Here is a 115,343-nt window from a genome sequence, read left to right on the forward strand (position 1 = left end):
CCATCGAGTTCACCGACTCGGTGAGATCCCGCCAGACCCCGGAGACCCCCCGAACGTGCGCCTGACCACCCAGGTTGCCCTCGGTGCCGACCTCCCAGGCGACCCGGGTCACCTCGTCGGCGAACGACGAGAGCTGGTCCACCATCGTGTTCAGGGTGTGCGCGAGGCCCGCCACCTCGCCGCGGGCGTCGACGGTGATCTGGCGGGTCAGGTCACCGCGGGCCACCGCGGCGGCGACCTCGGCGATGCTGCGCACCTGGGTGGTGAGGTTGCCGGCCATGACGTTCACCGAGTCGGTGAGATCCCGCCAGACCCCGGAGACCCCCTTGACCTGGGCCTGGCCGCCGAGCTTGCCCTCGGTGCCGACCTCCTTGGCCATCCGGGTGACCTCGTCGGCGAACGCGGAGAGCTGGTCCACCATCGTGTTGACGGTCGACTTCAGCTCGTGGATCTCACCGCGCGCGTCGACCGTGATCTTCTGCGACAGGTCACCCTGCGCCACCGCCGTGGTCACCTGGGCGATGTTGCGAACCTGGCTGGTCAGGTTGCCGGCCATCGAGTTCACTGACTCCGTCAGGTCCCGCCAGACCCCGGAGACCCCCATCACCTTGGCCTGACCACCGAGGTTGCCCTCGGTGCCGACCTCCTTCGCCACCCGGGTGACCTCGTCGGCGAAGGACGAGAGCTGGTCGACCATCGTGTTCACGGTCGTGCCGATCCGGAGGAACTCACCACGCACCGGCTGCCCGGCGATCTCCAGCGCCATCTGCTGCGAGAGGTCGCCCTCGGCCACCGCGGCGATGACCCTGGCGACCTCGTGGGTGGGTCGGGCCAGGTCGTCGATGAGCGAGTTCACCGAGAGCGTGAGCTCGTCCCAGCCGCCGCTGCCACCGAGGTCGTCCATGCGCAGAGTGAGACGACCGTCACGTCGAATTACCTTACTCACCCTGGAAACCTCGCGGGCGTGCCGCTCCTGCATCCCGGCGAGCTCGTTGAACCGGCGGGCGACATCCCCGCCGACGCCGTCACCGATCGGCAGCCGGACCCCGAACTCGCCGTCGACGAGCCGGTCGAGCCCGGTGAGCAGGCTGGAGAGCAGGGCGTCCGTGCCACCGCCCGGCCCCGGGGCGGTGCCCGCGCCCACTCCGTTCACCGCCGCGCCCGCCGGCAGGGTGGCCGTGGCGCCCGCGGGTGGGCCACCGGAATCCCCGGCACTCGCGGGGAACCGCTGGCGGTCGGGGCTCGCGTCGGCGCTCATCAGTCTCCTACCTTGCCTGTGACGGTGGAATTATCGGCTCTCAGATCGGCCTCGAGGCGGTTCGCGCCCGCTCGCCGGCGGGGCGCGGACGGCGGTGTGGTCCAGATTCGGCGACGGACGGGCGTGGGGCGGTCGGTGGTGCGGAACGCATCCGTGGAGGGGAAGTGTGATGGTGTCGTGCGATCGATCCGGACTGTGGTTCCGCCGTGGACCTTCGTCTCCGACTGGGCGACTTCACGCTGAGCGACTTCAGACTGGGCGACTTCACATCGAGCGACTTCATGTTGAACAACTTCACGACGGGCACGCTCGGACCGAGCGCATCAGCCGCCAGTATCCGCCTTACCGAGGACAACGCAGGAGAGACTGAGCCACATGAACGCCGACCCCGCGGCACAGGCCGGAGACCGGCGCCTTCCCCCGCGTTCGGTCGCCCTCCCACCGACCGCCGACTCACCCCGGTCGGCACGGCGGTTCGTGCAGGAGACGCTGCGCGGCAGGCTGGACGAGGACACGCTGGATTCGGCGCTGCTGCTGGTCACGGAGCTGGTCACCAACGTGGTCGTGCACGCCGGCACGGTCGCGACGGTCGACGTCGCCGAGGAGCACGGCAGCGTGCGGGTGGCCGTGGGCGACCGCCATCCCGTGCGCATCGGCGTCGGCCGGCGCGAGACGGCCGTGCGCCGCCCGCAGCCCACCGACCTCGACGAGGACATCGAGAGCCTGGAGAGCCTGGAAGGCCTCGAGGGGCTCGAGGCGGTCGGCGGCGGCCCGGCCGGCATCGACGGCCTGCGTGAGGACGGGCGTGGGCTGGCCCTGGTCGACGCCCTGGCCAGCTCCTGGGGAACGGAACACGTCGCCGGCGGGAAGACGGTCTGGTTCCGGCTGGACTCCCGGCGGCGGGAGGACCCGCGGCGCTCGGCCGCGCTGGACGACCGCCGTCCGGCGCCGAGCGTCACGCACGATCCAGTACCCCCGCAGCCCACACCTTCGGGCCCTCCACCGGGCCCGCTCGGCGCGTCGCTTCTCGACGATCTCCCGCTGACCACCGCCGGAGCGGGCGCCGGTATCACCACGGTGACGACCCGGGCGCCGGCGGCGATGTCGATCCGGCTGCCCCGGCTGCTGGCCCGCGACACCGCGCGGGCGCTGACCGCCGAGGGCGAGGTCTCCGAGCTGCTCGCCCAGCTCCTGGACGCCGTCCCGGCGGCCGGTGGCCGGGTGCAGCGGCCCTCGCAGGACGGCGGGCGCACCGAGACCGTGGCCGCCCTCGGGCGCACCGGGCCGAGCGCCGACGCCCGGGTGTTCGCCCTGGACCCGACCCAGGACAGCCTCGGCGAGCTCCTACTGTGGCCGTACGGCGCCGCGGACACCCACGACGACACCCGGCACGCCGGATTCGACCGCGACCCGTTCGACATCGAGCGGATCCAGCTCGTCTCGCGGTGGATGGCGCTGGCGCTCGGCGGCGGCGACATGCGGCGCGCCGAGGAGCGCCGCATCGGGATGCTGTCCTTCCTCGCCGAGGCGTCCGACCTGCTCGCCGGCAGCCTGGACCTCACCCACTCGCTCACGCTGCTCGCCCGGCTGCCGGTCCCCCGCCTCGCCCAGTGGTGCGCGGTGTACCTCAACCGGGAGGACGCCGGCCCGAAGCTGCAGGCGGTCGGGCACGCCGAGGAGTCCGAGACCGCGGCGCTGAACGAGGCCGCCGTCGACCCGGACGGCGCGCTCATGGCCGCCGTGCGCGCCGCCCGCGGCGACCAGGTCCAGACCGTCACGGCGTTCGGCGGGCCGGCGCTCGTCGTCGTCCTGCAGGCGCGCCGGCGGGTGCTGGGCGTGCTCGCGCTCGGCCGTCCGGCCGGGCACACCTTCCTCGCGGACGAGATCGACCTGCTCGCGGACCTGGCCCGGCGCGCGTCGTTCGCCGTGGACAACGCCCGGCTCTACAGCCGCCAGGTGGAGCTCGCCGGCACGCTCCAGGCCGGCCTGCGCCCGCCGGCGCTGCCCCACATCCCCGGGATGGATCTCGGTTCCGCCTACGGCGCCGCGCAGTCCGCCGGCCTGGACGTCGGCGGGGACTTCTTCGACCTGATCTCCGGCCCGACCGGCTGGACGGTGGCCATCGGCGACGTCTGCGGCAAGGGCGCGGAGGCCGCCACGGTCACCGGTGTGGCCCGTGCCGTACTCCGGCTGCTCACCGGGCGGGGCGCGGACCTCGCCGAGCTGCTGGTCGAACTGAACCGGGCACTGCGGGACACCGCCACCTCCCACCCGAACGGGCAGGGCCGGTTCTGCACCCTGGCCGCCGCGTCGCTGCTGCCGTCCGAGACCGACGGCGCCCGGCTGCGGCTGCACCTCGCCGGTCACCCGCAGCCGGTCGTCCTGCACCGGGACGGCACGGCCTCGCTCGTCGGCCGGCCGGGCACCCTGCTGGGCGTGCTCGACGACGACGAGACGTCCTTCCCCGGCCTGGACCTGCATCTGCACGCCGGGGAGTCGCTGGTGCTGTACACCGACGGGGTGGTGGAGGCGCGCCGCGGGCGCGAGCTGTTCGGTGACCAGCGGCTGGTGGACGCGGTCGCCGGCTGCGCGGGCCTGTCCGCGCAGGGGGTGGCCGACCGGGTCCTCACGGCCGCCGAGCGCTTCGCCGGCGGCAACCTGCGCGACGACGTCGCGATCCTGGTCACCCGGGTCGCGGACTGATCCCCGGGCCGCGGGCCGATCCCCCGGCCGCGGGCCGACCGTCGACCCGCCGGTCGGCGGCCCACCGGCCGCCCGGCCGCCGGCGGTGCCCCGGAGTGAAGGTGGTTCGCCGGTGTGGTGAACTAGTTGGAGCACCGATGGCACGACACCCGCCGATGGCGCCGACACCATCGCCGGACGTTCGTCACACAACATCGCGTAGGAGATTGCTCAGGCGATCCGATGGGTAGGCGGTCCGGGATGTCCCCGTTCAGACATGGTGATCGATGAGTCCTACGTCGGTTCCGATGAACGTGGTGCGGCAGGCGAGCTCGTGTCGCCCCCCGGCCACGCACATCCTCGCCGAGCTGCCCTACCTGCCGTCCGCCGTCCCACAGGCGCGGCGGGTTCTGCGTGAGTGCCTGGGTCTGACCGATCTGCCCGACGACACCCGGTGCACCGCCGAGCTGCTGGTCAGCGAGCTCGTCACCAATGCGGTCAAGTACGGCCGGCCGCCGGTGTGGCTGCTGGTCGAGCTGCGGCCCGGCCTCGTCCACGCCTCGGTCTCGGACACGTCGACGACCCTGCCGCAGCGCCGCGACGCCGACCCGGACGCCGAGGGCGGCCGCGGCCTGCTCGTGCTGGACGCCCTGGCCGGCAGCTGGGGCGCGGTGTCGGTGGAGTCCGGCAAGTACCTCTGGTTCGACCTCCCGGTGCTCCGGACGCCGTGACACCGGGCCCCGCCGTGACTCCGCGTCACAGCGGGGCAGCGGGGCAGCGGGGCAGCGGGATCAGTCCACGACGACGCGGTGGGCGCGTGGGTGGCCGAGGAACTCGTGCATCGCGAACTCGTAACCGTAGGCGCCGGCCATCGGGAAGACGACGACGTCGCCGGCGCGCAGCCGGTCGACGGTCACGTCGCGGGCGAGGGTGTCCTCGGGGGTGCACAGCTCCCCCACCACGGTCACCGGGCCCGCGCTCACCTGCGGCCGGGGCCAGCCGGGCGGCCAGTCGTCGCGCGGGACGACGGCGAAGTTGTGGACGATCTCCCAGGACGTCGGCAGCTGGAAGTGATGGATACCGCCACGCAGGACCGCGAAGGCGCCGCCGTGGACCACCTTGACGTCGGTCACCTCCGCCGCGTACCAGCCGCAGTCGGCCACCAGCGCCCGGCCGGGCTCGAAGACCATCCGGACGCCGGCCGGGGGGCGCAGCCGTTCCAGGCCGGCGCCGAAGACCTCCAGGTCGAAGGGGCGCTCGCCGAGCCGGTCGGGTTCGAAGGGCACCCCGAGGCCACCGCCGACGTCCACCACCCGCAGGTCGACACCGCCCAGGTGGGCCTGGCGGGTGGCGAAGTCCAGGCACCACCGCACGTAGTCCAGGTGCGCGGCGGCGTCGAGGTTCCCCGACACCGCGTGGACGTGGAAGCCGACCAGGTCGATCCACGGCAGTGCGCGGGCGAGCTCGACGGCCGCGGGCACGTCCCGTTCCTGGATCCCGAAGGCGGTCGGGCGCCCACCCATCCGCAGTGCCCCGGAGAGGCCGACGCGGGCCGGGTTCACCCGCAGCGCGACGGCGGCCCGCCGCCCCGTCTCCGCCGCCACGGCGTCGATCCGCCGCAGCTCCAGCGGGCTCTCGGCGTTGACGACATCGACCGGCACCGTGGCTCCCCCCGCCGACGGCGCGGCTCCCTCCGCCGGCGCCGCGCCGAGGAGCGCGCGCAGCAGGCTCACCGACTTGCCCGGCCCGGACGCCACCAGCCGCGCCCGGCCGGACCGGTGCCGCCCGGCCACCTCCGCCCCAGCCCGCCGCCGGGCCCGCGCCACGGCCTCGGTGGCCAGGGCGAGCTCGCGCGCCGAGGAGACCTCGAACCCGTCGACACCGGCACCGGCACCGGCACCGGCACCGGTGCCGGTGCCGGCACCGCCGCTCCTGGCACCGTCGCTCCCGGCGAGCAGGGCGTCGAGGATCGGCGGATAGGCGTTCGCCTTGACCGCGAAGTACAGCTCGGCCCAGTCGGGCAGGTGCCGGCGCAGCTCGGCGGCCCGCGCCGCGGCGACCGCCGGCGAGTAGAGGTAGGCGCCGATCTCCCCCAGCGGCGCGGGCCACTCCCGCAGGCAGGCGAGCACCGCCGCCGGCAGCCGATCGGGGCCGAGCGCGCGCAGCGGCGCGGCGGAGACGGGGAGATCCAGCACGGCGCACCCTTCCGGCGCCCGTGCGCCCGTGACCAGGACCGCACCGCCCGACCCGGTTTCCCGCGCGACGTCCGACGTCCTGACATGTGACGATGACGGTGTTGACGCGCGACGCGCAAGCCCGGCGGCGTTACGCGCAGCGGCCACCGGCCGCCCTGGGTGACGCCCAACGCCTGGAAGACACCACAAACGACCCGTTTCGGCCCCTGGGCGATCGTAACCTTACGAAGGGCAACGTTCCCGTGCGGGCGACCGCGACCGTGCGGGTCGCCACGAGAGGAAGACCTCTGCTCGTTCACAGGCCGGAGATCGAGAATGAATTAAGTTAGCCTTCCTTGACCCGGACCGTTCGAAGGGGAATCGCCCGTGACGACGATCTCGCCCGCCGATGTCGGTGTCGGCCCCGACGGCGCGAATCCGGCTGCGGCGCCGGCGATCCTGGCCCGGCAGGAGGCCCGCGAATCCGCCGCCCGAACCTACGCCCGCTCCCTGCCGATCGTGCCGGTCGAAGCGGCGGGCTGCTGGATCGTCGGCGCCGACGGACGTCGCTACCTGGATTTCCTGGCCGGTGCCGGCACCCTGGCCGTCGGCCACAACCACCCGGCCGTCGTCGAGGAGATCGAGCGGGTCCTGCGCTCGGGCGCCCCGCTGCACGCCCTCGACATCGCCACCCCGGAGAAGGACGCGTTCACCGAGGAGCTGGTGCGCGACCTGCCGCCCGGGCTGCGGGAGGACCCGAAGCTGCTGTTCTGCGGTCCGACCGGCGCGGACGCCGTCGAGGCGGCGCTGAAGCTGGCGCAGACGGTCACCGGACGCCACAACGTGCTCGCCTTCACCGGCGCTTACCACGGGATGACCTCCGGAGCCCTCGCCGTGACGGGCAAGGTCGCCGTGAAGGAGCCGCTGCCGGTCACCGGGGCGGTCGTCCGGTTGCCGTTCCCCTACCCCTACCGGTGCCCGTTCGGGGTCGGCGGCGCGGCGAGCGCCGAGATCTCGGCCAGCTACGTCGAGCGGCTGCTCGACGACTCGTGCGGCGGGATCACCAGCCCGGCGGCGATGATCCTCGAACCGGTGCAGGGCGAGGGCGGGGTCATCCCGGCGCCGGACGCCTGGCTGCGCGCGATGCGCGAGCTCACCACCCGCCGCGGCATCCCGCTCATCCTGGACGAGGTGCAGACCGGGGTCGGGCGCACCGGCACGTTCTGGGCCTGTGAGCGCGCCGGGGTGGTGCCCGACATGCTCGTCATGTCCAAGGCGATCGGCGGCGGGCTGCCGCTGGCGATCGTCGCCTACCGCGCCGAGCTGGACACCTGGGCTCCGGGCGCGCATGCCGGCACGTTCCGCGGCAACCAGCTCGCCATGGCCGCCGGGCGCGCCACGCTCGAGCTCGTGCGGACGCAGGCCCTGGCCGAGCGGTCGGCCGTGACCGGCGAGCGGCTGCTGACCGGCCTGCGGGAGATCGCCCGCGGCCGGGTGTTCATCGGCGACGTCCGCGGGCGCGGCCTGATGCTCGGGCTGGAGGTCGTCTCGGCCGAGGCCGCGCCGGACCAGATCGGCGCCCGCCCGGCGGACCCCCGCCTCGCCTCGGCGATCCGATCCGAGTGCCTCGCCCGTGGTCTGATCATCGAGCTCGGCGGGCGGGAGGACTCGGTCCTGCGGCTGCTGCCACCGCTGACCGTCACCGACGACGAGGCCGACCTCGCCCTGGAGATCCTCGCGGAGTCCGTCACCGCGGCGACCGAGCAGGCGGAATGACCAGGCCGGGGCACCGCCCGGCCGACGAGTTGCGGGACCTGCTCGGCGTCGCGTTGGGCGCGCTCGACGCGGGCCGCCGTGACCGGGTCGGCCCGCTGCCGGCCGGTGGGCCGGGGGCCGTGCGGCGGGCGGCGCTGGCCGCGCTCGGCGGCGGGCGGCTGCTCACCGCGGCGGGCAGCGGCGAGGCCGCGGCGCTCGACGCCCTCACCCGCATGCTCTCGGCGGGGTCGGCCGACCCCGCCGACCCGTTCTGCGCGGCGCACCTGCACTGCCCGCCGCTGCCCGTCGCCGTCGCCGCCGATCTCGCGGTCAGCGTGCTCAACCCGTCGCTGGACTCCTGGGACCAGGCCCCGGCCGCGACGACGGTCGAGACGGAGGTCGTCGCCGCGCTGGCCGAGCTGGCCGGCCTGGACCCGGCGCGCGCGGTGGGCACGGTGACCACCGGCGGCACCGAGTCCAACCTGATGGGCCTGCTGATCGGCGCCCACGGCCACGACGCCGACGGCGGTGGTGGCGGTGGCCGCGGGGCGCGGGGCGCCGTCCTCTGTTCGGCGGCCGGCCATCATTCGGTGCGCCGCGGCGCCGGGCTGCTGGGGCTCGGCGAGGTGATCACCGTCCCGGTCGACGAGGCGCACCGGATGGACGTCGGCGCCCTGCGGGCGGCGCTGGCCCGCCACGGTGGGCCCGCCGTGGTCGTCGCGACGGCGGGCACGACCGACGCGGGTGCCGTCGACCCGCTGGGCGAGATCGCCGCGGCGGTGCGGGCGCACCCGGCGCCCGGGTGGCTGCACGTGGACGCGGCGCACGGCGGCGGCGCACTGTTCTCGCACCGGCTCGCCGGGCTGCTCACCGGGCTGGCCGAGGCCGACTCGATCGCCCTCGACCTGCACAAGCTGGGCTGGCAACCGGCCCCCGCGGGTGTCTTCCTCACCCCGTCCGGCCGGGGGTGGGAGCGGTTGGAGACCGAGGCCGCCTACCTCAACCCGGCCGACGAGACCGCCGCCGGCTACCCCAGCCTGCTGGGCCGGTCGCTGCGCACCACCCGCCGACCGGACGCGTTCAAGATCGCCGTAACCCTGCGCGCGCTGGGCCGGGACCGGCTCGGCGCCCTGGTGGACGCCTGCCACCGCCTCGCCCGGCACGCCGCGGCCGTCATCGAGGCGGACCAACGGTTCGCGCTCTCGGCACCGGTGACCCTCAGCACCGTGCTCTTCCGCTACGTCCACCACCGGGACCGCGCCCCCCTCGCGGGGCGGGCACTCGACCGGCTGAACGCGGCGATCCGGCTGCGGCTGCTCGCCGCGGGCGCGGCGGTCGTCGGGCGGACCACGGCCGGCCCGGACGGCGCCGTCCACCTCAAGCTGACGCTGCTGAACCCGGCCGCGACGCCGGCCGACGTCTCCGCGCTGCTCGCCCTCGTCGCCGCGACCGGCGACCAGCTGGCCGCCGAGCCGGCGGCGTGACCCACCCGAGCGGTCCCGCCGCCGCGGTGGCGGCGCGCGCCGTGGCGCAGACGCCCGGGGTGAACGTGGCGGACGCCGCCGACGACGTCGTGACCGAGGTGCTGCTGCGCTGCTGGACCCGGGAGTTCGGGCCGCCGCCGCACCCTGGTGACGCGCGGCTGCGGCTGGAGCTGCCGACCACCGGGCTCACCGTGGACGTCGCGGTGACCTACCGCTCCGCCACCGGCTGGCACCGCTTCGACCGACCGCGGCTGGGCGGTGTCCCCCTCGACGCCGGCCTGCTCGCCGCGCTCCTGATCCGCGAGGCCGCGGCCGGGGCGCCGGCCGCGGCCGGGCGGACGGCACTCGCCCGCGTCCTCGACTCGGCCGGGTGGATCGCGCGGATCATCGCGTTCCCCCGTCTCGCGCCCGCCGAGCCCTTCCTCGCCGCGGAACGCGCCCTGGTCACCGGGCACCCGTTCCACCCCGCCGCCAAGAACCGGGGGGAGGCGCCCGAGGCCGAGTGCGCCCGGTACTCACCCGAGCTGGACGGCTCCTTCCCACTGCACTGGTTCGCCGCGCACCCCGACATCGCCCGCCACGGCGGCCCGGACCCGTCCGCGCTGCTCGCGTCGCTGCGCGGCGCCGGGCCCGGACTGCCGGCGCTGCCGGCGGGGTACCTGGCCCTGCCGGCCCATCCGTGGCAGGCGCGGGCCGTGCCCGCCCGCCCGGACGTCGCCAGCCTGCTCGCCGACGGCCGGCTGGTCGACCTCGGCCCGGCCGGCCCGCCGTGGTTCCCGACGGCGTCGCTGCGCACCGTCTGGCGGCCGGACGCGCCGGTCATGCTGAAGCTCTCGCTGGGCATGCGGATCACCAACTCGCGGCGCACGCTGCACCGCGACGAGCTGGAGCTGGGCGCCGAGATGGCCAGGTACGCCCGGCTGGCCCTGGACGGGTGGCTGCGGGACCGCCACCCGGCCTTCCGGCTCGTCGGCGAGCCGTCCTGGGTCGGGGCGCGGGCCGACGGGCTGGAGTGCGCCGTACGGACGAACCCGTTCGGCGCCGGTGACCGGGTCGCGTGCGCCGCGGCGCTGGTGGCCGACCGGCCGGATCTGGAGCCGGGGGCTCCCGGGCGCTCGCGGCGCTCGATGCTCGCCGGGCTGATCAGCCAGCTGGCCGGGCCGGCCTCCACCGGGCGGGCGTCGACCGGGCGGGCGTCGACCGGGGCGGTGGCCCGCGAGTGGTTCGCCCGCTACCTGCGGGTGCTCGTCATCCCGGTGCTCGACCTCTACCTGCGCCGCGGCGTCGGGCTGGAGGCCCACCTGCAGAACACCCTCGTCTCGCTGGACGAGCGGGGCTGGCCGGTCGCGGGGTGGTACCGCGACAGCCAGGGCTACTACCTGGCCGCCTCGCGCGCCGAGGCCGCGCGGCGCGAGGTCCCCGGCCTCGGCGAAGGCCTGCCCGCGGTGTTCGACGACGACCTGGTCGAGCAGCGGGTCGTCTACTACGCCGTCGTGAACAACGCCCTCGCCGTCGTCGGGGCGCTGGGCGCGGCGGGCATCGCCGACGAGCCGGACCTGCTGCGCTGCCTGCGGGAGGCGCTGCTCGCGCTGCGCTCGGAGCTGCCCGGTCACGGCTTGCTGGACCGGCTGCTGGACGCGCCCACCCTGCCCTGCAAGGCCAACCTGCGGATGTGCGTGGACGGCCGGGACGAGCTGGTGGGGCCGGTGGCGAGCCAGTCCGTCTACGTGGAGATACCCAATCCGCTCGTGGAGGTCCGCACGTGATGTCATCCTCCCCCGGCGCCGGGCCTGAGGAGTCCGCCGGCGCGCCCTACGACCTGCTCGGGGTGGGGCTGGGCCCGTTCAACCTGTCGCTGGCGGCGCTCGCCGACGGCGTGCCGGGCCTGCGGACGGCCTTCTTCGAGCGCCAGGACGCGTTCCGCTGGCATCCCGGGCTGCTGCTCGAGGGCACGTCGCTGCAGGTGCCGTTCCTGGCCGACCTGGTCACGCTGATCGACCCGACCAGCCGCTGGTCGTTCCTGTCCTACCTTCGCGAGCACGACAGGCTGTTCCGGTTCTACCTCTACGAGCGCTTCCACCTGCCGCGCCGCGAGTACGACGACTACTGCCGCTGGGTGGCGCACGCCCTGGGGTCGGCCCACTTCGGCGCCCGGGTCGACGCGGTGCGCTGGCATCCCGACGCCGCCCTGTTCCGGGTGACGGTCCACCACGCCGGCGCCCCGGCCCCGGTGACCGTGACGGCACGCAACCTGGTGCTCGGCGTGGGCACCGAGCCGACCGTCCCGGCGGCCTTCGCCGCCGTGACCGGCCCACGGGTGTTCCACTCGGCCGACTACCTGGGACGGCGCGACCAGCTCGACGGCGCCCGGCACGTCACCGTGGTCGGCTCCGGGCAGTCCGGCGCCGAGGTGTTCCTCGACCTTCTCCGCTCCCGGCCCGGGACGGGGCGCTCGCTGGCCTGGATCACCCGGACCAGGGCCTTCGCCCCCATGGAGTACTCGAAACTGGGCCTGGAGCAGTTCACTCCCGACCACGTCCGCTACTTTCACGGGCTCGACCAGGAGACGAAGGACGCCGTCGTCCCCGGCCAGTGGCAGCTGTACAAGGGCGTCGACGCGCAGACCCTCGCCGAGATCTACGACCTGCTCTACGAGCGCAGCATCGGCGGCGCCGACCCGGACGCCCTGCTGCTGCCGAACGTGTCGGTCGAGGGGGTGGCCCAGGACGGGGCGGAGCCCGGCTACCACCTGCGCTGCCGGCACCGGGACCAGCGGCGGGAGTTCACCGTCGACACCGACGCGGTCGTGCTCGCCACCGGTTACGCGGCGCGGCGGCCGGCGTTGCTCGACCCGGTGGCCGGGCTGCTCGACCTCGACGCCGGCGGCCGGTTCAAGGTCGACGAGCGGTACCGGGTCGCCACCGAGCCGGGGGTCAGCGGGCGGATCTACGTGCAGAACGCCGAGCTGCACACCCACGGCGTGGGCGCGCCCGACCTCGGGCTGGGGGCCTGGCGGGCGGCGGTCATCCTCGACGATCTCACCGCGGGGCGGGCGCACCGCCTGCCCCGCCCGGCCGCGTTCACCACGTTCGGCGCCCCGGCCGGGCCCCGGACGCCCGGCGGGCCCGCCCCGGTCCGCCCCGTCGAGGTCGGCGGGGCCGGCCGGTGACCGGCGAACCCTCGACGGACGCCGCGCGGCGGCCCGCCACGGGCGCCGCGGACGCCGCGCGGCGGTGGCGGGCGGCCGGGCTGGCGCTGCTCACTCGGCTGATCGCGGAGCTCGCCTACGAGGAGCTGCTCGTCCCGCGGGCCGAGCCGGCGGCCCCGCCGCGCACCCCGCCGCCGGTCGGGCGGGGCGCGCCGGCGCCGTACCGGATCGAGTGCGGCCCGGTCACGTACACGTTCACCGCCCGGCGCGGCACGTTCGGCACCTGGTGGCCCGACCCGGCGACACTGCGCCGCGACGGCGAGCCGGCCTGGGACCCGACCCGGTTCCTGCTCGACACCCGGCAGGGCCTGGGCTGGTCCGGGGACGTCCTGACCGACGTCGTGCGGGAGGTGACGGCCACCCAGCGCGCCGACGCCGAGCTCCTGCGGACGGCCCTGCCCGCCCGCGCGCTCGCCGACCTCTCCCACCTGGAGCTGGAGGGACACCAGACCGGCCATCCCTGCATGATCGCGAACAAGGGACGGCTCGGGTTCGACGCGGCCGACGCGGCGCGGTACGCCCCGGAGGCCCGCCGCCCGTTCCGGCTGCGCTGGGTGGCGGCCCACGCCGAGCTGGCCCGTCTCGTCACCGGCCCCGGCCTGGACGCCGTCGGGCTGCGCGCGGCCGAGCTCTCCGCCGCGACCCGGGCCGAGTTCGGTGCGGTCCTGCGCGCCGCGGTCGAGCGCGCCGTCGGGACCGGCCCCGTCGGGGCGGACACCGCTCGGCCGGACACCGCTCGGCCGGACACCTCCGGGGCCGACACCGCCAGGGCGGACACCGTCGCGCTGGCCGAGCGGTACGTGTGGCTGCCGATGCACCCGTGGCAGTGGGAGAACGTGGTCGCGCCGCTGTTCGCCGGCGCGCTGGCCACCGGGCGGCTGGTCGACCTCGGCGAGGCGCCCGACCGGTACCTGCCGTTGCAGTCCGTGCGCACGGTGGCGAACGTCGACACCCCGGGGCGGGGCGACGTCAAGCTCGCGCTGATGATCCGCAACACGCTGGTGTGGCGCGGGATGTCCGCCGCGGACGCCACCGCCGGCCCGGCCGTCTCGGCGTGGCTGGTGTCGCTCGCCCACAACGATCCGGTGCTGCGGGCCACCGGCGTCATCGCGCTGCCCGAGACCGCCGGGGCCACCGTCGCGCATCCCGCCTTCGACGCCGTGCCGGACGCCCCCTACCGGCTGCACGAGCTGCTCGGGGTGCTCTGGCGGGAGCCGGTCGCCTCCTTCCTCGCCCCCGGCGAGCGGGCCCGGACCATGGCCTGCCTGCTCACCGTCGACACGGACGGCGAGTCGCTGACCGCCGAGCTCGTCCGCCGCTCCGGGCTGGCGCCGGACCGGTGGCTGGCCGCCCTGCTGCGGGCGCTGCTCCCGCCGCTGCTGCACTACCTGTACGTGTACGGGGTGGCGTTCACCCCGCACGGTGAGAACGTGATCTGCGTCTTCGACGCCGGTGAGGTCCCGCGGCGGATCGCGGTGAAGGACTTCGGCGCGGACATCGACCTCGTCGAGGGCGAGTTCCCCGAACGGGCGGCGACGGACGGCGGCGCCGGCGCGCTGTGCCGCCACTGGCCGGGCCCGCTGCTCGCCCACTCGGTGCTCTCCGCGGTGTTCGCCGGCCACTTCCGCTTCTTCTCTGTGATCGCCGCCGACCATCTCGGCGTGCCCGAGGAGGAGTTCTGGTCGTTGGTGCGCGACGCGGTGGAGGACTACCAGCGGGCCCATCCGGAGTACGCCGAGCGGTTCGCCGCGGTCGACCTGCTGACCCCGTCGTTCGAGCGGGTCTGCCTCAACCGGGAGCAGTTCGCCGGGGCGGGTTTCCACGACCGCTCCGGGCGGGACGCCCAGTTCGACGTCCTGCACGGCACGGTGGCGAACCCGCTGGTGCTCGCCCCGCCGCGGCCGGACCTCGGGTGATCCCCGGGCCGGCGGACCCCCCGGAGCCGGCGGCACTGCCCGGCGACGTGGACGAGGTGATCGTCGCCGTGCCGGACCTGCAGGGCCGGCTGGTGGGGACCGGGCTGTCCCCGGAGTACTTCCGCGCGGAGGTGCTCGGCGGTGACGGCCTGGGGGCGTGCGCGTACCTGCACGCCGTCGACGTGGAGATGGAGACCGGCCCCGGCTACGCCTACGACCCGTGGGACGGCGGCTTCGGGGATCTGCGGCTCGTCCCGGACCTGTCGACGCTGGGGCGCGCGCCGTGGCACCCGGAGTCCGCGATCGTGATCGCGGACACGGTCTGGCCCGACGGGACGCCGGTGGACGTGGCGCCGCGGACCGTCCTGCGCCGGCAGCTGGACCGACTGGCGGCGCTGGGGCTGCGCGCGCTCGCCGGCACCGAGCTGGAGTTCCTGGTGTTCGACGAGTCGTACCGCAAGGCCGCCCGGCGCGATTACACCCGGCTCACCCCGGCCAGCTCCTACAACGTCGACTACGCGCTCGCCGGCACCGAGCGGATGGACGATCTCGTCCGGTCGATCCGCCGGGCGATGGCCGCGGCCGGGGTGCCGGTCGAGTCGGCGCGGGCCGAGGTCCACCCGGGCCAGTACGAGATCGTCTTCCGGTACGACGAGGCGCTGCGCACCTGCGACCGGCACGCGCTCTACAAGACCACCGCGAAGAAGATCGCGGGCGCGGCCGGGCGGGCCCTGACCTTCATGGCCAAGTACGACCAGGGCGAGGGCAACTCCTGCCACGTCCACCTCTCCCTGCGCGCCGCCGACGGCGGTTTCGTCCTCGCCGGCCCGGAGGACGGGATGTCGGAGCTGATGCGGTGGTTCGTGGCCGGCCAGCTCGCCTGCATGGCCGATCTCACCCTGCTCTACGCACCCACCGTGAACTCGTACAAGCGCCTGGCACCCGGCGGCTTCGCGCCGACCGGGATCGCCTGGGGCCTGGACAACCGCACCTGCGCGCTGCGGGTCGTCGGGCGCGGCCGGTCGCTGCGCGTCGAGCACCGGGTGCCCGGCGGCGACGCCAACCCCTACCTGGCGATCGCGGGCATGATCGCCGCCGGGCTGCACGGCATCGAGAACCGGCTGGCACTGGAGCCGCCGCGCGCCGGGAACGCCTTCGCCGCGCCGGACGTGCCGCGGCTGCCCACCTCGCTGCGCGAAGCGGCCCGGGCGTGGCGGGAGAGCGCCACGGCCCGGGCCGCGTTCGGCGAGCGGGTGGTCGACCACCTGGCGCACGCCGCCGACGTCGAGCTGGCCGGCTACGAGCGGACGGTCACCGACTGGGAGCGCCGGCGGGGCTTCGAGCGCTTCTGACGCCCTCGCCGGTGGGCCCGTCACCGGGGTCACCGGCGGGGTCACCGGTGGGCGGCGCGGCGCCCTCGCTGAGGCCGATCCGGGCGTGCAGCACCCGTAGCGGCTTCGGCGCCCACCAGTTGGCCTGCCCGGCCACCCGCATGAACGCCGGCACCAGCACCCCGCGGATCAGGGAGGCGTCCAGCAGGATCGCCAGCGCCGTACCCAGGCCGAACATCTGCATGAACCGCACCGAGGACGTCCCGAAGGCCAGGAAGGTGACCGCGAGCAGCGCCGCGGCGGTCGTCACCAGGCGACCGGTGCGGGCGAGGCCGGCGGCGACCGCCTCGGTGTTCGAGGCGCCCGCGTCGTGCTCCTCCTTGATCCGGGAGAGCAGGAAGACCTCGTAGTCCATGCTCAGGCCGAACGCGATGCAGAACAGCAGCACCGGCATGGACGTGTCGAGCGGGCCCGGGGTGAAGCCGAGCGCCCCGGCGAGATGGCCGTCCTGGAAGATCCATACGGCCACGCCGAACACGGCGGTCAGCGTCAGCCCGTTCATCACGATCGCCTTCAGCGGCAGCAGCACGCTGCCGGTGAACAGGAACAGCAGGACGAACGTGGCCAGCGCGATCAGGCCGATGGCCAGCGGGAGCCGGTCGCCGATGGTCGCCTTGCCGTCGACGAGCACCGCCGGCGGACCGCCGACCAGCGCCTCGGTGCCCGCCGGGGTGGCCGTGCGCCGGATCACGCCGACCAGCGCCTGGGCCTCGTCGGAGTGCGGCTCCACCGAGGGCACGACGCGCAGGTAGGCGGCGTTGTCGGCGGCGTAGCGCTCGGTGGTCGGCCCCGGCGGCACGACGACCCGGCCGTCGAGCACGATGCCCGCGGAGCTGTCGACCCGGGCGACGCCGGCCAGCCCGGACAGCTCCTCGGCGTAGTCGGCGATGCCCGCCGTGCCGAGCCGCCCGGCCGGGCCGGTGAGGACGACGACGATCGCCCCGGCGTCGTTGGAGGAGAAATCGTCGCGCAGGACGTCCCCGACGGCCCGGCTGGAGGCACTGTCGCGCAGGACCCGGTCGTCCGGGGTGCCGAACTCGACGTGCAGGAACGGCGCGCCGAGCGCGAGGAGCAGGGCGATGACGGGCAGCCCGGCCAGCAGCGGGCGGTGCATCACCGCGGTCGCCACCCGGCGCCAGAACGGCGACTCGACGACCTCCCGCGGCATGTCCCGCGGCGCATCCTGCCCGGTGACCGCCGCCGGCCGTGCCGGGGTCTCGGCGACTGGCCCGGTCTCGACGGCTGGTGGGGTCCCGGCCCGGCGGCGGCGCAGCCGGCCGATCAGGCCGCCGACGCGCAGCGCGTTCACCCGCGGGCCGAGCAGCATGAGCACGGCGGGCAGCGCCGTGACGGCGGTGACCACGGCGACCGCGGTCACCGCGATGCCCGCGTACGCCATGGACTTCAGGAAGTACGGCGGGAAGACCAGCATCACCGCGAGCGCCACGATCACCGTCGCGCCGCTGAACAGAATTGTGCGCCCCGCCGTGCGCACCGTGTTCGCCGTCGCCGTGGCCCGGTCGTGTCCGGCGGCGAGCTCCTCCCGGAAACGGCTGACCATGAGCAGGGCGTAGTCGATACCGAGGCCGAGGCCGAGTGCCGTGGTCAGGTTCACGGCGAAGATCGACACGTCGGTCAGGCCACCGACGACCGACAGGAACGCGAAGCCGCCCAGGATGCCGACCAGCCCGATCCCCAGCGGCAGCAGCGCGGCGAGCAGACCGCCGAAGGCGATCACCAGCAGCACCATCGTGATCGGGATCGCGATGGACTCGGCCACGGCCAGGTCCGCGCCCACCTGGCCGTTGATGTCCTCCCCGACGGTCGCCGCGCCACCGGGGCGGACGGTGACCGGGGAGTCGGCCTCGGGCCCACCGGGCTGGCCGGCCTGGTAGAGGTCCTCGTACTTCGCGACGAGGTCGGACTCGTGGTCGTCGTCCACGCTGGCCAGGACCAGCGCGGCCCGGCCATCGTCGGAGACCAGCGGCGAGGCGCCCGTCCAGTAGGACGACACGTTGGTCACCCCGGGCTCGGCGGCCAGCTCGGTGGCGAGGCGCCGGCCGGCGCCGGCCACCGCGGGGGTGTCGACGGCCGGCGGGTCGGTGCCCGGGGCCCCGGAGCGGGCCGTGACGAGCAGGACGAGGTTCGGCTCCCCGCCGAACGTGTCGTCGACGAGGTCGGCGGCCCGGCTGGAGTCGGAGGCGGGGTCGTCGAACCCCGCGGACTCCAGCTTGCCGAACGCGCCCATCCCCAGTACCCCGGCGCCGAGGAGCGCGGCAAGGGTTACCAGGAGCACGAGTCGTGGCCGATTGGTGACGAGCTTGGCTACTGCCGTGAACACGGGACCCTCCCGAGAGAACCGATCGCTTGAGAGAACAGTGTTCGCTCACACCCGTCGCCGTCAAGACCCCTGTTCTCGAAAGTTGACACCAGTCACCACTGACCGCAGCATTGCGATGTGACGAGCACAGCCCCCCGCCGCGAACGAGTCCGCCAGGCGACGATCGAGGAGATCAAAGCCGCCGCCCACGCACAGCTCGCCGAGCACGGCGCCGCGGCGCTCTCGCTGCGGGCCGTCGCCCGCGCGATGGGGATGACACCCTCGGCGCTCTACCGGTACTTCGACAGCCGCGCCGCGCTGATCTCGGTGCTCGCCCAGGACGCCTATGCCTCGCTCGCCGACGCGCTCGAAGCGGCCTTCGCCACGGCCCCCGCTGACGACCACGCGGTCCGCTGGCTCCTCGTCGCCCGGGCCCACCGTCAGTGGGCGAAGGACAGCCCCACCGAGTACACGCTGATCTTCGGCCCGCAGCCGACCGACCTCACCGACCACAGCGAAGCACTCATCAACGAGCTCGAGCGGTCCGTCGCGGTGATGTTCCGGTGCATGGCGGAGGCGATCGCGGCCGGTGACATCGACCCGTCACCTCTGGAGGCGGAGCTGTCGCCCGGCCTGCGCGAGCGACTGCTGGCCTGGGACTGTGCCGACCTCCCCCCGGCCGGGGGGGCGGCGTGCATGTCGGTGTGGACCCAGCTGCACGGGCTGATCGCGCTGGAGCTGTTCGGGCACATGCCGGAGCCGCTGGCCGGCAGCCAGGGGCTCTTCGACCAGCAGATGCTCGGCGCGCTGGACCGGGCCGGCCACCGGGCCCCCATCGATCACCACGCCGTGATCGCCCGCGCGGACGGCGCCGCCGGGCCGGCCACCCCGGTGCCGGCCTGACCGCCGGGAGGCGGTCAGGCCGGCACTCGGGCCGGTGTTCTCAGGCGGAGGTACGCATCCGCCTGCTCAGCGTGTCCAGGGCGGCACGCCGAGCGCTCTTGATCTCGGGCAGCCGAGCCTGGTAGGCCGACGACGTCGCGAGCGGCTGGTAGAAACCCAGCCGCGGGACGAAGTCGATGTCGTCGTAACCCGGCGGCCGGTGCAGCGCGTACGTCCGGCCCGGGAATAGAAGTTCGTAGTTGTCGGCAATCTGCCAGATGGCGACGTGCGGATCGACCCGGCGGCGTTGGAAGTACGCCTCCAGAACGTCGATTGTGAAACTGATCTCATGGAACTGCTTCACCAGGTTGTGATAGTGCTGACCAACCTGATACTTGATCGGCAGTTCGACCTGGAGACAGTCGGAGTAGTCGAGAAGGTCGAGCGCCAGAACCTTCAGCGAGGTCTCCACCCCGTAGCCGCGGGAGAACGCCAGCGCCGCAAAGACGTCGGCGTCGATGACGAACTCCCCGATCAACGGCTGGATTGCCCGCGTGATGGACGGCACATAGCGCGCGAGTTGTTTCGAGAGCAGCGAGCGCAGCATCTCGGTCGTACGTCCACCGGGCTGACCGTCCCCGGTGACCCTCCGCGAGCTTCCGTTTACGAAAAGCGGGGCGTTACCGGCCGTCGCGGCGGCGGCCAGAACACCTACGGTGGCGGGGTCGTAGCTTTCGAGATCCGCGTCATGGAATATGAGGCGATTTCCGAACGCAAGGTAGGCGAGGCTGCGCATCGCACCCGCCTTGCCGCCGGTCGTGGCCGCCTCCCGCCCCGCGTGGAGCTCCAGGACGGACTGGCCGCGCACGACCCAGCTCGCGCCCGCCTCGGTCGCGATCCGGACGAGATCGTGCTCGTCCCCGTCCGAGGAGGGATCGACTATGACCCCGATCTCGTCGAGGACGCTGCGTTCCTGCATCCAGCGTTGCCGGTTGAGCGCGACGATGGTTCCCAGCGTCCGCGCCGCCTCAGGCCCGCGAGCGGGTATCAGCAGACTGAGCGTGACGCCTTTGTTGAGCTTGTCCACCTCGATCGAGTCGAGGTCGAGGGTGGTGGGTTCGAGCGTTCGCACGGACGCCCCTCTCTCGAGGCCTTTCTTGGTTACGACCAACCCCCCAGGCCGGTCACGCCCGCGCAGACGTGAGCGGCGGAACACAAGGTGGTTCGCATACAGGCCGAACCACCTGGGCGAAGCTTTCCGGGCAGACGTCCCCGGGTCAACAGGGCGTCCTTCCGGGCCCTGGGTCGTTACGACTTTCCTCGGCCGCCGACCGCGGGATCGACCGGCCCCCAGGCCAACCGAACGGCGAGTCCCAAAGTATGGATGTTGCGCGACGAATCGTCACTCCCCCGGACGAGTCCTCTTGGTCATCTTCGTCACGCACCCACGGGTTGGCCCGTGTTCCCGCCATCCGTCTCCCCGCCGCCGCGGGGCGCGCGGAACATCGGCCGGGTCCGCCCGGGGCGGATACCGACAGGTCTACCCGGGAGCGGTCCGGACGACGCCTGTGTCCGCCCGGCACCGCGGTGGCATGCTGAGGCGGTGGATGTCGCACTGAACCCGATGCGCCCCGTGCTGCGGCTGGGCGGAACGCCGCTGCCGGTGGTGGGCCGAGCCCGGGTCTACGCGTGCGGCATCACCCCGTACGCCGTGACCCACCTCGGCCACGCGGCCACCTACCTGTGGACGGACCTGGCGATCCGGGTGTGGCGCAGCGCCGGGATCCCGGTCGAGCTGGCCCGCAACATCACCGACGTCGACGACGCGATGTTCGACGAGGCGCGCCGGACCGGCCTGCCCTTCGACCAGATCGCCTCGCTGCAGCGGTTCGCCTTCGACCGCACGATGGCCTCGCTCGACATCCGCCCGCCCGACCACGAGCCGACCGCCCGCGCGGCCGTGACCCGGGTGATCGAGTTGGCGACGGCACTGCTGCGCGCCGGCCACGCCTACGAGCGCGCCGGCGGCGTCTACGCCCGGACGGCCGAGGCCGCCGAACGCGCCGGCCTCGACCGGCCGGCAGCGATCGCGCTCGCCGCCGAGTACAACGACGACCCGCACGACCCCGAGCGGGACGACCCGCTCGACGTCGCGGTCTGGCGCGCCGCCCGGCCGGACGGCGGCTACCCGAGCTGGCCCAGCCCGTGGGGGCCCGGCCGGCCCGGCTGGCACGCCGAGTGCGCGGCGATGGTCCTGGCGACCTTCGGCTCCAGCGTGGACCTGCACGCCGGCGGCGCCGACCTGCGCTTCCCGCACCACGCCGTGGAGGCGCTGCTCGCCGAGCGCGCCACCGGCGTGCGACCGTTCGCGCGGGCCTGGCTGCGGCCGGGAACGGTCCGTTCGGGCGGGACCAAGATGTCCAAGTCGCTGGGCAACCTGGCCTTCGTCGACGACCTGCTGACCAGGCACGGCGCGGCCGCGGTGCGGCTACTCTGCCTGGCGCGCCCGCGGGACGACGACTGGGACTTCGACGAGGCGGCGTTCGACGAGGCCGAGGCGGGCCTGGACCTCCTCTACTCCGCGGCCGGTCGTCCCGGCCGCGGCCGGGACGCCTCCGCCGCGGCCGAGGTCGACGCCGCGCTGCTCGACGACCTCGACACCGTGCGGGCCCGGTCCGTCGCCCTGGACTCCGGCGGTGCCGCGGCCCGTCGGTTCATCGCCGTCCTCGGGCTCGCCTGAGGCGAGCCACGGGCGGCCCGCCGCCGCCCCCGACCAGTCGGGTGTGGGCGCGGCCAGCCGCTTGCGCTGCCGGTCGACCATCCGGCGGGCCTGCGTCGACGTCACCCTCCCGGCGCCGAGCCGCGAGGGCGCGGTGCCTGGCGGGCCCGTCGGCCGCGGCTCGATTCCGGCCGGGGTCCAGCCCTTGGCCACGAGGTAGAGCTCGACCAGGGCTCCGCGGGGTATCCGCGCGCCCAGCTCCCGCAGAATTCGCTCGATCTTCTCCACCTGACGGCGCCCCCCACCGGGAAGACTCGGCCGCCCGACGTTCACCCAGCCGTTGACGGTCGAGGGCTCCACCGGTTCGCCGGATTTCCGCAGCGCGCTGACGAGTTCGTTCTGCCGGACGTCCGCCTCCTGCATGACCCGGCGCAGCTCCTGAGCAAAATACTGGCGTTCGTAACCCACTTCTCCCCCGCGTGGTCGTTGAACGTCACCCATCCTCGCACGTCGACTCGCCCAACGCGCACACACGGAAGCGCAGTGTCATTAGCGCGACGCCGCATTGATTTTGAATAGTTAAACAATCGACACCAGCTACCTCAGGTTTTCCTTCGACCTACGGCATCTTTTCGTTCGACTCGAACCTCCTCGACGAAGGACGTAACCAGCACGCTGGATCCCGCCGAGCCTCCCGAGAACCCTGGAACGGTGTCCGGACCGGCCACGCGGGCGGATGACCGCCACCGCCTCCGGCCGGCACCACGGCAATTCTGCCAACCAGAACCAGGGAGACGAAAATGCCGTCCTTCTACCTCCGGAGGGATGTGCCACGGGAGATCCGCTGGCCATCCAGCCGCAACCCGGCACAACTCATTCTGGTCATCGCCACGCTGCTCGGCGCCGGGCTCCTTTCCGTCACGCCGGCCCAGGCGACGGCGTCCTTCAACAGCCCGGTCGCCGGAACAGCCAGATCCGCCTCGGGGAACGGCTACTGGATCGCCAGCCGGACCGGAGCCGTGGCGAACTACGGCGACGCCGGTTTCCACGGCGACCTCAGCGGCGTGGCACTCAACCGGCCGGTCGTCGGCATCGCGGCGACGCCCGACGGGAAGGGCTACTGGCTCGTCGNNNCCGACGGCGGAGTCTTCGCCTTCGGCAACGCCGGCTTCCACGGCAGCATGGGCGGCCAGCCGCTGAACCAGGCCGTCGTCGGCATCGCCGCCACCCCGAACGGCGCCGGCTACTGGCTCGTCGCCGCCGACGGCGGAGTCTTCGCCTTCGGCAACGCCGGCTTCCACGGCAGCANCCGACGGCGGAGTCTTCGCCTTCGGCAACGCCGGCTTCCACGGCAGCATGAGCGGCCAGCCGCTGAACCAACCCGTCGTCGGCATCGCCGCCACCCCGAACGGCGCCGGCTACTGGCTCGTCGCCGCCGACGGCGGAATCTTCGCCTTCGGCAACGCCGGCTTCCACGGCCGGCCCTCGGTGACCATTCCGCCGGCAAACCGGGTACAGGCGGCAAACCAGGTTCTGGGCCGGAGCACCATAACGCTGGCGACCGTCCACGTGTCGGGCGTCCGGGACACCGCAACGGCCCGGCAGAACGTGCTCGACACATCCCGGGGACGCCCCGCCACTCGATCCGCCTATGGCGGAGCTCCGGGCGGCACGGTCGACCTGAGCGGCACCGTCCTGCGCGCGCTCGTCGACATCGGCGGCCGGTGGAGCGTCCGGGTGAGCGAATTCGCCGGCGGCGCCCACACCGGCGGCAGTTCCTACCATTACCGAGGCCTGGCCTTCGACATCGACTCCGCGTCCGGCGGATTCTCCTCCGTACGCGACAGGTGTCTCCAGCTCGGGGCGTCCTACGCGGCCGTCGAGAACGGGAACCACACCCACTGCCAGTGGGCTCTGGGAACATCGTAAAAACTGGTACCAAAGACAGCGACACCGTAGGCGGTCCGCCGGGAACAGCGGCGTAATCGGCCGGAGAAGAAACGGCAGTGCGCCCGGGGAGACGTTCCTTACTCCACCCGCCCTGCCGTGTCCGACCGCCGGTGCCCACCGTCGCCCGCTCGCCGGGCCGCCCCGCCCACCCCGGACCCGCCGGGCCGCCGGGCGGCCCGGCCGGAAACAAAAATCAGACAAACGCTCACACCACCTGTCAAACAAGCGTGTACGAAGAGCTACCATCCGATACGGTTACGAGACGGGCCACGGGTCCGGAGCCGACGATCCGAACCCTCCTGCCGGGTAACACGACACGCGGAGCGACAGCCCGGACCGACGCCGCGGGCCGACAACGCGGGCCGCGGCGGCACCGCGGTCGACGGGGCGCCCCACCCCCGCGGGCGGGCCGGGGGTCGCGCCCGGACCTCACCCCGCGGGCTCGGCGCCCCTGGAACCGGCGCCCCCGCACAGATCCGGCCCTCGTATCGGAGACGCTCAACATGGCCCGGTCCCTTCCGTCCGGCGTGCGGTGGCCGGCGACACCAAATTCTCGGTGACGGCGGCCCGATTCACGGCGCGGCTGTCCAACCGCGGGTGGGCCTGGTACCTGGCCGGCGGTCTGACCGTGGCGGTCGCCGTCGGCCCGCTACCGACCACCGGCCGGACGTCCGCGCTGCGCCTGACGTTGTACCTGCTGGTCAGCGGCTCGGCGGTGGTGGCGGTCGCCGTCAGCCGGCGGGCCCACGCACCCGCGGGCGGTCTGCCGTGGCGGCTGTTCGCCGCCGCGCAGGCGACGTCGGTGCTCGGGGACGCGATGCTCACCGGCTCCCGCGGGCCCGGCGCGGACGGCTTCCCCGGCCTCTGGGACGCCTGCCACCTGGCGCGTTACCCGCTGCTGATGGCCGGCCTGATGATCCTGGCCCGGCGGCGCGGGCGGCCCGGGGGGATCGCCGGCCTCCTCGACAGCCTGATGATGGTCGTCGCCGGGGCGCTGGTCTCCTGGGTCTACCTGGTCGCCCCGCGGCTGGCGCTTGATCAGCCCCCGCTGGTGAGCCTGGCCTCGGTGGCCTACCCGGTGGGCGATCTCGCCCTGTTCGCGGCCAGCCTGCGCCTGTTCTTCGACGGCGGCCGGCGCCCGCCGGCCTTCTATCTGCTCGCCGCCCACCTCGCCATCCTCCTGGCCGCCGACGCCCGCTACGTGCCACGCCAGCTCGAAGGCGACTACCGGGTGGGCGGTGAGCTGGACGTCCTCTGGCTGGCCGCCGCGCTGTTCCTCGGCGCGGCCGCGCTGCACCCGAGCCGGAGCCGCCTAGACGCGGGGGGCGCCCGGCCCGGCCCGGTGCTCTCCGTCCCCCGCCTGCTCGCGCTGACCGCCGCGGCGCTGGTGGCCCCGGTCGTGCTCGCGGTGCAGTGCGTACGCGGGGAGACCAGCGGGCTGGTCGTCGTGGCGGTGGCCAGCGCGGCGATGTTCATCCTGATCATTCTTCGGATGGCGGGTCTGGTCGCCGACCAGCACCGGGCCGCGATCACCGACGTCCTGACCGGACTGCACACCCGCCGGCATCTGGAGGGCGAGTTGTCCGTGGCGGTGGACCGCGCGCTGCGCGACGGCACCCGACTCGGCCTGTTCCTGGTCGACGTCGACCACTTCAAGGCGATCAACGACGGGTACGGCCACCTCGTCGGGGACGCCGTGCTCGTCGAGGTGGCCCACCGCCTGCAGGCCGCGACCCGGCCCGGTGACGTCCTGGGCCGCTACGGCGGCGAGGAGTTCGCCGTGCTGGTCACGAACCTGCGCGAGACCGACCTCGCCGTGGTCGGGGAGCGGCTGCGCCGTCAGGTCGGCGGCACGCCGATCCGGATCGGCGCCCGCCCCGCCGCAGGCCATCCCGCGCCGGCGGACGGCGACCGGCCGGCCGGCGCGTTGTCGGCCGGCGGGGGGAAGGCCGGTGACGGGACCGTCCCTGGCGGAGCCGCCGACGAGCCTGGGACGCGGGCGAGCCAGGTGATCGCGGTGACCGTCTCGGTCGGGGCGGCCGCCGTGCCCACCCATGCCGCCGACCCGTTCAACCTGTTCGGCGCCGCCGACGCCGCGCTGTACGCGGCGAAAAGCGCCGGGCGCGACCGGGTGGCCGTCAGCGGCCGCGCTCTCCCCCCGGCAGGCGGCGACGACCAACTGGCGGTGAGTGGAACCGCCGAGGCACTGTGATCCGACTCCGGGCCCCGGTTCCCTGATTCGAACCCCGGCCGGCCGGGGCGGCGGAGCCACTGGGCCGGAGGCGGACGGGCGGCACTGGCGGGCGTCGTCTTCATGACACCGCGGGCGCACGACGTGCCCGCATGCTTCCCGCGTCCCAGCGGGCGAGCCGATGTGGGCGATTCGCCCGATTACGCCGCATTCGGCGACATAGTGTTCGCCCAGGGTTTCTGCCCGCCGTGCCGCATGCAGTCCCCGTCAATCTTCTCACTGGTGCACGCGACTATCGCGCACCACCCCCTCATCCACCAGCGAGACGACGGCCCAGCGGAGTCGAGGAGGACGGATGTCCCGGTTGCTGTACCGGATCGGCGCGGCCGCGGCCACCCGGCCGTGGCGGGTTGTCGGGATCTGGCTCGCCGTGCTGGTCGCGGCCCTGGGCCTGGCCGCGGGCTCGGGGGGCGAGCCGCGCGACGACTACGACGCCCCGGGCACCGCCTCGCAGGTCGGCACCGATCTGCTGCGCCAGAGCTTCCCGACCCTGGCCGGCGCCGATGCCCGCGTCGTGCTGCACGGCGCGAACCGGGCCCAGCTCGACCCGGCCCTGCTGGCCAGTGTCGGCGAGCGGCTCGGCAAGGTGCCGTCCGCCATCGTGGCCAGCCCGCCGGAGCTGTCCCGTGACGGTGACACCGCGCTGTTCACCGTGCACTACTCGAAGCCGGTCACCCAGCTCGGCGGGCACGACGCCCTGGACGCCGTCTACGCCGCGGCCGCCCCGGCGAGCGACGCCGGGCTGCAGGTCGAGATCGGCGGTCAGATCTCGGAGAACCTCCAGTCGGTCGACGGCCGGGCCGAGGCGATCGGCGTGGGCGTCGCACTGTTCATCCTGCTGATCGCGTTCGGCTCGGTGATCGCCGCCGGGGTGCCGATCGCGGTGGCGATGATCGGACTGGGAGTCGGGGCCTCCGGCATCACCCTGATCGCGGCGACGACGACCGTCAGCACGATCGCCCCGACCCTCGCGTCGATGGTGGGGATCGGCGTCGGCATCGACTACGCGCTGCTCCTTGTCACCCGGCATGTCGAGGGGCTGCGGTCCGGCCTGTCGGTGGCCGAGGCGGCGGGGCGGGCGAACGCGACGGCCGGCATGTCGGTCGTCTTCGCCGGCCTCACGGTGATCGTCTCACTGACCGGCCTGCGACTGGTCGGTCTCAACACCTACGTGACGACGGCGTTCACCACGGCTTCCGTTGTCATAGCGGTCGTCGCCGTCGCGGTCACCCTTGTTCCGGCGTTGTGCGGACTCGCGGACCTGCGGGTGCTGCGCCGCCGGGCGCACGCCGAGCTGGTCGTCGCCCGCTCCACCGGGCCGGCGGGCACCGGCTCGACCGTCGGCTCCGGCTCGGCCTCCGGCTCCGGCTCGGCCTCCGGCACCGGCTCGGACGGGGCGCCGGCGAAGCCGAAGCCGACCCTGACCGCTCGGTGGGCCGCGCGCATCGGCGCCCGCCCCCGGCCGTGGGCACTCGCCGCGCTGATCTTCCTGTTGGCCCTCGGCGCGCCCGTCCTGACCATGCGCACCTGGCCGCAGGACGCCGGCAGCGCGCCGACCGACGTGACCCAGCGGCGGGCCTACGACCTGATCTCCACCGAGTACGGACCGGGGGAGAACGGCCCGCTGCTGCTGGCCGTCGACCTGCGGCAGCTACCGGTGCCGGAGCTCGCGGACCTGGTCGCGAAGGTCGCCATGGTGCCCGGGGTGACGGCCGTCGAGCCGCCGGTGATCGCCCCGTCCGGCGCGGCCGCGGTGATCAGCGTCATCCCGGCGACCGGCCCGAGCGACAAGGCCGCGTCCGACCTGGTCGCCCGGCTTCGCGCGGACGTGCTGCCGCCCGGCGTGTCGATCACCGGGACGACGGCGATCTTCGCCGACCTCTCCGGGCTGCTCTCGGAGCGGCTGTGGTGGGTGGTCGGCTTCGTCGTCGGGGTGTCGGTGCTGCTGCTGACCGTAGTCTTCCGCTCACCGGTGGTGGCGATCAAGGCCGCGGTGATGAACCTGCTGTCGATCGCGGCCGCCTACGGCGTTGTGACGGCGGTGTTCCAGTGGGGTTGGGGAACGGACCTGCTCGGCCTGCCGCACAGCGTCCCGATGTCGAGCTGGCTACCGGTGTTGATGTTCACTGTCCTGTTCGGCCTGAGCATGGACTACGAGGTCTTCCTGCTCTCCCGGATCCGGGAGGACTGGGTGGCCACCGGCGACCCGCACGGCAGCATCGTGCGTGGGCTCGCCTCGACCGGCCGGGTGATCACCAGCGCCGCCCTCATCATGATCGCCGTCTTCTCGGGCTTCGCCCTGGACCCGGACGTGACCGTGAAGATGGTCGGCGTCGGAATGGCGGTCGCCGTCCTGGTCGACGCGACGGTGATCCGGATGGTGCTGGTCCCGGCCACGATGGCGCTGCTGGGCCGGGCGAACTGGTGGCTGCCCAGGTGGGTCGACGTGCTCCTGCCGCGGGTGGACATCCACGGCGAGCGGTTCGCGACCGCGACCACCGGCCTCGGCGGCGCGTCCGGGTCTGGTTCCGGTTCCGGTTCCGGGTCGCCGGGTGGGCCGACCAGGTCGGGTGGGCCGAACGGGTCAGGCGGGTCGAACGGGTCAGGCGGGCCGGGGGGCTCGGGTGGGCCGGGGGGTCGGTCCGGGAGGTCCGCGAAGTCGGACAAGCTCGACGCCGGCGCCCGGTCCACGGCCCTCGGCACGGCGGTTACGCCGAGTAAGTCCGAATCGTCCAGAAAAGCGGGGCCGACCCGGGAGCGCACGGCCGCCGGGGAGACCTCCGTCGACGGCGGGGACGACGGCGACGGACCCACCGATCCCGGGACGACCGACCACCTCCAGGGCGCTTCAGACAGCGCGATGGCCGGTTCAGGCATCCCCGCACAGGTCTCGTCCGAACCGGTGGACCCGGGGGTGAAGGGCCGCGAACTTCAGCGGTGAAATTACATTTCCGCAGGTCAGACCAGTTGACAACGCCCCGCCGCGAGCCCTCCGACCACACGGCCGTCGGCCATCTGGGTGACGGAATGTGTAGTTCTGTCCTGGTTAGCTGAGACGCCAAGGACAGAACGCCGCCCCAGGCGGCATGGCGGAAGAGGGCACGCGGCGTGGACGGGCTCACCATGGACGGGCTCACCGTGGACGGGGTCGCGATGTCGGCGATCACGATGGGTGGCTTCACCATCGAGGAAATCACTGTGGAGCGGATCCTGCCGCGCGGGCACCGGGGCCGGGACAACTCTCCGATCGAGATCCTGATCAGGGACGGCGAGGTCGAGATCTACCCGCCCTCCCCCGAGAACGCCTACTTCGCCCCGCGGGCGGCGGGCGGCTGGCCGGCGGTACCCGCGGCACGCGAGTCGGCGGAGTACGAGACGGCGTACCCCGAGACGGCCGACCACGAGCTGACCCAGCTCGAACTGACCCAGCTCGAGCTGGCGGAGTTCGAGCTGGCGGCGCCCGAACCGGCGGAGCCCGAGGTGGCCGAGCCCGAACCGGTGGCCGGGGCAGCCGCCCCGGCCGACCAGACCGACCAGACCGGACCGGCCGATCCGGCCCACCCGGCCACGGTGTTCGACCGTGCGGCGTACGACTACGACGCCGACGTCCACGGTGTGCCGTTCTTCCGCCCGCTGGGCAAGACCCTGGTGGCCGCGGCCGGCATCTCCCCCGGTGACAACGTGATCGACCTCGCCTGCGGGCGCGGTGCCGTGCTGTTCCCGGCCGCCGAGGCGACCGGTCCGACCGGCTCCGTGCGGGCGTTCGATTTGGCGCCGACCATGGTCGACCTGACCGCGGCCGACGTCGCGGACTGCCGGCTGCCGTGGGTCGACGTGACGATCGCCGACGCGATGGACCCGCCCGTCGAACCGGGCTCGGTCGATGTCGCGCTCTGCGGGATGGGCCTGTTCCTGCTGTCCGACCCGGGGGCGGCGCTCGCCCGGTGGCGCGGCGTCCTGCGGCCCGGCGGGCGGCTGGCCGTGACCGTGTTCGGGCCGGCGGACCCGCTGTGGGACCGCCCCGACTACCCGCTGCGGCTGGCGACCTCGGTCGGCCCGGCCGAGCGCCGTCCAGGGCACGCGATCCTGGCGGAGGGCGCGCTCGCCGACGCGCTCACCGCGACCGGCTTCGAACTCACCCGGGACGAACTGGTCGCCACCGACCTCGTGTTCCGCGACGTGCCCCACTGGTGGCGCTGGGCCTGGGGGACGGCGCTGCGGCCCATGCTGGAGAAGATCTCCGACGCCGAGGGCCCGGCGATGATCGAGGAGCTGACCCGGTGGCACGCTCCGTCCACCGACGCGGGCGGCCTGCACTGGCGCCCGACGGTTCGGGTCGTCACCGCGGTCGTGGCCGACCCGTTCGGCTGAGCCCGGGCCGGCCGAAGATCAGAACAGCCGGAGATCAGACCAGGTAGCGGGCGACGAACTCGGCGACGCACGCCGGCTTGGCGGCGCCCTCCAGCTCGATGGTGAGCTGGTTGACCGCCTGGGCGCCGCCGGAGATCTCCTCGACCGAGAGGTTGCGGAGCTTCCCGCGCAGCCGGGAGCCGACCGGAACCGGCTGCGGGAAGCGGACCTTGTTCAGGCCGTAGTTCAGCGCCATGGTGATGCCGGTGACCTGCGCGATCTCCGCGACCAGCACCGGCAGCAGCGACAGGGTCAGGTAGCCGTGCGCGATCGTCGTCTTGAACGGCCCGTCCTTGGCCTTCTCGACGTCGGTGTGGATCCACTGCCAGTCGCCTGTCGCGGCGGCGAAGGTGTTGATCCGTTCCTGGGTGATCGTGTGCCAGGAGCTGGTTCCCAGCTCCTGGCCCTCGACCCGCTTCAGCTCGTCGATGCCGTCGATCGTCGCCACCCGGCGAGTATCCCGGAGCGGGCGCCGACGCGCTCGGCTTCGCGCGGTGCGGGCCCGATCAGGCGTGCGCGACGAAGTTGAAGCGGTTGCCGTTGTCGAAGGTCTTGCGGAACGTGCCCAGCGTGTAGGGGCCGGTGCCGTCCATGTCGAAGATGCGCAGCCCCAGGTCACCGTCCACCAGGCGGTACATGTCCTCCGCGGTGGTCCCGTACTTCCGCGCGGCGGCACCGAACTCGAAGATCACATAGGGGCGGTTCGCGGAGAGCAGCTTCTCGCCGCCCTTGAGCACGCCGTACTCCGCGCCCTCGACGTCGATCTTGATCAGGTCGAGCCGGTGGTCGGGAGGCAGCGTCTCGTCGAGCACCTCGACGACGACCTCGATCTCCTCGACGTCCTCGGCGCCGTCCGGCGTCCGCTGGAGCAGGCCGCTGTACGCGGGCCGGCTGCGGATGTAGGCGAACGGGCTGACCCCGGCCTTCTCGGCGAGCGCGGCCTGCTTGAGCGTGACGGTCGGGAACTCCAGGCACAGGTACTCGAACAGGTGCGGCAGCGGCTCGTAGCCGATGTGCTCGCCGCGCGGGGCGTGCAGCACGATCGACTTGAGCACGTCACCGCGGTGGGCGCCCACGTCGATGCAGTTCGAGTCCTCCTGCAGGACGAAGGACAGCAGCAGCGCGAGGTGTCGGTCGTCGACCGCGTTGCGCCGGGCGCTGGGCAGAACGGTACGGCGGACCAGCTTCAGCGCCGGCCCCAGGCCCAGCTCGACCGCGGTCTGGCGCAGCTGGCCGAGTTGCTTGTTCATCTGCTCCTGCATCGCGGAAAGTCCCCTTCGCGAGCCTTCGGGCCGGGTGCCGGCCCACCGCCAGTCTCGCTGGCTGTGGGCCCCGCCCGTCCGGCTGGTTGTCCAGGAGTGCGCCTTCCGTGGTGCAAACCCACGCCAGCCGCACTTTGGTGCCGTCGCGCCGATTGTGCCAAGGACTCGCGGCGGACCCGTCGCCGGCCCCTCTGGAGACACAACCAAGATACGGCGGAAGGTCCCCCCGCTACCCGGCGAACCTGGTAGTGGAGCGGCTCTCCGCTCGGCGACGCACGGCGTCAGGCCGGCGTCAGTGCAGGCCGGGGCACCCGCGGCGGCTCGGTCGTCACGTCGAACTCCTCCACCGGCGGGCAGGTGCAGACCAGGTTGCGGTCGCCGTAGGCGCCGTCGATGCGCCGCACCGGCGGCCAGTACTTCGCCGCGCGCAGCGACGCCACCGGGTACGCCGCCACCGACCGCGGGTACGGGTGCGCCCACTCGTCGCCGGTGACCATCTCCGCGGTGTGCGGGGCGTTGCGCAGCGGGTTGTCCTCCCGGGGCCACTCCCCCGCGCCGACCTTCGCCGCCTCCGCCCGAATCGCGATCATCGCGTCGCAGAACCGGTCGATCTCACCGAGGTCCTCGCTCTCGGTCGGCTCCACCATGAGCGTGCCCGCCACCGGGAACGACATCGTCGGCGCGTGGAAGCCGTAGTCGATCAGCCGCTTGGCGACGTCGTCGACGGTCACGCCCGTCTCCTTCGTCAGCGGCCGCAGGTCGAGGATGCACTCGTGCGCGACCAGGCCGTTGCGCCCCGTGTAGAGAACGGGGTAGTGCGGTGCGAGCCGGCGGGCGATGTAGTTCGCGTTGAGCACCGCCACCGAGGTCGCCTCGCGCAGCCCCGCCGCCCCCATCAGCCGGATGTAGGCCCACGGGATCATCAGGATGCCGGCCGACCCCCACGGCGACCCCGAGATCGGCCCGACCCCGGTCTCCGGGCCCGCCTCCGGGCGCAGCGGATGGTTGGGCAGGTAGGGCAGCAGCTTCTCCCCGACCGCCACCGGTCCGACCCCCGGGCCGCCGCCGCCGTGCGGGATGCAGAAGGTCTTGTGCAGGTTCAGGTGGCTCACGTCCGCCCCGAACCGGCCCGGCTTCGACAGCCCGACCAGCGCGTTCAGGTTCGCGCCGTCGACGTAGACCAGCCCGCCGGCGTCGTGCACCACCGCGCACGCCCGAGCGATGCCCTCCTCGTACACCCCGTGGGTGGACGGGTAGGTCACCATCAGCGCGGCGAGCGCCGGGGCGTGCTTCGCGGCCTTGGCGGTGAGGTCGTCCAGGTCGACGTTGCCCTCCGCGTCGCACGCGACGACGACCACCCGCATGCCGGCCATCGTCGCGCTCGCCGCGTTCGTCCCGTGCGCCGACGACGGGATCAGGCAGACGTCGCGCGCCTGGTCTCCCGCCGCGGCGTGGTCACGGTGGTAGGCCCGGATCGCCAGCAGGCCGGCGAGCTCACCCTGGCTGCCCGCGTTCGGCTGCACCGAGACGCCGGCGTACCCGGTGATCCGGGCCAGCCACTCCTCCAGGTCCCGGATCATCGACACGTAGCCGGCGGCCTGGTCCAGCGGGGCGAACGGGTGGATGTCGGCGAAGTCCGGCCAGGTGACCGCGGCCATCTCGGTCGTCGCGTTGAGCTTCATCGTGCAGGAGCCGAGCGGGATCATGCCGCGGTCCAGCGCGAAGTCGACGTCGGCGAGCCGACGCAGATAGCGCAGCATCGCCGTCTCGGACCGGTGCGCGTGGAACACCGGATGCGTCAGGTACGGCTCGTCCCCGGCACGGATCAGCGCCGCCGGGAGGAGCGGGCCCGCCACCGGGGCGGCGCCCGCGGCCGGCCCGTCCGCGCCGCCCACGCCGAAGGCGGACCAGACCGCCCGCAGGTCCGCCGCCACGGTCGTCTCGTTGCAGGAGACACCGACGTGGTCGCCGTCGACGAGGCGCAGGTTCACCCCGTGCGCGAGCGCGTCGGCGACCACCTCGGCCGCGCGCCCCGGCACCCGGGCGAGCACCGTGTCGAAGAACCCGTCGTGGACGATCTCCACCCCGCCGGCCCGCAGCCCCGCGGCCAGGCTCACCGCGTGCCCGTGCACCCGGGCCGCGATCCCGGCCAGCCCCTCGGGGCCGTGGTAGACGGCGTACATCGACGCCAGCACCGCCGGGAGCACCTGGGCCGTACAGATGTTGCTGGTCGCCTTCTCCCGCCGGATGTGCTGCTCCCGGGTCTGCAGGGTGAGCCGGTAGGCCGGGTTGCCGGCCGCGTCCACCGAGACCCCGACGAGCCGGCCCGGCAGCGTCCGCTCCAGGCCCGACCGGACGGCCAGGTAGCCGGCGTGCGGGCCACCGAAGGACAGCGGCAGCCCGAAGCGCTGGGTGCTGCCGACCGCGATGTCCGCGCCGAGCGCGCCCGGCGAGCGGACCAGGGTCAGCGCGAGCAGGTCCGCGGCGACCGTCACCATGATGTCGCGCTCCCGGGCCTGCGCGATCACGCCGCGCAGGTCCCGCACCTCCCCGGCGGCGCCCGGGTACGACAGCAGCACGCCGAAGACGTCCCCGAGCACCTCGGCCGGGGCGGCCGACGCGGCGATCCCGGCGGTTCCGGCCGATCCGGCTGGTCCGACGGTTCCGGCTGGTCCGGCGGTGGGCTGCTCGCCCGGGGCCGGGGACGGCCGTCCGGTGAGCCCGTCGCGGAGGTCGACGACGAGCACGGTGATGCCGAGCGCCTCCGCCCGGGTCCGGACCACCGCGGTGGTCTGCGGCAGGGTGTCGGCGTCGATCAGGAACGTCGAGCGGCGGCCGCGGGCGGCCCGATGGGCGATCTGCATCGCCTCCGCCGCCGCGGTCGGCTCGTCCAGCAGCGAGGCGCCGGCCACGGCGAGCCCGGTCAGATCGGTGATCACCGTCTGGAAGTTCAGCAGGGCCTCAAGCCGCCCCTGGGAGATCTCCGGCTGGTAGGGCGTGTACGCCGTGTACCAGGCCGGGTTCTCCAGGACGTTGCGCTGGATCACCCCGGGCAGCACCGCCGGGTGGAAGCCGAGACCGATCATGGAGGTGACCCGCCGGTTGTACCCGGCCAGCCCGTGCAGCTCGGCGAGCACCTCGGTCTCGTCGACGGCCGGCGGCAGGTCCAGCTCGGTGTCCCGGATGGCCGCCGGCACCGCCGCATCGGTCAGCGCCGTCAGCGAGCCCAGCCCCAGCAGGTCGAGCATCGTCCGGCGGTCGGCCTGGTCCGGGCCGATGTGCCGGTCGGTGAACCGCGGGACGAACCCGGCCGGCAGCGCGGGCACGGCGGACGGCGTGGGCCCGGCGGGCTCCGGGCGTGGCGCGGCCTGCCGGGCCCGCGTGTCGGTGCCGTTTCCGGACGCCGAGCCGGGGACAATCTCCCTGACCTCTTCCGCCGTCGCGGCGGCGGAGGCGGTACCGGAAATCGGTGACTCTGCGGTGGTCTCGATGGTCATCGCGCGCTCCGGAGGTCGAGCGACGCGAGAGAGACCCCCGCGACCGGTGGTCACGGCGGCACTCCCGCGTCGCGGCGGGCCTCCCCCTCTGTCATCGGCCTGAGAGCTTCGCCGGCTGGCCGAGCCACCCGGGGGCTTCCGGGAGACACGGCGGCCGGCTTGCACCGTCGGCGGGACGCTCGCGCGTCCGCTTTTCAGAGTCGCCTGACCCGGCGGTCTTGGGCCTGAGAGTTTGCGGGGAGTTCTTGCTCCTTCGGCGCCCCGGGACAACGGCCCGGAGCTCTCCCGCACGGGTGTGAGCGGCGCGATGTGAAGTTGTCAGCCCGCAACGAACGGGCTGTCTGCTGGCAAGGCTAATCGGCCTCGGTCCCGACGGCCAGCGATCCCGGTGATTCCGAAACCGACACGAAACACCAGGTGAGCCAAGGTGAGAACTGCCTCACACCCAGAGCTCCGGCGCCCCGCGGCCACGCCTCCCGTGCTTGGCGAAGACCGGTTCACACACCGTGGGGCTCACGGCCGTGCGATTCACAGGCCGTGACCGGGGAACTGTCATCGAGGCGACGACCGGGCCGCCGGCGGCCGGAAGATCCGGGCCGCGGGCGGCGGCCGGAAGCCGCGGCCATGACGGTGGCCGAGGACCGTCGGACGATGAGGCCGGCGGGACGGCCGGCCGGCGAAGGAGGGAAAACAGGATGGCCCGAGGGACGAAGTCCAGGAAATCCGCGAGGAACGGCACGAACGCGAAGCGGGCGAGAACGGCGCGCATGCGCGCGGACGTCCCCTCCACCGTCGCCCGTTCCGACGACAAGGCCGTACGCACCTGGAAGGAGACTCACGACTCGGCGGTCGAGAGCTACGGCGAGGGTGCGCGCGCACACCGCACGGCGTTCGCCGCGCTCAAGCACACCCACGAGAAGGTCGGGGACAGCTGGACCCCCAAGGAGGGCGGCCGCCGCGGGCCCTCCGACGAGCAGGCCGCGCGCCCCACCGGGAAGGCGCCGTCCGACCCGCTCCCCACCGCCGAGGGCGTGGACGAGAAGGCATCCGTGAAGCACCTGCGGGAGATCGCCCGCCAGCTCGAGATACCGGGCCGCTCGACGATGAACAAAGCCGAGCTGATCGAGGCGGTCCGGAAGGCGAACCGGCGGGCCACCGCGGCGGCCCGCTGACCGGCCCACCGGTCGGTCCGGGCTGAACCGGCCGGTTCTGAACCCGCCGGTTCGGGCCACCGGCGCCGGTCGCCGATCCGGGATCATCTGTCGGGCGATCATCTGTCGGGCCGGTCAGGCCGGGAGTCTGTCCGGGATTTCGGGAGTCTGTCCGGGATCCCCGGGCCGGGATCGTCAGTCCGGCTTTTTCGTGTCGCGGAACTTCGCCGCCTCCACGTCGCTGCGCGCGCCGCCCCGCTCCCCCGCGAAGAAGGACTCGGCGAGGCGGTCGTGCGAGGTCTGGTCCGTCACCTGGCGGGCCATCTCCTCGTCCGAGAGCCCCTGCCCGGCCGGCGCCGTGCGGGTGGCGGCACGGGCACCCGGCCGGGCCTCGCGGGCGGAGGTCCGCGCTGGCTGTCCCGTCCTGGTCCTCGTGTCGTTCCTGGCCTGTTGCCCCATACTCGCCCTCCCGAGGTCCGTCCGGCCGCACCCACCTGCCGGCATCCACCAGTTCCGGTGGCCGATCACCGCGGCCGGGACGAGCCGGCCGCGATCCGGCCACTGTCGACATGCCCGGACCGTGCCCTCATCACCCCTGCTCGCCCTCGCCCATCCGTGGCGGCACACGGGTTTTCCCAGGGCACGGACGGACATGTAGGCCACACCGGCCGCGGACGCGACGAGCCCCCGAGCGGCTGGACCCCGAGCGCGCTCCGGCGAAGGGCCGCGCGACGAGAGGCGGACCATGTCCTTCTACGACAAGGTCGAGTCGACGTTCTACGGCTGGTGCGTGGAACGCCTGCTGACCACCACGGAGCACGGCGGACGGCTGGCCGGCGGGGTCCTGGAGATCGGCTCGGGGACGGCGGTGCCGGTGGTGCGGGCGCTGCTGCGCTCCGGCTCCGGCACCCGGGTCCACGGATTCGAACGCGACCCGCGGGCGGCGGCGACGGCGCGGCGCGCGATCGGGCGCACACCGCTGCGCAACTACGTCGTGGACGAGGGCGACTTCTTCACCGCGGTGCCGACCGCCGCCCAGCGCTGCGTGATCGGGAATCCGCCGTATCTGCCGGCCAAGCCGGGCACGGCCTGCGCGCCGGACCTGTGGGGCGGGCCCCGCGGCGCCGAGGTGACCCAGGCGGTCCTGGCCTGCGAGCTCGACCTGGCGATGCTGATCGTCTCCTCGATCGCCGACCCGCTCGGCGTGCTCCGGTTCGCCCGCGACCGGGGCTACTCCGTCCTCGACTGGATGGTCACGCCGGTTCGCTTCGGGCGGTTCTGTCAGGACTCCGGAGTCCGCGCCCGCATCGGCGACCTCGCCGCCCGCGGTCAGGCGTTCCTCGCCCCGCACTCCTACCTGATCGCCGGGGTGACCTGGCTGCGTGACGGCGGCGCCCGGGACCAGAGCGCCGTGCTGGCGGACGTCCTGCGCACCGCCGGCCGGGCGGCCGGAGTCGCCGACCCACCACCCCGGGCCGAGTGGGCTGAGCAGGTTGAGCAGGCGGCGGGAGTGCCGGCCGGGACGGCTGGCCGTCGATGAGGACCGGGTGGCCTCCGGATCACACCGCGGGCTACGGGACCGTGTTCGCCCCCGCGGTGCTCGAGGCGCCGCCGCTCCCGGTTCCGCGCGGCCCCCTCTCCGCGTACCTCGTCGAGCTGCTCGGCGGCGGCGTCCGACCCGCGACCGGCTGGCCGGAGCCGGCGGACGACGCCCTGTTCGGCGAGGACGGGGCCCTGGCGCTGTACTGCCTGTACGAGCTTCACTACCGGGGCTTCCACGGGGTCGACGACCGGTTCGAGTGGGAGCCCTCGCTGCTCGCGCTGCGGGCGGAGCTCGAAGGCGACCTGGAGCGCCGCCTGGTCGACCTGGCCGGCCCGGACCTCCGTCGCGCGGGAGACAGCGCCGCGGGAGACGCGACCGCCGAGGACATCGCCGCGGGACTGCGTCAGGTGATCTCCCAGCCGGGCGGCCGTTCCCTGTCCGGGCGCCTCGTCGAGCGGGGCAGCCTCGAACAGTTCCGCGAGTACGCGACGCACCGCTCGCTCCTCCAGCTCAAGGAGGCCGACCCGCACACCTGGGCCGTCCCCCGCCTCACCGGTGCCGCCAAGGCGGCGCTGGTGGAGATCCAGGCGGACGAGTACGGCGGGGGCACCGAGCGGGACATGCACCAGAACCTCTTCGGCCTGACCATGCTCGACCTGGGCCTGGACCCCTCCTACGGCGCCCACGTCGACCGGCTGCCCGGACACACCCTGGCCACCGCCAACGTCCCGAGCTTCTTCGGCCTGCACCGGCGGTGGCGGGGCGCGCTCGTCGGGCACCTGGCGGTCTTCGAGATGACGTCGGTCGAGCCGATGGGCGCCTACGCCGCGGCCCTGCGGCGGCTGGGCCTGCCCTGGAGCGCCCGGCACTTCTTCGAGGTCCACGTCGTCGCCGACGCGCATCACCAGAGTCTCGCGGCGGAGTCCCTGGCGGGTGGCCTCGTCCGGGCCGAGCCGGCGCTCGCCGGCGACGTCCTGTTCGGGGCCCGGGCGACCATGGCCGTCGAGGGCCACTGCGCGGAGAACATCCTCACCGCCTGGGACCGCGGGGGTACGGCCCTGCTCCCCATCCCGGGAGAAGCGGTCGCCCGGTAGCGGGACAACCGGCCGCGACACGGCACGATGTGTGCCGCATCACCCCGTGTAGCGTGATCGAGGTTGGCTCCCGTCCCGGGTGGAGGACATCCGCCATGATCAGTGGATATCGATTCCTCCACGACATCGGCCACGGTGGGTTCAGCACCGTCCACCTCGCCGAGCAGGAGATCTTCGACCGGCGGGTGGCGGTCAAGATCATGCACGCCGATCTGCGTGATCCGGACGCGGAGCGCCGTTTCGTGCGGGAATGCCGAGCGACCGGGCGCCTCACCGGGAATCGCCACGTCATCACGGTGTTCGACGCCGGGACGACGTCCGATCACCGGCCCTACATCGCCATGGAGTACTTTCCCGGCGGCACGCTCAGCCAGCTGCTGCGCGAATCAGGGCCGCTGCCCGTCCGGGAGGCGGTCGCGCTGATGATCCCGATCACCCGGGCGCTCGGCGCGGCGCACCGGCACGGCATTCTGCACCGCGACCTGAAACCCGCGAACATCCTGCTGCGCGGGCCCGGCGACCCGGTGCTCAGCGACTTCGGCATCGCCAGCGTCGGCGAGGGCGCCGACGCGGCCACGGTCTCGGCCGCGTTCACCGCCGGATACGCGGCGCCGGAGGTGATGCTGGGCGAACAGCCGGAGATCGCCTCGGACGTCTTCGCGCTCGGCGCCACGCTGTTCGCCCTGCTGAACGGCTCCACCCCGTTCCCAGGGCGGACGGTCGTGCAGATCGTGGCACGCATCCAGGCCGACGACATGGAGCCGACCGCCCGGGAGGACATCCCCGCGCGGCTGACGGACCTGCTGCACCGGATGCTCGCCGCGGAGCCCGCGCGGCGGCCGGGCACCGAACAGATCGCCGCCGAGCTCGACGCCGTCCTGGCCGCCGTGGGCACACCCGCCGGGCCGCCCCCGGATGCCGCCGATCGGGTTCCCGGCCGGCCTCCCGGACAGCCATGGCCGCCACGGCCGGCGCATCCACCGCGGCCGCCGCGCCGGACGACATCGCGGCGACGGGTCCCGCCGCGGTGGGTGCTCCTCGCCGGGCCGGTGGCGCTGCTGGCGCTGGCGGCGCTGGCGGCGGTGCTGCTCGTCGTGCTCACCGGCGGCGGTGCGGACCGGGCCGACGGCACGTCACCGTCGGTCGATCCCGGGACCGCGCAGCCGGGCACGCCCCCGGGAGCCGGCCTGACGACCGGGCCGACGCCGCCCCCCGGTCCGTCGTCGGCGCCCGGCGGGAGCACGGCGGGGGCCTCGCCGGTCCCGGCGGGATCCTGCGGGTATCAGGCGGCCACGGCGGCCGACTACCGCGACCGGCGGTTCGAGGAACGGTTCATGTGCGCGACCAGCGTCGACTCCCCCGTCTACGCGAACGTCGCCACCGATGACGGCCAGCCGCTCGACGACTCCGGGCTCATGCGCGCGTCCACCACGGTCTGGGTGATCTGCCAGCTGGACGGGCGGCCGAACCCCGTCCTGGGCGGGAAGACGAACACCTGGTGGCTCTACACCCAGGGTGACCTCGCCCGCCCGAACGCCTTCGGGTACACCGGGAGCTGGGGCTACCTGCCCGCGACCGCGGTGCGTGACAGCGTCCAGGGCGAGCCGGTCAGCGGCGTCCCGGCCTGCCCGGGACCACTCTGAGACACGCCTGGTGCGTCGGACCCGGCCGACCGACGATATTGACGTCCTCCCCGGCCCGAAGCCAGGTCAACCAGCACCTCATCCACGGCCACTTCTGGTCACCGTCCTACCCCGCAGCCTCGGCCGGAGGCACCCCACCGGCACTCGTACGCGACTACATCGAGGAGCAGCGGCAACCAGCCCCGACCCGCTGACCCCACCCCGGAGGACGGGGCTTGCGCGCTAGGTTTTCCTGGTCAGCACGAGCACGCCCGGCGCCCGGCCGGGGCGACTACCCGAGGAGCGCGCACGTGGCAGGACTCGACCGCGATGGTGACGTGTTCGTCCTGAGCCTGGGCGACGGGGAGAACCGGCTCAACCCGGCCGCGGTCGCCGCCATCAACGCCCGCCTCGACGAGGTGACCGCCGCGACCGGACCGAAAGCGCTGGTCACGACCGCCGAGGGCAAGTTCTGGAGCAACGGGTTCGACCTCGCGTGGATGACCGCGAACCCCGGTGAGATCGGGCCGTTCATCCAGTCGGTACGGGTGCTGTTCGCGCGGATGGTGACGCTGGCGCTGCCGACCGTCGCCGCGGTCGGCGGGCACGCCTTCGGCGCCGGCGCCGTCCTGGCGCTGACCCACGACCAACAGGTCATGCGGGTCGACCGGGGCTACTTCTGCCTGCCCGAGGTCGACGTCGACATCCCCTTCAGCCTCGGGATCACCGAGCTGATCCGGGCCCGCATGCCGGTGCGCACGGCCCACGAGGCGATGACGACCGGCCGCAGGTACGGCGGGGACGACGCGCTCACGGCCGGCATCATCGACGGCGTCGCCGACCAGGAGAAGGTCCTGGCCACGGCGATCGCGATGGCCCGCCCGCTCACCGGCAAGGCGTCGCGGACGCTGGGGACCATCAAGTCGCGGCTCTACGCGACCGCGGTCGCGGGCCTCGTGTCGGGCGAGGCCGTCGAGGTCCCGGTCTGACCGACGGGCCGAGCCGGCGGTCCACCCGGTGGCCCGCCGGTTTGCACAGTGGCCCGCCGGTTTACGCTGCGATCCGCCGGTTTACGCGGTGATCGCCGGCCAGTCGGCGCCCCGCGGGAGCGGGTGCCGGAACAGCCTCGCGGCGTTGCCGCCGGCGATCATCACGGCCTCGTGCCGCGGGAGGTCGGCGAACCGCTTGCGCAGCAGCTCCTGCGAGCCCGGCCAGGTCGAGTCGGCGTGCGGGAAGTCCGTCTCGAACAGGATGTGATCGATCCCGATCAGGTGTCGCTGGTCGAGCGTGCCGGGATCGTCCAGCATGCAGAAGTAGAAGTTCCGGCGCAGCGCCTCGCTCGGCGTCACGTCGTACGTCCACGGTGTGCCGCCGCTGCCGGAGTGTTCCAGCACGTAGTCGAGCCGGTTGATCGCCATCGGCACCCAGCCGATGCCACCCTCGCTCAACGCGATCCTGAGGTTCGGGTAGAGCGCCGGAATGCCCGCCCACACCCAGTCGACGGCCGCGCAGAACGCGCCCGCCGGGAACAGCGACGTCTGCACGTTGAGGCCGCCGCCGGGCGAGCCCTGCAGGACGAAACCACTCGCGCCGCAGTGCAGCGAGATGACGGTGTCCGTCTCCTCGCACGCCTTGAAGAACGGCTCCCAGTGTTTGTGATCGGTGATCGGCGGCAGTTTGAGCAGGTGCGGCGACTCGAGGAACGACACCGACGTGAAACCGAGCTCGGCGTTGCGACGGATCTCCGCGGCGGCGACCTTCGGGTCCTTGAACCAGGGCAGCTGCATCGGGATGAAACGCTCCGGGTACGCCCCGTGCCACTCCTCGATCATCCAGCTGTTCCAGGCCCGGACCGCGGCGAGCCCGACCTCCTCGTCGTTGTTCATCGACAGCACGCGGCCGGTGAAACCCCAGGCCCCGGAGGGGAAACACAGCGACGCCCAGATGCCGTCGAGATCCATGTCCTTCACCCGCGCGTGGACGTCCCACGCCGACCGGCGCATCTCACCGAAGTTCAGCGGGTCGAGGGTCCACTGGGACTGCGGGCGCCCGGCGACGACACTCATCCCGTTGTCACGGTAGAGCCGGTCCCGGTAGACCCAGGCCTCCGAGCCGTCCGGGGTCGTGATCACCTGGGGCGCCTTCTCGCGCAGGTGCGCCGGGAACCGCCTGACGAAGATGTCGGCGGGCTCGGTCAGATGATCGTCCACCGAGACGATCGAGTAGCTGCGCTCCTGCGGCTCCGGGTCCGCAAGCAGCTGCCAGTCCGGCCTCGGCATGGTGCGCTCCTAGTTTCGCCGATCAGACGCGCCAGCGATTGTTCGCGAGCGTTTACTCTCTACGAGAGTAGCCGCACCCGCGACCGCGCGACGTCGAACCCGGGCCGGGATCCGGTTCCCCGGCCGGGTGCTGAGGCCCGGGGCCGGGGCCGGGCCGCCCCGAAACGAGTTGCCTCACCCGCTCCAGACGCCACTCAGCCAACACACATCAGCCCACGCCGCCTCGGAACAGGACCGGGGTTGAGCTGAGGGCGGGGCGGCCAAGGGGTTGGGGGCGCAGTGGAGGGAGCTCTGGGTAGGGGGCGCGGTTCGGGGATCGATCGTGGGGCGGATCTCAGCCGAGTGTCAGTTCCTGGGCGGTCGAGGCGACCAGCAGGCCGTCCTGGTTGAAGAAGGTCGCCCGGGTGAACGTCCGCGGGCCCGCGCCGGACGGGGTGTCCTGGACGAGGAGCAGCCACCAGTCGGCCCGGAACGGGCGATGGAACCAGGCGGCCTGGTCGAGCGCGGCCGCCCGGAGCGATTTCCCGCCGAACGGCGTGCGGACCCCGCGGGCGGCCCCGCCACCGCGGGTCTCAGCCGCCCCGACCGCGCGGATCTCGTGGGTGGCGGAGGCCTCGTAGGTGGTGCGGTCGCTCCGGCGGGTGGGCGGCTGCCGTTCGACGGCGGGCCGCGGCGACCCGTTGGCGAGGGCGGCCGCGGCGTGGTCGGCGATGTAGGTGAGCGCGCCGGCGTGCAGGTGCTGGTCGTCCGCCAGACCCGCGACGAGGCGCACCCAGGCGATCGGGCGCACCGGTCCGTTCCCATCAGGCCGGGCGCCCCTGCCCGCGGGACCACCTCCAGCGGACCCTGGGCCAGCGGACCACGGACCAGCGGACCCTGGACCAGCGAGGGAGCCCGAGCCCGCCACGGAGCCCGGACCGACCGCTCGCCCAGGACCGGTCACGTAACCCGGCCCGGCCACCGGGCCCGGGCCGACCACAGGGCCCGGGCCGGCGGCGGTTCCCGGACCGGCCACCGGCCGCAGATCGACGAGCAGGTCACCAGGATCGCGGGGGTCGCCACACCAACGTTCAAGGGCCTCGGGGGGCGGCACGCGGGGAGCGCGCAACTGGTGTCCGCCGCGCCAGTCCCGCCGGTACGACAGGTGCATCACGCAGACCACCTCACCGGCCTGCACCCCTGTCACCCGCCGGGTCGCGGACGTGGCCCCGTCACGGACCCGGTCGACGAGGTAGACGACCGGGTGGTCCTCGCGCGCGGGGCGCGGGAACTGGGCCTGCACCGAGTGCAGCGGGTACTCGGAGACCGTCCGGCCGGCCGCGAGCTGCGCCTGAACGGCGACCTGCCCCGGGTGGACGGGCACGCCCTCGGTACCGCCCCGGAAGACGTCGCGGTCGACGGCCTCGATCGCGGCGACGCGGCGAAAGGTGGGCGCGGCGCCCCGGGCCGGCGGCCCGGGGGTGGCGCCGCGCACGACCCGGTCCACGGTTATCCGCAGTGGGGTCATCCGAACCTCGCGGACCAGCCCCGGCGTGCTCCGCCGCTGTAGCCCGCCCGGTTCACCAGCTCGCCCGTCCAGACCAGACACCCGCCCGTCCGGACCTGGAGACCAGTGATCTCGGGCTGGTGGGCCGTCCGGTGGGCGTTGCGGGCGGGCGGCGCCCCGGGTGGGGTCGAGGTCGGGGATGCCGGGGTCAGGCCGCCGGGGCAAAACGCTTCCCGTCCGAGACCTGCCCGGCCGGCGGGCTGCCCGCATTGGACAGCCCTGGGTCGGTGCCGGGGTCACGCGGCCCCCGCGGGTCCCCCGCCGCCCCGGTCGGCGGGTCTCCCGGTTCCCGCGAGGCCCGGGCGTCGCGCAGCCGGCGGAACTCGGTGGCCACGGTGCCCGGTGCCAGCGCCCGGCGAATCCGCCGGCGGCGCGTCGTGTGCTCACGCAGGGCCCGTTCGAACCGGTCGAGGAGGCGGCAGGCCTCGTCCGCGGCGCGGCGGCCGGGGGTGCCCTCCCATTCCACCGCGGTCGCGGGCGCGAACAGGGCGAGGGTCACGATGTCAGCCAGCTCACGGACGGCCGTCTCGCCGGACGGCCCCACCTCGGCCGCGGCGAGCCGGGCGACCTCGGCCGGACTCGCCGCCGCCGGGACGGCCCGGCCCGCGTCGGCGAGCGCGTCGACGGCCTGCCGCCAGGCGCCGACCACCCTACTCCGGGGCTGGCCGGTGCGGCGCAGGCGGCCCCGCCGGATCGGGGGAAGCGCGCCGGCGAGCGCCAGGTACAGCGCCGCGGCGCCGGCGACCACCAGAAAACTCCCGATGGCCCATCGGGGCCAGGCACCCGGACCGGGCGACGAGGCCGCCGGTGTGGAGTCCTCCGCGGCCCGGGTGGGCGGTACCGCGGTCTCGACCGCGGAGCGCAGCGCGACGTCGATCAGTTCCGCCTGATCGGGGCTCTCACCCGGGTTCGACCCCGCCACGCTGGCGCCGCGGGCGTCCGCCGCTGGTGGGGTGGGGAAGAACGGCAGCCAGCCGGCACCGTCGAACCGCACCTCGGCCCAGGCGAGCGCGTCCGCGCCGCGCACTGTGCGGGGCTGGCCTTCCGTGGTGGGGGGCGCGGTGAATCCCACGGCGAGCCGGGCGGGCAGCCCCAGGATCCGGGCCGCGAGGACGAAGGCGGTCGCGAACTGCTCGGACGTCCCGCGGTGGGTGTGGGCGAGGAAGTGGTCGAGGTGCCCGTACGAGTGTCCGGGCGGGACGGCCGGGTCGAAGGTGAAGGTCGCGCTCAGGTACTGCCGCAGCAACGCGGCCCGCTGGAACGGGGTGCTCCCCCGGGCGGTCGCGATGTCCGCCAGCCGGGCCAGGATCGCCGGCGGATCCGCGGGTACCTCGAGGTCGGGATCGGACCCGCCCGCTCGGGCGGTGCCGGCGTCGAGCCTGGGAAGATCTGCCGGCGCGGGCCGGGGGGCCGGCTCCGAGGTGATCTCATAACGGTCGCCGGGCAGCAGCGGATGATCGTTCAGCAGCGTCCCGGTGCCGGGATCGACCCGGACCCCCGCCGGGGCCCCCACCAGCCGCCCGTCCGAGGGAAGGATCCGCCCGCCCAGCCCGGCGATCTCGATGACCTGCCGCACGTCGCCGGGAATGGAAGTACCGGTCGGGTCACCGGCGGGGGTCCGGGATGGGGATGACGCCGACCCGGCCCGGACGAAACGGGCGGTCGACCGCCACTGGGCGCCGTCGTACGAGTCGAGGACGGCGAGCCGGAGAGTCACCGGGTCGGCCGGGGCCGGCCCGTGGACGTCGGTCCGGAAGAGCACCTCGTCCGGATGGGCGGTCCAGCCGCCGAGCGCGCTGAGCGGGCTCGGCTCGGTCTGGCTCACCGCGGGTGTCGCGCGGTGGGCCCGGGGGTCGACCGGGTCCGGGCCGCCGGCCCGGGTCACGGCCGTGCCGGCGAGCACGCCGACCAGGACCACGATCAGGGTCGCGCCGCCCCGGCGCGCGAGCTCACGGCGCGGGCCGCGACGCACGGGCCGGGGTGCTCTGATCATGAGGAACAGCGCGGTCAGGGCGGCCAGGGCACCGGCCCGGGCCAGGTTGTCCCCGCGGGCGGGGACGGCCAGCGCGGTCGCGGCGAGGAGGGCCGTGGCGGCGGGGAGAGCCGGGGTGAGCGCCGCGCGGGTCCGCACGGTGAGCTCGGCACCGAGCGCAGCGGCGATCCAGGTGGGGGCGAGCGCGACGATCAGCAGGTCGGGGTCCGCCGGGGCGGGGACTCCCAGGTCGAGGACCCGGGCCCACCCGTCGACGACGCCTGTGCGGACCACGTCGAGGCGGGCCATGAGATCGCCCGATCCGGCGGCGACGGTGTAGGCCGACCAGGCTACGAAGCCGGCCAGCCACACGGGCACGGTCAGCACCGGCGAGACCGGGCGGCCGCGCCGGGAGAGCGCGCCGACGAGGACGACCGGCAGGACCGCAGCCACCGGCAGCAGCACCCACAGGTCCCGGGTCGGGAAGAGGCGGGTGAAGCCCGTTCCGGCCACCAGGGCGAGGGCGGCGACGACGGCCAGCGCGGCGATACGGCGCGGACCCGTCCCACTCGGCGCGAAGGCGGCCCGGCGGCCCGGCGCTTCGGCGCCGCTCACGATCCGCCGCCCGCTCCGCGCCCGTTCCCGGGCCTGGATCCGGGGCCGGCGCCGAAGCCGGGACCGGCGCCGGCGCCAGCGCCAGCCCTGGCGCCGGCCGACGCCAGGGAGGCGACCGGTAGCAGCGATGCCGCCAGGTCCGGCTGGGTCTCGGCCTCGCCCCATCCCGCTGGACCGGAGCCGGCCGAGGCCGATCCCGCAGGGGCCCTCTCCGTGGAGTCCGTTCCCGTCGGCCCCGTGCCCGCCCGGCCCGCGGGGGCCGGTGCCCGGGGCGGCAGGGGTGCGGCGGGCCAGACGTCGGTCAGGTCCGTGGGTGAGCTCAGATGGATCATCCGCACCCGACTCGAACCGGTCGGTCCTGTCGAGCGGCTGGGGTCCGCGGGGGCGACCGGGCCGCCCCGTTCCGCGCGGGCCCGGGCCACCGCTGCCGCGTTCGGGCGCAGGCGTGGGCGGTCGTCGAGGGCACGCCGGCCCCGGGCCAGTGCGGCCGCCTCGCTGCGCGGACCCATCCGCAGCACGATCACCTGGCCGAACACGTGGGCCACCGGGGCGAGTGCCGCTGCCGCGTCCCGGCCGAGCGCGCCGGTCACCAGGACGAGCGTGCCGACGGGCCCGCGGCGCAGGGTGCGCAGGACATCCAGAGTCACTCCCTCGTCCGGCCGGACGTCCGCCAGCTCGTCGAGGAGGGACTCGGCGTCCGTGGAGCGTCGGCGACCGGTCATCCGCACCCCGCCCGAGGTGACCAGGCGGACGCCGTAGGAGTTGCCGGCGCAGGCGAGCACCGCGGACGCGGCGACGTCGACGGCGTCCTCGAAGACGGCTGCCCCGACCGGGCCGGGTGGGTAGGCCCGCCGTCGGGTGTCCAGCACGACGGTCGAGGCGGGCTCACTGGGGTCCAGGTGCGTTCGGACCATCAGCGTGCCCATCCGGGCGCTGGCGGCCCAGTGCACCAGCCGCAGGTCCTCTCCGGGGGTGTACTCGCGCAGGGTGTGGAACATCAGCCCGCCGGACGCGCCCCGTCCGCTCTGCCCGTCGGGGTCCCGGGCCGGAGCCGCCGGCGGCGGGACCAGCGGGTGCGCGCGCGGGCGGACCCGCAGGGTGAGAACCGTGCCGAGGTACTGGCGGCGGTAGGCCAGCCCGAACGGATCAGACCGGTGCACCTGTGGGGGTCCGATCCGGCGGACTCCCCGCACCGCGGTGTCGAGCGGCAGGACGATCTCCCGGCTGGTGCCCCCGCGCAACGGACGGATCTCCACGGCGGCCCAGCCGGCCTCGGCGGGTTCCTCGCCCGGCTGGGCCGGTTCGGCTGGCAGGCGTAGGGCGAACGGAGGAGACGTCCAGCGGGAGTGGTTCACGATCGAGATGACCAGGGCGGCGTCGTCCCCGCGGGTGACCGCGCCGGGGGTGACCCGCGAGGTGACGGTGACGCGCGGCGGCCGGGCCACCGCGGCCACCGCGACGAGCAGCGCCGCCCCGCCGGCACCGGCGAAGACGGCGAGCTCCGCGTAGCGCAGGAGCACCGCGGCGAGGGCGCAGGCGGCCGTCGCGGCGAGCAGCCCCCACGCGGCGGGCGTGAACCCCGGCGGCGTCCGGGGGGTCGGCTCGCTCACGCGCCCACGAGGCGGCGGGGCGAGGGGACCGCGTCCAGGACCTCGGCGACGACGTCCTCGGCGGTCACCCGGCGCAGCTCGGCCTCCGGGCTGAGCACCAGCCGGTGGGCGAGCACCGGACCGGCGAGCGCCTTGACGTCGTCGGGGGTGGCGAACGCGCGTCCGGCGGAGGCGGCGCGGACCTGCGCCGCGCGCAGCAGCGCCACGCTGCCGCGCGGGCTCGCGCCGAGCCGCAGCACGTCGTGCCTGGTCCGGGTGGCGGCGACGACCTGCACGACGTAGCGGCGCACCGCCGGCGCCACGTGCACGGCCAGGGTGCGCTCGGCGTGGGCGACGACGTCCTCGGCGCGCATCACCGGGCGGAGGTCCTCGACGCGCCGGCCGACCTGGCGGCCCTCGAGGATCTCCAGCTCGGCGTCCAGGGTGGGGTAGCCGATGCGCAGCCGCATCAGGAAGCGGTCGAGCTGGGCCTCGGGGAGGGCGTACGTGCCGTCCATGTCGACCGGGTTCTGGGTGGCGATGACCATGAAGGGCAGCGGGACGGGGTAGCGGGTCCCGTCGACGGTGACGCGCTGCTCCTCCATGACCTCGAGCAGGGCGGACTGGGTCTTCGGCGAGGCGCGGTTGATCTCGTCGGCGATGACGAGGTTGGTGAAGACGGGGCCCGGGCGGAACGCGAACTCGGCGGCCCGCTGGTTGAAGACGTTGGTCCCGGTGATGTCCGCGGGCAGCAGGTCGGGGGTGAACTGGATGCGGTGGCAGCCCGCGTTCACCGAGGCGGCGAGGCTGCGGGCGAGCGTCGTCTTGCCCAGGCCGGGGACGTCCTCGACCAGCAGGTGGCCCTCGGCGAACAGGCAGATCACCGCGAGTTCCACGGCGGTGCGCTTGCCTCGGATCACCCGCTCGACGTTCGCCACCACGTCGTCGAACGCGACCGCGAACGGGACGCCCCGATCCGCCTCGACCGTCATGCCGAACCTCCCGCTGGTGAGGCCTCGCGTGATGTGGCGGGCCGCGCCGGTCGAGGGGGAGCGACCGACGCGGCCCGCCGCGGGCGGCGGGGGGTGCCGCCCGGGAACGGCTCGGCTCCTGGCGCGCCTCCCGCGATTGGCCGCCAGTGCCCACCGGCACCACCGGCCAGCACCACCTGGCGGTGCCGCTGGCGACCTTTACCGCGGCGTCGCTGCCACGGAACCGAACCGTTCCGATGCAGTAGACGACCGAGTCGCCTGATTCGTTGTCCTCCGCCCGGAAACTATTGTGCGAATCGTGACGAGGGTTACGTCGCCCTCACGCGCGCGGGCGCGCATCCGCAGATCACCGAGGAACGATCCGGCCACATCCGACGGAAGATGTCACGCTTCGGCCAAGTTCTGTCGCAACCAGTCGGGGAGGCAGCGCGTCAGACCTGTTGACGGGCGACATCGAGGGTCGCGGGCCTCCGGGGGCCACCGCGAGCCCGACCCGGGTCACGACGGAAGAACAATCAGATGACAACCATTTGTTGTCTTTGTTGTGCCTTCCGGTCGTGCCTGGCGGCCCGTCGCCGACCTCCGCCCGGTCACCCTCCGGCCGGGCGGAGGCCTCGGTCAGCGCTCCGAAAGAGCCACGCCCCGCACCCGAGCCGCCCGGCCCGGGTGATCCGCCCGCCCACGGAACCGCGACGCCACTGGAGGTCCACGATTCCCGGCAGCTGGCGGCGTCTCCCGTGGCAGCCCTCCTGGCGGTTCACCCGGCGGGTCACTCGGTGGTTCCCCGGGCCGAAGCACGGCGGGCGGGCCCGCGCCGGGCTGGGCGCGTTGCTCCTCTGCGCCGCGGCGGCCCTGGTCGCGACCGGGCGCGGGGCCGCGCCCACCGAGCTCGAACTCACCGACGGCGGCGTGTGGCTGGCCACCGCGAGCACGGGCACCCTCACCCATCTGAGCGGGCCGGCCGGGCTGGCCGACGCGGCGGTCACCGTGCCCGGAGCCGTCGGGCGTGATCTGACTGTCGCCCGCGCCGGCTCGGCGGTCCTCGTGGCCGACCCCGGTTCGGGCCAGGTGCACCTGGTCGACCCCGCCCGGCTGGCCGCCGTCCGCTCGGCGGATCTGGGCCCCGGGGTGACGATCGTCAGCTCGCCGGCGGCGGCCTACGCGGTCGACCCGCGCTCCGGGCAGGTCCGGCGGCTCGCCCGCGACGACCTCGCCGGCGCCGGCTCCGTCCTGGAACTCCCCCCACCGCTGGGGCGCGCGGCGCTGACCGACGACGGGACGCTGTGGGTGCCGGTCCGGTCCGCGGGGACGGTCGTCGCCCTACGGGGCGGCGCCGCGGCGCCGCCCCGCCCGGTCGCCCCGCCCGGCAACGCCGTCGACGTGGTCCTCGCGGGCGGGCGCCCACTCGCCGTGGACTCCACCGCCGCCACCGTCACCATCCTCGGCACCGGACGGGTGATCGCTCTGCCGCCCGCCGGCCCGCCCACCGGCCCGGCCGGTGGACCACGCCCCGACCTGCTGGCGCCGCCTCGCACGGACGGCGGCCCCGTGCCCCTCCTCGACCCGGCCACCCGCCGGCTGTTCCTCGTGGACGTCGACCACGACGCCGATCCGGGCCCCGGTCAGCGCGCCGACCAGGGGACCGGTGCGGGCACCGGTCCCGGCACCGGCCAGGGCTCGGTGACCACGGTGACCATTCCGACCATCCCCGGATCGGGTCAGCTCGGCGCACCGGTGGTCCACTCCGGTCACGGGTACGTGCCGGACTCGGCGCTCGGCGTGGTGCTCGACTACGACATCGCCCGCGGTGGCTTCGCCGATCCGGTGCCGGTCGCCGTGCCCGCCGGCCACCCGCGGCTCACGGTGACCGTCGACGGCGACCAAGTGTGGATCAACGACCTGGCCGGGCCGGACGCCGTCCTGATCGACGCCCGGGGACGGACGGCGATCGCCAAACAGCCGCCGGACCTCGCCGGCCTGGCCACCGAGGCGGCCCGCCCGCTCCCGCCGGCGCCGCCGCTGCCGACGGGCCGGCGACCGGCGGCGTCCCGGCCGGCCGGGACGGCCGGTGATCCAGGGCCGATCACGCCGACCGCGCCGACCGCGGGACCCGCCCAGCCGGGGACGGCCGCGCCGCGGACCACCTCCACCGGGCTGCCGACACCACCCGGTCGGACCACGCCCGAGCCGACCACCGCACCACCGCCCTCACCCCCGCCGACCGGACCGCCGCCGCGGACGACGCCGCCTGACGGCACGCCGCCGCTCCCCTCGCCGACCGTCGCGCCCCGGCCGACGTCCACCCCGCTCGGGGTGGACGTCGGCTGATCGGCCCGCGACCGGGACCGACGTCGGCTGATCAGCCCGCGAAGTCGATCGCCAGCCGGGCGGGGTCGCGCAGCTCGACGACGCGGAAGCCCACCCGGGAGCCGAGTCCCACGCCGAGGTGCACGTAGCCCTCGTAGTCACCGGCGAGCGCGTAGCTGACCAGCCCGGACAGCTCACCCCCGGTCGGCGGGGTGGTCAGCGTGGACTCCCCCGCGGCGCCGTGCGCCACGGCCGGGGTGACGACGACCTCGAACGTGACCGGGCCACGCAGCGGCAGCGGCGCCCCGGAGCCGGGACGGATCACCTCGTCGACGTAGCCGGCGGTGTAGCCGGGCAGGCCGCCGCTGAACTCGAGCACGAGCCGGTCGTAGGCGGCGCCCCCCTGCACGTTGCGCGCGGCGCGCAGCGCGACCAGCCGCGCCGGCGGCGTCACCGGGTGTTCGACGCGCACCTCGCGCGTCCCCCAGGTCGACGGCACCGCCGCCGGCCCGGCGGCGCCGTCATCCCCGGCCGTTCCGGACGGCCCGTCCGCTCCGGGAGTACCGGCGGGGTCGGCCGAGGGGGACCCGCCACCCGGGGCGGACGGGGCCGCGTTGGTGCGCGGGGCCGGCGCCCCGTCCGGGCCCGCTCCCCCCGAGCCGTCGCCGCAGGCGGCGAGCGTGGTGAGGGCGGCGCCGAGCAGGACCGCCAGCACGGCGGTTCCACCCCGGGTGAGGCGGTGGGGGGCGAGCCGGCGGTCGGGGGCGGGACCGCGGGCGGCGGGCCCGCGGGCGGCGAAGACATGGGCGGCAAGACGACTGGGGGTGAGGCGGTGGGGGGTGGGAGAGCGCTCCACTAGGGCCTCCGGGACGGACTGGCGGGAACAGGGCGATATCCGCAGTGTGGGCCGCACCCGATGAAAATCAATGCCGTCCCACCTGCGGAAACGGGTGTCGCAGTACGATCCGCTCAAAATCGCGCCGGGAAGTCCGGACGGTGGCCTGGTCTGGGGCTTTGGGGGTACGCGGACCGTGAGCACGAGCGGCGTTGAGGTCCAACCCTCGCGACCAAGCGACCCCGTCTCGCTGGGACGGCACCGGGTACTCGGCCGTCTCGGCGCCGGCGGCATGGGCGTGGTCTACCTGGCCGAGGGCCCGTTCGGCCGGGTCGCGGTGAAGCTCGTCCGCGAGGAGCTGGCCGACGACCCGGACTTCCGCCGCCGGTTCCAGCGCGAGGTCCAGGCCTGTTTCCGGGTGGGCGGCGCGCACACCGTCCGCCTGGTCGACTTCGAGCTGGACGCCGACCGGCCCTGGCTGGCGACCGAGCTCGTCGACGCGCCGAGCCTGTCGACCCACGTCCGGTCGGCCGGCCCGCTCGGCCCGGACGAGCAGACGGTGCTCGCGGCCGGTCTCGCCGACGCGCTGGTCTCGATCCACGCGGCCGGGATGATCCACCGTGATCTCAAGCCGTCGAACGTCCTGTGGACGGCGCACGGACCGAAGGTCATCGACTTCGGCATCGCCGCGGCGGCCGACGCCGCGGCGATCACCCTGAGTGGGCAGTTCGTCGGCACTCCCGGCTGGCACGCCCCGGAACAGGTCTCCGGCGCGGAGGCGACTCCCGCCGCCGACATCTTCGCCTGGGGCGCGCTGCTGTGCTTCGCCGCGACAGGTGAGGCGCCGTTCGGCACCGGGCCCGGCGCGGCGGTGCTGCACCGGGTGCTGGCGGCCGAGCCTTCCACCGACCTCGAACGGATCCCGCCGGGGCTGCGCCGGCTCGTGACCGGCGCGCTGGCCCGCGAGCCGGCGGACCGGCCCACCGCCGAGGCCCTGTTCACCGAGCTGGTGGGTTCGCTGCCCGACGGCGCCGACGGCTCGGCCACCCGGTTCCTGCAGACCCAACCGGCGGTGGCGGCGACGCCGCCCTGGTCGGCGACCGTCCCACCGCCCGGCGCCCGGGACAGCTCGGCGCCCGGCGAAGGGGACGGCCCGGCGCCCGGCCGGTCGACGTCCGACCAGGCCCGGCCCGGGTCCCCGCCGTCGGGGCGACCAGCGCCGCCGGGGCGGACGGGGCAGGGACCGCGGAAACCCGAGAGACGACGCGGGCGGCGCCGGCTGGTGATCGCGCTCGTGGCGGCCGTGGTCGTGCTGGCCGCGGGCGGGACGGCGGCCGCGCTGCTGATCGGCGGAGGCGACGACGGCGCGTCCGACACCGTCTTCACCGCCGACGCGCCGTGGCGGCTGCGGATCTCCGACGAGATCCAGGGTTCCGACGACACCGGCTGCGCGGTCACCGTCACCGACACCGCGACGGGCGACAGCCGTTCGATCACCGACGTCTACGGCGAGAAGATCTACCAGGTCTCGCAGGTCGGGACGTTCCGCTTCGGGGCGGACCACCCGGGCTGCGTGGTCCAGGGCCTGGAGACCGCGGGTGACGCGTCGTTGCCGTTCGCGACCGTCCCGTACGTCGGTGACACCGAGGCCTTCCGCACCGAGGGCACGGTCACCGTCGAGGTCGTCGACTTCGGCGGCAGCGAGGACTGCGCCCTCGAGCTCCACTCGGCCGCCGACGGCCGGCTGCTCATCTTCGGCACCGCCCGCCCGGACAGTCCCAGGATCACGTTGGACGCCGGTGGCCCCGACCAGGTCTATCTCGCCGAGCCGCCCTGCGGGCTGCGGGTCCTCCCCGGCTGAGCGCGCCGGTAGGAGCGCCCCGATCGGGCGGCGGCCCGTGCTTTCAGCCCGGTCCAAGACGATGCTGTCACCGACAGGAACCGGGCACCCACCGCGGACCGGGGGCATGCCCACCGAAGGGAGCGACGATGCTCGGGAACATGTCAGAACCCCGCCCACGACACCGGGACCCACGGCGTCCGGGCCCGTTGGCCGCGCTGCTCGCCGGGACGGTCGCGGCCGGCCTGCTCGCGGGCTGCGGCGGTGGCTCCGGGACGGCCGCCGACCCGGCCGAGAGCCTGCGCCCGACGGCCCGGCCGGCGACCGCGGGCGTGGACGACGTGGCCGGCGCGAAGGCGTCGCCGGAGTGCGCCGCCGCGGTGAAGACACTGCGGATGTTCGCCCTGGGGTCGCTCAACGACGCCGCGAAGTCCGGCAAGGCGTACATGGAGCGGGCCCATCCCGGCCTGACCGTCGAGATCACCGCCGACGCGACCGGCTACCCCCAGCTCGTCCAGCAGATCAGCGCGGACCGGGCCGCCGGGCGCCCGGCGGACGTCGCCGTCGCCGGCTTCGACCTGCTGCCGACCTTCGCCGACAAGCTCGGCGCGCAGCCGCTGTCCCCGCGGCTGCTGCGGGCGTCCTACGACCAGCGGTTCCTGCCGCTCGGTGAGTACGGCGGGCGGCTCGTCGCGGTGCCGCAGCAGGTGTCCACGCTCGCGCTCGTCTACAACGCGGACGTCCTGGCGAAGGCCGGGGTCGACCCGAAGTCGCTGGGCACGACCACCGGGGTGCTCGCCGCGGCCGAGCGGATCAAGGCCTCCGGCCAGGGGATCCAGCCGATCGACCTGCCGACGGGCGGGTTCGCCCAGTGGTACCTGACCACGCTGACCAGCTCGAAGAACACCCCGGTGCTGAAGGCGGACGGCCAGCCCGACCTGACCAGCCCGGCCGCCCGCGAGGCCGCCGCGTTCCTGGCCAGGGTGGGCACCTACGGAACACAGTCGAGTGACCCGACCACCCAGGGCCTGCTGCGCTTCGGCATCCGGCACGAGACGGCGATCAGCGCGGTCACCCTGCCCTCGCTGGCCGCCGGGCTGCGCTACGTCCGGGGTCAGGGCGCGCAGGGCTTCAAGGTGGGTGTCGCCCCGTTCCCGACGCTGCCCGGGGGCACGCAGCATCCGGTCGCGGGCGGCAACGGGCTGTCCGTGCTGGCGACGGACCGCTGCCAGCGGGAGATGGCCACCGAGCTGATCGTCGCGCTGCTCGCCCCGGACGTGATCGCCGCCGGCACCGAGGCGTTCAGCTTCCTGCCGGTCGACACCGAGGCGAAAAAGCGGCTCGCGCCGTTCTACCGGGAGTTCCCGGAGCTGACCCAGTTCGACGCGCTGGTGCCCGCTCTCGTCCAGGCGCCGACCTGGGGCGGGGAGCGCGGCGGCGAGGTCCACGACGCGCTGAACGACGAGGTGGTCGCGATCATGACGGGGGCCGACCCCGGCACCACCCTCACCGAGGCCCAACGGAAGATCGCCACCCTGGTGCGGTGATCTTCCGCCGGGCAGGCGGGTGAGGGTGGGGAGGCGGGACGGTCAGGCGCCGAGGGCGCGGACGGGGTCGGTGCCGTCCCAGCCCTCGGCGGCGGCGCGGACGAACTTGGCCATGCCCTCCGTCGCCGGGGTCAGCTCCATGATCTCGATGATCGTCGCCGGGCCGGCGGGCGGCTCGAAGTAGGCGTAACGGGTCGCGCCGTCCTCGCCGCCGCCGGTCCAGACGATCGGCCAGCCCGCGGCCTCGATCGCGGCGATGGTGGCCTCGAAGTCCGGGGCCCACCAGGCGAGCTGGTGGAAGCCCTCCTTGCCGGAGTCGAGGAACTCGGTGTAGATGCTGGGCGCGTCGCCGTGCTGCTGGATCAGCTCGACCTGCAGGTCACCGGTGTTGGAGAAGGCGACCGACATGGTCACCTCGCACTCCTCGCCGCGGAAGAGCCCCGCCTGCGGGTGCTGCCGCAGCACATACCAGGGGCCGACGCCCAGGCTGAGCCAGGAGGCGATCGCCTCGTCGATGTCGCGGACGATGTAGCCGATCTGGCGCGCCACACCGGGCAGGACGTCCGGGTTGACGGTGGTGGGCGGGGTGGAGGTGGGCACGGGTCCGCTCCTCGGCTCTGGCGCGGCTCCGGTCGGACCCGCGGGCTTGGGGTTACCGGGACCAGATCCACAGCAGCGGCCAGTCCCGCCGACGCCGGGGAACGCTAGCGGTGGCGGTGGAAATGCGTCAACTGTTCGCGGAACGGCCGGAGTGATCCGCGGCCGCGGGACAGCCGGTGCCCGCGGGACAGCCGCCGGCTACCGTGTCGCCGCGACGTAGTCCAGGGTGCCGGAGTACGTCCCGGAGGAGACGAAGGGGATGTCGATCGAGTAGTCGTTGCTGATCGCGTCCCCGCCCGGCGCGGACGGGTCGTCCTGGGTGTGCACCGTCGCCGCGGCGGTCTCCGACAGCGGCTGGAAGGCCGTGGACCCACTCTCCCGGACGGACATCTCCCCGACCGGGATCGCGCTCCCACCGCCGCCACCACCGGCGGCTGGCGTGAGGGCGGGCTGGCCGGCCTGGACGGAGACCGCGTACCCGGCGTCGCTGTTCGTCGTGACCGTCATCGTGACGATCCCGTCCCGGGCCGCGGTGGTGTCCGGCTGGCCGGCCAGGGTGAACGCGGGGGTCAGCTCGGTGAGGGTCAGGAACTGCGCCTCCAGGGCGGTGGTGACGCCGCAGCCGGGCTCGGTGCCCGTGCCGGGGCAGGTGCTGCCGGGCGCCGGTGAGCTCACCCGGTTCGTCAGCGACGCGCCGGCGGTCGCGTCGTCGTCGACGGTCACGGTGAACGTGATGACGACGCTCGCGCCGACCGCGAGATCCCCGGTCCAGGTGAGGATGGGCGCCGAGTAACCGAGGACGCCCGAGCTCGCGGTGGCGTCGGCGTTGTAGGCGGCCGAGCCGAGCACGCCGCTGAGGTCGTCGGTCACCGCGATGCCGGTGTAGGGGCTCTCACCGCCGTTGGTGGCCGTGATCGTGTATCGGACGGTCGAGCCGACGACCGCGCCGGTCCGGTCGGCGGTCATCGCGATCCGCAGGTCCGGGGTCAGGATCGCGGTGGTGGTCGCGCAGGCCGCCACCGCGCCACCGGCGCCGTCACCGCCTCCGCCTCCGGCACCGGCACCGGAGCAGGTCGAGCCGGGCGTCGTGGAGACGACCCGGTTGACCGCGCTGTGGTCGCCGCCGCCGGGCAGCGTCGTGGTCACCGAGTAGGTGACCGTCGCGGTCGCGCCGACCGGCAGGTCGCCCGTCCAGGTCAGGTACCGCGCGGTGCGGGTGACGCCGCCGGTGCTGGCGGCGGCGTCGGCGTTGTACACCGCGTCGTCGAGGACGCCGGAGAGGTCGTCGGTGAAGGAGGCCCCCAGATACGGGCTCTGCCCGCTGTTGGTGACGGTGACCGTGTAGGCGATCGGGCTGCCGCCCACGGCCACCGGGCTGCCCGTCCCGGTGTCCGCCGACTTGGTGATCGTCAGTGCCGGGATCAGGACGTCGACGGCGGCGGTGCAGTCGGCGGGGTCGTCCGGGGCTCCGGGGCAGGTGCTGCCGAGCTCCGCGGAGCGCACGACGCCGCGCAGCGAGCCGTCACCGTGGTAGGGGTCGGCGACGGTGACCGCGAAGATGATCGTGGCGCTGGCGCCCGGGGCGAGGTCACCCGTCCAGGTCAGGACGGGTGCCTGGTAGCTCAGGGTGCCGGCCGTCGCGGTGGCTCCGGGGTTGAGCGTGGCGTCGTTGACCACCGCGGCCAGGTCGTCGCGCACCACGACGCCGGTGTACGGCGTCTGGCCGCTGTTGGTCACGACGACGGTGTAGCCGACCGTCCCGCCGGGGGTGACCTCGGTGGCGTCGGCGAAGGTACGGATGTCCAGGCCGGGGGTCAGGGACGTGACCACCGCGGCGCAGCCGGGCGCACCGCCGCCGCCACCACCGGCGCCACCGGCCGGGCAGCCGCCGCCCCGGGCCGCCGTGACCGCGGCGAGGGCGATGACCTTGTCGCCCAGGTCGGGCCGGTTGACGGTGAACGAGGCGGAGACGACCGCGGACTCGCCCGGGTCGAGGTCACCGGTCCAGGTGAGGCCGTCCTGGTCGAGGCGCAGCGAGCCGGAGGTCGTCGTCGCGTCGCCGTTGTAGACGGCGTCGTCGAGCACGCCGTCGAGCAGCGCCGTCACCTCGGTGCCCTGGTAGGGCAGGGTGCCGGCGTTGCTGATGGTGACGGTGAACTGGACGGTGTCACCGGGGGCCGCCGCCGAGGCGCTCGCCGAGCTGACGACTCGCAGCTCGGTGACCGGCAGGTCGACGGAGCAGCGCCCGTCGCCGCCGCCGGCCGCGCAGTTCGTCCCGGGGACGGCCGAGGTGGCGACGGCGGAGAGCACATGGTCCCCGGTGTCCGGGGTGTCGACCGTCACCGAGTAGGTGATCACCGTGGACGCCCCGGGGGCGAGCGCCCCCGTCCAGGTGAGCGTCGAGCCGGTGACCCGCGCGGTGCCGGACGTCGCCGTCACGTCCCCGCGGTAGGTCGCGTCGTCGAGCAGGCCCGCCAGCGAGTCCTGGACGGCGGCCGCGGGGAAGGGGATCTGCCCGGTGTTCGCCACCTGGAGGGTGAAGGTGACGGCCTCGCCGGGCGCGGCGCCGGCGGTCCCCGGGCCGGCCGGGCTCGCGCTCCGGCTGACGGTCAGGCCCGGGGTGAGGACGACGACGGACACGGCGCAGCCCGGGCTGCCGCTGGCCGGCGGGCAGCCGCTGCCCGGCTCGGCCGAGGAGACGCTGTCGACGAGCAGTTTGTCGCCCGGGTCGGGGTCGCGGGTCCGCAGCGAGTAGGTGATGACCGCGGCGGCGCCCGGCGCCAGGTCGCCCGTCCAGGTCAGCGCCTGGCCGGCGAAGGTCACCGCGCCGGCCGTGGCGGCCGCGTCGCCGGGGTAGACGGCGTCGTCCAGGGAGCCGGCCAGCGAGTCGGTGACGACCGCGCCGGTGTACGCGGTCTCGCCGGTGTTGGTGACGGTGACGGTGTACCCGACCGTCCCGCCGGGGACGGTGAACGTCCGGTCGGCCTGCTTCACGATCGACAGGCCGGGCAGCAGCACCGGGACGGACGCGGCGCACGCCGGGCCGGGCGAGCCGACGGCGCAGTCGGCGCCCGGGGCCGCGGTGGTCGCCACGCTGGTCAGGACCCTGTCGCCGGTCGGCGGGTCGTTCACCCGCAGGCTCCCGGTGACCGTGACCGTGCCGCCCACCGGGATGCTGCCCGTCCAGTCCAGGCTGGTCGGGCCGAGCGCGAGGGTGCCCGCGGACGCGGTCTGGTCGCCGAGGCCGGTCGCGTCGTCGAGCAGCCCGGTGCCGGTGAGCGAGACGGTGACGCCGGTGTACGGGGTCTGCCCGGAGTTGGTGAACGTCGCGGTGAACCGCACCACCTCGCCCGGGGACACCGACGCCCGGTCGGCGGTGTTCACGATCGTGAGCTCGGCGAGGGTGACGGTGCTGACGCAGCGGATGTCCGTCCCGCCGACCGGGCAGTTGCCGCCCGTCGAGGGCGACCGCACCGTACTGGCGAGGATCCCGTCGCCCGTGCCGGGGCCGCCCTCGGTCACCGAGAAGGTGATCGTGGCCGTGCCGCCGGCCGGGACGGTTCCCGTCCAGGACAGGACCGGCGCGCTGTAGCTGACCGTGCCGAGGTCGGCGGCGGCGTCGCCGTCGTAGGTGGCGTCGGCCAGCACGTCGCTCAGGTCGTCGCCGAACGAGGCCGCCGGGTAGGGCGTCAGCCCGCCGTTGTGCACGGTGACCGTGTAGTCGACCGTGCCGCCGGGCGTCACGGTCGGCGCGGACGTCCGCGTCGTGATCGTCAGCAGTGCCGCGGCCAGGACCGGGACGGTGCTCGCGCAGCGCGGGTCCGTGCCACCGGGCGGGACGGTGCCACCGGGCGGGACGGTGCCGCCGATCGGGCAGTTCACCCCCGGCGTGTTCGAGGTCAGTCCGCTGGCCAGCGACCGGTCGCCGGTGTCGGGGGTTCGCCACGGTCACCGAGAAGGTCACGGTGGCGGTGTCCCCCGGGCTGAGGCCGCCCGTCCAGGTCAGGTTCGGGCTGGTGAACGACACCGAGCCGACGGAGGCCGCCGCGTCGCCGTTGTAGGCGGCGTCGTCGAGCACGCCGGCCAGCGCGTGGGTGAAGGCCGCGGCCGGCAGTGGTGTCTGGCCGTTGTTCACCGCCGTGACCGTGTAGCGCACGACCTCACCCGAGACGGCGGTCGGCGGCTCGGCGGTCTGCGTCAGGGTCAGCGCGGGGGTGAGGACGACGACGGTGGCCCCGCAGGCCGGGTCGCCGCTGGCCGGCGCGCAGTTGTTGCCCGCGGCCGTGCCGAACAAGGTGTTGATCATCGTCTTGTCGCCGGTGCCGGGGTCGCGCACCGTCACCGTGTAGGCGATCGTGGCGGTCGCGCCCACGTCGAGGTCGCCAGTCCAGGTCAGGGTCGGCGCGGTGTAGCTCAGCGTGCCGCTGGTGGCGGTGGCGTCGCCGTTGTAGGCGGCGTCGTCGAGCACCCCGCCGAGCGGGTCGCTCACCGTGACGCCGGGGTAGGGCGTCTGGCCGCTGTTGGTGACGGTGACGGTGTACCCGACCGTCCCGCCCGGCACGGTCAGCGCCGTGTCGGCGGTCTTGCGCAGAGTCAGCCCCGGCAGCAGGACGTCCGTGCGGGCCGTGCAGCGCGGGTCGGTGCCGCCGGCCGGGCAGGTGCCGCCGGGGGCGGCCGAGACCAGGGTGCCGGTGACGACCCGGTCGCCCGGGTCGGGGTTGCGCACGGTGAGGGTGCCGGTGACCGTGACGACGCCGCCGACCGGGATGTCGCCGGTCCAGGTGATCTCCGACGCCCCGAGACTGAGCGTCCCCGACGAGGCGGTCTGGTCGCCGTTCGGGATCGCGTCGTCGACCGTGCCCTGGGTGCCGCTGCGCACCGTGACCCCGGTGTAGGGGGTCCGCCCGGTGTTGGTGAAGGTGGCGGTGAGCCGGATGACGGCGCCCGGGGTCGTCGTCGCGTCGGTGTAGTGCTGCTCCAGCACGAGCTGGGCCAGCGGCACCTCGGTGGCGCAGCGCGGGTCCAGGGTCCCGGCCGGGCAGTTCGTGCCCGGCGTGCCGGACGTCGTCACGGTGCCGAGCAGGCCGTCGCCGGTGACCGTGGCGTTCGCGGTGACCGAGAAGGTGATCGTCGCGGTGGCCCCGACGGCGAGGTCACCCGTCCAGGTCAGGTTCGGGCTGGTGAACGACACCGTGCCGGTCGAGGCGGTCGCGTCGCCGTGGTAGGACGCGTCGTCGAGCAGGCCGGCCAGCGACGTGCGCACCGACACGCCGGTGTACGCGGTCTGCCCGCTGTTGGTCACCGTGACCGTGTGGCCGACCTCGCCGCCGGGCACCGCGCTCGGCGGGCTCGCGGCGGGGGTGACGGTGAGCGCCGGGACGAGCACCTGGACGGCCGTCGCACAGCCGGGGCCGCCGCCCACCGGGCAGGTGGTCCCCGCCGCGGCCGAGGAGACGGTGTTGATCAGTGTCCGGTCGCCGAGGTCGGGGTCGTGCACGGTCACCGAGAAGGTGACCGTGGCGGTGGCCCCGACGGCGAGGTCACCGGTCCAGGTGAGCTCCGGCGTGGTGTAGCTCAGCGTGCCGCCGGTGGCGGCGGCGTCGCCGTTGTAGTCGGCGTCCGCCAGCACCCGGGCGAGCGAGTCGGTGACCGTGGCGCCGAGGTACGGCGTCTGCCCCGAGTTCGTGATCGACACGGTGAAGGTGACGGTGCCGCCCGGGGCGGTCGCGGCGACGTCAGCCGTGGACGTGACGGACAGGCCCGGGGTCAGCACGGTGACCACCGAGGTGCAGGCGGCGGGACCGCCCGCCGGGCCGCCCGCCGGGCAGGTGCTGCCCTGGGTGGGCGAGACCACGGTGGAGCGCAGCGCGCCGTCGCCGCCGCCGGGCGGGCGGACCGTGAACGAGGCGGTGACCGTGGTCGACTCCCCCGGGGCGAGGGCGCCGCCCCACACCAGGCTGTCCCCGGTGAAGGTGAGCGTGCCCACGCTCGCCGCGCCGTTGAACGCGTAGGCCGCGTCGTCCAGGACGCCGGCCAGCGGCACGGTGAACCCGGCGTCCGGGTAGGCCGTCTGCCCGTGGTTCGTGGCGGTGAACGTGTAGGTGACGACCCCGCCCGGCACGGCGGTGGGCACGTCGGTGGCCGAGGTGACGGTCAGCGCCGCCACCGTGACCACGCTCGCGCAGCCCGGGTCGGAGCCGCCGACCGGGCAGGTGGTGCCCAGCGTCGGCGAGCTGACCCCGGTGGCGAGGATCCCGTTGCCGGGGCCGGAACCATCGGAGCCGGGGGCGCGGGCCGTGACCGAGAAGGTGATGACGGCCGACGCGCCGGGGGCGAGCGCCCCCGTCCAGGTCAGGTCGGTTCCGGTCACGCCGACCGTGCCGGTGGTGGCGCCGGCGTTCCCGTCGTAGCTGGCGTCGTCGAGGACCCCGGCCAGCGCGGCCGTGAGGCGCACGCTCCCGAACGGGCTCGCGCTCGTGTTCGTGGCGGTGAGCGTGTAGCCCACCGTGCCGCCGGCGGCCACCGACGAGGTGTCGGCGGAGTAGGTGACGGTGATCGGCCCACCGCCGACCGTCAACGTCACCGCCGTCGTGGCCGTCCGCCCGAACGCGTCGATCACGTGCACGGTGAACGGCGAGCCGCCGGCGACGCTCGGGGTGCCCGACAGCACCCCCGTGCCCGGGTTCAGGCTGAGGCCCGCCGGCAGGGTGCCCGCGGCGAGCGACCAGGTGAACGGGCCGGTCCCGCCGGTCACCGGGAAGGTGGCGGTGTAGGGCACACCGACCTGGCCGTTCGGCGGCGGGCCGCCGTCCAGGCTCGGCGCCGCGGCGATCATGATGCCGGAGCTCTTCTGCGCCGCCTGCGCGAAGGCGTCCACCACCCGCACGACGAAGGACGTCGGGCCGGCCGTGGTCGGGATGCCCGACACCAGGCCGGTCGACGGGTTCAGCGTCAGGCCCGGCGGGAGTGAGCCGGCGGCCAGCGACCAGGTGAACGGGCCGGTGCCCCCGGTCAGCGTCAGCTGGCCGCTGTAGGGCGCGCCGACCTCGCCGTCCGGCGGCTGGGCGAAGGTGAGCGACGGCGCGGGGGCCACCGTGATCGTCAGGCTCTGCGTCGCCGCCTGGCCGGTGGCGTCGACGACCCGCACGGTGAACGGGAAGGTGCCGCCCGCCGTCGGGACGCCCGACAGCAGGCCGGTGGTCGGGACGAGGCTCAGCCCCGGCGGCAGGCCGCCCGCGCTGACCGACCAGGTGACCGGTGCCGTCCCCCCGGTCACGGTGAGCTGGTCGGAGTACGGGGACCCCACCTCGGCGGGCGGCGGTGCCGGCAGCGCGAGACCGGGCGAGACGTTGACCGTCACCGCCGACGACCGGGTCGACGCCGGGCCGGTGCCCGCCGCGTTGACCGCCGCCACCGTGAACGTGTAGCCGGTGCCGCCCTGCAGGCCGGTGACCGTCTGCGTGGTCCCGGTGCCGCCGGTGAACGTCTGCGCCGGCTGCGCGGTGTTGCCGATGTACGGGGTCACCACGTACCCGGTGACCGGGCTGCCGTTGGGGGCGGGCTCGGTCCAGGACAGCGTGGCCGTGGTCGTGCCGACCGAGACGGCGGTGATCGCCGGCGCGCCCGGCAGGGCGTAGGGCACCACCGCCGCCGACTGCGGGCTCGCCGCGCCGGTGCCGACGGCGTTCACCGCCGTGACGGTGAACGTGTAGGAGCCGCCGGGAGTCAGGCCGGTGACGACACGGGTGGTGGCGGTCGCGTCGAACGGCCGCGCGGCCTGCGCCACCCCGTTCAGGTACGGCGTGACGACGTACCCGGTGATCGGGCTGCCGTTGGCGGCGGGCGCCGTCCAGCTCACCGTCGCGGCGGAGACGCCCGCGGCGGCGGTCGGCGCCGCCGGTGCCGCCGGCGACGCCGTGTAAACGTAGGACGTCGTGCCGGCCACGCCCAGGGTGACGACGGTGACCTCCACCGTCGCCGCCGAGGTCCGGGCCGGCAGCGCGGAGATCGCCAGCGACCCGTTGGCGTTGACCGTGAAGCAGCCCGCCGCCGGGCCCGACTGGCAGGGGGTGAGGACGACGGCCGTCCCCGCGCGCTGCTCGGCGGTGCTGCCGATCCGGATCGCCGAGGCGTTGGCGAGGTTGGTCCCGGTGACGGTCGCCGCGCCGCCGCCGGAGATCGTCCCGGTGGCCGGGGAGATCGCGACGGACGCCGGCGTCGCGGGCACCGTCATCGGGACGGTCACCGTCGCCAGGCCCGGGTTCGCGTCGATGGAGGACGAGGTCGTCGTGGTCGCCGTCTGGATCAGCGACGGGGTCACCCCGGTGCCGGTGACCGTGGCGACGACGGTGAGCGTGGGCAGCGTCGTGCCCGCCGGGAACGGCCCGCCGGCGGACGCGCAGGTGATCGACCGGCCCGCCGGCGGCTGACAGGTCCAGCCGGTGCCGTACCCGCCGGTGGGCACCACGCCGGCGGGCAGCGTCTGGGTGACGGAGATCGGCGACGCCTCGTCGGCGCCGTCCGCGGACACCCCGGCCGCGACGCGGTAGGTCACCGGGTCACCGGGCTGCGGGGCCGACCCGCTGTAGCTCGCCGCCGCGACGGTCAGCTGCGGCACCGGGTTCAGGCTCACCACCCGGACGGCGTCGATCTCGTGGAAGTCGGTGACCGAGCCCGTCGAGCCGACCCACCCGAACGCGAGCTGCCGCGGGATGCCGGCGGAGGTCAGCCAGCTCGACGGGTACAGCCCCGCCGGCACCGCGGGCAGGCTTCCCCGCAGGGTGCGCGTCGCACCCCCGACCGGCGTGAACGAGAAGACGTAGCTGCCCGCGGCCGCGGTGATCCCCGACGCGGTGACGATCGCCTGGCCGGTCGGGTTGACGACCACCTCCACCGGGACGGCCGAGGCCGCCCGGCTGGCGCCCCGCAGCGCCAGCGCCGGGGAGGACGTGGTCGTCGCGGTGCTGTTGAGGGCGCAGTAGCCCACTGTCCCGTTCCCCGGCCCGCGCACCACGACCTGCCCCGGGACCCGGCTCACGCCGGTGATGTAGGCCGGGTTGGTACAGCCCGAGCCCTGGTAGAAGCTGTTGCTGAAGTTGCCGTAGACATCCATCCCGAACCCGAGATAGCCGTTCGCCAGGCCGGCCAGCACCGACGTGCCCGAGTAGCCGAGCGCCCCGCCCGGCTGCCCGATGCTCGCCGGGGCCGTCGGGGCGGCCGGGTTCACCGCGGCCGCGACGAAGGCGAGCCCGTCCGCGCCGCCGCCGCCGTACTGGTAGGCGTTGAAGGTGACGTCGATGCCCTGCGAGGTGGGGACGCTCGTCGCGCCGAAGACGCCGCCCTCCTTCGTGGTCGTGGCGTTGGTCAGCCGCAGCACACCCGATCCCGGGTTGTCCGTGTTCGCGGTGCAGCTCAGCAGGGGCCCGGTGCCGGTGTTGCCGCGGGCCGTCAGACAGGCGGAGTTCGACCCGACCACCGTGGTCGGCAGCGCGGACACCGAAACCGTCCCGGTGCCGTCGACGGTCGCGTTACGGAAAGGCTGGTCGAACAGCGTCGTTCCGGCCGCCATGGCCACGCCGGGGGTGATGACGGCGACTGAACCGGAGATGAGGAGAACCGTTACGAGCAGCACCATGGAGCCGACAAGGCGACGGCCGCGGAAAAACCCTCCGGATCCGCCTCCCGGGGGCCGCCCGGAAAGATGTGCCGAACGGTTTGATCTCATCATTCTCTGGCTCGTCCAATACAGGTGGAAGCTGACCGCGATGCCATACCGAAGCGGTCACTGGACAGTCTTTCCCGACGAGCTCACGGATGGCGACGGAGAGTGTCACCAGAACGACTGTCAGCGGTCAAGGAATCCGGTTGACGGGTACGGCGGATTCGCGCTGGCGGCAGGTCTCCCCCGGCCCCCGGACATTCCACCGGGACTTTCCGCCGGATGGGCCGCGAACCTCCGGCGGCGCTCCCCTGCGGTCACTGCGTCCGGTAGTTGCGGGCGCCCGGACCATCCGTCGGCTCCGCTGTCGGCGCCGGCGCGTCGGTGTCCCCGGTGCGCGGGGCCGGCACGACCGGATCCGCCGCCGCGTCGTCCCGCGAGCGTGCCGCGTGCCGCGGGACGGCTTCGGTGACGCCCGCGGAGCGTCTGCGCAGCACCAGGCCGGTGCCGCCGAGCAGGGCGGAGCCGCCGGCGGCGAGCAGGGCCACCAGCCAGAGCCCGGCACGGTCCGACCGGCCGGACCCCGCCCCGCCCCCGGCCGACGCGGTGGGCAGCTCGTCGGAATCGGTGGCGCACACCAGCGGCCGGCCGTCCGGCCGGTCCGACACGCAGACGACCGTGGCGAGCCGCAGCACCCCCGGCGCGGCACCCGTGACCTTCGCCCGGGCGGTGAGCAGCGTCTCGGCGCCGGCGGGGACGTCCACCGACCAGCGCGCGCCGCCGTCCTCGACCGCCCCGTCGTGGTCGACCGAGACGAAGCGGGCGAACCCCGGCAGGGTCTGGGTGACGGTGAGGCGCCGCGCGTCCCCGGTCCCCGCGTTCCGGATACGCGCCGTGTAGGTGAGCTCGTCGCCCACGCCGGCCGCCGGCCGGCCGTCGTCGACGTCGACCGCCAGATTCAAATCGGGAACATCCGCCGACGGCTGGTCGGAATGCTCCTCGGCCACGGGTGCCGCCGCGAGCGCCGGGGAGATCAGGTCCACTCCGCCGGCCCGGCCGGCACCACTCACGCCGGCGAGGGCGACGAACAGCGCGGCGGCCGGCACGACCGCTTTCGGGCGAATTCCGTACACAGTCATCAGGGCCCTTTCCGGACAGCCGGTTGATATTGGGATCCAAACGGCCGGCGCACCGTCTGCGGGCCACCACGCGAAACAACGTGTTCAGCCGGGACGGGCCCGTCCGGCCGCCGCCCTGGGGGCGGATCGCAGTATAGGAGAAACTATCGGCCGGCCACTCCTTCCGCGGGAGCAGCGAGTCGCGGCGGGTTTCGGTGCTTCCCGGTGTTCCACGCACCGGGAAGCACCGACGTCACGTCTGCGCCGGCCGTCCCGGACTCGCCCGGCGTCCTCCGCACTGGCCCTACTGGCCGGCGAATTCAAGGACGGCCCGCCGGCGTCCGACGAAACGGAGTGCCCGTCCTTGACACTCGGCAACGGCGCTGGAAACAATCCCGCCGGATTTACGAACGCGTACGAAGGGGGAACGGGGATGGGTTATGGATTGCGGCCGGCCGCGTGGCGGGGATTGGCGGTGGCGGTCGGCGCCGGGATCGCGCTGGTGGGAACAGTTCCCGAAGCGCAGGCAGTACCCGGCGTGATCGGTACAGCGAGCACGACGGCGAACGTGGTCGTCGGTTCGTCGATCACACTCGCGTCGCTGGTACCTTCATTCACACTCAGCGGCAACCCGGGTGAGTCGGACGAGACGACCGACATTCCGGTCACCCTGGCCGTCACCACCAACAACAACGAGGGTTACAGCGTCGTCGTCCTGTCGACCGCGCCGGCCCTCAGCCCGACACTGCCGGGGAACCCGGACAACATTCCGATCAGCAACCTCCAGGTCGCGGCGGCGGGAACCGGGACGTTCGCGCCGCTCAGCACCACCGACCCGATCCTGGTGCACACCCAGGCCGGGCCGTCCGCCCCGACCGGGGACGTCATCACCAACGCCTACCGGGTCGACATTCCGTTCGTCCTCCCGGACGTCTACTCCGCGGTACTCGACTACTACGTCGTCACCCAGTAGGTACGTCGTCACCCGGTAGGAGAGCCCCGCTCTCGGCGGTGGCCGAAAACAACGAGATCGGTGGGCGGGCACGGGGACGGTGCCCGCCCACCGACCGGTCCGGTCCGGTCCGGCGGCGTCTGGCGCCCGCCGGCCCGGCCCGGCCCGGCGAGCAGAATCGCGACAGGGGAGTTCCGTGCCGGAGAGCACATCGTGACACGCCACCACCCCGGATTCGGGCGCAGAACGGCGCTCGCCGTACCAGTCCTCGTTTCGCTGCTGCTCTCCGCCGGCTCGGGAGGCGTAGCGGCCGCGGCCCCGGGAGCGGCCCCGGGAGCGGCTGACCCGAAACGGCCGGCGTTCTCCCTCTCGGTGAGCCCGACCAGAATGATCGTCGCCCCGGAGGACACCGACCAGGACCAGAAGTTCGTGGTGACCAACAGCGGTACGGAACCGCTCGAGCTCGAGGTGAAAAGAGCGGGCTTCACCGCCAACCGGGACGGCGCGCTGACCCTGGTCAAGGAGAAGACCGAGTTCTCGGCGGTCGACTGGCTCACGGTGAGCCCGGTACGGTTCCAGCTCGCCCCGGGCGCCCGCCAGACGGTGCTGAGCCACATCGCCATGCCGACCCACCCGGAACCGGGCGATCATCACGTCGCGCTCCTCTTCACGGTGCCCGCGGCCAAGGACGGGTCGGGGGTCCGGCTCAACCGGGGCATCGCCGCGCCGCTGTACATCACCGCGCCCGGCCGCATCGACGACAGCGTCCGGGCGATTGGCCTGCACACGCCGTCCTTCGCGCTGCGCGGCCCGATCGACCTCACCGCCGCGTTCACCTCCACCGGCACGGTGCACCGTGACTTCCGCGGCCCCGGTGGTGTCCTCAAGGCCCACGTGGACGGCCGGGAGGTCGCCTTCCCCGACTTCACCGTCGGCCGCGGCGCCGACCGGGAGGTGACCGCACGGTGGGCGGACCCGCCCCTCATGTGCCTGTGCCGGGTAACGGTCACCGTCCCCGGCGCCGCGGGGAAGCCGCAGGAGATGACCGCGACGATCCTCGTGTTCCCGGTGCACCTGGCGGTGGCCGCGCTCGCCGCGCTCGCCGCGCTCGCCGGGCTCGGCCTCCTCGTCCGGCGCCGCTACCGGGCCCGGGTGCGGGCGGCCGCCCGCGCGCTGCGGGAGCGGGAGGACGCGCTGGCCGGCGCCGTGCCCAGGCCGCGCTCCGGCGCGCACGACGCGGACACCGGCACCGACATCGGCAGCGGTGTGAACGTCGGCTCGCCGCCGGCGGCCCGGGAGGACTCCTGAGTCGGTCTCCCGGGCCGGGCGGCGCTCAGACGACGAGCGGCAGGTGCTCGTAGCCGCGCACGGTGCTGGTGTGCAGCCGCACCGCGCGGTCGTGGTCGACCTGGTAGTCGGGGAAACGGCGCAGGGTCTCCTCGATCCCGATCCGGCCCTCCATCCGGGCGAGCGCCGCGCCCAGGCAGAAGTGGGCGCCACGGCCGAACGCCACATGGCCGTCGAACTTACGGCGGATGTCGTAGCGGTCCGGGTCGGTGTACTTGCGCCCGTCCCGACCGGCCGACCCGGTGAGCAGGAGAACCTTCGAGCCCGTCGGGATCGTCGTTCCGTGCAGCTCGACGTCGTTCTTGAGCAGGCGGCCCTGCACGGGGGACGGCGCCTCGTACCGCAGCGTCTCCTCGACGGTGTTCGACAGCAGCGACGGGTCGGCGGCCAGCTCGGCCCGCTGGTCGGGATGCGCCGCGAGCAGCACACACGCCCAGCCGAGCAGCCGGGCGACGGTCTCCGTCCCGGCGCTGACGATCTCGTTCGTGACCGACGCCGCCTCCGGCGTGGTCAGCCGGCGGCGCTCACCGCTCTCGTCGGTGACCTCGGCCTCGGCGAGGCCGGTGATCATGTCGTCGCGCGGCGACCGGCGGCGGTCCTCGATCAGCCCGGCGAAGTAGGTGCGCAGCTTGATCGTGGCGGCGTGGGAGGTCTCGTTGATCATCCCGACGCCCTCCTCGATGTGGAAGGTCAGGTCGATGGTCCGGCGTACCTCCTCCCGGTCGGCCGGGTCGACCCCGATCAGCTGGGAGATCACCTTCGACGGGAGCTGCGCGGCGAAGTCGGTGATGTAGTCGAACCCGCCCGCGCCGATCCGCGGGTCGAGCATCTCCGCGCACAGGGCGCGGATGTGCTCCTCGAGCGCGGCGATCCGGCGCGGGGTGAAGGCCCGGGACACCAGCGACCGCAGCAGGTGGTGGGCCGGGGCGTCCGAGAAGATCATGAAGCCGGGCGGCATCGGCTCCGGCTTCATGATCTCCAGGATCGTGCCGTGCGCGGAGCTGTAGGTGTCCGTGTTGACATGGGCGGCGTCGATGTCGGCGTGCCGGGAAAGCGCGTAGAAATCGAACTTGTCGTTACGGTAAACGGGCTCCTCGTCACGCATCCGCTTCCAGAGCGGGTACGGATTGACGTCGATCACCTCGTCGAAGGGATCCCAGTATAATTCTTTCACTGTCATAGATCTCCTCGTCGCTTTCGTCGGGCCGACTTCCGCCGGCCGGCGCTTGTCGGCACGGCGGTCACGTTTTCTTCTGGACGGTCCTTCTGGACAGTTTGAGCCACCCGGCCGGGCCCGCACAAACGACGAATGCCCGGCGTGACCTGCGCCACCACGGTCCCGCCCGCACGCCACCACGGTCCGGCCGCGGGTCCGGCCACCCGGTGGGCAAGCCGGGCGGCGGTTGACGGGCACGACGGGCACGAGATCCCCCTCCGGGGACGGTCGGGCGCCCTTCGGGGACGAACGGTGCGGACGCGGACGCTGGTAACGTCGGAGAGTGTCCTGGGCCGAACGCGCCGCCGACCGCTCACCGTCGGTTCAGCGTTCGAGATCGCGCAGTATGCGTCAGGCGAGGGTCATCGTCGAGGCCGCCGAGCGGCTCATCCTGGTCAACGGCGCCCGTTTCACGACGCAGGAGCTCGTGAAGGAAGCCGGCATCGCGACGCAGACCTTCTACCGGCATTTCACCGGCAAGGATCAGCTGCTGCTGGCCGTCATCGAGGACATCATCGCGGACCAGACCGAGCGTTACGAGGCGTCCGCCCGGCATCTGCCGGACCCGGTCGCCCGACTGCGCCACTACGTGCGGTCCGCGGTGTCGTCGCTGAACGCGCCGGGCTGGGAGGGTGCCGGGGCCCGGTTCATCCCCGCCGAGCACTGGCGCCTGCACCAGCTCTACCCGGAGGAACTGGCGCACGCCACCCGGCCGTTCGCGGACCTGGTCGCCCGTGAGCTGACCGCGGCGCGGGAGGCCGGCCTGCTCACCCCGCGGCACATCGAGCGCGACGCCACGGTGGTCGCCCGGCTGGTGACGTCCGTCTACCACCATCACGCTTTCACCAGGACGGACGAGTCGGCCGAGTCGATCGGCGACCACCTGTGGACGTTCTGCCTGGCGGCCCTCGGCGGCAGCCCACGCCCCGAACAGCCCGCCCTACCCCACCAGACTCCCCCCGGCCCGGCCGCCAACCCCCAGACCGAGCTAATCCCCAGACCGAAGCGAGTTGTCTGACCAGCGCATAGCGCGGCTGGGACAACTCGCTTCGGCAACTCTCCACGCGCGACCCCGAGCGCGGATCCGGGCCCGGGCCCGGGCGGGGTTAGCGGGCGGCGGCGCTGTTCGCGGCGGGGGCGGGCTGCTCGCGGCCAGCCTGGTCGGGGCCGGGCTCGTCGCGGGCGGGCTCGTCGCGGGCGGCTACCAGGGCGCCGCGGTTGACCTTCGTCGCCTCGCTGCGGGGGATGGCGTCCACCAGCTCGACCGTCTTGGGGACCTTGTAGGGGGCGAGCCGGCTCTTCGCGTAGCCGATGATCTCGCTCGCGGTGGGTGGCGCGGCGTGGTCGGCGGGTTCGATCACGGCGTGTACCCGGCGGCCCCACTCCGGGTCGCGCAGGCCGATGACCACGACGTCGGCGACCTTGGGATGGTCGATGAGAGCGGCCTCGACCTCGGCGGGGAAGACGTTGGCGCCACCACTGATGATCATGTCGACGCGGCGGTCCACCAGGTGGAGGTGGCCGTTGTCGTCGAGGTAGCCGAGGTCGCCGGCGCTCTGGAAGCCGTCCTCGGTCCGGTGCAGCTTCGGGGCGGCGCCGAGATAGTGGGAGCTGGTGTCGGAGCCGGGGGTCCGCAGGTAGATGTCGCCGATCTCGCCGGTGGGCAGCTCCCGGTACTCGGCGTCGAGGATGCGCACCTCGGTGCCCCGGATCCCGCGGCCCACGCTGCCCTGATGGTCCATCCACTCGTCGCCGCGCAGCGCGGTGAGGCCGAGGCCCTCGGTCATCCCGTAGACCATGTGGATCTTCTCGGCGCCGACCAGCCCGGCCCAGCGGTGCACCAGCGACGGCGGCATCGGGGCCGCACCCTGGGTGAACCACCGGATGCTCGACAGGTCACGCCCGTCCACGCCGGGCAGGTCGGCGATGCGTTGCAGCATCGTCGGCGTGGCGGTGAAGGTGGTGATCCGGTGGCGCTCGATGACGTCGACGACACGGGCGGCGTCGAACTTCTCCATCACCACCAGGTGGTCGCCGCCGAGCAGGTTGTAGAGCGTGGTCAGCCCGTTGGCGTGGTACATCGGGGCCAGCACGAGCACCGTCTGCGGCCGGGGCACCGGCCCCCAGCTCTCGGCGAGCGGCGTGGCCATCCGCGCGACGAAGACGGACGGCCGGTCGCTCACGATGACCTTGGGCGTGCCGGTGGAGCCGCTGCTGCAGATGCCGTGGATCTGCGGCGAGGTCGCGTCGGGCAGGTCGGGCACGTCGAGACGCTCGGTCGAGTCGATCCAGGCCAGATCCTCGCCACCGAGGTAGACCCGAGGCTCGATGACCTCCCGGAGCCGGCCCAGCTCCCACTCCGGTACGTCCCAGCGGACCGGTATCGGCACCGCGCCGAGCTTCCAGGCCGCGAACACGGCCAGGACGAACTGCGGCGAGTTGCGCAGCCCGAGCCCGAGGTGCTCGCCGTGGCCGAGGCCGCGCTCGGCTAACGCCCCGGCGAGCTGGCTGGAGCGCCGGTCGAGCTCGCGCCAGGTGAACGTCGGCTCCCCGCCGTCGAGCGCGATGTGGCGCAGGGCCGGATCGTCGGGGCGCTCCGCGGCCAACTGCCGGATGCGCCGGGCACTGCTGACCGGTTCTTCCACTGCATGCTCCTCTGACCTGACCTGACCTGACCTGGCGACGGCGAGCGACGACGGGCGACGGGGATCTCGGTGGTACGTCGGTGCGACCCCGGGCGAGGGGCCGCCGGGGCAGAGGCCGCCCGGGCGCGCCCGCCCGCCGGGCACGGCGACCCGCCGGCCCGGGGCGTGAGGACGCCCCGGCCCGAGGCATGGCGACGCACCGGAGAGCTCGGCCGGCTCACCGCGAGGGATCGGGCAGCGTCTGGAGGCCGCCGGAGCGGCACCGGCCCGGGGCTGGCTCGGACCTGACCTTCGGCGGGTGGGTGAAATGCATGCTTGCAACCCCGATGTACGAAGTCAACCTCTAGTTTTTCGACATCGATGGACTTCCCAAAGACGAGAGTGCCGTTCTACAGTGACGCCGGACACGGTCCGCCGGAGCCGGCGCGACGGAGAGGAGGTGGCCGATGGACGAGGACGTTCCAGAGGGCGCGTTCAAGGGCGTGCGGGTCGTCGAGCTCGCCCAGTGGGTCTTCGTGCCCGTGGCCGGCGCGCTCCTGGCCGACTGGGGCGCGGACGTCATCCGGGTCGAGCGCCCGGAGGGCGACCCGTACCGGGCGCTGGCGACCCAGGGGATCGGGACCGACGGCGGCGGGGTGAACCTCTCGGTCGCCCTGGCCAACCGCGGCAAGCGCTCGGTCGCGCTCGACCTGCGCCGCGAGCAGGGCCGGGCGATCCTGCACAAGCTGCTGGAGACCGCGGACGTCTTCCTCACCAACTTCCGGCCGGGCGCGCTGCGCCGGCTGGGCCTCGACGCCGACGAGCTCACCCGCCGGTACCCCCGGCTGATCTACGCCCGCGGGCACGGCTTCGGCGCCCGCGGGCCCGACGCCGACCACCCCGGCTACGACTCCTCGGCGTTCTGGGCCCGCGGCGGGATGGGGCACATGCTGACCCCCGAGGAGCGGGAGTACCCGATCAGCCAGCGGGGCGCGATGGGCGACCGCAACGGCGCGATGGCGCTGGGCTTCGGCATCGCCGCCGCCCTGCTGGGCCGCACCCGCACGGGCAGAGGCACCGTCGTCGACGTCTCGCTGCTCGCGACGGCGATGTGGACGCTGTCCTCCGACCTCCTCGTCGCGCTGACCGGGCAGACCCCGCGCACCTCCAGCGGTCCCGGCGACGGCCCGAACCCGCTGGTGGGCGCCTACCGGACGAAGGACGGCCGGCACATCCAGCTGGTCTTCCTGGAGTCCGACCGCTACTGGGCGCCGTTCTGCGAGCTGATCGGGCGCGGTGACCTCACCGCCGACCCGCGGTTCACCGACCTGCGGGCCCGCGGCGAGAACCGGGTCGCCTGCCGGGCCGAGCTCGAGGCGGAGTTCGCGACCCGGACCTTCCAGGAGTGGAAGGACCTGCTCGCGGGCATCGACGCGCCGTGGGCGCCGGTGCAGTCCGTCACCGAGCTGGTCGACGACCCGCAGGTGGTGGCGAACGGCTACGTCGGCGAGGTCCACCTCGACGGCGGGGGCTCCTACCGATTACCGACCGTCCCCGTCCAGTTCGACTCCCGGCCTCCCGTGCTCCGGCGGGCTCCCGAGCACGGCGAGCACACCGAGTCCGTGCTGCTCGAACTCGGCTACAGCTGGGAAGAGATCGCCGCCCTCACCGAGGCCGGAGCGATCCCGTGACGGCCGGCCCCGCGGCGGCGCCCGAGCCCACGCGGCCGGTGCCGGAGCCGGACGAGCGTTCCGCCCCGTACTGGGCGGCCGCGGCGCGGCACGTCCTCACCGTCGCCCGCTGCGCCCGCTGCTCCACCTATGCCGTGCCGCCGGACCACACCTGCCCGCACTGCGGCAGCACCGACCCGGGCTTCGCCTTCGAACCGGTGAGCGGTGCCGGGACCGTCCGTTCCTGGACGGTCGTCCGCCAGTCGTTCCTGCCCGGCTTCCGCGGCGAGGTGCCCTTCCTGCTCGTCGACGTCGAGCTCGCCGAACAGCCCGAGCTGCGCGTCATCGGCCGGCTCCTGGACGGCCCCGACACGCCGCTGCGCGTCGGCGCCCCGGTGGCGGTGGCCTTCGAGGACGTCGCGGACGGCGTCTCCGTCCCCGCGTTCGCCCTGGCCCGGCCGGGTGCCGGTGCCAGCACCACCGCCACCGGCACCGGCACCGGCACCGGGGAGGTGTGGTCATGACCGGGCGGTCGGGCTCCGGGGGCCGGCCTGGTTCCGGGGGCGAGGTGGCGATCGTCGGCTACGCGCACAGCGACGTCACCCGGCACGCGGGACGTCCGCTCGGCGCGCTCGCCGTCGACACGGCCCGCGCGGCGATCGCCGACGCCGGCCTCACCGCCGGCCAGGTCGACGGGTTCGTCACCTCGGCGCTGTTCCCGACCGCCGGCGCGCACGCGGCCGAGGACGGGGTCAGCCTGGTCTCCGCCGACTGGCTGGCCCAGCGGCTCGGCGGCTCGCCGCGGTACGTGGCCGGCTTCCAGGGCATCGGCCAGATCCCCGGCTCGGTGGCACTGGCGGTCAACGCCGTGGCCAGCGGCGCCGCCGACTACGTCGTGATGCACCGCGCGCTGCACAACCCGAAGGGCAGCTACCACGCCAACCCGATGCGGACCGCCGGCGGCGCGCAGCAGTGGACGGTGCCGCAGGGCTTCTTCGGCCCGCTGTCGATGATCGCCCTGCCCTACAACGAGTACCTCCAGCGTTATGGGGCCAGCCGGGAGACGACGGCGGCCGTGGTCGCCGAGGCGCGCAAGAACGGCGCGCGCATCCCGTGGTCGTACTGGCACGACCGGCCGCTGACGACCGAGGAGTACCTGGCCGCGCCGCTGCTGAGCGACCCGATCTGCCGCTACGACTGCGACATCCCGGTCGACGGGGTCGCCGCGTTCGTCTTCACCTCGGCCGAGCGGGCCCGTGACCTGCCGCACCGCCCGGTGTACGTGACCGGGCACGCCTCCTCGGCGCCGCCGCGGCGCCGGCTGCCGCTGCACTGGCCGCTCGACGACATCATGGCCGGCGGCACGGCGCTGGCGAAGCGGCTGTGGGAGCAGTCCGGGGTGAGCCCGGCGGACGTCGACCTGCCGCAGGTCTACGACGGCTTCTCGCCGTTCGTCTACTTCTGGCTCGAGGTCCTCGGCCTGTGCCCGGTCGGCGAAGCGCACCGCTTCGTGCGGGACGGCGGGATCGACAGCGACCGGCCCGGCGCGCTGCCGGCGCTCTCCGGCGGCGGGGCGCTGGGCAACGGGCGGATGCACGGCATCCCGCAGATGCTCGAGTGCTACCTGCAACTCGCCGGCCGGGCCGGGGAGCGCCAGCGCGAGCGGGCGACCGTCGGCGTCGCCTGCGCCTCCTCGCCGCACTACGGCGGCGCGGTCGTCTACAGCACGTCGCCCCGCTGACCCGGCCGCTGACCCGGCCCGGCCCGCCGACCCGCCCCGCCGACCCCGGCCCGCTGATCCCGGCCCCCGCACCTCTGAACCAGTCACCCGACGCCCCGAGTGGGCATGCGCACCTAGAAGGGAACGAGCCCGTGGCAGCGATCATCGCGGAGCGCCGCTCGTACGTGGCCGGCACCTGGGTCGAGGGCGACGAGGTCCTCACCGTCGAGAACCCGGCCGACGAGACCTCGGTGGCCGATCTGCCGGCCACCCCGCTGGCCGAGATCGAGCGCGCGATCACCGAGGCCCGCCGGTCCTTCGACGAGGGGGTGTGGGCGGACCGCCCGCCGGCCGAGCGGGCGAAGGTGCTGGGCGCGTTCCTGGACTACTTCCAGTCCGCGCGGGCCGAGCTCGTCGCCACCATGGTCGCCGAGGCGGGCCAGCCCACCGGGTTCGCCGAGCGGGCGCAGTTCGGCGCCGGCCTCGGCCTGGCCCGCGGCACCATCGACCTGTACCTGTCGATGTCGCACGAGGAACCCAACCCGGTGCCGCTGGACGACCTGGTCCGGGCCGGGGCGAGCCTGAGCTTCCGCCGGCACGAGCCGGTCGGCGTCGTCACCGCGATCACCCCGTACAACGGGGCGATCATCATGGCGATGCAGAAGATCATCCCGGCGCTGATCGCCGGGAACTCGGTGATCCTGCGGCCCAGCCCGCTCACCCCGCTGTCCTCGCTGGTGTTCGGCGCGGCGGCGGCGGCGGCCGGGCTGCCGCCGGGTGTGCTCAGCGTGGTGGTGGAGGCCGGCGCCGCCGGCGCCGAGCTGCTGACCACCCACCGGGCCGTCGACATGGTCTCGTTCACCGGCTCGACCGTGGTCGGCCGGCGGATCCTCGCCCAGGCGGCGCCGACGGTGAAGCGGGTCGCCCTCGAACTGGGCGGCAAGTCGGCCCAGATCTACCTGCCCGACGCCGTCGGGAGGGCCACCGCCGGGGCCGTCGCGGTCGTCGCCGCCACCGCCGGCCAGGCCTGCGTCGCCGCCACCCGGATGCTGGTGCCGCGCGAGCGCAAGGACGAGGTCCTCGACGCGGTGTCGCGCGCCTACGGCACCCTCACCGTCGGGCCGCCCACCGACCCGTCCGCGAAGCTCGGACCGGTGATCAGCGCCGGTCAGCGCGAGCGGTGCGAGCGCTTCGTCCGGCTGGCGGAGGAGAACGGCGGGAAGGTCGTCACCGGCGGCGGGCGGCCCGCCGGGCTGGAACGCGGCTACTACTTCGAGCCGACCGTGCTCGACCTGCCCGACAACGCCAACCCGGCGGCCCAGGAGGAGATCTTCGGGCCGGTGATCAGCGTCCTGGGCTACCGGGATCTCGACGACGCGGTGCGCATCGCCAACGACAGCGACTACGGACTGTCGGGCCAGGTCTACGGCGCCGACGTGGCCGCGGCGGTGGGCGTCGCCCGCCGGCTGCGGACCGGGGCGGTCAACGTCAACACCGCTGTGTTCAGCGCCTACGCGCCAGGCGGCGGTTACAAGCACAGCGGCCTCGGCCGCGAGCGCGGGCCGGACGGCATCCGCGCCTTCCAGGAAGTCAAGCACCTCGCCATCGGCGAGCTCCGCTGAGCTCGCTCCCGGACCGGAGGGAACCACTGATGACGTCATCACTGCCGCTGGACTGGCTGATCTCCGTCGACGACCACGTCCTGGAGCCGCCGAACCTCTGGCTCGACCGGCTCCCGAAGAAGGACCACGACCGGGCCCCGCACATGGAGGTCGACGAGACGGGCATGGACTTCTGGGTCTACGACGGCAAGAAGTTCCCCAGCTCGGGGCTGAGCGCCGTCGCCGGCAAGGAGAAGGAGGAGTTCAGCCCGGAGCCGCTGCGCTACAGCGAGATGCGGCCGGGCTGCTACGACGCCACGGCGCGCCTGGAGGACATGAACCGCGCCGGCATCCTCGCCTCGCTGTGTTTCCCGACCATCACCCGCTTCTGCGGCCAGCTGTTCTCGGAGGCCAGCGACCGTGAGTTCGGCCTGGTCTGCCTGAAGGCCTACAACGACTGGATGATCGAGGAGTGGTGCGGCAGCGCGCCCGGCCGCTACATCCCGCTCACCCTCATCCCGCTGTGGGACCCGCGGCTCGCCGTGCAGGAGCTTGAGCGCTGCGCGGCAAAGGGGTCCACCACCTTCGCCTTCTCGGAGAACCCGGCCCCGCTGGGCCTGCCGACCATCCACGACCGCGACGGGTACTGGGAGCCGGTCATGGCTGCCGCGAACGACCTGGAGATGGTCGCGTCGATGCACGTCGGCTCCTCGTCGCAGGTGCCGAAGATCGCCCCCGACGCGCCGTTCATGGCGAACCTGACCTGGGGCGCGATGCGTACCTCGGGCGCCATGCTCTCCTGGCTGTTCAGCGGGATGTTCCAGCGGTACCCGAAGCTGAAGATCGCGCTCTCCGAGGGCGAGATCGGCTGGATGCCGTACTACCTGGAGCGCGCCGAGCAGGTGATCGACAAGCAGCGGCACTGGGTCAAGCGCGGGGTCCGCTTCCACGAGCACGGCGGGGCGGACGCCCTCGACCTGGACACCCTCGACATCCGGGCCAGCTTCCGCGAGCACGTGTTCGGCTGCTTCATCGACGACGCGCACGGCATCGCCAGCATCGACGAGATCGGCGAGGACAACATCATGTGCGAGACGGACTACCCGCACTCCGACTCGACCTGGCCGAACTGCATCGACGTCGTGAAGAACCGGATCGGCCACCTGTCGGAGGAGGTCCAGTACAAGATCCTGCGCGGCAACGCCGAGCGGCTGTACCGGTTCACCCCGGCCGAGCCGCCCGTGCTCGCGACGGCCTGACATGACAGGGCGGGCACCGCTCGCGGTCGTCGACCGCGAGCGGTGTATCGGCAGCGGTATGTGCGTGGACTACGCGCCGGGCACCTTCACCCAGGACGAGCAGGCCAAGGCGGTCGTCCTCACCGAGACGGACGATCCGGCGGACGTGGTCGGCATCGCCGTCGAGTCGTGCCCGACCGGCGCGCTGCGTCTGACGCGGGACGCGGGTCTGGCGCCCGACGCGGGTCTGGCGCCCGACGCGGGTCTGACGCCCGACGCGGGTCTGACGCCCGACGCGGGTCTGACGCCCGACGCGGGTCTGACGCCCGACGCGGGTCTGGCGCCCGACGCGGGTCTGGCGCAGAGCACAGCCCCGGCGCAGGACGGAACAGGAGCGTGACGAGCATGATGCTCGACGGCAAGATCGCCGTGGTGATGGGTGCCGGCTCGGGGGTCGGCCGCGCCTCGGCACTGCGGTTCGCCGAGGAGGGCGCCCGCGTGCTGTGCGCCGACATCCGGCCCGAGGGGATCAAGGAGACGGCGGCCGCGATCGAGGCGGCCGGCGGCACCGCGTCCGCGGCCGAGTGCGACGTCTCGCGGGAGGCCGACGTGGCCGCCGCGATCGAGGCGGCCGTAGGGCAGTTCGGCCGGATCGACATCGTCTTCAACAACGTCGGCGTCCCGACCCCGCGGCTGGGCGCGAAGCTGGAGGACCACACCGCCGAGGACTTCCAGCGCCTCGTCGCGGTCAACTTCGGCGGCGTGTTCAACGGCTGCAAGCAGGCGGTGCTGCAGTTCAAGCGGCAGGGCGGCGGCGGGGCGATCCTCAACACCGGGTCGGTCGCCGGCCTCGTCGCCTGGGGTGGTTCCGTCTACGGCGCCACCAAGGGCGCGGTGCACCAGCTGACCCGCGCGGTCGCCATCGAGGGCGCGCCGTTCGGCATCCGGGCGAACGCGATCTGCCCGGCCGGGATGCCGCACACCAACTTCATGGCCGCCGGCGGGCTGACCGTCTCGGGGGAGGCCCGGGAGAAGATGGTGGAGAACGTCGGGGCGACCCATCCGCTCGGCCGCCCGATCACGGCCGAGGACTGCGCCGAGGCCGCCGTCTACCTGGTCTCCGACCGGGCGCTCAACATCACCGGTGTGCTGCTGCCGGTCGACGGCGGATACGTGGCCAGGTGACTCGATGAGTACCACGGCCACTCTCGACCGCGAGCGGGTCCGCCAGCTGTTCGACCTGCGCAGCAGCTACAACGTGCACATGGGCGGCGGTTACCGGGAGGACCCGTACCCGGTCTGGCACCGGCTGCGCGAGCAGGCCCCGGTGCACCCGGGGATCGTCCACGAGCTGACCGGCTTCGCCGGCCCGGCGATGTTCTCCGGGCTGCCGTACCCCGACCGCCCGCACTTCTCCGCCTTCGGCTACGCCGCCTGCGACGCCGCCTACCGCAACCCCGACGTGTTCGCGTCGGCGGCCGGGCCGGTGGATCCCAACAACGGCCCGTACGGCGCGACGAACAGCATGCTGTCGATGGGCGGGAGGCAGCACCGCCGGTACCGGGGGCTGGTCCAGCCCTCGTTCGTGCCGGGCAAGGCGAAATGGTGGATCAGCAAGTGGATCGAGGAGACCGTCGGCCTGCTCATCGACGGGTTCGTCGACGCGGGCCGCGCCGAGCTGAACGTGGACTTCTGCGCGGCCATCCCGGTGCTCACGATCACCAGCAGCTTCGGGGTGCCCGTCGAGCAGGCGCTCGACATCCGCGCCGCGCTGACCAGGCCGGACGAGATCGTCCGGATGCTCGCGCCGATCGTCGCCGCCCGGCGCGCGCAACCGCGGGACGACCTGATCAGCATCCTGGTGCAGGCCGAGATGACCGACGAGAGCGGGGTCACCCACCGGCTCACCGACGCCGAGATCTACTCCTTCTCGGTGCTGCTGCTGACCGCCGGCTCCGGGACCACCTGGAAGCAGATGGGCATCACGCTCACCGCGCTGCTGCAGCACCCCGAGGCGCTGGCCGCGGTGCGCGCGGACCGCTCGCTGCTCCGGCCGGCGATCGAGGAGTCGCTACGCTGGTCACCCACCGACCCGATGTTCTCCCGCTGGGTGACCGAGGACGTCGACTTCTTCGGCGTGCACATGCCGGCCGGGTCGGTGCTGCACCTGTGCATCGGCGCGGCCAACCGTGACCCGGCCCGCTGGGACCGCCCGGACGAGTACGACATCACCCGCCCCCTGCGGCCGTCCCTCGCGTTCGGCGGGGGCGCCCACGTCTGCCTGGGCATGCACGTGGCCCGGGCCGAGATGCGGGTCGGGATCGGGGCGCTGCTCGACCGGCTCCCCGACCTGCGGCTCGACCCCGACCGTGAGGCGCCCCGCTTCATCGGCATGTACGAGCGTGGCGCGACCGAGATCCCCGTCGTCTTCGGGTAGTCCCGAGACACCGGGGGTGAGGAGACACCCATGAGCGAGCCCGGATACACCGCCCCGGACCTGAGTCTGCGCGGGGCCGAGCACGTCGCGCGTTACCGGGAGACCGACGGTGAGGTCGGCTACCTCTGGAACGGCGTGCCGACCCTGCTGCTGACCACGGTCGGCCGGCAGTCCGGCGAGAAGCGCACCTCGGCCCTGATCTTCGCCCGGGACGGCGACGACTACCTCGTCGTGGCGTCCACCGGCGGGGCACCGCGGCACCCGGCCTGGTACTGGAACCTGACGGCGCGTCCCGAGGCCGAGATCCAGGTCCGCGGCCTGCACCTGCCGGTAGTGGCCCGGACGGCGTCCGAGGACGAGAAGCCCCGGCTCTGGAAGATCGTGACCGCGAGCTGGCCCAACTACGACGTCTACCAGACCCGCACGGACCGGGTCATCCCGGTCGTCGCCCTCACCCCGTCCTGAGAAACCGGCCGCGGCCGCGGGAAACCTGCTGCGGCCGCGATGAAAGGAGCAGTACGGATGAGCGTCGCACCGGTCTTCGCCAAGGGCCGGGACCTCGACGCCACGGTCGAGATCCTGCGCCCGTGGCTCGCGGCCCGATTAGGCGTCGACGACCTCACAGTCGGCGAGCTGACCTATCCGATCGGGGCCGGGGTCTCCAACGAGACGCTCCTGCTCGAAGCCCGCTCGGCGGGCCGCGTCGACGACCTGGTCCTGCGGATCGGGCCCCGGCCCGAACACCAGATGTTCCTCGACCCCCGGTTCCGGATGCAGTACGACCTGCTGGCCGCCCTGCGCCGCGACGGCTCGGTGCGTGTCCCGGAGCCGCTGTGGTTCGAGGACGACGCCGCGATCCTCGGGCAGCCGTTCTTCGTGATGCGCCGGATGCGCGGCCGGGTGCCGGTCAGCATGCCGGTCTACAACAAGACGGGCTGGCTGACGGAGGCGACACCCGCCCAGCGGCGGACCCTGTGGGAGAGCGCGGTGCGCCAGCTCGCCGCCATCCACGTGATGCCCGTGGACGAGGTGGGCTTCGTCGACCTCGCAGAGCTGGGCAGCACCGGCCCCGAGCAGCAGCTCACCTACTGGAACCGCTTCGCGGCGTGGGCGCTCGAGGACGAGATCCCCGACGCCGTGCGCACCCTGTTCGAGTGGCTGGCCGCGAACCGGCCCACCGAGCCCGTGCCCGGCCTGTCCTGGGGCGACGCCCGGATCGGCAACATGATGTTCGGCGCCGACTTCGAGGTCGTCGGCGTCATGGACTGGGAGCAGGCGTCGCTGGCCGGCCCGATGGCCGATCTCGGCTGGTGGCTGCACTTCGACGAGATCCACAGCTCCTTCCAGGGCCTGGCGCGCCTCGACGGCCTCGGCACCCGGCAGGAGACCATCGACCTCTGGGAGGAGCTGACCGGCCGGCGGGTCGAGAACCTGCTCTGGCACGAGGTCTTCGCCTGCGTCAAGACGGCCCTGCTCGGCCTGCACACCCGCCGGTCGATGCGGCTCCCGGTGGCGGGCCGCTCGGAGCGCGGCCCCTACCTGCAACGCGCCTACCGCCTGCTCGACCTGAACCTGGAGGAACTGCCGTGACCCTGCCGGGCGGCCCCGCGCCGTGGGACGAGGACGTCGTACGGTCACCGGAGTGGCTGACCGCGCTGCTGGGTGAGTCGTGGCCCGGGGCCGTCGTCACCGGCACGACGGTGACGCAGCGGCTGCAGACCGTCGCGACGAAGGTGCGCTTCCAGGTCGGGTACGCGGAGCCGGTCGACGGGGCGCGGTCGGTCGACGGGGCGCCGGCGGCGCTGTGCGCCAAGGGGTACTTCAACCCCGCCGTCCGCGGGCGCGGCACCCGGGTCGAGGCCGACTTCTACCGGAACTGGGCCGCCACCCTGCCGGTGCGGACCCCGCCGTGCGTGTACGCCGCGGTCGACGAGGAGACGAACCACGCGCTCGTCCTGATGGAGGACCTGGTCGAGGCCGGCGCCACCTTCCTCGACCCGCTCGTCGGCTACACCGCCGAGCAGACCACCGGCACCCTCGACCAGCTCGCCGCCCTGCACGCGGCGACGTGGGAGGACAAGGGCGAGCTGACCGCCGCGTTCCCGCCCCGGCTCGCCTCGCTCGCCCGGGTCCTGGCGCCCGAGCGGCTCCAGACCCAGCTCGACGACGGCCGGGTGCCGGCGGTGCCCGCCGACGTCCGCCGCGCGGACCGGCTGCTGGCGGCGATGGGCCGACTGGCCGCGATCACCGACCAGCCGCGCTGCCTCGTCCACGGCGACCTGCACACCGGCAACGTCTACGAGCTGGCCGACGGCTCCCCCGGGCTCATCGACTGGCAGGTGGTCCAGCACGGCGGGTGGGCGCTGGACGTCGGCTACCACCTGGCGGCGGTGCTGGATCCCGACGAGCGGGCCCGCTCGGAGCGGGACCTGCTCGACCACTACCTCGGCCGGCTGGCCGCGCACGGCGTCACCCCGCCCGCGCGCGAGGACGCCTGGTGGGCGTACCGGGCGCACCTGCCCTACGGCTTCTACCTGTGGGCGATCACCCGGGCGGTGGACCGCCCGATCGTGGAGCACCTGACCGGGCGACTCGGCCTCGCCGTGGCCTACCACGGCAGCCTGGACCTGCTCGGAGTCTGAGAACCGATCGGAGTCTGAGAACCGACCCGGGGACCCGGGACACCGCGCGGTCGCCCCGGCTTCCGACGCCCCCGACGTGGCGAAGATGACGATCGGCAACGCGCCGTCGAAGACCTGCCCGACGACCACGACCACTCCGCCACGGTGTCGGCCCGCTCCCACGCGCCGGCCCGCTCCCACGCCCATCCCCAGGCACCGGGCCACGGCTGGTCCCAGCCGGGCCGCCGGCACGGTCGAGGGCACCGAGCCGAGGAAATCGCTGTCCGGGAGGAAATCGCTGTCCGGTTCGATGCCGCACTTTCCCGCCGGGAAACCGCACGCGCTCCACCCGGACCGGGCGGGCTGTCTGACAGCATTCGACGCCGCCGTCGACCGCGCGGTCGAGGCCGGGTGCATCCTCCGGCGGGGCGACGATCCGTACAGTACGGATCGTCGCCCCGCCGGATCGCGGTTGGTACGGATCGGAGTTGGTACGGATCGCGGATCGCGGTCAGTACGGATCGTGGCTGGTCGGGTCAGTTCTCGCGGGTGCCACCCCCGCGGCGTCGGGCCGGAACTCCCGACGGCATCAGGCAGCCTCGGGTAAGCAGCACGCTCGCCCGGATTCGCGGGCGCGGGCGGGGCGATTCCCTGGGTCGCTCCAGCCGCCGCGGCGCGACACCGCCGGCGCAGCGGCCCGCGGGCAGGGGCCCGGTCACGCCGCGGTACCGAAGGCCATCAGGCCCAGCATTCCGAACGCGGCGACGATCACGGCCAGGCTCGCGGTGGTGGCGAGGAACGCCGACCTGCGGTCGGCGACGTCCGCCCGCTCGGCGAGATACGCCCGGTCGGCGACGTGGGCCCGGTAGACCCGGTAGGCCCGGTCGACGCGGCGCACGTGCGGACGCCGGACGGCCCGCCGCCGGGTGCTGTGCCGGCCGCTCATGACGCGCGGGGCCCGCGACGAGCGGAGAAACCCGGGAGGAAGCCGTCCGCCTTCCGTTGTGAACACGTTGACGCGGGAACCTCGGCCGCGCCGGCCGGAGACATGGTGGCCGCGCCTGTCCGGGGGCAGACGGTGCCGTCTTCTCCACCCATCGATGACCGCTCCGTTTCGCTAGATGGCCTGCGCCGTACTGGATCTACCCCATTCGCGCCGACACACAGGGCAGGTGTGCCGGCGGGCGGGGCGCCAGGAGCCGCCGACCTCGTCGCCGCCCGCCCCCGACTGGGATAGTGGAACCGTAGAGGCTTCCGTGGGAGCGAGTGGAGCGTCTGCCAGTCGGGCATGAAAGGTAGCCGGCGTGTTACGGCCAGAGTCCACCTACCGACGGGCGGCGAACGGGTCGGGGCCGGGCGCGGGCCCGGAAACGGAGCCCCGGGCGGGGCCCGGAATCAGCCGAGCGGGCGGTTCAGCCGCAGCTGCAGAATCTTGCTCTGCACGCCCGAATCCACGAGCTGGCCGGCCTCGTTGAACGATCCGAGCCCGAAGTCGTTGTCGTTCGCGACGGCGATCGTCCGTCGATCAATGATCGCGATGCCCTCAATCTTGTCCGGCATGCCCGCAACGCCTTCGAGATCGACGGCGAGACGCTTCGGCAACACGGTGACGCCGACCTTCGCCGGGTCGGCCGACGACTCGAGGGACGGGGCCGTCGCCGGGCGGTCCCACCGGCTGCCGAGGATGTTCGTCGCCCGGCGCAGGTCGACGGTGTAGAGCCGGGAGACGGCGTCGGTCCGCTCGTTGACCAGCAGGGTGTGGTCGTCGACGGCCGCGAGAGAGGAGACCTTCATCGCGGTCGGGTCACCGGCCGCGGAGGGGTCGAACGCGGCGACGTCCTCGAACCGGTAGACGTACTCACCGGTCACCTTCCGGCTCACCGTGTCGAAGCGGAGAATTCTCGTGTTACGGGAGGCGTCCCCGGTGGCCGAGTCCGGAAGCAGCAGCGGGCTCTGCACGGCGAGGTAGAGGGTGCGCCCGTCCGGGGCCAGCGTTATGCCCTCGAAGCCACGGTTGGTCTTGCGCGCGGAGAGGACACCCGGCAGCGAGGCGATGACCGGGTAGTCCGTGCCGGTCAGGTTGAGGCCGGCGGGGATGTAGCGGGCCAGTACCTGGCCGCGCGCGCTCACCCGCAGCAGCGACGGGCTGTACTCGTCCACCAGCCAGAACTCACCCGACCGGGTGCGGACCAGGCCCTCGGTGTCGAGGCCGTTCGCATTGAACGGGAGCGGGGTCTGGGCGTCCCAGGTGTAGGGCGTCTCGTCGAAGCCGTCGATGTTCGACAGCCCGGTGACCGGCCTGCCGTGCGCGGTGGTGATCGGCAGCGCGTCCAGCACCTTGAGCGTCGAGCCGGCGGCCCGGACCCGCACGATGGCCGGGTCGAAGCCGGGCACCGGGAAGGTCCGCCGGTTCTTGCCGTCGATCTTGATCTGCCCGTTCGGGCCCCGGTCGGTGATCGTCCAGAACTCGTTCGGCCGGTCGGCCGGGTACAGGTCGCTGCCGATCCCGCCGAGGTCGACCCCGCGGTCGGTGTCGACCGAGCCCCGGATCAGCCCGTTGGAGAAGTCCGCCAACGGGATGTCGGGCAGTGTCGCGGTGGACAGCACCGTCGGCACGGCCGACCCGGCCCCTCTGGCCGCGTCCCCGCCCGCCGACACCGCCGGTGCCGCCGGTGCCACCGCGGACGCCGCGGACGCCGCCGGGCCGACGGCCACCGCGAACGGCACGGCCAGCGCGACCCCCAGGACCGCCGAACCCACGACCGCCGACACGCGGACCGCTCCGCGTGCCGCGGCCTTCCCCCCAGTACCCGACATCGGTACTCCTTCTGCTCAGTTGCGAAGTTCCAGCCGCCCACGCGGCCGGAACGGGACGAGCTACTTCCCGGCGGGCGCCGCCGACACCGTCGGTGCCGCGGGGGCCGCGGTCACGACCGCGGCCGGGGTGGCCGGGCGGGCCGGGATCTCGGTGAGCGTCGCGAAGCCCGCCGTGAACGCGGCGACCTCCTCGTCCGGCTCGGCGCTCGACGTGCAGTCCTGCGGGGCCAGCGCGGCGGCCAGGTCCGGCAGCGTCGGCTGGGTCGGCAGCTCACGCTGACCCCGGATCCGGCCGCCGGCGGCGCAGTTCGGGATGTTCAGGTTCGCGATGGTGGCCCGCGGACCGCTCGCGGGCGTGCCGGTCGGCAGCTCCGCCCGGTGCGCGGTCACCCAGTCGGTGACCAGCTTGGCGGCGGGGGCGAAGTCGAAGGCGTCGCCCGTTCCCATGCTGGACGCGATCGCCGGGATCCCGCGGGCCGCGGCAGCCCTGGCCGCGCCGACGGTGCCGGAGAGGTCGACGACCGGGCCCAGGTTCTGGCCCTGGTTGACGCCGGAGACGACCAGGTCCGGGGTGAGCCGCAGGACGTCCAGTGCCACCGTCACGGCGTCCGCCGGGAAACCGTCGACGGCGGTCGCGGGGGTCCCGCCGGCGGTGGCCGCGTCGTGGTGCGCCGGGGTGGGCACGGTCGTCTTCCCACCGGTGCCGGACTGGTTCGCCGCCGGCGCGACGACGGTCACCGTCACGCCGGGCAGGTCGCGCAGCCCGCGGACGACCGCGTCGATGCCGGCCGCCGCGACGCCGTCGTCGTTGGTCACCAGGACGTCGAGCGGTGCCGGCGCGCTCGCGGTGGCGCCGGGGGCCGCGCCGGCGGCCGGCGTCGCGTCGCCCGCGGCACCGGGCCCGCCCGTGTCGTCACCGCCACCGCAACCGGCCACCGTGAGGACCACGGTGACCGCGGCGAGGAACGCGGACGCCGCCCGAGCCGTCCGCCGCCGGCGATCCGAACGCCCCACCCGCACCACGAGATCTCCCCTGCGCCGTCCGGCGTCCCCGGACCTGCCGCCCGGGGACCGCACGCGCCCTTTCATATCGCTCTACCAGGGTGTTCCGCTCTCACCAGCGAGGCGCCCGAGCCGACGTCACGAACTGTTCGCGCACCGGGCGGGCACCGGAAAACTCCCGTTCGCCACGAGTTCGGCCGCGGGAGCGCGCCAGCCCGCGGGAGGCCGGTGGCGGGCCGGCCGCCGGCCTCCCGCAGGACGCTGTCCGCGGACGCCCCAGCACCGCCGGCGGATCCACCGAAGGGAAGCGGGCGGTCTGTACCGTAGCCTCCGACGGGCCTTTGCCGCCGAGACAGGTGATAAAGGCCGGGCAGCTGGCGGTGGCCATCACGGTGAGGATGCAGATGGACGAGTTCTCCTATCGCGGCGGCACGTTGTGGTGCGAGCAGACAGAGCTTCGCGAGGTGGCCGAGAAATTCGGTACGCCGACCTATGTCTACTCCGGGGCGACCCTCGTCGATCACTATGTGCGGTTCGCGAAGGCGTTCGAGTCGATCAACCCGCTCATCTGTTTCTCCGCGAAGGCGCTGAGTAATGTCCACCTGCTCCGGCTGCTCGCCGGGCAGGGCGCCGGCATCGACACGGTGAGTGGCGGCGAGCTGCACCGGGCACTGGTCGCCGGGGTCGACCCGGAGCGGATCGTCCTGGCGGGCGTGGGCAAGTCCGAGGACGAGCTGCGCGCCGCGGTCCGCCACGGCATCCGCTGCGTCAACGTCGAGTCCGAGGCCGAGGTCGAACTGCTGGCGCGGGTGGCGCGCGAGGAGGGCCGCCGGCCGCGCCTGGCGATCCGGGTGAACCCCGACATCGCGCCGGACCTGCGCACCCCCGCCCGGACCACCACCGCCATCCGCGGCGCCAAGTTCGGCGTCGACATCGAGCGGGCCGCCGCGCTGTTCCGGGCCGCCTCCGCCGACGACTCCCTGCGGGCCGAGGGCTTCCACGTGCACATCGGCAGCCCGATCTACGACCCGCAGGTCTACGCGACGGCGCTCGACCGCCTCCTGGCGCTCACCGCCGAGCTCGAGGCCGACGGGCTGCGCGTCACCACCCTCAACGTGGGCGGCGGCTTCCCCGCCGAGTACGCCGAGGGCAGCGCCCCGGGCTGGGACGACTTCGCGGAGGCGATCTGCCCCCGGCTGCAGGGCTTCGTCGACCGCGGCGGGCAGGTCGTCTTCGAACCGGGCCGGACGATCGCGGCCAACGCCGGCATCCTGCTCGCCACCGTCCGTTACCGCAAGCGCGCGGGCGACCGCGAGCTCGTCGTGATCGACGCCGGGATGACCCACATAGTCCGCGCGGCGATGTACGACAGCTACCACTTCATGTGGCCGGTGACCCCCGTGAACGGCGCCGTTCCCCGGTCACGGGACCAGCAGTCCACCGATGACCTGGTCGGCTATGACGTGGTCGGCCCGATCTGCGAGTCGAGCGACTATCTGGCGAAAGGCCGGGCCCTGCCGGCGATGGTTTCCGGGGATCTCATCGCGATCTTCAGCGCGGGCGCCTATGGAATGACGATGACGAGTAACTACAACAGCCAGCTCCGGCCGGCCGAGGTTCTCGTCCGCGGCGGGCGGGCCGATCTGATCCGGCGCCGCGAGACCTACGACGATCTGGTCGCCCTCGAACTCCTCGACGGCCTGACCCCGCCACTCTGACCTCCACCGGCGGGGGCGGGCCGGGCGGTGCGGCCAAGCGGTGCGGCCGGTCGGGGCGATGCGGCCGTTCGGGGCGGGGCGTTCAGGGCGCGGTGATGTGGGTGTCCAGCCAGCGGAGCATTCGGGACCAGGCGTCGCGGGCGGCCACCGGGTCGTGGGTCGCGGGCCGCTCGGGAGTGTGGAAGGCGTGCTGGGCGCCCGGGTAGCTGATCAGCTCGGTCGGCACCGGCGCCCGCGCGGCCGCGGCGCGCAGCGACCGGATCTCGTCCACCGTGACCCAGGTGTCGTTCTCCCCGTACAGCCCCAGCCACGGTGTGCGCAGCTGGTCCGCGACGTCCAGCAGTGGCGGGGCGCCCGTCCAGTACGGGGTGCTGACCGCGCCGCCGTAGAAGGTGACGGCGGCGCCGAGGCCGCGCCGCGCGGAGGTGAGGAACGCCGCCGTGCCGCCCATGCAGAACCCGATGATCCCGGCCCGGGACGGTGGGAGCCCCACCGTGGCCAGGTGGTCCAGGCAGGCGTCCACGTCGGCGGCGATGCCGGCGGCGGTCAGCGTCAGCATCTTCGACGAGCCCTCGGCCACCGGCACCTCGGACCGGCCGTCCCGGTGGTAGAGGTGCGGGGTCAGCGCGAGCCAGCCCTCCGCGCGCAGCTGCTCACACACCGAAAGCACATAGTTCGTGATTCCGCGCGCGTCGGGGATGACGATGACTCCGCCGCGCGGCGAGACTGCGGGGGCCGGCGCCGCGACACTCACCGGAACGGTGCCGTCCGGACCACCAGGGGTGTCCGCCCGGCCCCCGACCCCGCTCCCGCCGCGACCGAGGTGCAGGCGGACCGTCTCCAGCGTCATGACGACATCATGGCGAACGCACCGTGGACGGCGCGCCCCCATCGGCACCGGCGGGAGCACCTCGACCGAGGAGCGCCCATGCCCACCCCGTCCCCCTCATCCGACCCGTCCGCACCGGTCACGGCATCCGGACCGGTCACCGCAGGGCCGGTCGCGCCGGACGACGCCGGCGGCCGTTCGATCCGGCTGGAGGTCACGGTCGCGGGCACCCCCGCCGAGGTGTGGGAGACGATCGCGACCGGGCCCGGCATCAGCACCTGGTTCGTCCCCGCGGAGGTCGAGCAGGTCGAGGGCGGTGCCGTCCGGCTTGACTTCGGCGGCGGGCTGGCCGAGTCGGGGCGGGTCCTCGTCTGGAGCCCGCCGCACCGTTTCGTCTACGGCGGCGCGGCCGCCCCTGAGGAGCCCGCGCCCGCCGCCCACGCGCTGGCCTTCGAGTTCGCCGTGGCGGCCGCGGGCGACGGGACGTCCAGCGTGGTCAGCCTGGTCAACAGCGGCTTCGCCGCCGAGGGTGCCGGGGACGCCGCGGGCGGCGGCGAGCTCGACGCGATGCGCGAGGGCTGGCGGCTCTACCTGCGCAATCTTCAGCTGTACCGGGCCCGGTTCGCGGGCTGGCGGGCGTCGTCCATCGTGATCACCGAGATGGTACCGGGGCCGGGGGACGTCGTCTGGCGCACCGTGCTCGACCGTCTCGGGCTCCCCGTGGACGTCCGGTCCGGGCGGGTGGCGAGCACCGCGCCGGACGCCCCGGCGCTCGCGGGAACCGTCGAGCACGACGAGAACCGCATGCTGACCCTGGTGACCGACGTCCCCGGTCCGGGCCTGGCCTTCCTCGCCGTCGAGGGGATCGGCGACCAGATCGCGCTGAGTGTCTACCTGTACCTCTACTACCCGCCGGGGGACGCGGCGGCGGCGCGGCGGGCGGCCGCCGTCGCCGAACGCGACGCGCCGGGCTGGCGCCGCTGGCTCGCCTCGATCTTCCCGACCGCCTGATCCAGAACGACCGATCCGGAACGGCTGATCGGGAGCGCCTGATCGGGAGCGGCTGATCAGCTGACCTGGGCGGATTAGACTCACTCACCGCCACATGGCTTACGGCGGGGGGTACGCCGGCGATGCGCCGACTCGGTTCGCAGTACGTTCTGCACGCGCCACTCGGTCGCGGAGCCACCGGCGAGGTGTGGCGGGGCGAGCGCGAGGCGGACGGCACCGCCGTCGCGGCCAAGATCCTGCGCGCCGAGCTCGCGGACGACAGCGACGTGGTCGAGCGGTTCCTGCGGGAACGCGAGCTGCTGCTCGGCTTCGACCACCCGCACCTGGTCAAGGTCCGCGACCTCGTCGCCGAGGGCGGCGGCCTCGCCATCGTGATGGACCTGGTCGACGGCGTCGACCTGCGCAAGTACCTGCGCGCGCGGGACGTCCTGGCCCCGCGCGAGGCCGTGTCGCTGCTCGGCCAGGTGCTCGACGCGCTCGCCGCCGTGCACCGGGCGGGGGTCGTCCACCGGGACATCAAGCCGGACAACATCCTGATCGACACCACGGACCCGGACCGCCCGCGGGCGATGCTGACCGACTTCGGGATCGCGCGGCTGGCCCACGGCCCGTCGATGACCCGGCTCACCGGGCTGATCGGGACGCCGCGGTACATGGCACCGGAGCTGTCCGAGGGCACCAGGGCCACACCGGCCGCCGACCTCTACAGCATCGGGATCGTCCTCTACGAGCTGCTGGCCGGCCGGCCGCCGTTCAACGCCGATCATCCGATCGCGATGCTGCGGGCGCATCTGGAACAGACACCCCCGCCCCTCGAGGAGCTACCCGGAACGCTGTGGGCCACCATCGCCCGCCTGCTCGCGAAGGCCCCCGCCGACCGTCCGGCCACGGCGGGCCTCGCCCGGGCCGAGCTGGTGGCGGCGCTGGCCGGTACCGACGTGGCCCTCGACGAGGCGGAGCTCGGCGCGGATCTCGACGCGCCCGACGCGACGGTGATCAGCCTCCCGACCGGCCTGCGTCTCCCGACCGGCCCGATCGCGGTGGCCGGCCCAGCCGTCGCGGCCAGCCCAACCCCGGTGGCCGGCCCAGCCGTCGCGGCCAGCCCGAGCGCGGTGGGCGATCAGGCGCACGACACCCTGCTGTCTCCCCTGTCGGGGGAGCTCTCCCCCGTGCCGGCGCATTCCCCCGTTCCAGTCGCCGGCCCAGTCGCCGGCCCAGTCGCCAGCCCGGGCACCGGCCCGGGTGACGGGCGTCCCGGGCGGCGGCCCCGGCCGCGCTGGCTGCCCTGGGCCGCGGCCGGCGTCGCCACTGCGGTCGTCCTCGGTGGCGGGTCGTGGGCGCTCGCCGACGCTCTCGGTGGCGGGAGCGGTTCGGGCGCGGCAGCGGGGCTCGCCGAGGTGCGGGTCAACGAGGTCGCGGCCGCCGCGTCGTCGTCGGCCGGCGGGTCGGCCGGTCCGGCCACCGCGACCGGGCCGGCCGCGACAGCACCGGCCGCGTCAGACGGCCCGGCCACCGCGGCCACCGTCCAGGCGGCCGGATCACCAGCCGCCAGATCATCCACTTCCGGGTCGGCCACCGAAAGCGACTCGACCGGCTCGAACGGCTCAGGCACCTCCAACGGCTCAGGCGCGGGCACGTCGACCGGCTCGACCGGCGAGCAGCCGGCGCCGGGGCCGGGGCCCGGCGACGGGCAGACCGGTGGCTCCACGACCACCGGGCAGCCGCCCGGTGACGGGCTCGTGGCCGTGCCGGGGGTGCTGAACATGGTCCTCGCCGACGCCTCCGCCACGCTCAAGGCGGCCGGCTTCTCCAACATCCCGTACCTGTACGAGTGCCTGGGCGCGGCGAACCTCAATACCGTCGTCTCCCAGTCGCCGGCGGCCGGGACGAGTCAGGGGACGTCGGATCCGGTGAACCTCCGGCTCCAGGCGAACAACTGCTGACCCCCGACCGCCGCTGAACCCCGGCCACCCCGGCCCAGCCCAACCTGTCAAGACCAGATCCCGCCACCCTGTCAACGCCCACGGGGAACCGAGACATGTCTCACCGACGGGTGCTTCGGAGTCCGCCCACTCGTGGATGACGGCGCGGATGACGGCGGCCGGCCACGGTCCCGGGCGCCCGCGCCGGGCCCCGTCCCGGAGCGGCCCCGGCGGGTCCGCTCATCCGCGACGGACGCACCGCGGTATATCGCTCCAGGCCCTCGAACATAATCACCAGAAATAATTTCCACCGCCCGAAAACCCGATGCCGGGATCATGCGCGAGGTCGCACCGGACTAGCCTCCCGGCGCCCGAGCTCGCTTTTCCCAGCCTTTTGTTTCCGGCAGACAAAGTCCGCGAATCCCGTTCTCCCAAACGGGAACGCCAACCCGTCACCATACCAAGAAGATTCTCTTCCACCCCGGAGACCGGTCTCCTTGAAAGCTTTCATCCACCCGAGGAAAATCTTTCGGATATCACGCGACCACCGGCGAACCCGGGCCCACGAAAGGCACCGACAACGGATCGGAACAGCCGACGGCGACGCGCCGACCACGGCCGGGAACGGAAAGTCCGTTGCCGGTTCCCCGGGCTCGCCGGACGGTCCTTTGCGGCGGTGGCTCCGGGATCGGGACAGCCACCGATCGGGCGCGTTCCGTCGGTCGGTGTTGATGACCTGTCACTGGATGCACGATGACCACCCGCGAACAAAGTGTGCAGGGTCACACATAATCCGCGCTCACATATAGGACATTTGCCCGCGCTTAACTACATAAATCCCAGTAGTCGGCACGGGACCGGCCGGCCGCGCCTCCGGCGGGCCGTCGGTCCGCCGGAGACCGTCGCCCGAGGGCCCGCCTGGCCGGGCTACCGCACGGGTCACCTGCCCGCGGCCCGCCCGTCCACCACAGCAGGTGACATCCCGACTGCCGGACCAGGACTTTCACCCAAGAGAAGCGCGCCGCCGAACCCACAAGCGGCCCACCGCCTTACGCCGGCCGTACCCGGCACTCCGCAATCACCCGACGCCCGTTTCGCGAGCGCCCGCCCCGGCCCGCCCCGGGCGGACCAGCGGGCACCACCCGCGCGCCCGCCACCGCGATTCGCGATAAACCGCCCGATTCCACCAGCTTGTGCGGGGGCCGGCCGCCGTACGGCCGGCCTGGACCATCCGAGGCGGGCCCGCGACCCGCACTACGACGCCGAGCGCTTTCGCCTTCGGACCAAACCGGTTCCGCGTCGACGGCCGGCGCGGAACCGAGTATCCGGAAGCAATCGGGAGAACGCCGTCCCACCGTGATGGAAATCATCAATCCGGCGCCTTACCAGATCGGCTTCGGAAGCTCCCTTCCGACCCCTTCCACGATTGCCACAAGGCGGCCACGGCATCGCGCGGCACGGCGGACCCGCCGCGACTGCCGCTATCTCCGCCCTGCTAACATCCACATGATTCATAAATGATGAAGGTTTGGACGGGGAGCGCCGATCTGGGCGCGGGCCGGAGGCGGACCGCCACGCGCCTCCCCGCCAGAGTCGCTGTTTATCTTCTGTGGGGTAACTGGTGCGCTTAGGCGGATTGACAAGACGACTCAGCGTGGCGGCGGTCGCGACCCTCGCTGTCACCATCACCGGGTGCTCAGGCACGGGCGGCGGCGATTCGCCAGCCGCCTGCAACAGCCCGGGCGTGACGTCCGACCAGGTGAAGATCGGCTTCGTGTACTCCGACTCGGGCCCCGGGAGCAGTTCGCTCTCCTCGGCCCGCGCCGGGCTCGACGCCCGGATCGGACTGGCCAACCAGGAGGGCGGGATCCACGGCCGGCGCATCGTCTACGAGTGGCGGGACGACGGCTCGTCGTCGACGGAGAACGCCCGGGCCACCCAGGACCTCGTCCGGAACCAGTCCGTGTTCGGACTCGTGACGGCCACCGCCTCGCTCGGCGACTCCCTGGAGAACCTCCAGAAGGAGGGCGTTCCCGTCTCGGGCCTCACCCAGCCGGCCTGGGCCAGGTACCAGAACCTGTTCTCGTTCCTGTACGACGTCTCCCCCGAGGCCACCGGCCGTTACATCAAGGCCGCCGGTGGGACGAAGGTCGCGTACCTGGTCTCCGCCGCGTCGCCCTTCACCATGCAGACCATCGAGCGGTACAAGAGCGCCTTCGCCTCGGTCCAGCTCCCGTCGGCCGACGTGATCCCCTTCGCGCAGGCGACCGACAGCCCGACGCAGGTGGCGCAGCGGCTGTCCGCGATCGGGGCCGACGCGCTGGTCGGATTCTCGACCCCGCAGGATCTCGCCGAAGTCCTGCAGGCCGCCCGGGCCTCGAACGTGAACCTGGCCGCGACCATTTCGCTCACCGGGTACGACCGCAGCGTGCTGCACACGCTCGGGCCGGCCCTCGCCGGGGTCTCGTTCTCGGTGAACTTCAAGCCGTTCGAGGTGGGTGACGCCGCCATCCAGCGCTACCGCGACGCCATGACCCGCTTCGCGCCCGAGACCACCGTTCCCGAGCAGCAGTTCGCGATGTACGCGTACCTGTACACCGACCTGTTCCTGCGTGGGCTCGACCTCGCCGGTGACTGCCCCACCAGGGAGGCGTTCATCAGCGGGCTGCGGAAGGTGACCGACTACGACGCCGGCGGCCTGATCTCACCGGTGAACATCGGCACCAACGCCACCCAGCCGCTGCGGTGCAACGCTTTCGTCCGGATCAACCAGGCCGGCAACGAGTTCGAGGTGACCAACTCGGGGCTCTGCGCCGACGGCTCCAGCACCTCCTGACCGACGAACGGAAGGCGGCGGCCCCGCGGGAATCGACACCCGCGGGGCCGCCGCCCGTGTTCGGGACGGATCGGCGGAGCTCAGGGGGCGGGCGTGGCCGCCCGGTGCCGCGGGATCGCCAGCGCGGCGACCGCCGCCGCCACCGCGGCCCCGGCGCACAGGCCGAACAGCTCCCGGTAGCCGGCGAGGGAGGGCAGCTCGGTCGCGCCGACGGTCATCGTCTCCGCCACCAGGATGCTCCCGCCGATGGCACTGGCCAGCGAGCTGCCGATGGCCCGGAACAGCGTGTTCAGGCCGTTGGCCGCGGCGATCTCCTCCGGCGGGGTGTGCGCGTTGATCAGTGACGGCATGGCCGCGTAGCCGATGCCGGTCCCGATGCCGACCACCGTCGTGCCCACGATGATCTCCGGCATGGACCCGGCGAAGGCGATCCGCACCAGCCAGCCGACGGCGACGATGACCGCGCCCAGGGCGAGGGTCTGCCCGGCGCCGCGCAGCGCCACCAGGCGGGCGGAGACCGGGGCGAGGAACAGCATCCCCAGCGCGCCGGGCAGCAGGACGAGACCGCCGACGACCATGGAGGAGCCGAAGCCGTACCCGCTCGCCTCGGGTGCCTGCACGTAGGACGACGTCCCGATCAGGAGCGCGAACAGCGCGAAGCCGAACAGCAGCGAGGCCAGGTTCGTCAGGACGAGCGGGCGGCGGCGCAGGGTCCGCATGTCCACCAGCGGCTCGCGGATGCGCAGCTCGGCCAGCCCCAGCACCACCAGCAGCACCACGGCCAGCGCCAGCAGGCCGATGACCCGGGCGGAGCCCCAGCCCCAGTTGGCGGACTCGGCGAGCGGGAGCAGCAGCGCCACCAGCGCGGCGCTCAGCAGCGCGGCCCCCACGAAGTCGATCCGGCCGCCGCGGCGGTTGGGCGCCTCGGGCACGATCGCGAACACGCCGGCGAGCGCGGCGGCACCGCCGGCGAAGGTGATCCAGAACAGGATGTGGAAGTCGAAGTGGTCGGCGAGCAGGCCGGCCAGCGGCAGGCTCACCGCGGCGCCCACCCCGAGCATCGCGCTGATCAGGGCGATCGCCGAACCGGCGCGCTCCCGCGGCAGCAGCGCGCTGAGCAGGCTGATCCCGAGCGGGATGACCGCCGTCGACACGCCCTGCATCGAACGGCCGACGATCAGCAGCGCGATGTTGTCGGTCAGGGCGGCGAGCAGCGAGCCGGCGACGAGCATGGCGAGGGCGACCAGCAGCAGCCGGCGCTTGCCGAACATGTCGCCCAGCCGGCCGAACACCGGCACCGCGATGGCGGCGACGAGCAGCGTCGAGGTCAGCAGCCACTCGACCTCGCTGGCCGAGGCGTTCAGCTCGGCGGGCAGCGTCGGCAGCACCGGCACGAGCAGCGACTGCGACATGGACACCATGAGCGCGCCGAACCCGACGACGCCGAGCTCGGCCCGCGCCCGTCCCGGTGAGGTGCGGGCGCGGGCCCGCGCCGCGCGCGGCTCCGCCTGCGTGGACAGATCGGTCATGTTCGGCCTCTCGCGGTCGCGTCGGTGTGGCCCTGCGCCGCCACGACCGGCCCGCACGACCTTGGTCATTAACGGAAGGATCTCTTCCGCTTAAACCAGCAAAGCGGAGAAGACTCTTCCGGTTCAAGGAGGCGAGCCGGCGTGTGATGGAGGACTCAGCGTGACCCGGACGGCACGAGCGCGTCGAGATCGAGGTTCAGTTCGAGGACATCGACGCTGCGCTCGCCGATGAAGCCCAGGGCCCGGCCGGCGGTGTGCTCGCCGACGAGGTCACGGACCCGGTCGGCGGGCAGGCCACGCTCGCGGGCGACCCGGGGGACCTGCAGCTCGGCGTAGGCCGGGCTGATGCCTGGGTCGAGGCCGCTGCCGCTGGCCGTCACCGCGTCGGCGGGCACGGCCGGGGCCTCGGGAGCGTCGCCGCGGACGAGTACCCGCGCACCGGCGGCGATGTCGTCGCCGGGGGCGCGGCAGGTGACCGCCACGCCCTGGTGGGTGGCGAGGAACGGGGTGGCGGGGCAGGGCTCGTTGGCGCTCACCACCCGGGTGACCGGGCCGGCGAAGCCGGGTCCGGCGTGGTACACGGCGAGGACGGCCCCGACCCCGGACGCGGTGCAGTACTTCCGGCCGCCGTCGACCCCCTCCCGTTCGCCGATCGCCAGGCTGCGCGCGCAGACCTGGGTGAGCAGGCTCTGCCTGCCCTCGTCCTCGGCGGTGGCCGGGTCGTCGGGGGTGTCTACGACGTCCTCGGGCCCGAGGTTGGACGCCGACGTCGCGGTCGGGTCGTAGCCGTCCCCGGCGGCGGACGGCCGGCTCTGGAAGTACCGGGCCAGCGCGTTGCCGTCGGCGTCGGTGAACGACTGGCCGATGAGGGCGGAGCCGACCCGCCGGCCGGCGGCGTCGGTGACGAAGGACCCGTCCGCCCGGTCGTTGAGGCCGGGGATCTGGGCCAGGGCGAGGATCGCCAGTGGGTAGGCCAGCCCGAGCAGGACGGTGAGGACGAGCAGGGCCCGCAGCGCCGCGAGGTGCTGGCGCAGCCAGGACGGAAGCCGAGTTGACATGGTTCAGCCCACTCCCGGGATGAACTGGACGAGAAGATCGATGACCTTGATACCGGCGAACGGGACGACGATCCCGCCGAGGCCGTAGACGTAGAGGTTGCGGCTGAGCAGCTTCGAGGCGCTGGCGGGGGTGTAGCGCACGCCGCGCAGCGCGAGCGGGATCAGCGCGACGATGACGAGGGCGTTGAAGATGACCGCGGAGAGGATCGCCGACTCGGGGCTGGCCAGCCGCATGACGTTGAGCCGGTCCAGGCCGGTGTAGACGCCCGCGAACATCGCCGGGATGATCGCGAAGTACTTGGCGACGTCGTTGGCGATGGAGAAGGTCGTCAGTGCCCCGCGGGTGATGAGCAGCTGCTTGCCGATCTCGACGATCTCGATGAGCTTCGTCGGGTCGCTGTCGAGGTCGACCATGTTGCCGGCCTCCTTGGCGGCCGACGTGCCGGTGTTCATCGCCACCCCGACGTCGGCCTGCGCGAGCGCGGGCGCGTCGTTGGTGCCGTCGCCGGTCATCGCGACGAGCTTGCCGCCCGCCTGCTCTCGGCGGATCAGCGCGAGCTTGTCCTCCGGGGTGGCCTCGGCGAGGAAGTCGTCGACACCCGCCTCGTCGGCGATCGCCTTCGCGGTCAGCGGGTTGTCCCCGGTGATCATCACGGTGCGGATACCCATCCGGCGCATGGCGTCGAAGCGCTCCCGCATGCCGGATTTCACGACGTCCTTGAGCTGGATGACGCCGAGCACCCGCGCGGCCGGGCCGGCCGGCCCGTCGATGACCTCGCCGACGACGAGCGGGGTGCCGCCGGAGGCGGAGATGCCGTCGACGACCTCGCCGACCTGGGCCGGGACCTGGCCGCCGTTCTCCCGCACCCAGCGGGTGACCGCGCTGGCGGCCCCCTTGCGCACCCGCCGTCCGCCCGCCGCGCCGGCGGGCACCATGTCTGCGGGCACCATGTCTGCGGGCACCATGTCGGCGGGCACGGCGCCGTGCGTGGGCTCGGGCGCCAGGTCGACGCCGGACATCCTGGTCTGGGCGGTGAAGTGCACGAACGTCGCGTGCGTCAGCTCGCCCGGCGTGCGTTCACGCAGGCCGTACCGCTCCTTGGCGAACACGACGACCGAACGGCCCTCGGGGGTCTCGTCGGTGAGCGAGGACAGCTGGGCGGCGTCCGCCAGCTCCGTCTCGCGCACCTCCCCGACGGGGATGAACGCGCTGGCCTGCCGGTTTCCCAGAGTGATGGTGCCGGTCTTGTCGAGCAGCAGGGTGTTGACGTCGCCGGCGGCCTCCACCGCCCGGCCGCTCATCGCGAGCACGTTGCGCTGCACGAGCCGGTCCATCCCGGCGATGCCGATCGCGGAGAGCAGCGCGCCGATCGTGGTCGGGATCAGGCAGACCAGCAGGGACGCGAGCACGATCCCGGTGATCCCGTCGCCGGTCAGGGTGGAGCTGTCCGGCAGCGCCGGCTGCTGCGCCTTCGCGTAGATCGCCAACGGCTGCAGCGTGGCGACGGCCAACAGGAAGATGACGGTCAGTGCGGCCAGCAGGATGTTCAGCGCGATCTCGTTCGGCGTCTTCCGTCGGTTCGCCCCCTCGACCAGGGCGATCATCCGGTCGATGAAGCTCTCGCCCGGTTTCTGGGTGATCCGGACGACGATCCGGTCGGAGAGCACCCTCGTCCCGCCGGTGACCGAGGACCGGTCGCCACCGGACTCACGGATCACCGGCGCCGACTCACCGGTGATCGCCGACTCGTCCACGCTGGCGATGCCCTCGACGATGTCACCGTCGCCGGGGATGAGCTCCCCCGCCTCGACCACGACGATGTCGTTCTGCGCGAGCCGCGGCGCGGGAACGTCCTCCACGGTCGCGGTCTCGACGGCCCGCCCCGCCTGCCAACCGACGAGCCGGCGGGCGACGGTGTCGGTCTTGGCCCGGCGCAGGGCGGCGGCCTGGGCCTTGCCACGCCCCTCCGCGACCGCCTCGGCGAGGTTCGCGAAGATGACGGTGAGCCAGAGCCAGATCGTGATCAACCAGCCGAACGTCGACGGGTCGGTGATCGCGAGGACGGTGGTGAAGGCCGCGCCGACCTCGACGATCAGCATGACCGGGTTGTGCCACAGCGTGCGCGGGTCGAGCTTGCGCACCGCGCTCGGCAGCGACTTCCAGAGCTGCCCCGGGTCGAGCAGGCCGCCCCCGACCCGACGCGGCGCGGCCGGCTGCGGCCGGCTTTCCGAGGCGCCCGGGCGGGCGGCGATGGTGGTCGTACTCATGATCAGTGAATCCCTTCCGCGAAGGGCCCGAGCGCCAGCGCGGGAAAGAAGGTGAGCGCCACGATGATCAACGTGACGCCGGCGAGCATCCCGACGAACTGGGGGCGGTGCGTCGGCAGCGTTCCGGCGGTGACGGGTACCGGCGCCTGCCGGGCCAGTGAGCCCGCCAACCCGAGCACGAAAATCATCGGCAGGAACCGGCCGAACATCATCGCCAGCCCGAGCGCGGTGTTGTACCAGGTGGTGTTCACCGTTATTCCGGCGAAGGCCGACCCGTTGTTGTTCCCCGCGGAGGTGAACGCGTAGAGAACCTCGGACAGGCCATGCGCGCCGTTGTTCAGCATGCCGGCCCGCTGACCCGGCGTCGCCATCGCGACCCCGGTTCCCAGCAGGACGATGATCGGCGTGGTCAGGAAGTACAGTGACGCGAACTTAATCTCCCGCGCGCCGATCTTCTTCCCGACGTACTCCGGGGTCCGCCCGATCATCAGCCCGGCGACGAAGACCGTGACGACGGCCAGGACCAGCATTCCGTACAGGCCCGAACCGACACCGCCCGGCGCCACCTCGCCCAGCATCATGTTGAACAGCAGGGAGGCGCCGCCGAGGCTCGTGTAGGAATCGTGGAACGAGTTCACCGCGCCGGTCGACGTCAGGGTCGTGGCGGTGGCGAACAGCGCCGAGTTCGCGACGCCGAACCGGGCGTCCGTGCCCTCGGTGGCCGCACCGACCGCCTCGGGGACGCTGCCGTGGTGCGCGAGCTGGAAGGCCAGGTTCACCGCGAGGCTGCCCAGCGCGATCAGCGCCATCGCCGCGACGATCGCCAGGCCCTGCCGGCGATCGCCCACCATCCGGCCGAAGGTACGGGGCAGCGAGAAACCGATCATTAGCAGGAGGTAGATCTCGAACAGGTTCGTCCACGCCGCCGGGTTCTCGAACGGGTGCGCGGAGTTGACGTTGTAGAAACCGCCCCCGTTGGTGCCGAGCTCCTTGATGACCTCCTGGCTGGCCACCGGCCCACCGGTGATCGCCTGCTGCCCGCCGGCCAGGGTCGGCACCACGTGGTTGCCGTGCAGGTTCTGGACCACTCCGCCGGCGATCAGCACGATCGCGCCGAGGACGCAGATCGGCAGCAGGATCCGCACGATCGTCCGGGTCAGATCGACCCAGAAGTTGCCGATCTCGTCGCCGGTGCCGACAACGCCGTCCAGGCTGCCCGGACCGGCCGCCACCGGCGCGCGGCGGCGCGCGAAACCGCGCACGACGGCGATCGCCACCGCGATCCCGACCGCGGCCGAGGCGAAGTTCTGCACCGCCAGGCCGACCATCTGGGTGAAGTGCGACATCGTCGACTCACCGGAGTACGCCTGCCAGTTCGTGTTCGTCGTGAAGCTCACGGCCGTGTTCCAGGCCAGCGCGGGCGACACTCCGGCGAAGCCCAGATCCCAGGGCAGACGGTCCTGGACCCGTTGCATCAGGTAAAGGAACAGAACGGAAACGGCGGAGAACGCCAGCACGCCGCGGGCGTACACCGTCCACCGCTGGCCCGCGTTCGGATTCACCCCCGTCAGCCGGTATATCGCCCGCTCGAGGGGAAGGTGCTTCTCGCTGGTGTACACCCGGAACATGTAGTCGCCGAACGGCCGGTACGTCACGACCAGGGCGGCCACCAACAGCAGTGTCACCAGGATTCCGGCCACCGTCATGGACACTAGAAACGCTCCGGGAACAGCAGAGCCGCGACCATGAGAACTCCCAGACCTATCCCCAGAACAAGACCGGCGACGTTCTCCGCGGTCACAGCCGCTCAACCCCCCGCAGAACAAGCGCCAGCAGCGCGAAACAGGCGACTGTCAGCGCGACGTACACGACGTCGAGCACGGTTCCTCCTCAGAACGTCGACGGCCCCGCCGTCCCTCCTGCCACTGACGTCCAGAAGTCGGTGGCGCGGGGCGAGCGACGTCAGTAAAGCGTGGCCAATGGCCGGATTGACGATCTCTCACAGGTTTCTAACAGCGACGCGGCACTTTCTAACAGGACAGTAACGGCGATCATGAGAAAGGCCGGGCGGGGCCGCGCCGGAGCCTTCCGCCGGCCGCGGGCCGGCCGCACCATGGACGGGTGCCACGAGGAACCCTGCGGATCTACCTGGGCGCCGCGCCGGGCGTCGGCAAGACCTACGCCGCGCTCGACGAGGCCCACCGCCGCGCCGACCGGGGCACCGACGTCGTCATCGGCTTCGTCGAGACGCACGGCCGCCCGCGCACGGCCGCGATGCTCGACGACCTGGAGACCGTCCCCCGGCAGATCCTGGAATACCGGGGTGGATCGTTCACCGAGATGGACCTCGACGCCGTCCTCGCCCGACGTCCCGAGGTCGCGTTCGTCGACGAGCTGGCGCACACCAACGTCCCGGGAAGCCGGCACCCCAAGCGGTGGCACGACGTCCAGGAGCTGCTCGCCGCCGGCATCGACGTCATCTCCACCGTCAACGTCCAGCACCTGGAGTCGCTCAACGACGTCGTGGAGACCATCACCGGCGTCCCGCAGCGCGAGACCGTGCCCGACGACGTCGTCCGCCGCGCCGACCAGGTCGAACTGGTCGACATGGCCCCGGAGGCACTGCGCCGCCGGATGGCGCACGGCAACGTCTACGGGCCGGAGAAGGTGGACGCCGCCCTCGCCAACTACTTCCGGGTCGGCAACCTCACCGCGCTGCGCGAGCTCGCCCTGCTCTGGCTGGCCGGCAAGGTCGACGACCAGCTCGACCGCTACCGCGCCGACCACGGCATCGGCAGGACGTGGGAGACCCGCGAGCGCGTCGTGGTCGCGCTCACCGGTGGCCCGGAGGGCGACACACTGATCCGCCGGGCCTGCCGGATCGCCGCCCGGGGCCGGGGCGCCGACCTGCTCGCGGTGCACGTCGCCCGCTCCGACGGGCTCACCGGCGCCGACCCGGCCGCGCTGGCCCGGCAGCGGGCGCTGGTGGAGAGCCTCGGCGGCAGCTACCACCAGGTGATCGGCGACGACGTCCCCACCGCGCTGCTCGAGTTCGCCCGGGCCGAGAACGCCACCCAGCTGGTGCTCGGCGCCAGCCGCCGCGGCCGCCTGGCCCGCATCCTGAGCCCGGGGATCGGCGCGACCACGACGACCAGGTCCGGCTCCATCGACGTCCACATGGTCACCCACCCCGAGGCGTGGGGGCACCGGCCGGCCCCGGCGGGCGGCGAGGGCGCGGCACCACGCCGCCCCGGCCGGCACGATCGGCCCGGCTGGCGCCCCCGCGGCCGGACGGCCCTGGAGCCCCGCCGGCGGATCATCGCCACGGGGCTCACCCTGGCGCTTGTCCCGGCACTCACCGCCGGGCTCACCGCGAGCCGGGGCACGTTCAACCTGACCACGGAGATGCTCGCCTACCTGCTCGTCACGGTCACGGTGGCGCTGGTCGGCGGGTTCGGGCCCGCGCTGCTCTGCGCCGTCGCGAGCTCACTGCTGCTCAACTACTACTTCACCGCCCCGGTCACCGAATGGACCATCGCCGACGGCGACAACGCCCTGGCCCTGCTCGGGTTCGTGCTGGTGGCCAGCCTGGTCAGCCAGGTCGTGTCCACCTCCGCCCGGCGTTACGAGCAGGCCGTGCGGGCCTCCGCCGAGGCCGCGACCCTCTCCGTGCTGGCCGGCAGCGTCCTGCGCGGCGAGGACGCGCTGCCCGCGCTCCTCGCCCGGGCCCGGGAGACGTTCGGGATGATCTCGGTGACGTTGCTCGAACGCACCGACGACGACCAGGCCGGCACGGAATGGAACCCGGTCGCGACCACCACCGGCACGAGCGACTCCGGCGGACAGGACGCCGGCGGAGACGACGGCAGAGACGACGGCAGAGAGATCGTCGACATTCCCGTGCGTGACGACCTGCGTCTGGTCCTGACCGGACGGTCGCTGGCCGCCGCCGACCGACGGATCCTCACCGCCTTCGCCGCCCAGGCCGCCGTCGCCCTCGACCAGCACCGGCTGCGCGCGGCGGCGGCCGAGGCCGCGCCGATCGCGGCGGCGGACCGGGTCCGCACCGCGCTGCTCACCGCCGTCAGCCACGACCTGCGGACCCCACTGGCGGCGGCGAAGGCCGCGGTGAGCTGCCTGCGCGGTGTCGACATCGCCCTCACCGACGACGAGCGGGACGAGCTCCTCGCCACCGCCGACGAGTCCCTGGACAAGCTGACCCGCCTGGTCGAGAACCTGCTCGACCTGTCCCGCCTGCAGGCCGGGGCCCTGAGCGTCTTCCCCCGCCCCGTCGGGCTCGACGACATCGTCCCCCCGTCGCTCGACGAGATCGGCCCGGCCGCGAACAGCATCATCGTGCGGGTGCCCGACGACCTGCCGGACGTCCGGGCCGACCCGGCGCTGCTCGAACGGGTGATCGTCAACCTGGTCACCAACGCGCTGCGGTACGCCCCCGCCGACGCCCCACCGGTGATCACCGCGAGCACGCTCGGGGACCGAGTCGAGCTGCGCGTCGTCGACAGCGGGCCGGGCATTCCGGTGCGCCAGCGCGACTACGTCTTCCAGCCGTTCCAGCGGCTCGGCGACCGCGACAACACCACCGGGGTCGGCCTCGGCCTGGCGCTCTCCCGCGGCCTGACCGAGGCCATGGGCGGTACCCTCACCCCCGACGAGACCCCCGGCGGCGGACTGACCATGGTGCTGTCGCTGCCGGCCGCGCCCGGCTCAGCCCCGCCCGGCTCAGCCCCGCCCGGCTCAGCCGCGCTCAGCCGCGCCGACGGCTCACCCGGATCTGCTGTGGATCAGGCGGGCCGTCTCCCGGGCGATCTTCTGTAGCGACTCCTCGGGCAGCGAGCCGTCCAGCCTGGGCCGGACCGGGCGCGGCGGGCGCAGCGCGGCGTGCGGCACCGCGAGGGCGATGTCAAGTGGCCGTCGAGAAAGCTTTCTCGACGGCCACCCGAGGTGTGCGCGGCGGGCCGGGCGGGAACCGCAGGGGCGTGCCCCAGTCGACGACGTGGCCGAACGCGGTACACCGCTCACTGCCCGATCTCCTGTGCTGGCTGGACGGGCTGCGTCGGCGCGGCCAGGTCCACCGCGACGACCGGCAGCGGTGCTGGCACGTCCTCGGCCATCCGGAGGCCAACGCCGTCCTCGCGGACCACCGCTCGTTCTCCTCGGATCTGCGCGACCTGCTGCCACGGCGGGAGGACCTGGCGGAAGACGACCTTCCCGACGAGATGGAGCTGTTCCAGCGGGGCAACTTCGTCCGCCTCGACCCGCCCGAGCAGCACCGGCTGCGCGGGCTGGCCAGCCGGGCGTTCACGCCGAGAACGGTCGCCGGGCTGGCCCCGCGCATCGCCGAGGTCACCACCGAGCTGCTCGACGCGACCGGCGGGCGGACCCGTCTGGAGCTGATCGACGACCTCGCCTACCCGCTGCCGGTCATCGTGATCGCCGAGCTTCTCGGCCTTCCCGCCGCCGACCGCCCGATGTTCCGACGCTGGGCCGACGCCCTGTTCGACCGGGAGGTCACGGACCCGGAGCAGCCGCTGACCGAGCTCGCCGCGGCGAACACCCGGACGGCCGGCCCGGTGCTGCGCGAGATGAACGCGTATCTGCTGGACCGCATCCGGGCCTGCCGCGCCCACCCGGGCGACGATCTCATCGGCCGCCTCGTCCAGGTCGAGGCCGACGGCCAGCGGCTGGCCGACGAGGAGATCGTCGGCTTCGTGGGCCTGCTGCTGCTCGCCGGGCACATCACGACCACGGCGACCCTCGGCAACGCCGTCCTGGCGCTCGACGAGCATCCCGGCGCCGTGGCCGAGCTGCGCGCCGAGCCCGCCCTGCTCCCGGCGGCGATCGAGGAGGTCCTGCGGCTGCGGACCCCGTTCCCGCGGCTGGTGCGCCGGGCCGTCACCGACACCCGGGTGGGCGACGAGGTCATCCCGGCCGGCGCGGTCGTGACGATCTGGCTCACGGCGGCGAACCGCGACGAGCGGGTCTTCGCCGATCCCGACCGGTTCGACCCGCGCCGCGCGCCCAATCCGCACCTCGCCTTCGGGCACGGCGTCCACTTCTGCCTCGGTGCCCCGCTGGCGAGGCTGGAGGCGAGAACGGCGCTGGGAATCCTGCTCGACCGATACTCCGACATCGCGGTCGCGACCGACGCCCCCGTCCGGCACCGAGACCCGTGGACGATGGTCAGCGTCAACAGCCTGCCGCTGGACGTCCACTCCCGCTGACGCCGGGCGCCGGTCTTTCCCGCTCCCGCCGGACGAGGCGACGTCCGCGCTGGACGCGGCCGGCGCGGCCGGCGCGGCCACGCCGCGCGGGACACCTTCGTCGCCATTCCGCGGACCTGCGGCTTCAACGCCTGACCGGGCCTTCCACGGATACACCCTTGCCGCCCCGGACCGGCGTGTGTTAGACATCTGCCCAAGACGTTTGAGCGACTGCCAAAACATCGTGTGCCGTCCGCTCCCACGCTTCAGAAGGGGCGCAGGTTGACCGACTGGACGACGACCGACTTCTTCAACGACGAGTCACTCGCCGAAGACCCGTACCCTTATTTCGACGAACTGCGCTCGGTGTGCCCGGTGCTGCCTTTACCTCATCTCGGGGTGGTGGCGGTCACCGGTTACGACGAGGCGCACGAAGTTTACCGTGACGTGGAGACTTTCTCGTCCTGCAACTCGGTCGTGGGCCCGTTCGCGACATTTCCCGTCCCGTTGGAGGGCGACGAGGTCGGGGCCATCATCGACCGCCATCGGGATCAGCTGCCGATGAACGAGCACATGGTCACGATGGACCCTCCGATGCACACCCGCGAGCGGGCGCTGGTCATGCGCATGCTCACCCCGAAACGGTTACAGGAGAACGAGGCCTTCATCTGGCAGCTGGCCGACCGCCAGCTCGACGAGTTCATCGCGGACGGCCGCTGCGAGTTCATCCGGGCGTACGCGCAGCCCTTCTCCATGCTGGCGGTGGCCGATGTCCTGGGCGTTCCGGAATCCGATCACCAGCGGTTCCGTGAGGGGTTCGGGCTGGCCGTCAGCCCCGGCCAGATCGGCGCCGGCGATCAGCCCGAGGACGAGCTGAACGCGCTCGGCTGGCTCGACGCCTGGTTCGCCCGCTACATCGAGAGCCGGCGGCGCGAACCGCGCAGCGACGTGCTGACCCAGATGGCGGCGGCCACCTACCCGGACGGGACGACCCCCGAGGTCACCGCCGTGGTGCGGGCGGCCACCTTCCTGTTCGCCGCCGGGCAGGAGACGACGGCGCGCCTGCTCGGCGCCGCGCTGAAGTTCATCGCGCAGGACCCGGCCCTGCAGGAGGAGATCCGGGCGCACCGTGAGCGCATCCCGGACCTCATCGAGGAGACGCTGCGGGTCGAGAGCCCGGTGAAGGCGGACTTCCGCCTGGCCCGGCGGACGACGACCATCGGCGACGTCGAGGTGCCGGCGGGCACCCCGGTCATGCTCCTCAACGGCGCGGCCAACCGGGACCCGCGCCAGTTCGAATGCCCGGCGGAGTTCCGCGTCGACCGGCGCAACGTCCGCCAGCACATCGCCTTCGGCCGCGGGATCCACTCCTGCCCCGGCGGCCCGCTCGCCCGCGTCGAGGGCCGCATCAGCCTGGAGCGGATCCTCGACCGGACCGCGGACATCCGGATCTCCGAGGAGCACCACGGCCCGCCGGACGCCCGGCGCTTCGACTACGAGCCGACCTGGATCCTGCGCGGGCTGACCAACCTGCACCTGGAGTTCACGCCCGTCGAGCCGGTCCGATGAGCCGCGTCGCCGTCGTCACCGGCGGGGCGTCCGGTATCGGTCTCGGTGTGGCCCGGCTGTTGCTCGCCGACGGCCACCGCGTCGCCATCCTGGACCTCGACGCCCGGGCGGTCCGGGCGGCGGCCACCGAGCTCGCCGCCATCGGAAAAGTGCTGGCGGTGGCGGCCGACGTCGCCGACCGAGCATCGGTCGACGCCGCCTTCGAGCAGGTCCGCGCCCAGCTCGGGCCGGTGCAGATCCTGGTCACGAGCGCCGGCGTCGAGTCCTTCGACCCGCTGCTCGACATCACCGCGGACGTCTGGAACCGCATCATCGCCGTCAATCTCACCGGGACGTTCAGCTGCGCGCAGGCCGCCGCGCCCGACATGATCGCCGCGGGCTGGGGCCGGATCGTCACGATCTCCTCGTCGAGCGCCCAGTCCGGCGCGCCGAACATGGCGCACTACACCGCGGCCAAGGGCGGCGTCATCGCGCTCACGAAATCCCTGGCTGTCGAGCTCGCCGGCCACGGCATCACCGCCAACACCATCCCGCCGGCCATAGTCGACACTCCGATGGCCCGGCGGGGAGAGGCCAACGGCAACATCCCCGGCGTCGACCTGATCTCGACCATGGTTCCGCTCGGCCGGGCCGGCACCCCGGAGGACATCGCGGCGGCCTGTTCGTTCCTCTGCTCCGAGGGGGCCGGCTACATCACGGGTCAGGTGATCGGGGTGAACGGAGGAATATATATTTGATCCATAATGCGGGTCGGGTCGGTCCGGGGCACGTCCGGCGGCAGGTCGCTGGCGTGCCATCCGACCGGCCCGAAACACCGGGTTCGCGACCAGCGGCCCCGGGTGGGATATGACAGGGAGATGGCCAGCCAACGCCGCGCCGGTTCGGCCGCGTCGAGTACCCGCGACCAGCTGCTCGACGCGGCGGAGCAACTGATGCTGGAGGAGGGCTACGCCGCGGTCACCTCGCGTCGCGTCGGCGCTCGGGCCGGGCTCACACCCCAGCTGGTGCACTACTACTTCCGCACCATGGACGATCTCTTCCTGGAGATCTTCCGCCGCCGCGCGGACGTCGGTCTGCAGCTCTTCCGGGAGGCACTCCAGCATCGGCCGACGCTGCGGCAGCTGTGGGACCTGCGCGACACGGGCATGACGACGCCCAGATTCAATCTCGAGTTCATGGCGCTGGCCAACCACCGCAAGGCGGTCCGGGAAGTCCTCACCGAGTACTACCGGAGCTACCGCGATGTCCAGCTCGCCGCCTTCACGGCCGCACTGGCGGACCTCGGGGTCCCGCCGGAACGCTGCCCGCCGCTGGTCGCCCGACTGGCCATGATCGGAATTACCCAGATCATGGCGATCGACGCCGATCTGGGTGTCGAGTCCGACCCCGAAATCGTCGATGACTTCATCAGAAGACAGATCGAGGACCTGGTCAGGCAAGGGCCGGAGCGGACCGACAGCGAAACCTAGCTCGTCCGCCGACGGCACCGGCGCGTCGGTACGGCGGCGACAGCGGCGGCGGTCCCGCTGCTGGTGGGGGACACCGCCGCGGGCCGTGGCGCCGCGGGCGCAGGATTGAGACGTGAGCACCGATCCTGAGCAGCCGGCGGCCTCCCCGCCCGTGGTTCCCCCACAGCCCCCGCCGTTCTCCCAGCCCTCTCGGCCCTCTCAACCCGCGCAGCCTCGGCCGCGCCCGCACCCCCGGGTCCGCAACGAGCGGGCCCTGGCCGCCCGGGCGCGGACGTCCCAGGACAGGATCTCGGACGCGATCACGGCGTTCGCCGGGTCACTGCCCTTCGTCTACCTGCACGCCGCGTGGTTCACGATCTGGATCCTGCTGAACAAGGGCGTGTTCGGGGACGCGGCCGTCTTCGACCCCTACCCGTTCGGCCTGCTCACGATGATCGTCAGCCTGGAGGCGATCTTCCTTTCCACGTTCGTGATGATCAGCCAGAACCGCCAGGCCGCGCGCGAGGACATCCGGGCCGATCTCGACTTCGAGACCAACCTCCGTTCCGAGGTCTGGTCGGTGCACATCGGCAAGGCGCTGGGCCTGGACGCGGAGGCCATCGAACGCCATGCCACCGAGGTCATCGCCGCGAGCAAGGCGGCGATCAGCCGCGGGGAGACGTCCACCCCGCAGGTCACCGCCCAGACGCCGGGTCGGTAGCCCCTGCCCTCCACCAGCGGTGCCAGGCCGTGGGCGGCCGACCGGCACCCGATCGACACCGATTGGCGGGTCAGCGGCTACTCAAAGCGCCAGCCATATCGTTCACCTGGCACTACTGACATTCTCCGTGCCCGTTCCCTTGCCCTGTGCGATGATCTCGGAGTCGCGCGGAGGGATGCGCTCCCGAACTCGACGGCCGCACGACGGGAACTCGTTCGGCGCAGCCGGGGGAAGTTCGGCGCAGCCGGGGGACGGAGTACTTCCACTGTGGGCACAGTCATGACCAGCGGCAGGTGGACGCGCGTCAGCGTGGATGACCTTCCGGGCCTCACGTTCCGCCAGGAGAGCGACGGCAGGAGCGAGGTCCGCTGGGGCGAACCACTCTACGGGGGCGCCGGGAGCGGCTACGACTTCGAGGGCTGCGCCACCGACGCGCCCGTCGACGGCACGGACTTCCCGCTGGGCAGATTCACCCATCACAACCGGAGAATCCAGTTACCGACGCGCTGGCAGTTCTGGGTGTATCTCACGGTCAGCGTGTACTTCGAGGACGTGGGGATCGGGCACGACCTCACCGTGCGTTTCCGCCACGAGGAGATACCGAACCAGGGCGCGCACCCGAACGACGTGATTCCGCTCCCGAAGGTCCACGCGAACGGCCTTGTTCACCTCGACGGGATCGAGCACCGGGTGACGATCACCGGTTTCCTGCTGGGCCAGGGGTCACGGCGCGGGCGGGTCTCCACCTTCGACGTCCCCGAGGGCAGTTCGATCAGCGCCGGGCTCCTCGCGCGCTTCGAGCGGACGGCCGAGTCATGACCGTCCGGTCAGGGCCGACCGAGCCCTGACCGGACGGTCATCCGACGATCAGGGCTCGGTCGGGTTGAGAATCCCGTCGACCTCGGCGTCGGTGAGGTTGTAGTTGTAGAAGGTCGTGTAGAAGGTCTTGATCTCCTTCGCGATGTCCACGTCGGCGAAGCGGTCGGGGTGCAGGGTCTTGGCCACCCACAGCGGCTGCAGCGCGGACTCGGCGCTGCGCGCGGCCCAGACGAACACCCCGCGCGGGTTGGTGATCACGTGATGGTTCCGCACCGCGGCCACGGTCGACCAGCGGTCGTCCTTCAGGATCTCCTCACAGGTCGAGTGGTCCCGGCAGATGATGTAGTCCGGGTTCCAGGCGAACACGGTCTCGAGCGTCACCGACTTGGCGGTGCCCTCGACCCCGCTGTTCTCCGTGGCGGCCACCCCACCGCCCTGACGTGCCCAGACCTCGGCGATCGTCTTGCTGGCGTCGGTGTTCAGCGGGTCGTTCGCCGTGTAGTAGATCTTCGGGCGTTCCGCGTCGGGGATGTCCTTCGTGCCCTCGGCGGCGCGTTCGAGCGCGCTGCCGTAGAACTCGGTGAACTTCTTCGCCCGCGCCGGCGCGTCCCCGCCGAGCACGTCGGCGATGAAGGTGACGCCCTCCTTTAGCTTGTCGGAGTTCGGGAAGCTGGCGACGTCGAGAGCCGGAATCCCCAGATCGGTGATCGTCTTCCGCAGCGTCTCGTTGCCGCTGGTCAGGAGTACCAGGTCCGGCTTCTGCGCCAGCAGGACCTCGTTGTTCACGGTGGTCGTGTCCGTGCCGAAGACGGCGGTCTTCTCCGCGAGCGGCGGATAGATCTTCTTGAACAGCGGCAGGGTCGTCAGGTTGCTCTCGGTCACGCCGACCTGCCGCTCGATCGCGCCGAGCAGGAAGACGATCTGGGTGACCGCCGGATAGTTGGTGACGATCCGCATCGGGCGCGTCGGCACCTCGACGCTGTTGCCCGACATGTCGACGACGGTGTGCGTCGTCGCCTCGGCCTGGGTCGTCGTGTCGGCGGAACCGCTCTGGGCGCTGGTGGTGTCGTCACCGCAGGCGGTCAGGGCCAGGAGCGCGAGCAGCGCCGCCACCAGGACGGCGGTGAGGCGGCGATACAGGAATCGGATATCTGCCATGTGCGATTGCAGTCCTCGGACGAGTGCTTCGACAGGGGTCTACGGTGACGGCGACGGGGCCCACCGGCGTGGCGACCTGACCTGGCCAGGGTGCGGTCGACGGCTCGATGTCCGGCTGAGGGCGTGCGACGCCGCACCATGATCTCAACAGATCCGCGGATGCGGTCCGTGTCGCGAATATAGTCCGCATACGCTTATCTAGTTTGGAGTTTTCTCCGAATCTGCGGATCGAAACCGGTCGGTGGCGGTCGGTGGCGGCTCCGGCAGCGCCACGGGCCGCGGCCGCGGCCGCCGCGCACGTCGAGCCCGGCCTCGACCTCGGCGGCGACCGGGACACGGACGGTTCCGGCGGGGCGCGCGGCCAGCGTGACCTTGACCGTTGGACGGTAGGCTCTCGCCGGTTGGGCTGATCGTCAGCTCGGTGATGCCTGGTTGGCGAGGTGTGGCGGGTCCGTGACGGTTCGGCGGCGGCCCGGGGCCGCACGGGAACGGGTGCTCGCCGTCGCGTTGGAACTGTTCGCCCGGAACGGGGTCAGCGGTACCTCGATCCAGATGATCGCCGACGAGCTGGGCGTGACCAAGGCGGCCGTCTACTTCCAGTTCAACGCCAAGGAGGAGTTGCTCCAGGCGCTGGTCGCCCCGGCCCTCGAGGAGATGCGGAAGGTGACCGAGGCGGCGGAGGCCCGCCGCCGGCCGGCCGATCAGCTGTCCACCGCGCTGACGGGCGTGGTGGACATGATCATCAAGAACAGTCGGCTGAACGCGGTCGTGCTGGCCGATCCCGCCGTGAGCCGCCTGGCCCGGGAGGACCCGATCCTGCGGGATCTCGCGGCCAGGCTGGACCGGATCCTGGCCGGCCCGGACCCGGATGTCGAGGCGCTCGTGACCACCGTGATGGTCAGCGGCGGCCTGATGGCGGCGACGACGGACCCGCGCCTGGCCGAACTCGACCAGGACCTCCTTCGGCGCCACCTGCTGAACATCGCGCGCCGCATGTTCGGCCTGCGCGCCATCCGCGCCCAGGACTGAGCGGGAGTACTCCGAGCGCGTTCCAGCCGAGGGCCGCCCCGATTGTTCCCCGTGGCCCACTGCGCCACCCGGTGCCGCGGCGGGTCACCGGCGGTGCCACCGGTCCCGGCGGTCACCGGCGGTCCCGGCGGTCCCGGCGGTCACCGACTTGCTCTCGTCCTCGTTCATCGGGAACGTGGTTTCCTCGCCGGGGATGGACGGAAGGGCGAGGCCGTACCCGGCCGCTCAGGCCGGGTGCACGCTCACCGGGATGGCGTTGTAGCGGGCCATGCCGGTGACGAGGTCGACCTGGTTCCTGTCGGTCAGCCGGTTCACGTTCGCCGACTGGTGGCCGTGCGGTACCGAGACCGCTCCGCGGCGGATGGTTCCGTCGATCTTCGCGATCCCGGTGATCTCACCACTGGTCGAGCGGACGGTCACCGGCTGGCTGTCGACCACGCCGGCCGCCACCGCGTCGTCGGGGTGCAGGACGATCTCGGGCTGGTCGCCGAGGAA

General features: G+C 73.5%; 77 protein-coding genes, 2 pseudogenes and 1 riboswitch (1 of these 80 running past the window's edge). Of the genes and pseudogenes, 49 read left to right on the forward strand and 30 right to left on the reverse strand.

Annotation, left to right across the window (positions count from 1 at the left end):
• The coding region (locus B056_RS35530) for a HAMP domain-containing protein (protein ID WP_035750452.1) at positions 1 to 1,258 on the reverse strand (1,258 nt) is incomplete at its 3' end.
• A gap of 375 nt (positions 1,259 to 1,633) precedes the next feature.
• Here B056_RS35530 and B056_RS0106965 point away from each other — a divergent pair.
• Complete coding sequence (locus tag B056_RS0106965; protein WP_018501166.1) at positions 1,634 to 3,961, forward strand: SpoIIE family protein phosphatase; 2,328 nt, start codon at positions 1,634 to 1,636, stop codon at positions 3,959 to 3,961.
• A 287-nt stretch (positions 3,962 to 4,248) separates the two neighbouring features.
• Positions 4,249 to 4,671 carry an ATP-binding protein gene (locus tag B056_RS0106970; protein ID WP_018501167.1) on the forward strand — a complete coding sequence of 141 codons (423 nt, stop codon included), beginning with the start codon at positions 4,249 to 4,251 and terminating at the stop codon, positions 4,669 to 4,671.
• Between the two features lie 60 nt (positions 4,672 to 4,731).
• Here the strand turns inward: B056_RS0106970 and B056_RS0106975 are convergent, their stop codons facing one another.
• A complete protein-coding gene (locus B056_RS0106975; protein WP_018501168.1) occupies positions 4,732 to 6,135 on the reverse strand; it encodes a type III PLP-dependent enzyme domain-containing protein in 1,404 nt (467 codons plus the stop codon).
• 366 nt (positions 6,136 to 6,501) lie between these two features.
• Between B056_RS0106975 and B056_RS0106980 the strand changes: the two genes are divergently transcribed.
• From B056_RS0106980 to B056_RS0107005, 6 genes are read left to right on the forward strand one after another with little or no spacing between them, the layout of a single operon-like run.
• The gene (locus B056_RS0106980) at positions 6,502 to 7,890 is read left to right on the forward strand and encodes a diaminobutyrate--2-oxoglutarate transaminase family protein (RefSeq protein ID WP_018501169.1); all 1,389 of its coding nucleotides are present in this window, start codon (positions 6,502 to 6,504) and stop codon (positions 7,888 to 7,890) included.
• Entirely contained in the window at positions 7,887 to 9,353 is a 1,467-nt protein-coding gene (locus tag B056_RS0106985) for a pyridoxal phosphate-dependent decarboxylase family protein (protein ID WP_018501170.1), read from the forward strand. The genes B056_RS0106980 and B056_RS0106985 overlap by 4 nt, the downstream gene beginning before the upstream one ends.
• Positions 9,350 to 11,119, forward strand: a complete 1,770-nt coding sequence (locus B056_RS0106990; RefSeq protein WP_018501171.1) for an IucA/IucC family protein — start codon at positions 9,350 to 9,352, stop codon at positions 11,117 to 11,119. The genes B056_RS0106985 and B056_RS0106990 overlap by 4 nt, the downstream gene beginning before the upstream one ends.
• Positions 11,119 to 12,522 (forward strand): lysine N(6)-hydroxylase/L-ornithine N(5)-oxygenase family protein, encoded by a 1,404-nt coding sequence (locus tag B056_RS0106995; protein WP_020572354.1) that lies wholly within the window; start codon positions 11,119 to 11,121, stop codon positions 12,520 to 12,522. The genes B056_RS0106990 and B056_RS0106995 overlap by 1 nt, the downstream gene beginning before the upstream one ends.
• Positions 12,519 to 14,477 (forward strand): IucA/IucC family protein, encoded by a 1,959-nt coding sequence (locus tag B056_RS0107000; RefSeq protein ID WP_018501173.1) that lies wholly within the window; start codon positions 12,519 to 12,521, stop codon positions 14,475 to 14,477. The genes B056_RS0106995 and B056_RS0107000 overlap by 4 nt, the downstream gene beginning before the upstream one ends.
• Entirely contained in the window at positions 14,474 to 15,829 is a 1,356-nt protein-coding gene (locus B056_RS0107005) for a glutamine synthetase family protein (RefSeq protein ID WP_018501174.1), read from the forward strand. The genes B056_RS0107000 and B056_RS0107005 overlap by 4 nt, the downstream gene beginning before the upstream one ends.
• Here the strand turns inward: B056_RS0107005 and B056_RS0107010 are convergent.
• On the reverse strand, positions 15,789 to 18,209 hold the full coding sequence (locus tag B056_RS0107010) for an MMPL family transporter (protein WP_026239423.1): 2,421 nt from the start codon (positions 18,207 to 18,209) through the stop codon (positions 15,789 to 15,791). The genes B056_RS0107005 and B056_RS0107010 overlap by 41 nt on opposite strands.
• A gap of 117 nt (positions 18,210 to 18,326) precedes the next feature.
• Here B056_RS0107010 and B056_RS0107015 point away from each other — a divergent pair, with 117 nt between their 5' ends.
• Complete coding sequence (locus tag B056_RS0107015; RefSeq protein ID WP_018501176.1) at positions 18,327 to 19,091, forward strand: TetR/AcrR family transcriptional regulator; 765 nt, start codon at positions 18,327 to 18,329, stop codon at positions 19,089 to 19,091.
• A gap of 40 nt (positions 19,092 to 19,131) precedes the next feature.
• Here B056_RS0107015 and B056_RS0107020 read toward each other — a convergent pair whose 3' ends face one another.
• Positions 19,132 to 20,202, reverse strand: a complete 1,071-nt coding sequence (locus B056_RS0107020; protein WP_018501177.1) for a glycosyltransferase family protein — start codon at positions 20,200 to 20,202, stop codon at positions 19,132 to 19,134.
• A 492-nt stretch (positions 20,203 to 20,694) separates the two neighbouring features.
• Here B056_RS0107020 and B056_RS0107025 point away from each other — a divergent pair, with 492 nt between their 5' ends.
• The 5 genes from B056_RS0107025 to B056_RS0107050 all read left to right on the forward strand — a co-directional run bounded on the left by B056_RS0107025 (position 20,695) and on the right by B056_RS0107050 (position 30,361).
• Positions 20,695 to 21,810: a class I tRNA ligase family protein gene (locus tag B056_RS0107025; RefSeq protein ID WP_020572356.1), complete on the forward strand. Its 1,116-nt coding sequence runs from the start codon at positions 20,695 to 20,697 to the stop codon at positions 21,808 to 21,810.
• Between the two features lie 1,335 nt (positions 21,811 to 23,145).
• Entirely contained in the window at positions 23,146 to 23,718 is a 573-nt protein-coding gene (locus B056_RS39340) for a hypothetical protein (protein ID WP_018501181.1), read from the forward strand.
• 577 nt (positions 23,719 to 24,295) lie between these two features.
• Positions 24,296 to 25,951: a GGDEF domain-containing protein gene (locus B056_RS0107040; protein ID WP_035750522.1), complete on the forward strand. Its 1,656-nt coding sequence runs from the start codon at positions 24,296 to 24,298 to the stop codon at positions 25,949 to 25,951.
• A 334-nt stretch (positions 25,952 to 26,285) separates the two neighbouring features.
• Positions 26,286 to 28,931 (forward strand): MMPL family transporter, encoded by a 2,646-nt coding sequence (locus B056_RS0107045; RefSeq protein WP_018501183.1) that lies wholly within the window; start codon positions 26,286 to 26,288, stop codon positions 28,929 to 28,931.
• A gap of 167 nt (positions 28,932 to 29,098) precedes the next feature.
• Positions 29,099 to 30,361 carry a class I SAM-dependent methyltransferase gene (locus B056_RS0107050; protein ID WP_018501184.1) on the forward strand — a complete coding sequence of 421 codons (1,263 nt, stop codon included), beginning with the start codon at positions 29,099 to 29,101 and terminating at the stop codon, positions 30,359 to 30,361.
• Positions 30,362 to 30,395: 34 nt separating this feature from the next.
• Here B056_RS0107050 and B056_RS0107055 read toward each other — a convergent pair whose 3' ends face one another.
• From B056_RS0107055 to gcvP, 3 genes are all read right to left on the reverse strand, one after another.
• Positions 30,396 to 30,848 carry a MaoC family dehydratase gene (locus B056_RS0107055; protein WP_018501185.1) on the reverse strand — a complete coding sequence of 151 codons (453 nt, stop codon included), beginning with the start codon at positions 30,846 to 30,848 and terminating at the stop codon, positions 30,396 to 30,398.
• Positions 30,849 to 30,906: 58 nt separating this feature from the next.
• A complete protein-coding gene (locus B056_RS0107060) occupies positions 30,907 to 31,650 on the reverse strand; it encodes an FkbM family methyltransferase (RefSeq protein WP_230202868.1) in 744 nt (247 codons plus the stop codon).
• 293 nt (positions 31,651 to 31,943) lie between these two features.
• Positions 31,944 to 35,159 (reverse strand): aminomethyl-transferring glycine dehydrogenase, encoded by a 3,216-nt coding sequence (gene gcvP, locus B056_RS0107065; protein ID WP_018501187.1) that lies wholly within the window; start codon positions 35,157 to 35,159, stop codon positions 31,944 to 31,946.
• Positions 35,160 to 35,362: 203 nt separating this feature from the next.
• Positions 35,363 to 35,457: riboswitch (glycine riboswitch) on the reverse strand.
• A 469-nt stretch (positions 35,458 to 35,926) separates the two neighbouring features.
• Between gcvP and B056_RS0107075 the strand changes: the two genes are divergently transcribed.
• Entirely contained in the window at positions 35,927 to 36,331 is a 405-nt protein-coding gene (locus B056_RS0107075) for a ChaB family protein (RefSeq protein WP_018501189.1), read from the forward strand.
• Positions 36,332 to 36,505: 174 nt separating this feature from the next.
• Here B056_RS0107075 and B056_RS0107080 read toward each other — a convergent pair whose 3' ends face one another.
• Complete coding sequence (locus tag B056_RS0107080) at positions 36,506 to 36,769, reverse strand: hypothetical protein (RefSeq protein ID WP_076784653.1); 264 nt, start codon at positions 36,767 to 36,769, stop codon at positions 36,506 to 36,508.
• A gap of 286 nt (positions 36,770 to 37,055) precedes the next feature.
• Between B056_RS0107080 and B056_RS0107085 the strand changes: the two genes are divergently transcribed.
• The 5 genes and pseudogenes from B056_RS0107085 (at position 37,056) to B056_RS0107100 (ending at position 41,558) form a co-directional block, all read left to right on the forward strand.
• The gene (locus tag B056_RS0107085) at positions 37,056 to 37,850 is read left to right on the forward strand and encodes a class I SAM-dependent methyltransferase (protein WP_018501191.1); all 795 of its coding nucleotides are present in this window, start codon (positions 37,056 to 37,058) and stop codon (positions 37,848 to 37,850) included.
• A complete protein-coding gene (locus B056_RS0107090; protein ID WP_018501192.1) occupies positions 37,847 to 38,947 on the forward strand; it encodes an iron-containing redox enzyme family protein in 1,101 nt (366 codons plus the stop codon). Before B056_RS0107085 ends, B056_RS0107090 begins: the two co-directional genes overlap by 4 nt.
• A gap of 95 nt (positions 38,948 to 39,042) precedes the next feature.
• Positions 39,043 to 40,590, forward strand: a complete 1,548-nt coding sequence (locus tag B056_RS0107095) for a serine/threonine-protein kinase (protein ID WP_026239424.1) — start codon at positions 39,043 to 39,045, stop codon at positions 40,588 to 40,590.
• Between the two features lie 62 nt (positions 40,591 to 40,652).
• Positions 40,653 to 40,784: pseudogene (locus B056_RS40345) on the forward strand (transposase); the annotation flags it as partial.
• Positions 40,785 to 40,880: 96 nt separating this feature from the next.
• Positions 40,881 to 41,558: an enoyl-CoA hydratase-related protein gene (locus tag B056_RS0107100; protein WP_026239425.1), complete on the forward strand. Its 678-nt coding sequence runs from the start codon at positions 40,881 to 40,883 to the stop codon at positions 41,556 to 41,558.
• Positions 41,559 to 41,639: 81 nt separating this feature from the next.
• Here B056_RS0107100 and B056_RS0107105 read toward each other — a convergent pair whose 3' ends face one another.
• The 5 genes from B056_RS0107105 to B056_RS0107125 form a co-directional block, all read right to left on the reverse strand.
• Positions 41,640 to 42,848, reverse strand: a complete 1,209-nt coding sequence (locus tag B056_RS0107105) for an amidohydrolase family protein (RefSeq protein ID WP_018501194.1) — start codon at positions 42,846 to 42,848, stop codon at positions 41,640 to 41,642.
• Positions 42,849 to 43,182: 334 nt separating this feature from the next.
• Positions 43,183 to 44,355, reverse strand: a complete 1,173-nt coding sequence (locus B056_RS0107110) for an acyl-CoA thioesterase (RefSeq protein ID WP_154676888.1) — start codon at positions 44,353 to 44,355, stop codon at positions 43,183 to 43,185.
• Between the two features lie 187 nt (positions 44,356 to 44,542).
• Entirely contained in the window at positions 44,543 to 46,981 is a 2,439-nt protein-coding gene (locus tag B056_RS0107115) for a transglutaminaseTgpA domain-containing protein (RefSeq protein WP_018501196.1), read from the reverse strand.
• The gene (locus tag B056_RS0107120) at positions 46,978 to 48,591 is read right to left on the reverse strand and encodes a DUF58 domain-containing protein (protein WP_018501197.1); all 1,614 of its coding nucleotides are present in this window, start codon (positions 48,589 to 48,591) and stop codon (positions 46,978 to 46,980) included. The genes B056_RS0107115 and B056_RS0107120 overlap by 4 nt, the downstream gene beginning before the upstream one ends.
• Positions 48,588 to 49,562 (reverse strand): AAA family ATPase, encoded by a 975-nt coding sequence (locus B056_RS0107125; protein ID WP_018501198.1) that lies wholly within the window; start codon positions 49,560 to 49,562, stop codon positions 48,588 to 48,590. The genes B056_RS0107120 and B056_RS0107125 overlap by 4 nt, the downstream gene beginning before the upstream one ends.
• A gap of 666 nt (positions 49,563 to 50,228) precedes the next feature.
• On the opposite strand from B056_RS0107125, the gene B056_RS0107135 reads away from it, so the two are divergent.
• A complete protein-coding gene (locus tag B056_RS0107135) occupies positions 50,229 to 51,890 on the forward strand; it encodes a hypothetical protein (RefSeq protein ID WP_020572359.1) in 1,662 nt (553 codons plus the stop codon).
• Positions 51,891 to 51,921: 31 nt separating this feature from the next.
• Here the strand turns inward: B056_RS0107135 and B056_RS0107140 are convergent, their stop codons facing one another.
• A complete protein-coding gene (locus B056_RS0107140) occupies positions 51,922 to 52,725 on the reverse strand; it encodes an AMIN-like domain-containing (lipo)protein (RefSeq protein WP_154676889.1) in 804 nt (267 codons plus the stop codon).
• Between the two features lie 175 nt (positions 52,726 to 52,900).
• Between B056_RS0107140 and B056_RS0107145 the strand changes: the two genes are divergently transcribed.
• Both B056_RS0107145 and B056_RS0107150 read left to right on the forward strand, forming a co-directional pair.
• Positions 52,901 to 54,565, forward strand: coding sequence for a serine/threonine-protein kinase (locus B056_RS0107145; protein WP_026239426.1), 1,665 nt, complete (start codon positions 52,901 to 52,903; stop codon positions 54,563 to 54,565).
• 140 nt (positions 54,566 to 54,705) lie between these two features.
• A complete protein-coding gene (locus B056_RS0107150) occupies positions 54,706 to 56,091 on the forward strand; it encodes an extracellular solute-binding protein (protein ID WP_051105565.1) in 1,386 nt (461 codons plus the stop codon).
• Positions 56,092 to 56,133: 42 nt separating this feature from the next.
• Here B056_RS0107150 and B056_RS0107155 read toward each other — a convergent pair whose 3' ends face one another.
• From B056_RS0107155 to B056_RS0107165, 4 genes and pseudogenes are all read right to left on the reverse strand, one after another.
• Complete coding sequence (locus B056_RS0107155; protein WP_018501204.1) at positions 56,134 to 56,691, reverse strand: VOC family protein; 558 nt, start codon at positions 56,689 to 56,691, stop codon at positions 56,134 to 56,136.
• A gap of 198 nt (positions 56,692 to 56,889) precedes the next feature.
• Positions 56,890 to 60,573, reverse strand: a complete 3,684-nt coding sequence (locus tag B056_RS44135; protein ID WP_407672327.1) for a DUF7927 domain-containing protein — start codon at positions 60,571 to 60,573, stop codon at positions 56,890 to 56,892.
• Between the two features lie 112 nt (positions 60,574 to 60,685).
• A pseudogene (locus B056_RS44150) lies at positions 60,686 to 66,418 on the reverse strand (DUF7927 domain-containing protein); the annotation flags it as partial.
• A 248-nt stretch (positions 66,419 to 66,666) separates the two neighbouring features.
• Positions 66,667 to 67,488: a DUF11 domain-containing protein gene (locus B056_RS0107165; protein WP_084647113.1), complete on the reverse strand. Its 822-nt coding sequence runs from the start codon at positions 67,486 to 67,488 to the stop codon at positions 66,667 to 66,669.
• A 454-nt stretch (positions 67,489 to 67,942) separates the two neighbouring features.
• On the opposite strand from B056_RS0107165, the gene B056_RS0107170 reads away from it, so the two are divergent.
• Complete coding sequence (locus B056_RS0107170) at positions 67,943 to 68,440, forward strand: hypothetical protein (protein ID WP_230202869.1); 498 nt, start codon at positions 67,943 to 67,945, stop codon at positions 68,438 to 68,440.
• Between the two features lie 192 nt (positions 68,441 to 68,632).
• Positions 68,633 to 69,727, forward strand: coding sequence for a fimbrial biogenesis chaperone (locus B056_RS35600; RefSeq protein WP_154676893.1), 1,095 nt, complete (start codon positions 68,633 to 68,635; stop codon positions 69,725 to 69,727).
• 25 nt (positions 69,728 to 69,752) lie between these two features.
• On the opposite strand, the gene B056_RS0107180 is transcribed toward B056_RS35600, so the two are convergent.
• Entirely contained in the window at positions 69,753 to 70,946 is a 1,194-nt protein-coding gene (locus B056_RS0107180) for a cytochrome P450 (RefSeq protein WP_035750494.1), read from the reverse strand.
• Between the two features lie 382 nt (positions 70,947 to 71,328).
• Between B056_RS0107180 and B056_RS35605 the strand changes: the two genes are divergently transcribed.
• The gene (locus B056_RS35605) at positions 71,329 to 72,000 is read left to right on the forward strand and encodes a TetR/AcrR family transcriptional regulator (RefSeq protein ID WP_018501209.1); all 672 of its coding nucleotides are present in this window, start codon (positions 71,329 to 71,331) and stop codon (positions 71,998 to 72,000) included.
• Positions 72,001 to 72,088: 88 nt separating this feature from the next.
• On the opposite strand, the gene B056_RS0107190 is transcribed toward B056_RS35605, so the two are convergent.
• Positions 72,089 to 73,627 carry a class I adenylate-forming enzyme family protein gene (locus tag B056_RS0107190; RefSeq protein ID WP_018501210.1) on the reverse strand — a complete coding sequence of 513 codons (1,539 nt, stop codon included), beginning with the start codon at positions 73,625 to 73,627 and terminating at the stop codon, positions 72,089 to 72,091.
• A 446-nt stretch (positions 73,628 to 74,073) separates the two neighbouring features.
• Between B056_RS0107190 and B056_RS0107195 the strand changes: the two genes are divergently transcribed.
• The 11 genes from B056_RS0107195 (at position 74,074) to B056_RS0107245 (ending at position 84,914) form a co-directional block, all read left to right on the forward strand.
• Entirely contained in the window at positions 74,074 to 75,297 is a 1,224-nt protein-coding gene (locus B056_RS0107195; protein WP_018501211.1) for a CaiB/BaiF CoA transferase family protein, read from the forward strand.
• Entirely contained in the window at positions 75,294 to 75,800 is a 507-nt protein-coding gene (locus tag B056_RS0107200) for a Zn-ribbon domain-containing OB-fold protein (RefSeq protein ID WP_018501212.1), read from the forward strand. Before B056_RS0107195 ends, B056_RS0107200 begins: the two co-directional genes overlap by 4 nt.
• Positions 75,797 to 77,017: a thiolase family protein gene (locus tag B056_RS0107205; protein WP_035750497.1), complete on the forward strand. Its 1,221-nt coding sequence runs from the start codon at positions 75,797 to 75,799 to the stop codon at positions 77,015 to 77,017. The genes B056_RS0107200 and B056_RS0107205 overlap by 4 nt, the downstream gene beginning before the upstream one ends.
• A 131-nt stretch (positions 77,018 to 77,148) precedes the next feature.
• Positions 77,149 to 78,618, forward strand: a complete 1,470-nt coding sequence (locus tag B056_RS0107210) for an aldehyde dehydrogenase family protein (RefSeq protein WP_018501214.1) — start codon at positions 77,149 to 77,151, stop codon at positions 78,616 to 78,618.
• Between the two features lie 29 nt (positions 78,619 to 78,647).
• The gene (locus tag B056_RS0107215; RefSeq protein ID WP_018501215.1) at positions 78,648 to 79,856 is read left to right on the forward strand and encodes an amidohydrolase family protein; all 1,209 of its coding nucleotides are present in this window, start codon (positions 78,648 to 78,650) and stop codon (positions 79,854 to 79,856) included.
• Position 79,857: 1 nt separating this feature from the next.
• Positions 79,858 to 80,235: a ferredoxin gene (locus B056_RS45695; RefSeq protein WP_020572362.1), complete on the forward strand. Its 378-nt coding sequence runs from the start codon at positions 79,858 to 79,860 to the stop codon at positions 80,233 to 80,235.
• A 5-nt stretch (positions 80,236 to 80,240) separates the two neighbouring features.
• Entirely contained in the window at positions 80,241 to 81,020 is a 780-nt protein-coding gene (locus tag B056_RS0107225; protein ID WP_018501217.1) for an SDR family NAD(P)-dependent oxidoreductase, read from the forward strand.
• A 4-nt stretch (positions 81,021 to 81,024) separates the two neighbouring features.
• On the forward strand, positions 81,025 to 82,272 hold the full coding sequence (locus B056_RS0107230) for a cytochrome P450 (RefSeq protein WP_018501218.1): 1,248 nt from the start codon (positions 81,025 to 81,027) through the stop codon (positions 82,270 to 82,272).
• Positions 82,273 to 82,302: 30 nt separating this feature from the next.
• Complete coding sequence (locus tag B056_RS0107235; RefSeq protein ID WP_018501219.1) at positions 82,303 to 82,737, forward strand: nitroreductase family deazaflavin-dependent oxidoreductase; 435 nt, start codon at positions 82,303 to 82,305, stop codon at positions 82,735 to 82,737.
• A gap of 57 nt (positions 82,738 to 82,794) precedes the next feature.
• A complete protein-coding gene (locus B056_RS0107240) occupies positions 82,795 to 83,862 on the forward strand; it encodes a phosphotransferase family protein (RefSeq protein ID WP_018501220.1) in 1,068 nt (355 codons plus the stop codon).
• Positions 83,859 to 84,914: a phosphotransferase gene (locus B056_RS0107245; RefSeq protein WP_018501221.1), complete on the forward strand. Its 1,056-nt coding sequence runs from the start codon at positions 83,859 to 83,861 to the stop codon at positions 84,912 to 84,914. The genes B056_RS0107240 and B056_RS0107245 overlap by 4 nt, the downstream gene beginning before the upstream one ends.
• A 694-nt stretch (positions 84,915 to 85,608) precedes the next feature.
• Here the strand turns inward: B056_RS0107245 and B056_RS0107250 are convergent.
• From B056_RS0107250 to B056_RS0107260, 3 genes are all read right to left on the reverse strand, one after another.
• Positions 85,609 to 85,839, reverse strand: a complete 231-nt coding sequence (locus B056_RS0107250) for a hypothetical protein (protein ID WP_018501222.1) — start codon at positions 85,837 to 85,839, stop codon at positions 85,609 to 85,611.
• 449 nt (positions 85,840 to 86,288) lie between these two features.
• Positions 86,289 to 87,710: an esterase-like activity of phytase family protein gene (locus tag B056_RS0107255; protein ID WP_230202870.1), complete on the reverse strand. Its 1,422-nt coding sequence runs from the start codon at positions 87,708 to 87,710 to the stop codon at positions 86,289 to 86,291.
• Between the two features lie 60 nt (positions 87,711 to 87,770).
• Positions 87,771 to 88,724 (reverse strand): 5'/3'-nucleotidase SurE, encoded by a 954-nt coding sequence (locus B056_RS0107260; protein ID WP_230202871.1) that lies wholly within the window; start codon positions 88,722 to 88,724, stop codon positions 87,771 to 87,773.
• 392 nt (positions 88,725 to 89,116) lie between these two features.
• Between B056_RS0107260 and lysA the strand changes: the two genes are divergently transcribed.
• Entirely contained in the window at positions 89,117 to 90,430 is a 1,314-nt protein-coding gene (lysA, locus tag B056_RS0107265) for a diaminopimelate decarboxylase (RefSeq protein ID WP_035750546.1), read from the forward strand.
• A gap of 82 nt (positions 90,431 to 90,512) precedes the next feature.
• Here lysA and B056_RS0107270 read toward each other — a convergent pair whose 3' ends face one another.
• Complete coding sequence (locus B056_RS0107270; protein ID WP_018501226.1) at positions 90,513 to 91,280, reverse strand: dienelactone hydrolase family protein; 768 nt, start codon at positions 91,278 to 91,280, stop codon at positions 90,513 to 90,515.
• A 78-nt stretch (positions 91,281 to 91,358) separates the two neighbouring features.
• Between B056_RS0107270 and B056_RS39350 the strand changes: the two genes are divergently transcribed.
• The 3 genes from B056_RS39350 to B056_RS0107285 all read left to right on the forward strand — a co-directional run bounded on the left by B056_RS39350 (position 91,359) and on the right by B056_RS0107285 (position 97,028).
• The gene (locus B056_RS39350; RefSeq protein WP_020572365.1) at positions 91,359 to 92,270 is read left to right on the forward strand and encodes an SRPBCC family protein; all 912 of its coding nucleotides are present in this window, start codon (positions 91,359 to 91,361) and stop codon (positions 92,268 to 92,270) included.
• Between the two features lie 122 nt (positions 92,271 to 92,392).
• Positions 92,393 to 94,213, forward strand: a complete 1,821-nt coding sequence (locus B056_RS0107280) for a serine/threonine-protein kinase (protein WP_018501228.1) — start codon at positions 92,393 to 92,395, stop codon at positions 94,211 to 94,213.
• A 1,600-nt stretch (positions 94,214 to 95,813) separates the two neighbouring features.
• Positions 95,814 to 97,028 carry an ABC transporter substrate-binding protein gene (locus tag B056_RS0107285; protein ID WP_026239430.1) on the forward strand — a complete coding sequence of 405 codons (1,215 nt, stop codon included), beginning with the start codon at positions 95,814 to 95,816 and terminating at the stop codon, positions 97,026 to 97,028.
• A gap of 80 nt (positions 97,029 to 97,108) precedes the next feature.
• Here the strand turns inward: B056_RS0107285 and B056_RS0107290 are convergent, their stop codons facing one another.
• The 4 genes from B056_RS0107290 to kdpA all read right to left on the reverse strand — a co-directional run bounded on the left by B056_RS0107290 (position 97,109) and on the right by kdpA (position 103,595).
• The gene (locus B056_RS0107290; RefSeq protein ID WP_018501230.1) at positions 97,109 to 98,557 is read right to left on the reverse strand and encodes an MFS transporter; all 1,449 of its coding nucleotides are present in this window, start codon (positions 98,555 to 98,557) and stop codon (positions 97,109 to 97,111) included.
• Between the two features lie 155 nt (positions 98,558 to 98,712).
• A complete protein-coding gene (locus B056_RS0107295) occupies positions 98,713 to 99,615 on the reverse strand; it encodes a potassium-transporting ATPase subunit C (RefSeq protein WP_018501231.1) in 903 nt (300 codons plus the stop codon).
• Between the two features lie 3 nt (positions 99,616 to 99,618).
• The gene (kdpB, locus tag B056_RS0107300) at positions 99,619 to 101,883 is read right to left on the reverse strand and encodes a potassium-transporting ATPase subunit KdpB (protein ID WP_018501232.1); all 2,265 of its coding nucleotides are present in this window, start codon (positions 101,881 to 101,883) and stop codon (positions 99,619 to 99,621) included.
• Positions 101,884 to 101,885: 2 nt separating this feature from the next.
• Positions 101,886 to 103,595, reverse strand: a complete 1,710-nt coding sequence (gene kdpA, locus B056_RS0107305) for a potassium-transporting ATPase subunit KdpA (RefSeq protein ID WP_018501233.1) — start codon at positions 103,593 to 103,595, stop codon at positions 101,886 to 101,888.
• Positions 103,596 to 104,004: 409 nt separating this feature from the next.
• On the opposite strand from kdpA, the gene B056_RS35620 reads away from it, so the two are divergent.
• From B056_RS35620 to B056_RS35625, 7 genes are all read left to right on the forward strand, one after another.
• A complete protein-coding gene (locus tag B056_RS35620) occupies positions 104,005 to 106,719 on the forward strand; it encodes an ATP-binding protein (protein WP_018501235.1) in 2,715 nt (904 codons plus the stop codon).
• Positions 106,720 to 106,880: 161 nt separating this feature from the next.
• Positions 106,881 to 108,125, forward strand: a complete 1,245-nt coding sequence (locus tag B056_RS0107320; protein ID WP_026239431.1) for a cytochrome P450 — start codon at positions 106,881 to 106,883, stop codon at positions 108,123 to 108,125.
• 261 nt (positions 108,126 to 108,386) lie between these two features.
• Positions 108,387 to 109,673, forward strand: coding sequence for a cytochrome P450 (locus B056_RS0107325; protein ID WP_018501237.1), 1,287 nt, complete (start codon positions 108,387 to 108,389; stop codon positions 109,671 to 109,673).
• Positions 109,670 to 110,410 carry an SDR family NAD(P)-dependent oxidoreductase gene (locus B056_RS0107330; RefSeq protein ID WP_018501238.1) on the forward strand — a complete coding sequence of 247 codons (741 nt, stop codon included), beginning with the start codon at positions 109,670 to 109,672 and terminating at the stop codon, positions 110,408 to 110,410. Before B056_RS0107325 ends, B056_RS0107330 begins: the two co-directional genes overlap by 4 nt.
• A 120-nt stretch (positions 110,411 to 110,530) precedes the next feature.
• Positions 110,531 to 111,142, forward strand: a complete 612-nt coding sequence (locus tag B056_RS0107335; protein WP_020572367.1) for a TetR/AcrR family transcriptional regulator — start codon at positions 110,531 to 110,533, stop codon at positions 111,140 to 111,142.
• Positions 111,143 to 111,254: 112 nt separating this feature from the next.
• Entirely contained in the window at positions 111,255 to 111,842 is a 588-nt protein-coding gene (locus tag B056_RS0107340) for a DUF1003 domain-containing protein (protein ID WP_018501240.1), read from the forward strand.
• Between the two features lie 279 nt (positions 111,843 to 112,121).
• Positions 112,122 to 112,661: a choice-of-anchor K domain-containing protein gene (locus tag B056_RS35625; RefSeq protein ID WP_020572368.1), complete on the forward strand. Its 540-nt coding sequence runs from the start codon at positions 112,122 to 112,124 to the stop codon at positions 112,659 to 112,661.
• A 48-nt stretch (positions 112,662 to 112,709) separates the two neighbouring features.
• Here B056_RS35625 and B056_RS0107350 read toward each other — a convergent pair whose 3' ends face one another.
• Positions 112,710 to 113,819: an ABC transporter substrate-binding protein gene (locus B056_RS0107350; protein WP_018501242.1), complete on the reverse strand. Its 1,110-nt coding sequence runs from the start codon at positions 113,817 to 113,819 to the stop codon at positions 112,710 to 112,712.
• 453 nt (positions 113,820 to 114,272) lie between these two features.
• Between B056_RS0107350 and B056_RS0107355 the strand changes: the two genes are divergently transcribed.
• The gene (locus B056_RS0107355) at positions 114,273 to 114,848 is read left to right on the forward strand and encodes a TetR/AcrR family transcriptional regulator (RefSeq protein ID WP_026239432.1); all 576 of its coding nucleotides are present in this window, start codon (positions 114,273 to 114,275) and stop codon (positions 114,846 to 114,848) included.
• Positions 114,849 to 115,073: 225 nt separating this feature from the next.
• Here B056_RS0107355 and B056_RS0107365 read toward each other — a convergent pair whose 3' ends face one another.
• On the reverse strand, positions 115,074 to 115,343 hold the 3' end of the coding sequence (locus tag B056_RS0107365; protein ID WP_051105567.1) for a molybdopterin-containing oxidoreductase family protein. 1,761 nt of this gene lie beyond the right edge of the window; the window shows 270 of its 2,031 coding nt (coding positions 1,762-2,031); the start codon falls outside the window, past its right edge; its stop codon occupies positions 115,074 to 115,076.

Source organism: Parafrankia discariae, assembly GCF_000373365.1.
GTDB lineage: Bacteria > Actinomycetota > Actinomycetes > Frankiales > Frankiaceae > Parafrankia > Parafrankia discariae.

What these genes read in the sequence shown, in the direction of transcription:
- B056_RS0107350 (WP_018501242.1), bottom strand. Translation starts at nt 113,819, where the DNA reads ATGGCAGATATCCGATTCCTGTATCGCCGCCTCACCGCCGTCCTGGTG.
- B056_RS0107215 (WP_018501215.1), top strand. Translation starts at nt 78,648, where the DNA reads ATGACGTCATCACTGCCGCTGGACTGGCTGATCTCCGTCGACGACCAC.
- B056_RS0107045 (WP_018501183.1), top strand. Translation starts at nt 26,286, where the DNA reads ATGTCCCGGTTGCTGTACCGGATCGGCGCGGCCGCGGCCACCCGGCCG.
- B056_RS0107125 (WP_018501198.1), bottom strand. Translation starts at nt 49,562, where the DNA reads ATGACGGTCGAGGCGGATCGGGGCGTCCCGTTCGCGGTCGCGTTCGAC.
- B056_RS0107085 (WP_018501191.1), top strand. Translation starts at nt 37,056, where the DNA reads ATGTCCTTCTACGACAAGGTCGAGTCGACGTTCTACGGCTGGTGCGTG.
- B056_RS0107025 (WP_020572356.1), top strand. Translation starts at nt 20,695, where the DNA reads ATGCGCCCCGTGCTGCGGCTGGGCGGAACGCCGCTGCCGGTGGTGGGC.
- B056_RS0107250 (WP_018501222.1), bottom strand. Translation starts at nt 85,839, where the DNA reads ATGAGCGGCCGGCACAGCACCCGGCGGCGGGCCGTCCGGCGTCCGCAC.
- B056_RS0106970 (WP_018501167.1), top strand. Translation starts at nt 4,249, where the DNA reads ATGAACGTGGTGCGGCAGGCGAGCTCGTGTCGCCCCCCGGCCACGCAC.
- B056_RS0107270 (WP_018501226.1), bottom strand. Translation starts at nt 91,280, where the DNA reads ATGACGCTGGAGACGGTCCGCCTGCACCTCGGTCGCGGCGGGAGCGGG.
- B056_RS0107105 (WP_018501194.1), bottom strand. Translation starts at nt 42,848, where the DNA reads ATGCCGAGGCCGGACTGGCAGCTGCTTGCGGACCCGGAGCCGCAGGAG.
- B056_RS0107080 (WP_076784653.1), bottom strand. Translation starts at nt 36,769, where the DNA reads ATGGGGCAACAGGCCAGGAACGACACGAGGACCAGGACGGGACAGCCA.
- B056_RS0107090 (WP_018501192.1), top strand. Translation starts at nt 37,847, where the DNA reads ATGAGGACCGGGTGGCCTCCGGATCACACCGCGGGCTACGGGACCGTG.
- B056_RS0107195 (WP_018501211.1), top strand. Translation starts at nt 74,074, where the DNA reads ATGGACGAGGACGTTCCAGAGGGCGCGTTCAAGGGCGTGCGGGTCGTC.
- B056_RS0107075 (WP_018501189.1), top strand. Translation starts at nt 35,927, where the DNA reads ATGCGCGCGGACGTCCCCTCCACCGTCGCCCGTTCCGACGACAAGGCC.
- B056_RS0107225 (WP_018501217.1), top strand. Translation starts at nt 80,241, where the DNA reads ATGATGCTCGACGGCAAGATCGCCGTGGTGATGGGTGCCGGCTCGGGG.
- B056_RS0106965 (WP_018501166.1), top strand. Translation starts at nt 1,634, where the DNA reads ATGAACGCCGACCCCGCGGCACAGGCCGGAGACCGGCGCCTTCCCCCG.
- B056_RS39350 (WP_020572365.1), top strand. Translation starts at nt 91,359, where the DNA reads ATGCCCACCCCGTCCCCCTCATCCGACCCGTCCGCACCGGTCACGGCA.
- B056_RS0107110 (WP_154676888.1), bottom strand. Translation starts at nt 44,355, where the DNA reads ATGACCCCACTGCGGATAACCGTGGACCGGGTCGTGCGCGGCGCCACC.
- B056_RS45695 (WP_020572362.1), top strand. Translation starts at nt 79,858, where the DNA reads ATGACAGGGCGGGCACCGCTCGCGGTCGTCGACCGCGAGCGGTGTATC.
- B056_RS0107235 (WP_018501219.1), top strand. Translation starts at nt 82,303, where the DNA reads ATGAGCGAGCCCGGATACACCGCCCCGGACCTGAGTCTGCGCGGGGCC.
- B056_RS39340 (WP_018501181.1), top strand. Translation starts at nt 23,146, where the DNA reads ATGAGCGGCCAGCCGCTGAACCAACCCGTCGTCGGCATCGCCGCCACC.
- B056_RS0107205 (WP_035750497.1), top strand. Translation starts at nt 75,797, where the DNA reads ATGACCGGGCGGTCGGGCTCCGGGGGCCGGCCTGGTTCCGGGGGCGAG.
- B056_RS0107335 (WP_020572367.1), top strand. Translation starts at nt 110,531, where the DNA reads ATGGCCAGCCAACGCCGCGCCGGTTCGGCCGCGTCGAGTACCCGCGAC.
- B056_RS0106985 (WP_018501170.1), top strand. Translation starts at nt 7,887, where the DNA reads ATGACCAGGCCGGGGCACCGCCCGGCCGACGAGTTGCGGGACCTGCTC.
- B056_RS0107150 (WP_051105565.1), top strand. Translation starts at nt 54,706, where the DNA reads ATGTCAGAACCCCGCCCACGACACCGGGACCCACGGCGTCCGGGCCCG.
- B056_RS0107240 (WP_018501220.1), top strand. Translation starts at nt 82,795, where the DNA reads ATGAGCGTCGCACCGGTCTTCGCCAAGGGCCGGGACCTCGACGCCACG.
- B056_RS0107290 (WP_018501230.1), bottom strand. Translation starts at nt 98,557, where the DNA reads ATGACCGATCTGTCCACGCAGGCGGAGCCGCGCGCGGCGCGGGCCCGC.
- B056_RS0107060 (WP_230202868.1), bottom strand. Translation starts at nt 31,650, where the DNA reads ATGAACAAGCAACTCGGCCAGCTGCGCCAGACCGCGGTCGAGCTGGGC.
- B056_RS0106995 (WP_020572354.1), top strand. Translation starts at nt 11,119, where the DNA reads ATGTCATCCTCCCCCGGCGCCGGGCCTGAGGAGTCCGCCGGCGCGCCC.
- B056_RS0107280 (WP_018501228.1), top strand. Translation starts at nt 92,393, where the DNA reads ATGCGCCGACTCGGTTCGCAGTACGTTCTGCACGCGCCACTCGGTCGC.
- gcvP (WP_018501187.1), bottom strand. Translation starts at nt 35,159, where the DNA reads ATGACCATCGAGACCACCGCAGAGTCACCGATTTCCGGTACCGCCTCC.
- B056_RS0107165 (WP_084647113.1), bottom strand. Translation starts at nt 67,488, where the DNA reads ATGACTGTGTACGGAATTCGCCCGAAAGCGGTCGTGCCGGCCGCCGCG.
- B056_RS35605 (WP_018501209.1), top strand. Translation starts at nt 71,329, where the DNA reads ATGCGTCAGGCGAGGGTCATCGTCGAGGCCGCCGAGCGGCTCATCCTG.
- lysA (WP_035750546.1), top strand. Translation starts at nt 89,117, where the DNA reads ATGGACGAGTTCTCCTATCGCGGCGGCACGTTGTGGTGCGAGCAGACA.
- B056_RS0107255 (WP_230202870.1), bottom strand. Translation starts at nt 87,710, where the DNA reads ATGTCGGGTACTGGGGGGAAGGCCGCGGCACGCGGAGCGGTCCGCGTG.
- B056_RS0107180 (WP_035750494.1), bottom strand. Translation starts at nt 70,946, where the DNA reads ATGACAGTGAAAGAATTATACTGGGATCCCTTCGACGAGGTGATCGAC.
- B056_RS0107230 (WP_018501218.1), top strand. Translation starts at nt 81,025, where the DNA reads ATGAGTACCACGGCCACTCTCGACCGCGAGCGGGTCCGCCAGCTGTTC.
- B056_RS0107295 (WP_018501231.1), bottom strand. Translation starts at nt 99,615, where the DNA reads ATGTCAACTCGGCTTCCGTCCTGGCTGCGCCAGCACCTCGCGGCGCTG.
- B056_RS35625 (WP_020572368.1), top strand. Translation starts at nt 112,122, where the DNA reads ATGACCAGCGGCAGGTGGACGCGCGTCAGCGTGGATGACCTTCCGGGC.
- B056_RS0107095 (WP_026239424.1), top strand. Translation starts at nt 39,043, where the DNA reads ATGATCAGTGGATATCGATTCCTCCACGACATCGGCCACGGTGGGTTC.
- kdpB (WP_018501232.1), bottom strand. Translation starts at nt 101,883, where the DNA reads ATGAGTACGACCACCATCGCCGCCCGCCCGGGCGCCTCGGAAAGCCGG.
- B056_RS0107330 (WP_018501238.1), top strand. Translation starts at nt 109,670, where the DNA reads ATGAGCCGCGTCGCCGTCGTCACCGGCGGGGCGTCCGGTATCGGTCTC.